This window comes from Aeromonas sp. QDB34, from assembly GCF_027705405.1.
Lineage (GTDB): Bacteria > Pseudomonadota > Gammaproteobacteria > Enterobacterales > Aeromonadaceae > Aeromonas > Aeromonas hydrophila.
Genome location: NZ_JAPDBT010000001.1, coordinates 735,498 through 850,840, shown reverse-complemented (window position 1 = coordinate 850,840; position 115,343 = coordinate 735,498). Strand labels below are relative to the sequence as shown.

88 protein-coding genes and 1 other RNA gene (2 of these 89 cut by a window edge) are annotated in these 115,343 nt (G+C 62.9%); 49 read left to right on the top strand and 40 right to left on the bottom strand.

Features of this window, described 5'->3' with window-relative positions; translation table 11 throughout:
* The 7 genes in view from amoC to amoH are tightly spaced (at most 23 nt apart) and all read left to right on the top strand, a layout consistent with a single transcriptional unit that may run on beyond the window.
* Positions 1-589, top strand: the 3' end of a protein-coding gene (amoC, locus tag OKC29_RS03730) for an amonabactin biosynthesis isochorismate synthase AmoC (RefSeq protein ID WP_073350570.1). The gene continues 605 nt to the left of window position 1, outside the view; only the last 589 of its 1,194 coding nucleotides appear in the window; its start codon lies off the left edge, out of view; it ends in the stop codon at positions 587-589.
* Positions 586-2,247 (top strand): amonabactin biosynthesis (2,3-dihydroxybenzoyl)adenylate synthase AmoE, encoded by a 1,662-nt coding sequence (gene amoE / locus OKC29_RS03725; protein WP_073350569.1) that lies wholly within the window; start codon positions 586-588, stop codon positions 2,245-2,247. The genes amoC and amoE overlap by 4 nt, the downstream gene beginning before the upstream one ends.
* Before the next feature lie 23 nt (positions 2,248-2,270).
* The gene (gene amoB, locus OKC29_RS03720; protein ID WP_073350568.1) at positions 2,271-3,182 is read left to right on the top strand and encodes an amonabactin biosynthesis bifunctional protein AmoB; all 912 of its coding nucleotides are present in this window, start codon (positions 2,271-2,273) and stop codon (positions 3,180-3,182) included.
* Complete coding sequence (gene amoF, locus OKC29_RS03715; protein WP_073350567.1) at positions 3,179-6,280, top strand: amonabactin biosynthesis non-ribosomal peptide synthetase AmoF; 3,102 nt, start codon at positions 3,179-3,181, stop codon at positions 6,278-6,280. The genes amoB and amoF overlap by 4 nt, the downstream gene beginning before the upstream one ends.
* A gap of 20 nt (positions 6,281-6,300) precedes the next feature.
* Positions 6,301-7,050 carry an amonabactin biosynthesis protein AmoA gene (gene amoA / locus OKC29_RS03710; RefSeq protein ID WP_073350566.1) on the top strand — a complete coding sequence of 250 codons (750 nt, stop codon included), beginning with the start codon at positions 6,301-6,303 and terminating at the stop codon, positions 7,048-7,050.
* Positions 7,051-7,064: 14 nt separating this feature from the next.
* Complete coding sequence (gene amoG, locus OKC29_RS03705) at positions 7,065-13,331, top strand: amonabactin biosynthesis non-ribosomal peptide synthetase AmoG (RefSeq protein ID WP_162275706.1); 6,267 nt, start codon at positions 7,065-7,067, stop codon at positions 13,329-13,331.
* The gene (amoH, locus tag OKC29_RS03700; RefSeq protein ID WP_073350565.1) at positions 13,328-14,872 is read left to right on the top strand and encodes an amonabactin biosynthesis glycine adenylation protein AmoH; all 1,545 of its coding nucleotides are present in this window, start codon (positions 13,328-13,330) and stop codon (positions 14,870-14,872) included. Before amoG ends, amoH begins: the two co-directional genes overlap by 4 nt.
* A 75-nt stretch (positions 14,873-14,947) precedes the next feature.
* On the opposite strand, the gene OKC29_RS03695 is transcribed toward amoH, so the two are convergent.
* Complete coding sequence (locus tag OKC29_RS03695; protein WP_073350564.1) at positions 14,948-15,892, bottom strand: amonabactin ABC transporter substrate-binding protein; 945 nt, start codon at positions 15,890-15,892, stop codon at positions 14,948-14,950.
* Between the two features lie 156 nt (positions 15,893-16,048).
* Between OKC29_RS03695 and amoD the strand changes: the two genes are divergently transcribed.
* Positions 16,049-16,789, top strand: a complete 741-nt coding sequence (gene amoD / locus OKC29_RS03690) for an amonabactin biosynthesis phosphopantetheinyl transferase AmoD (protein ID WP_073352473.1) — start codon at positions 16,049-16,051, stop codon at positions 16,787-16,789.
* A 61-nt stretch (positions 16,790-16,850) separates the two neighbouring features.
* Here the strand turns inward: amoD and OKC29_RS03685 are convergent, their stop codons facing one another.
* The 5 genes from OKC29_RS03685 to OKC29_RS03665 form a co-directional block, all read right to left on the bottom strand.
* Positions 16,851-17,654, bottom strand: a complete 804-nt coding sequence (locus OKC29_RS03685) for an amonabactin ABC transporter ATP-binding protein (protein WP_016350955.1) — start codon at positions 17,652-17,654, stop codon at positions 16,851-16,853.
* A gap of 43 nt (positions 17,655-17,697) precedes the next feature.
* Positions 17,698-18,765, bottom strand: a complete 1,068-nt coding sequence (locus tag OKC29_RS03680) for an amonabactin ABC transporter permease subunit 1 (protein ID WP_162275705.1) — start codon at positions 18,763-18,765, stop codon at positions 17,698-17,700.
* 13 nt (positions 18,766-18,778) lie between these two features.
* Positions 18,779-19,795, bottom strand: a complete 1,017-nt coding sequence (locus OKC29_RS03675; protein WP_011705838.1) for an amonabactin ABC transporter permease subunit 2 — start codon at positions 19,793-19,795, stop codon at positions 18,779-18,781.
* Positions 19,796-19,862: 67 nt separating this feature from the next.
* Positions 19,863-21,836, bottom strand: a complete 1,974-nt coding sequence (locus OKC29_RS03670; protein WP_073350562.1) for a siderophore amonabactin TonB-dependent receptor — start codon at positions 21,834-21,836, stop codon at positions 19,863-19,865.
* 57 nt (positions 21,837-21,893) lie between these two features.
* Positions 21,894-23,123 (bottom strand): siderophore amonabactin export MFS transporter, encoded by a 1,230-nt coding sequence (locus OKC29_RS03665; protein ID WP_162275704.1) that lies wholly within the window; start codon positions 23,121-23,123, stop codon positions 21,894-21,896.
* Positions 23,124-23,373: 250 nt separating this feature from the next.
* On the opposite strand from OKC29_RS03665, the gene OKC29_RS03660 reads away from it, so the two are divergent.
* Complete coding sequence (locus OKC29_RS03660; protein WP_073350559.1) at positions 23,374-24,126, top strand: hypothetical protein; 753 nt, start codon at positions 23,374-23,376, stop codon at positions 24,124-24,126.
* A gap of 13 nt (positions 24,127-24,139) precedes the next feature.
* On the opposite strand, the gene OKC29_RS03655 is transcribed toward OKC29_RS03660, so the two are convergent.
* From OKC29_RS03655 to OKC29_RS03645, 3 genes are all read right to left on the bottom strand, one after another.
* Positions 24,140-24,610, bottom strand: a complete 471-nt coding sequence (locus OKC29_RS03655; protein ID WP_041218541.1) for a DUF2919 domain-containing protein — start codon at positions 24,608-24,610, stop codon at positions 24,140-24,142.
* 142 nt (positions 24,611-24,752) lie between these two features.
* The gene (corA, locus tag OKC29_RS03650) at positions 24,753-25,700 is read right to left on the bottom strand and encodes a magnesium/cobalt transporter CorA (protein WP_011705843.1); all 948 of its coding nucleotides are present in this window, start codon (positions 25,698-25,700) and stop codon (positions 24,753-24,755) included.
* Between the two features lie 413 nt (positions 25,701-26,113).
* Complete coding sequence (locus OKC29_RS03645) at positions 26,114-27,757, bottom strand: electron transfer flavoprotein-ubiquinone oxidoreductase (RefSeq protein ID WP_073350556.1); 1,644 nt, start codon at positions 27,755-27,757, stop codon at positions 26,114-26,116.
* A 124-nt stretch (positions 27,758-27,881) separates the two neighbouring features.
* On the opposite strand from OKC29_RS03645, the gene OKC29_RS03640 reads away from it, so the two are divergent.
* From OKC29_RS03640 to aroG, 5 genes are all read left to right on the top strand, one after another.
* A complete protein-coding gene (locus OKC29_RS03640) occupies positions 27,882-28,631 on the top strand; it encodes an electron transfer flavoprotein subunit beta/FixA family protein (protein ID WP_024943987.1) in 750 nt (249 codons plus the stop codon).
* Between the two features lie 100 nt (positions 28,632-28,731).
* Positions 28,732-29,658, top strand: a complete 927-nt coding sequence (locus OKC29_RS03635) for an electron transfer flavoprotein subunit alpha/FixB family protein (protein ID WP_073350553.1) — start codon at positions 28,732-28,734, stop codon at positions 29,656-29,658.
* A gap of 223 nt (positions 29,659-29,881) precedes the next feature.
* Positions 29,882-30,970 (top strand): 3-phosphoserine/phosphohydroxythreonine transaminase, encoded by a 1,089-nt coding sequence (serC, locus tag OKC29_RS03630; protein ID WP_016350946.1) that lies wholly within the window; start codon positions 29,882-29,884, stop codon positions 30,968-30,970.
* 171 nt (positions 30,971-31,141) lie between these two features.
* Positions 31,142-32,425: a 3-phosphoshikimate 1-carboxyvinyltransferase gene (aroA, locus tag OKC29_RS03625; protein ID WP_162275703.1), complete on the top strand. Its 1,284-nt coding sequence runs from the start codon at positions 31,142-31,144 to the stop codon at positions 32,423-32,425.
* A gap of 213 nt (positions 32,426-32,638) precedes the next feature.
* Positions 32,639-33,694, top strand: coding sequence for a 3-deoxy-7-phosphoheptulonate synthase AroG (aroG, locus tag OKC29_RS03620; protein ID WP_011705850.1), 1,056 nt, complete (start codon positions 32,639-32,641; stop codon positions 33,692-33,694).
* 106 nt (positions 33,695-33,800) lie between these two features.
* On the opposite strand, the gene OKC29_RS03615 is transcribed toward aroG, so the two are convergent.
* A complete protein-coding gene (locus tag OKC29_RS03615; RefSeq protein WP_026080109.1) occupies positions 33,801-35,396 on the bottom strand; it encodes a methyl-accepting chemotaxis protein in 1,596 nt (531 codons plus the stop codon).
* Between the two features lie 261 nt (positions 35,397-35,657).
* Here OKC29_RS03615 and hutW point away from each other — a divergent pair, with 261 nt between their 5' ends.
* A complete protein-coding gene (gene hutW, locus OKC29_RS03610; protein ID WP_162275702.1) occupies positions 35,658-37,028 on the top strand; it encodes a heme anaerobic degradation radical SAM methyltransferase ChuW/HutW in 1,371 nt (456 codons plus the stop codon).
* Between the two features lie 72 nt (positions 37,029-37,100).
* Here the strand turns inward: hutW and xseA are convergent, their stop codons facing one another.
* From xseA to OKC29_RS03580, 6 genes are all read right to left on the bottom strand, one after another.
* On the bottom strand, positions 37,101-38,465 hold the full coding sequence (gene xseA / locus OKC29_RS03605; protein WP_073350548.1) for an exodeoxyribonuclease VII large subunit: 1,365 nt from the start codon (positions 38,463-38,465) through the stop codon (positions 37,101-37,103).
* Positions 38,466-38,572: 107 nt separating this feature from the next.
* Positions 38,573-39,502, bottom strand: a complete 930-nt coding sequence (locus OKC29_RS03600; protein ID WP_073350547.1) for a DMT family transporter — start codon at positions 39,500-39,502, stop codon at positions 38,573-38,575.
* Positions 39,503-39,640: 138 nt separating this feature from the next.
* Positions 39,641-40,060 (bottom strand): ExbD/TolR family protein, encoded by a 420-nt coding sequence (locus OKC29_RS03595; RefSeq protein ID WP_073350546.1) that lies wholly within the window; start codon positions 40,058-40,060, stop codon positions 39,641-39,643.
* On the bottom strand, positions 40,060-40,815 hold the full coding sequence (locus OKC29_RS03590; protein ID WP_010633777.1) for a MotA/TolQ/ExbB proton channel family protein: 756 nt from the start codon (positions 40,813-40,815) through the stop codon (positions 40,060-40,062). The genes OKC29_RS03595 and OKC29_RS03590 overlap by 1 nt, the downstream gene beginning before the upstream one ends.
* Before the next feature lie 2 nt (positions 40,816-40,817).
* Positions 40,818-41,609, bottom strand: coding sequence for an energy transducer TonB (locus OKC29_RS03585; protein ID WP_270668875.1), 792 nt, complete (start codon positions 41,607-41,609; stop codon positions 40,818-40,820).
* 250 nt (positions 41,610-41,859) lie between these two features.
* Positions 41,860-43,728 carry a potassium transporter Kup gene (locus OKC29_RS03580; RefSeq protein ID WP_073350544.1) on the bottom strand — a complete coding sequence of 623 codons (1,869 nt, stop codon included), beginning with the start codon at positions 43,726-43,728 and terminating at the stop codon, positions 41,860-41,862.
* Positions 43,729-44,193: 465 nt separating this feature from the next.
* Between OKC29_RS03580 and guaB the strand changes: the two genes are divergently transcribed.
* The 5 genes from guaB (at position 44,194) to OKC29_RS03555 (ending at position 49,556) form a co-directional block, all read left to right on the top strand.
* On the top strand, positions 44,194-45,657 hold the full coding sequence (guaB, locus tag OKC29_RS03575) for an IMP dehydrogenase (RefSeq protein ID WP_011705859.1): 1,464 nt from the start codon (positions 44,194-44,196) through the stop codon (positions 45,655-45,657).
* An 83-nt stretch (positions 45,658-45,740) separates the two neighbouring features.
* Positions 45,741-47,333, top strand: coding sequence for a glutamine-hydrolyzing GMP synthase (gene guaA / locus OKC29_RS03570; RefSeq protein WP_073350543.1), 1,593 nt, complete (start codon positions 45,741-45,743; stop codon positions 47,331-47,333).
* Positions 47,334-47,712: 379 nt separating this feature from the next.
* Positions 47,713-47,985, top strand: a complete 273-nt coding sequence (locus OKC29_RS03565) for a hypothetical protein (protein WP_073350542.1) — start codon at positions 47,713-47,715, stop codon at positions 47,983-47,985.
* Positions 47,986-48,413: 428 nt separating this feature from the next.
* Entirely contained in the window at positions 48,414-48,872 is a 459-nt protein-coding gene (locus OKC29_RS03560; RefSeq protein ID WP_123785022.1) for a hypothetical protein, read from the top strand.
* A 183-nt stretch (positions 48,873-49,055) separates the two neighbouring features.
* On the top strand, positions 49,056-49,556 hold the full coding sequence (locus tag OKC29_RS03555; protein ID WP_073350541.1) for a hypothetical protein: 501 nt from the start codon (positions 49,056-49,058) through the stop codon (positions 49,554-49,556).
* Positions 49,557-49,853: 297 nt separating this feature from the next.
* On the opposite strand, the gene OKC29_RS03550 is transcribed toward OKC29_RS03555, so the two are convergent.
* A complete protein-coding gene (locus tag OKC29_RS03550; RefSeq protein ID WP_073350540.1) occupies positions 49,854-50,681 on the bottom strand; it encodes a bifunctional transcriptional activator/DNA repair enzyme AdaA in 828 nt (275 codons plus the stop codon).
* A 51-nt stretch (positions 50,682-50,732) separates the two neighbouring features.
* On the bottom strand, positions 50,733-51,497 hold the full coding sequence (locus OKC29_RS03545) for an SDR family oxidoreductase (RefSeq protein WP_073350539.1): 765 nt from the start codon (positions 51,495-51,497) through the stop codon (positions 50,733-50,735).
* A gap of 298 nt (positions 51,498-51,795) precedes the next feature.
* On the opposite strand from OKC29_RS03545, the gene OKC29_RS03540 reads away from it, so the two are divergent.
* Both OKC29_RS03540 and OKC29_RS03535 read left to right on the top strand, forming a co-directional pair.
* A complete protein-coding gene (locus tag OKC29_RS03540) occupies positions 51,796-53,145 on the top strand; it encodes a leucine-rich repeat-containing protein kinase family protein (protein ID WP_162275701.1) in 1,350 nt (449 codons plus the stop codon).
* A gap of 214 nt (positions 53,146-53,359) precedes the next feature.
* Positions 53,360-54,013, top strand: a complete 654-nt coding sequence (locus tag OKC29_RS03535; RefSeq protein WP_073350535.1) for a thiopurine S-methyltransferase — start codon at positions 53,360-53,362, stop codon at positions 54,011-54,013.
* A gap of 308 nt (positions 54,014-54,321) precedes the next feature.
* On the opposite strand, the gene OKC29_RS03530 is transcribed toward OKC29_RS03535, so the two are convergent.
* Entirely contained in the window at positions 54,322-57,096 is a 2,775-nt protein-coding gene (locus OKC29_RS03530) for an insulinase family protein (RefSeq protein WP_073350533.1), read from the bottom strand.
* 162 nt (positions 57,097-57,258) lie between these two features.
* On the opposite strand from OKC29_RS03530, the gene sixA reads away from it, so the two are divergent.
* The 3 genes from sixA (at position 57,259) to OKC29_RS03515 (ending at position 59,184) form a co-directional block, all read left to right on the top strand.
* Complete coding sequence (gene sixA / locus OKC29_RS03525) at positions 57,259-57,726, top strand: phosphohistidine phosphatase SixA (protein ID WP_011705868.1); 468 nt, start codon at positions 57,259-57,261, stop codon at positions 57,724-57,726.
* A 133-nt stretch (positions 57,727-57,859) separates the two neighbouring features.
* The gene (locus OKC29_RS03520) at positions 57,860-58,066 is read left to right on the top strand and encodes a DUF1107 domain-containing protein (RefSeq protein WP_016350921.1); all 207 of its coding nucleotides are present in this window, start codon (positions 57,860-57,862) and stop codon (positions 58,064-58,066) included.
* A 200-nt stretch (positions 58,067-58,266) separates the two neighbouring features.
* Positions 58,267-59,184 carry a DMT family transporter gene (locus OKC29_RS03515; protein WP_011705870.1) on the top strand — a complete coding sequence of 306 codons (918 nt, stop codon included), beginning with the start codon at positions 58,267-58,269 and terminating at the stop codon, positions 59,182-59,184.
* Between the two features lie 49 nt (positions 59,185-59,233).
* Here the strand turns inward: OKC29_RS03515 and OKC29_RS03510 are convergent, their stop codons facing one another.
* On the bottom strand, positions 59,234-60,850 hold the full coding sequence (locus OKC29_RS03510) for a peptide ABC transporter substrate-binding protein (RefSeq protein ID WP_073350532.1): 1,617 nt from the start codon (positions 60,848-60,850) through the stop codon (positions 59,234-59,236).
* A gap of 384 nt (positions 60,851-61,234) precedes the next feature.
* On the opposite strand from OKC29_RS03510, the gene fbp reads away from it, so the two are divergent.
* Entirely contained in the window at positions 61,235-62,269 is a 1,035-nt protein-coding gene (gene fbp, locus OKC29_RS03505) for a class 1 fructose-bisphosphatase (RefSeq protein ID WP_073350530.1), read from the top strand.
* An 84-nt stretch (positions 62,270-62,353) separates the two neighbouring features.
* Here the strand turns inward: fbp and mfd are convergent, their stop codons facing one another.
* Positions 62,354-65,818 carry a transcription-repair coupling factor gene (mfd, locus tag OKC29_RS03500; RefSeq protein ID WP_073350529.1) on the bottom strand — a complete coding sequence of 1,155 codons (3,465 nt, stop codon included), beginning with the start codon at positions 65,816-65,818 and terminating at the stop codon, positions 62,354-62,356.
* Positions 65,819-65,827: 9 nt separating this feature from the next.
* Positions 65,828-66,403, bottom strand: coding sequence for a hypothetical protein (locus OKC29_RS03495; protein WP_011705874.1), 576 nt, complete (start codon positions 66,401-66,403; stop codon positions 65,828-65,830).
* Positions 66,404-66,479: 76 nt separating this feature from the next.
* Between OKC29_RS03495 and OKC29_RS03490 the strand changes: the two genes are divergently transcribed.
* The 3 genes from OKC29_RS03490 (at position 66,480) to lolE (ending at position 69,731) form a co-directional block, all read left to right on the top strand.
* The gene (locus tag OKC29_RS03490; protein WP_073350527.1) at positions 66,480-67,715 is read left to right on the top strand and encodes a lipoprotein-releasing ABC transporter permease subunit; all 1,236 of its coding nucleotides are present in this window, start codon (positions 66,480-66,482) and stop codon (positions 67,713-67,715) included.
* A gap of 76 nt (positions 67,716-67,791) precedes the next feature.
* Positions 67,792-68,490: a lipoprotein-releasing ABC transporter ATP-binding protein LolD gene (lolD, locus tag OKC29_RS03485; RefSeq protein WP_020480138.1), complete on the top strand. Its 699-nt coding sequence runs from the start codon at positions 67,792-67,794 to the stop codon at positions 68,488-68,490.
* Complete coding sequence (gene lolE, locus OKC29_RS03480; protein ID WP_065477260.1) at positions 68,490-69,731, top strand: lipoprotein-releasing ABC transporter permease subunit LolE; 1,242 nt, start codon at positions 68,490-68,492, stop codon at positions 69,729-69,731. Before lolD ends, lolE begins: the two co-directional genes overlap by 1 nt.
* 83 nt (positions 69,732-69,814) lie before the next feature.
* Here lolE and yfbR read toward each other — a convergent pair whose 3' ends face one another.
* Together yfbR and OKC29_RS03470 are read right to left on the bottom strand one after the other, a co-directional pair.
* Entirely contained in the window at positions 69,815-70,405 is a 591-nt protein-coding gene (yfbR, locus tag OKC29_RS03475) for a 5'-deoxynucleotidase (protein ID WP_011705878.1), read from the bottom strand.
* A gap of 73 nt (positions 70,406-70,478) precedes the next feature.
* On the bottom strand, positions 70,479-70,913 hold the full coding sequence (locus OKC29_RS03470) for a YccF domain-containing protein (protein WP_011705879.1): 435 nt from the start codon (positions 70,911-70,913) through the stop codon (positions 70,479-70,481).
* A 428-nt stretch (positions 70,914-71,341) separates the two neighbouring features.
* Here OKC29_RS03470 and tig point away from each other — a divergent pair, with 428 nt between their 5' ends.
* The 6 genes from tig (at position 71,342) to ppiD (ending at position 79,857) form a co-directional block, all read left to right on the top strand.
* The gene (gene tig, locus OKC29_RS03465; protein ID WP_016350912.1) at positions 71,342-72,652 is read left to right on the top strand and encodes a trigger factor; all 1,311 of its coding nucleotides are present in this window, start codon (positions 71,342-71,344) and stop codon (positions 72,650-72,652) included.
* A gap of 86 nt (positions 72,653-72,738) precedes the next feature.
* A complete protein-coding gene (gene clpP, locus OKC29_RS03460; protein ID WP_005301526.1) occupies positions 72,739-73,362 on the top strand; it encodes an ATP-dependent Clp endopeptidase proteolytic subunit ClpP in 624 nt (207 codons plus the stop codon).
* A 146-nt stretch (positions 73,363-73,508) separates the two neighbouring features.
* Positions 73,509-74,783, top strand: a complete 1,275-nt coding sequence (clpX, locus tag OKC29_RS03455; RefSeq protein WP_005301524.1) for an ATP-dependent protease ATP-binding subunit ClpX — start codon at positions 73,509-73,511, stop codon at positions 74,781-74,783.
* A gap of 141 nt (positions 74,784-74,924) precedes the next feature.
* Positions 74,925-77,279, top strand: a complete 2,355-nt coding sequence (lon, locus tag OKC29_RS03450; RefSeq protein WP_011705882.1) for an endopeptidase La — start codon at positions 74,925-74,927, stop codon at positions 77,277-77,279.
* Positions 77,280-77,519: 240 nt separating this feature from the next.
* The gene (hupB, locus tag OKC29_RS03445; protein WP_005315375.1) at positions 77,520-77,792 is read left to right on the top strand and encodes a nucleoid-associated protein HU-beta; all 273 of its coding nucleotides are present in this window, start codon (positions 77,520-77,522) and stop codon (positions 77,790-77,792) included.
* A gap of 151 nt (positions 77,793-77,943) precedes the next feature.
* The gene (gene ppiD / locus OKC29_RS03440; RefSeq protein ID WP_162275700.1) at positions 77,944-79,857 is read left to right on the top strand and encodes a peptidylprolyl isomerase; all 1,914 of its coding nucleotides are present in this window, start codon (positions 77,944-77,946) and stop codon (positions 79,855-79,857) included.
* Between the two features lie 231 nt (positions 79,858-80,088).
* On the opposite strand, the gene OKC29_RS03435 is transcribed toward ppiD, so the two are convergent.
* The 5 genes from OKC29_RS03435 to OKC29_RS03415 form a co-directional block, all read right to left on the bottom strand.
* Positions 80,089-81,681 (bottom strand): ABC-F family ATPase, encoded by a 1,593-nt coding sequence (locus OKC29_RS03435; protein ID WP_011705884.1) that lies wholly within the window; start codon positions 81,679-81,681, stop codon positions 80,089-80,091.
* Between the two features lie 234 nt (positions 81,682-81,915).
* Positions 81,916-83,571, bottom strand: coding sequence for a cation acetate symporter (locus OKC29_RS03430; RefSeq protein ID WP_073350522.1), 1,656 nt, complete (start codon positions 83,569-83,571; stop codon positions 81,916-81,918).
* Positions 83,568-83,879, bottom strand: a complete 312-nt coding sequence (locus tag OKC29_RS03425; protein ID WP_073350521.1) for a DUF485 domain-containing protein — start codon at positions 83,877-83,879, stop codon at positions 83,568-83,570. The genes OKC29_RS03430 and OKC29_RS03425 overlap by 4 nt, the downstream gene beginning before the upstream one ends.
* A gap of 109 nt (positions 83,880-83,988) precedes the next feature.
* The gene (locus OKC29_RS03420; RefSeq protein WP_073350519.1) at positions 83,989-84,615 is read right to left on the bottom strand and encodes a 3'-5' exonuclease; all 627 of its coding nucleotides are present in this window, start codon (positions 84,613-84,615) and stop codon (positions 83,989-83,991) included.
* Between the two features lie 2 nt (positions 84,616-84,617).
* Positions 84,618-86,405 carry a putative nucleotidyltransferase substrate binding domain-containing protein gene (locus OKC29_RS03415; RefSeq protein ID WP_073350517.1) on the bottom strand — a complete coding sequence of 596 codons (1,788 nt, stop codon included), beginning with the start codon at positions 86,403-86,405 and terminating at the stop codon, positions 84,618-84,620.
* Positions 86,406-86,581: 176 nt separating this feature from the next.
* Between OKC29_RS03415 and OKC29_RS03410 the strand changes: the two genes are divergently transcribed.
* Entirely contained in the window at positions 86,582-87,388 is an 807-nt protein-coding gene (locus tag OKC29_RS03410; protein WP_073350516.1) for a crotonase/enoyl-CoA hydratase family protein, read from the top strand.
* 63 nt (positions 87,389-87,451) lie between these two features.
* Here OKC29_RS03410 and OKC29_RS03405 read toward each other — a convergent pair whose 3' ends face one another.
* Positions 87,452-88,951: an alanine/glycine:cation symporter family protein gene (locus tag OKC29_RS03405; protein ID WP_073350514.1), complete on the bottom strand. Its 1,500-nt coding sequence runs from the start codon at positions 88,949-88,951 to the stop codon at positions 87,452-87,454.
* Positions 88,952-89,265: 314 nt separating this feature from the next.
* Between OKC29_RS03405 and OKC29_RS03400 the strand changes: the two genes are divergently transcribed.
* The gene (locus tag OKC29_RS03400) at positions 89,266-89,703 is read left to right on the top strand and encodes a GNAT family N-acetyltransferase (RefSeq protein WP_073350513.1); all 438 of its coding nucleotides are present in this window, start codon (positions 89,266-89,268) and stop codon (positions 89,701-89,703) included.
* A gap of 18 nt (positions 89,704-89,721) precedes the next feature.
* A complete protein-coding gene (locus OKC29_RS03395) occupies positions 89,722-90,531 on the top strand; it encodes a zinc-dependent peptidase (protein ID WP_073350511.1) in 810 nt (269 codons plus the stop codon).
* 82 nt (positions 90,532-90,613) lie between these two features.
* On the opposite strand, the gene OKC29_RS03390 is transcribed toward OKC29_RS03395, so the two are convergent.
* From OKC29_RS03390 to OKC29_RS03350, 9 genes are all read right to left on the bottom strand, one after another.
* Positions 90,614-91,210, bottom strand: a complete 597-nt coding sequence (locus OKC29_RS03390) for an acetate uptake transporter (RefSeq protein WP_011705937.1) — start codon at positions 91,208-91,210, stop codon at positions 90,614-90,616.
* Positions 91,211-91,888: 678 nt separating this feature from the next.
* Positions 91,889-94,789: a DUF748 domain-containing protein gene (locus tag OKC29_RS03385; protein ID WP_073352469.1), complete on the bottom strand. Its 2,901-nt coding sequence runs from the start codon at positions 94,787-94,789 to the stop codon at positions 91,889-91,891.
* A 48-nt stretch (positions 94,790-94,837) separates the two neighbouring features.
* The gene (locus OKC29_RS03380) at positions 94,838-95,599 is read right to left on the bottom strand and encodes a substrate-binding periplasmic protein (protein WP_073350510.1); all 762 of its coding nucleotides are present in this window, start codon (positions 95,597-95,599) and stop codon (positions 94,838-94,840) included.
* Positions 95,600-95,636: 37 nt separating this feature from the next.
* Positions 95,637-96,059 carry a MerR family transcriptional regulator gene (locus OKC29_RS03375; RefSeq protein WP_041217579.1) on the bottom strand — a complete coding sequence of 141 codons (423 nt, stop codon included), beginning with the start codon at positions 96,057-96,059 and terminating at the stop codon, positions 95,637-95,639.
* A gap of 11 nt (positions 96,060-96,070) precedes the next feature.
* On the bottom strand, positions 96,071-97,027 hold the full coding sequence (locus OKC29_RS03370; protein WP_073350508.1) for a hydroxymethylglutaryl-CoA lyase: 957 nt from the start codon (positions 97,025-97,027) through the stop codon (positions 96,071-96,073).
* Complete coding sequence (locus OKC29_RS03365) at positions 97,024-98,988, bottom strand: acetyl/propionyl/methylcrotonyl-CoA carboxylase subunit alpha (protein WP_073350506.1); 1,965 nt, start codon at positions 98,986-98,988, stop codon at positions 97,024-97,026. The genes OKC29_RS03370 and OKC29_RS03365 overlap by 4 nt, the downstream gene beginning before the upstream one ends.
* Before the next feature lie 109 nt (positions 98,989-99,097).
* Positions 99,098-99,937, bottom strand: a complete 840-nt coding sequence (locus OKC29_RS03360) for an enoyl-CoA hydratase-related protein (RefSeq protein ID WP_073350505.1) — start codon at positions 99,935-99,937, stop codon at positions 99,098-99,100.
* Positions 99,938-99,946: 9 nt separating this feature from the next.
* Positions 99,947-101,548, bottom strand: coding sequence for a carboxyl transferase domain-containing protein (locus OKC29_RS03355; RefSeq protein ID WP_073350503.1), 1,602 nt, complete (start codon positions 101,546-101,548; stop codon positions 99,947-99,949).
* A complete protein-coding gene (locus tag OKC29_RS03350) occupies positions 101,545-102,693 on the bottom strand; it encodes an isovaleryl-CoA dehydrogenase (RefSeq protein ID WP_073350502.1) in 1,149 nt (382 codons plus the stop codon). Before OKC29_RS03350 ends, OKC29_RS03355 begins: the two co-directional genes overlap by 4 nt.
* Before the next feature lie 245 nt (positions 102,694-102,938).
* On the opposite strand from OKC29_RS03350, the gene OKC29_RS03345 reads away from it, so the two are divergent.
* From OKC29_RS03345 to ffs, 9 genes are all read left to right on the top strand, one after another.
* A complete protein-coding gene (locus OKC29_RS03345) occupies positions 102,939-104,450 on the top strand; it encodes a CoA-acylating methylmalonate-semialdehyde dehydrogenase (RefSeq protein ID WP_073350500.1) in 1,512 nt (503 codons plus the stop codon).
* Between the two features lie 65 nt (positions 104,451-104,515).
* Complete coding sequence (locus tag OKC29_RS03340) at positions 104,516-105,673, top strand: acyl-CoA dehydrogenase family protein (protein WP_039214368.1); 1,158 nt, start codon at positions 104,516-104,518, stop codon at positions 105,671-105,673.
* Positions 105,674-105,813: 140 nt separating this feature from the next.
* Positions 105,814-106,626, top strand: coding sequence for an enoyl-CoA hydratase (locus OKC29_RS03335; RefSeq protein ID WP_041218640.1), 813 nt, complete (start codon positions 105,814-105,816; stop codon positions 106,624-106,626).
* A 59-nt stretch (positions 106,627-106,685) separates the two neighbouring features.
* The gene (locus OKC29_RS03330; protein ID WP_073352467.1) at positions 106,686-107,789 is read left to right on the top strand and encodes an enoyl-CoA hydratase/isomerase family protein; all 1,104 of its coding nucleotides are present in this window, start codon (positions 106,686-106,688) and stop codon (positions 107,787-107,789) included.
* A 27-nt stretch (positions 107,790-107,816) separates the two neighbouring features.
* Positions 107,817-108,737 (top strand): 3-hydroxyisobutyrate dehydrogenase, encoded by a 921-nt coding sequence (gene mmsB / locus OKC29_RS03325; RefSeq protein WP_073350497.1) that lies wholly within the window; start codon positions 107,817-107,819, stop codon positions 108,735-108,737.
* A 71-nt stretch (positions 108,738-108,808) separates the two neighbouring features.
* Positions 108,809-109,570: an SDR family oxidoreductase gene (locus OKC29_RS03320; RefSeq protein WP_039214371.1), complete on the top strand. Its 762-nt coding sequence runs from the start codon at positions 108,809-108,811 to the stop codon at positions 109,568-109,570.
* Positions 109,571-109,959: 389 nt separating this feature from the next.
* Positions 109,960-111,396 carry an arginine-ornithine antiporter gene (gene arcD, locus OKC29_RS03315; RefSeq protein WP_039214372.1) on the top strand — a complete coding sequence of 479 codons (1,437 nt, stop codon included), beginning with the start codon at positions 109,960-109,962 and terminating at the stop codon, positions 111,394-111,396.
* 90 nt (positions 111,397-111,486) lie between these two features.
* Positions 111,487-112,275 (top strand): sulfite exporter TauE/SafE family protein, encoded by a 789-nt coding sequence (locus OKC29_RS03310; RefSeq protein WP_073350496.1) that lies wholly within the window; start codon positions 111,487-111,489, stop codon positions 112,273-112,275.
* A gap of 102 nt (positions 112,276-112,377) precedes the next feature.
* An RNA gene (gene ffs / locus OKC29_RS03305) (signal recognition particle sRNA small type) lies at positions 112,378-112,474 on the top strand.
* Positions 112,475-113,103: 629 nt separating this feature from the next.
* Here ffs and OKC29_RS03300 read toward each other — a convergent pair.
* Entirely contained in the window at positions 113,104-114,030 is a 927-nt protein-coding gene (locus tag OKC29_RS03300) for a LysR family transcriptional regulator (protein ID WP_073350478.1), read from the bottom strand.
* 233 nt (positions 114,031-114,263) lie between these two features.
* On the opposite strand from OKC29_RS03300, the gene OKC29_RS03295 reads away from it, so the two are divergent.
* Positions 114,264-115,103, top strand: coding sequence for an EAL domain-containing protein (locus OKC29_RS03295; RefSeq protein ID WP_073350476.1), 840 nt, complete (start codon positions 114,264-114,266; stop codon positions 115,101-115,103).
* Between the two features lie 92 nt (positions 115,104-115,195).
* On the top strand, positions 115,196-115,343 hold the beginning of the coding sequence (locus OKC29_RS03290; RefSeq protein WP_162275699.1) for an EAL domain-containing protein. It continues 1,364 nt past the right edge of the window; the window shows 148 of its 1,512 coding nt (coding positions 1-148); the start codon lies at positions 115,196-115,198; its stop codon lies beyond the right edge, outside the window.

The following is a 115,343-nucleotide window of genomic DNA, read 5'->3' as shown; positions in this document are numbered from 1 at the left end:
CAGCGGGGGAGAGGTGTTCACCCATCCGTTGGCGGGCTCCGCCAGACGGGCGAGCGAACCGGCGCAAGACGAAATGGTGGCCCGGGATCTGCTGGCTTCTCGCAAGGATCAGCATGAACACAAGTTGGTGATCGACGAGATCCGCCGGGTGCTGACCCCCCACTGCCGCGAGCTGGCGATCCCCGCTCATCCCTCGTTGATGAGCACGGATACCCTCTGGCATCTGGGCACCCCCATCGCCGGGCGGCTCAATGGCGGCGAGGCATCGGTACTGTCACTTGCCTGCCAGCTGCATCCCACCCCGGCCCTGTGCGGCTATCCCACTGATCTGGCCCGCCAGTTCATCCGCGAGCAGGAGCCCTTCCGGCGCGCCCTGTTCAGCGGCATCGTTGGCTGGTGCGACAGCCAGGGCAACGGCGAGTGGGCCGTGGTGATCCGCTGCGGGGTGCTCGATGGCCATCAGGTCGAGCTGTTTGCCGGCGCCGGTATCGTCGCGGGCTCGGATCCCGCCATGGAGTGGGCCGAGACCGGCACCAAGCTTGGCACCATGCTCAAGGCACTGGGCCTGGATTTGGAGGTAGCGCAATGACCCAGTCCAACCGCTTCCTGTCCTATACCCGCTGGCCCGACGAATTGGCCCGGCAGTACCGCGCCAAGGGCTATTGGCGTGGCGAGCCGCTGACCGCCATGCTGGCGCGTCAATGCGAACTGGCCCCCGACGCCGAGGCGATCCTCTGCGGCGAGCGCCGCTTCAGCTATCGCGAGCTGGACACCGCCTCGAGCCAGCTGGCCGCAAATCTGGCCCGCCACGGCCTGGGGGTGGGGGATACCGCGCTGGTGCAGCTCCCCAACGTGGCCGAGTTCTATCTGGTCTTCTTCGCTCTGCTGAAAGCCGGCACCGCGCCGGTCAATGCGCTCTTTAGCCACAACCGGCTGGAGCTCCTCTCTTATGCCGAGCAGATCACTCCGCGCCTCTTTATCGGCTCGCTGACCCATCCGCTGTTTGCGAGCAAGGGTCGCGAGAGCGAGTTGCTGACAACCATCGGCGCCGAGCTGGTGCTGCTGGATGGTGACGCAGGAGAGCTGGGGCTGACCCGCTGGTTGGCGCAGGGGGCTGAGAGTGAGCCGGTGAAATCTGGCCCGACCCCGGCGGACGAGGTGGCCTTCTTCCAGCTCTCCGGTGGCAGCACCGGCACTCCCAAGCTCATCCCCCGCACCCATGACGATTACCTGTACAGCGTGCGCCGCAGCAATGAAATCTGTGAATTGGGGCCCCACACCCGCTATCTGTGTGCCTTGCCGGCGCCCCACAATTTCCCCCTGAGCTCCCCTGGTGCTCTGGGGGTGTTCGAGGCGGGCGGCACAGTGGTGCTCGCACCCGATCCCAGCCCCATCAGCTGTTTCCCGCTGATCGCCCGCCACAGGATCAATCTCACCTCGCTGGTGCCGCCGGCGGTGTCGCTCTGGTTGCAGGCCGCGGAAGCGGATCCCACTGCGCGCACTCAGCTCGAGAGTCTCGACTTGCTGCAAGTGGGCGGCGCCAAGCTGGGGGAGGCGGTAGCCAGCAAGATAGGGCCGCTGCTCGGCTGCCGGCTGCAGCAGGTGTTCGGGATGGCGGAAGGGCTGGTCAACTACACCCGGCTGGACGACCCCGACGAGAAGGTCATTCACACCCAGGGCCGCCCCATGAGCCCGGACGACGAGGTGCGCATCCTCGATGAGGCGGGCAATCCGGTTGCCCCCGGCGAGCCTGGCGCCCTGCACACCCGTGGCCCCTATACCTTCCGCGGCTACTACCAGAGCCCGGCCCACAACGCCCGGGTGTTCGATAGCGAGGGTTTCTACTGCTCCGGCGATCTGGTGGTACAGGATGCCGATGGTTACCTCACCGTGGTGGGGCGGCAGAAGGATCAGATCAACCGGGGCGGCGAGAAGATCGCGGCGGAAGAGGTGGAAAACCAGCTGCTGCACCACCCGGCCATCACCCATGCGGCCCTGGTCTCCATGCCCGACAGCGCCATGGGGGAGAAGAGCTGCGCCTTCATCGTCAGCACGGATCCCGCCTTGAAGCCGCTGGCCTTGCGCAAGTTTCTGCGCGAGCGCGGAGTGGCGGACTTCAAGCTGCCCGACCGTTTCGAAACCCTGGACGCCCTGCCCATGACGGCGGTGGGCAAGATTGACAAGCAGGGGCTGCGGGCGCGTATTGCGCACGCCATCGCCGCCAGCAAACCCCTGACAACAGCATAAAACTAAAAAGGAATCATGACGTTATGGCTATCCCAACCCTGAACAATTACGCCATGCCCAGCCAGTGGAAGGCCAACAAGGTCGACTGGTCTCTGGATCCCAAACGCGCCGCCCTGCTGATCCACGACATGCAGGAGTACTTCACCGCCTTCTATGGCGAAAACAGCCCGTTGATTGCGGCGCTGACCGAGCGCCTGGCCGCCGTGCGCAAGCAGTGCAAGGCCCTCGGCATCCCGGTCTTCTACACCGCCCAGCCCAAGGATCAGGCCCCTGAAGATCGCGCCCTGCTCAACGACATGTGGGGCCCGGGTCTCAACAAGCGGCCCGAGCAGCAGCAGGTGGTGGCAGCACTCTGCCCAGAACGGGACGACACCGTGCTGGTCAAGTGGCGCTACAGCGCCTTCCAGCGCTCCGAGCTTGAGCAGATGCTCAAAGCGCTGGGGCGGGATCAGCTGATCATCGGCGGCATCTACGGCCATATCGGCTGCATGATGACCGCCTGCGACGCCTTCATGCGCGACATCCAGCCCTTCTTCCTGGCGGACGGGGTGGCAGACTTCTCCCTGGCCGACCACCAGATGGCGCTCGACTACGTGGCGACCCGCTGCGGCAAGGTGATCCCCTGCGAGGAGGTGCTGGCCCTTGCGCCGGTTGCCGCTGCTGCCGCCCAGCCCACCAATCCCTTGCTGACGTATGGGGGGCTCAAGGCGCGGCTGCTGAGTCATATCGACGAGGATGAAGGGGAGTTTGACCCTGACGAGAACCTCATCGACTACGGTCTGGATTCGGTGCGGATCATGGCCCTGCTCACCGAGTGGCGCGCCGCCGGGGTGGAGCTCGGCTTCGTGGATCTCGCCAAGCTGCCGACCCTCAACGGCTGGTGGCGCCTCATCGAGGCCAAGCTGGCAGCCCAGGCGCTGGAGGTGACCCCATGAACCGCTTCCCCTTGACTATCCCCCAGCAGGGGCTCTGGTCCGGTCATCTGCTCAACGACGACAAGGCGATGTTCAACACCGCCGAGTGCATCGCCTTCGACGGCAAGGTCGAGGCGGCCGTGCTGGCCGCGGCCCTTGCCAAGGCGGTGGGGGAGTGCGAGGCGCTCAAGGGCCACTTCGAAGACGATAAGGAGGTGGTCTGCTTCGTCTCGCATGAGCTGCCCCTGGCCTATGAAGAGGTCTCCCTCGAGCGCGACGACGAGACGCTGGCCCGCGCCTGGGCCTGGGCCGATCTGCGCCGCCCGTTCGAGCTGACCCAAGAAGCGCCCTGCCGTTTCGCCCTGCTGCGCGGCCCCGGCCGCGATTATCTCTACAGCTGCGTGCACCACATTGCCCTCGACGGCTTTGGCACCACCTTGCTGTTCCAGCGCATCGCCGAGCTGTATGCAGAGGGGCTGGCCGGTGAGATGAACTCCCCATCCCCCTTCGGCTCGTTGGCTGAGGTGCTGGCAGAAGAGGCGAGCCGCGAGCAGAGCGGCAAGAACGACGCCGCCCGCGCCTTCTGGCAGGAGCAGCTGCAAGGCTGGCCCGAGGTGAAGTCCTTTGGCGAGACCCGCGCACCGATTGCCGCCGAATTTATCCGCGAGAGCCGTCCGCTGCCGGCGGCGCTCTGGCAATCCCTGACCGGCTTTGCCGACGAGCACAAGCTGGGCTGGCCCGATCTGCTGCTGGCCGGTCTCTCTGCCCAGCTGTCGCTGTCGAGCGGCCAGGATAAGACCCTGCTCGGCCTGATGATGATGAACCGCATCGGCTCGGCGTCGCTGACCGTGCCCTGCATGCAGATGAACATTACCCCCCTTGCTCTGGAACTCGAAGAGGGGTTGGATCTGGCGGGAGCCGCCGGCGCCGTGGCCAAGGCCAAGCGCGGGGTGCGCAAACACCAGCACTACCGCTACGAGCTGCTGCGCCGTGACCTTGGCCTGGTGGGGGGCGACAAGCGGCTGTTCGGCCCTCTGGTCAACATCATGCCGTTTGATCACGCTCGCCGCTTCGGGCCGCTATCTGCCCATATTCTCAACATCAGCGCCGGCCCGGTGGAGGATCTCACCATCGAGGTGCAGGTTGGCGTCGATGGCCAGCCCAGGCTGGATCTGGACGCCAACCCCGGCTGCTACTGTCAGGCGGATCTGGCTGCCATCGCCGATATCCTGTTTGCCCTGCTGGGCCGCTGGCTGGCCGAGCCTGCCCAGACCCTGGGAACGCTCAAGGCCGACTGGCTGGCCGAGCAGCGGACCAGCGCCCTGATCGCTGGCCCCGCCCATGAAGTGATCAAGGCACGGCCGGTGCTGGAGGCGCTCTGCCACTTCGCCGCCCAGACCCCGGACAAGATCGCCTTGATTCAGAGCACGGAGCAGGGAGAGGCCCGCTTCAGCTACGAGGCGCTGCTGGCCAGATCTGAACAGATGGCGGCCGCCCTGCAGGCCGCAGGCGTCGCCCCCGGCGACAAGGTGGGGGTCATGCTGGCTCGCACCCCTCAGGCCATCTTCGCCCAGCTGGCGGTGCTGCTGGCAGGTGCCGTCTACGTGCCGCTCGACCCCGAGCAGCCGTTGGAACGTCAGGGCCATATTCTGCGGCTGGGGGAGGTCAAGACCCTGATCACCCAGGCCGAGTACCGCCACAAGCTGGCCAGCCTGTTTGAGGGGCGCACCCTGTTGGCGGGGGATCTGGTGAGCGATAACCGCTTGAACCAACCGGCCGCCGGCCGCACCGTCGCCTACCTGATGTTCACCTCGGGCTCGACCGGCCTGCCCAAAGGGGTGGCGGTCAGCCACGGCGCGCTGGATCACTTCGCCGCCGCCGCCCGCTGCCGCTACCACCTGGATGAAGAGGCGCGGATGCTGCAATTCGCCCCCTTCAACTTCGACGCCAGCATCGAGGAGGTGTTCGCCACCCTGAGCGCCGGCGCCACCCTGGTGCTGCGCACCGACGCCCTGCTCGAATCCATGCCCGCCTTTGCGGCCGGGGTGGAGCAGATGGGGATCACCCACCTCGACCTGCCCACCGCCTTCTGGAACGAGTGGGTGGTGGCGCTGACGGCGGGTCAGGCCCACATTCCTGCCGAGCTTACCACTGTCATCATCGGCGGCGAGGCGGTCTACCCCGAGCAGCTGGCCCAGTGGCAGCGTCAGGGCCGCTCCGATGTGCGCCTGTTCAACACCTACGGCCCCACCGAGACCACAGTGGTGGTGACCACTCAGGAGCTGCAACAGGAAGACCCGAGCCAGACCCAGCTGCCCATCGGTCTGCCGCTGCCCGGCATGCAGGCGCTCATTCTGGGGGCGGGGGAGCAACCCGCCAGCGAGGGGGAGCTGGTGCTGCTCGGTCCGCAGCTGGCCAACGGCTATGTGGGTGGCGTGCAAGGGAGCTTTGGCACCCTGCGGGTCGGCGAAGAGGATCTGCCCGTCTATCGCACCGGCGATCGGGTGCGCTTGGTGGCCGGCCGGCTGGTCTACCTCGGTCGGCGCGACAACGAATTCAAGATAAGCGGCTATCGCATCCAGCCCGGCGAGGTGGAGGCCCAGCTGCTGGCCCTGCCGGGGGTGGACGAGGCCTGCGTGCAGGGGGTGAGCATCGGCAGCGTGCGCCGGCTGGTGGCCTTTGTGGCGGGGCCGGAGCGCGACAGCCGGGTCATCAAGGCGCAGCTGGCCAAGGTGCTGCCTGCCGCCATGATCCCCACCGACTATCGCCACTATGACCAGCTGCCCCGCACCGGCTCCAACAAGCTGGATCGCAAAGCCCTGCTGGCCGCCTACCAGGCGGGCGGCGAAGCCCTGACCCTGGGCAGCGAGACCGAGAACCGGGTCGGCACCATCTGGCAGCAGATCCTGGGGCTGGCCACCATGGCGCCCGCCGACAACTTCTTCGAACTGGGGGGCCAGTCCCTGCAGACCATCCAGATCGTCAACCGGCTCGGCGCCGAGTTCGGGGTGCAGGTCAAGGTCTCCGACGTGTTCGATCACCCGCGCCTCGACGACTTCTGCCGTTTCCTCGACGGCCTGCTTTCCGAGGATGAAGAGAGCGTGGAGATGGTGTGGTGATGAGCAAGGAGCAACAAGCAATGGCCTTTGATTTCACTGGCAAGCGGGTCTGGGTGACCGGAGCCGGGCGCGGCATCGGCCGCGAGGTGGCAACGCAGTTCGTGGCGGCCGGTGCGTCCGTGGTGGGGCTGGATCTGGCGTTTCCCGAAGCCGACTGCCCCTATGCCACCCGGCTGCTCGATATTGGCGATTCGAAGGCGGTCAACGCCTGCTGCGCAGCGCTGCTGGCAGACGGCGGGCTCGATGTGCTGGTCAACGGTGCTGGGGTCTTGCGCCTCGGCCCCACCGACGCCCTGAGCGATGACGACTGGCACGACTGCATGACGGTCAACGCCAGTGGCGTCTTCTATCTGCTGCGGGCCCTGGTGCCCCACTTCAAGGAGCAGCGGCGCGGTGCCATCGTCACCATCGGCTCCAACGCCGCCCATGTGCCGCGCATGCAGATGGCGGCCTATTGCGCCTCCAAGGCGGCGGTCACCAGCCTGACCCAGACGGTGGGTCTGGAGCTGGCCCCCTTCGGCGTGCGCGCCAACCTGGTGTCACCGGGTTCGACGGATACCCCCATGCTGCGCGGCATGCTGCCAAGCGAGGAGGCCATGGCCCGCACCATTGCCGGGCTGCCGGAGCAGTTCAAGCTCGGCATTCCCCTGCGCAAGGTAGCCACACCGGCGGAGATCGCCCATACCGTCCTCTTCCTGGCCTCGGATCTGGCCAGCCACATCACGCTGCAGGATCTGGTCGTCGACGGCGGCGCCACCCTGAGTGCCTGAGGCTTGAGAAACAGATGAACAATATGATTTTGCTGTTGAAACAGCTGGAACGGCAGGGGGTCAAGCTGGCGCTGAACGACAAGGGCCAGCTTATCTCCCAGTCGAGCAAGGAGGCGGTGACGCCGGCCATCGGCGCCACCATCAAGGCCCACAAGGATGAGCTGGTGCGCTGCCTGGCGGCCCGTGCCGCCTTCGAGGCGCCCATCGTCGCCGAGGGCGCCCGGCAGGGCCCGCTTTCGTCGTCCCAGAGCGGGCTCTGGTTTATCGAGCAGTACGAGGAGGCCTCCCACCTCTACAACATGCCGGTCTATTTTCGCGTCAAGGGGGAGCTGGACACCGCGGCTCTGGAGTTTGCCTTCGACCACCTGTTTGTCCGCCACCCCAGCATGTGTACCCGCTTCATCAAGGACGAGGCGGGCAGGGGGGCGCAGGAGATCCTGCCCCACGCCCCCTTCAAGCTGCAGATTGAGGACGTGAGCGCAGAGCCCGCAGCCGAGCGCGAAGCCTATGTGGCCCGCCGGGTGCGGGAAGAGATAGGCCGTCCCTTCTCACTGACCCAGGGGGATCTGAGCCGGGTACACCTAATACGGCTGGGCAGCCGCGAGCACGTGCTGCTGATCACCCAGCACCACATCATCTCCGACGGCTGGTCGGTCAAGAACATGTTCGCGGATCTCAAGCGCGCCTTTCTTGCCCATCAGAACCGCGAGCCCCTGCAGGTGAGCGAGCTGCCGCTCACCTACATCGACTATGCCCGCTGGTTCAACTCGGACCGTTTTCTCGATTATCATGCCGAGTTCAAGCCGTTCTGGGTCGACCGGCTCGGTGGCAGCCCCGAGGTGCACGGCCTGCCGCTCGACAAGCCGCGCCCGGCCCATCAGGACAGCGGCGGCGAGCTGGTCTTCTCCACCATCGACAACGATCTGTGGGAGAGTTTCAAGCGCCTCTGCCAGCGCCACAGCACCTCCAACTTCATCGGTCTGCACGCCCTGTTTGCCCTGCTGATGGTGCGCCAGAGCGGCGAGAAGGAGGTGGTGATCGGCACCCCGCTTGCCTATCGCGAGCGTCATGAAATCGAGTCGCTGGTGGGCTTTTTCGTCAACACCCTGGTGCTGCGCACTCAACTCAGCGGCAAGCCCAGCTTTGTCGATTATCTGCAGCAGTGCCGGGAGGAAGATCTGGCGGCCTTCGATCACCAGCTCTACCGTTTCGAGGCGCTGGCCGAGGCCATCGGTGCCGATCGCACCACCGCCATCAACCCCATCTTCCAGATCATGCTGGTCTATCAGGCCAAGGTGGACTTCAACGATCTCATTCCCGGCTGCCAGCTGGTGGAGGAGACCTCGCCGGTGCTGCCGGCCAAGACCGACATCTCGGTCAAGGTGACCGAGCTGATGGACTCCGTCCGGGTAGACTGGCTGTTCGCCACCGCCCTGTTCGAGCGGGAGACCATCCAGGCTTTTGCCGATCGCCTGCTGCACCTGATGCGCGCCGTGGTGGCGGCCCCCGAGACCGACATCTGGCAACTGCCGCTGGAAGCGGGCACCGACCAGGCGGCGCTGGCCGCGGCGCTTGCCGATCTGCCGCCGGATTACCCGAGCCGCGACACCCTGCTCTGCCATATCGAGCGGCGGGCCACGCAGTTGCCGGACGCACTGGCGGTCAGCGACGGCGCGCAATCGTTGACCTATGGCGAGCTGGAGGTGCGTGCCAACCGGCTGGCCCACTGGCTGCAGGCTCAGGGCGTCACCCCGGGCGCAGCCATCGGCATCCAGGCCAGACGCGATGTCGCCTTCGTCATCGCCCTGCTTGCCTGCTGGAAGGCGGGGGCGGCTTATGTGCCGCTCGACCCTGCCTATCCCGCCGAGCGGCTGGCCCATATCCTGAGCGACGCCAGTATTGCGCTGGTGCTCGGGGGAGAGCCGGATGCCCGGCTTGCCGAGGCCATCAAGGGCACTGATGCCGGTTACCACAACCTGTACCAGCTGGCGCTGGACAAGATGCCAACCAGAACGCCGGTACTGCCTCGGGACGCCGCCATGCTGGCCCAGATCATCTACACCTCCGGCAGCACCGGCCTGCCCAAGGGAGTCATGGTGGAGCAGGGCAGCCTGGTCAATCTGATGATGGATCACGGCGAGCGCATCGCCCTTGATCAGGATGGCGCCATGTTCAACTGCATGTCCCTCTCGTTTGATGCGGGCAACATGACCAGCTTGCTGCCCCTGTATTGCGGCGCGGCCCTGCACTTCGGCGAACCGGGCGAGGGGGTGATCGGTGCCGCGATCGCTTGCGGTGCCAGCCACATGATTTTGCCGACCGCCCTGCTCGCGAACCTATTGCCAGCGGCGGAGCTCGGCTCCCTCAAAGCCATCGGCTTTGGCGGCGAGGCGTGCCCGAGCAGCCTGGTGGAGCGTTGGGGGGAGCGGGTGGCGCTTTACAACATGTACGGCCCGACCGAGTGCACCGTCACCGCGCTCTGCGCGCGGCTCACCCCGGGGGCACCCATCACCATAGGCCGACCCGTCAACCACCTGAAGGCGCTGATCCTGGACGAGGCGGGCAACCTCTGCCCGGTGGGGGTGCCCGGCGAGCTCTGCCTGGCAGGGCTGGGGCTGGCCCGCGGCTACCTCAATCTGCCGGAGCGCACCCAGGAGGCCTTTATCGAGCTGGCGCTGGCGGAACGTACCCATCGCCTCTATCGCACCGGCGATCGGGCCCTGCTGCGCCGCGATGGCAACATCCAGTATCTGGGCCGGATAGACGAGCAGATCAAGCTGCGCGGCTATCGTATCGAGCCGGGGGAGATAGAGACCCGGCTTGCCGAATTGTGCCCGGTCATCCGCCAGATCAAGGTGGTGGTGCAGGAGGGTCGTCTGCTCGCTTACGCCTGTTTGCAGGCCGGGGCAAGGGAGCCCGACGGCGATGCCCTGCTGCAGCGGGCCGGCGAGTGCCTGCCCGAATACATGGTGCCGGCGCGCCTCTGCTGGCTGCCCGAGATGCCGCTCACCCCCAACGGCAAGCTGGACTTGCGCCGCCTGCCCGCCATCGTCTGGCAGCAGAGCAAGGGCGAGCCGCAAAACGAACTGGAGCAGACCGTGCTCGCCATCTGGCAAGGGGTGCTTAAACAACCGCTCGGGGTGGAGGATGACTTCTTCCGCTTGGGCGGTGACTCCATCCTCAGCATCCAGCTCACCACCCGGCTGCGGGATGCGGGGCTGCACTGCAGCGTGAAGGACGTGTTCGAAGCCAAGACGGTGCGCCGCCTCTGCCGCCAGCTCGGCCAGCAGCAGGCGGTGAGCCACAGGAGCGAGCAGGGCAGCCTGACCGGCGAGTTCCCGCTCCACCCCATTCAGCACTGGTTCTTCGAGCAGGGCTTTGCCAAGCCCGGTCACTGGAACCAGGGGGTGATCCTGCGCCTGCCGGCCGGGGTGGACGATGAGGCCCTGCGCGGCTGGCTGGATACCCTGCGCCAGCACCACGATGCCCTGCGTCTGGCGGTGACCCCGACCGGCCAGCGCTACCTGGCCGAACTGCCATTGCCGCCGCTGCCGACCCTGGATGCCGCCAATTTCGATGAGGCCGAGCTGCAGGCCCGCCTGACCGAGCTGCAGGGAGATTTCGACCCCGCCAGCGGCCACACCCTGGCCTGGGCTCGCCTGCGCAATCTCTCCCTCGAGGGGGAGCGCGAGGGCGAGTGCGAGACGGTGGAGGGGCTCTTCCTCGCCTTCCATCACCTGGTGATCGATGCGGTCTCCTGGCGCATCCTGGCCGAAGATCTGGCCCGGGTGAGCAGGGGCGAGCCGCTGCCCGCCAAGGGCAGCAGCTATCGCCAGTGGGGCGAGGGGCTTGCGGCCTACGCCAAACGGGAAGAGGAGCAGCTTGGCTTCTGGCTGGCTCAGGGGGAAGGCAGCCAGGGTCACCTGCTGGAAGCGGCGCGCGCCGCCGATGGCCGCGCCGCCGCCAGCCTGCTGCAACTGAGTCAGGAGACCACGGCCCGTCTCATCGACGCCGCCAACCAGGCCTACTTCACCCGGGTGCCCGACCTGCTGCTGGCGGCACTGACCCGCACCCTGAGCGAGCAGGGTTACGGAAGCCGTCACTGCGTGATGCTGGAAGGACACGGCCGCGAGGCCATCGATGCGGAACTCGACGTGAGCCGTACCCTCGGTTGGTTCACCAGCACCTATCCGCTGGCGCTGGCGGATGCCAAGGAGTGGGATGCGCTGGTGTGCGCCACCAAGGAGCAGCTGCGCGCCGTGCCGGACAAGGGGGTGGGCTTCAACGCCCTGCGGCTGCACCACCCACGTGGCTGGGCACTGTCCGAAGCCCTGGTGGTCTTCAACTATCTGGGGGTCAGCCATCAGGGCGAGGCCGCTCAACCCTGGCAACCCCTGCCGCTGGCGCCGGGGGCCCCCACGTCCCCTGACAACCTGCCGCGCGAGCTGGTGAGTCTGCACGGGGGCGTGTTTGATGGCCGCCTCACCTTGCGCCAGGTGGGCGCCCTCAACCAGCAGGCGAGCGACGCCCTGATGGCGCGGCTGGCGGACAACCTGACGGCGCTGGTGGAGCACTGCTGCGCGGTGAAGGCCCCACGCCATACCCCGAGCGACTTCCCGGGGCTTGGCCTCTCGCAAGCCGGGCTCGATCGGGTGCTGAGCGGGCGCGAGGTGGAGACCCTGCTGCCCATGACCTCGCTTCAGCAGAGCATGTTCCATCACAGGGCGCTGCTGCCCCGGGATCACGCCTATCACCTGCAGACCGAGATTGACTATCACCAGCCGCTGGACGTGGCGGTCTACCGTCAGGCCTGGCAGGGGCAGATCGCCCGCTGGCCGGCCCTTCGCAGCGAACTGGTGCTGGCAGACGGGGTGGCGCTGCAGCGCATCTTGAAGCGCGCCGAGTTGCCATTCCACTATGAGGACTTGTCTGAAGTGGGACATGCAGAGGCACGGGTCCAGGCCTATCGCGAGCAGGATCTGGCCCGCCCGATCCCGCTGGAACAGGCCCCCCTGCTGCGCCTTGCCTGCTTCAAATTGGCCCCCGATCACCACAAGGTGATCTTCAGCGCCCATCACGGCGTGCTGGATGGCTGGAGCGGCCCCGTGTTGCTGGGTTCCTTGCATCGCGGCTATCAGGCGCTGATGAACGGCCTGCTGCCGCAGCGCGATCCGGATACCGCCTGGCTCGAGTTTGGCCGCCATATCGCGAGCCAAGCCCGCAGCGCCGACGCCTACTGGCAGGGGCGGGGCGAGCTCTTGGCCAAGCCCAACGATCTCGCCTGCCTGTTCGGGGTGACGCTGGACGCTAGCTCAAGCGGGCGCCATACCCAGCAGCGACCGGCGGTGTGCGCCACGGCGTTGCCGGCCGAGCTGGCGACCTTGATCGCGCGCCGTGCCCGCGATCTTGGCGTGACCGCGGGCCTGTTGGCCCAATATGCCTGGCACCGTCTGCTGGCTCGCCGCTCTGGCGATGCCGTTACCCTGGTGGGCAACGTGACCCCGGGTAGGGATTACCCCATCGAGGGGATCACCGCGAGCGTCGGGCTCTACATCAACAGCCTGCCACTGGCCCTGGCGTGGTGCACCGAGCTGACCCTGGCCGAGCATATCGCCCGGTTGCAGACCGATTTGATGGCGCTCAATGAGCACGGCACCCAGTCGCTGGCGGCACTGACCAAAGGCCGAGCACGCCTGTTCCAGAGTCTGTTCGTGTTCGAGAACTACCCTATGCCGGCGGTCCCTGCCGCCCCCGAACCCCACCAGCTGGTGCCGCGCTTTGGCGCCGTGGTGGAGAAGGTGGAGCTGCCTCTGTCGCTCGTGGTCAGCAGCCGGGGCGAGACGCTCCAGCTGCGCCTCGAGTTTGACGGCGAGCAGATCCCCGAGGCCCGGGCCGAGGCGGTGCTGGCTGACTGGCTGGCCGAGCTCGACTGGCTGGCGCAGGCGGATCTGGGCCAGCCGGCCAGCGTGGCGGCGGCACAGCCCCCGGTGATGCCACAGGTGGCCGCCACCAGGGCGGAGCCCGGTCTGGCTCAGCCGCCGGCCGAGGCCCGCGTGCTGGTGGCCCTGTGGGAGCGCCAGTGCGGCGTACCCGGCATCTGGCAGCAGACCCTGTGTGAACTCGGGGTGGATTCGGTGCAGCAGCTCGCCCTGCTGGCGGCTCTCAACGAGGCGTTTGGCCAGGATCGGGCGCCGCTTACCCTGCAGACCCTCAAGGCCCATCCATCCCCCAGCCGGTTCTATCGGCACTGGCTGGTACGCCAAACGGAGGCTGCGCTATGACAGTGACCATCAAGCATGAGGCTCCGCTCGTGCAAACCCGGCCTGCCCCTCGTGAGGGGGCGGCCAACCTGGGCGCGCGGCTGGCGGCATGTCTGGCCGCCACCCCGCTGGCCCCCGCCATCCGTATGGGCGGGGAGGGCATCAGTGAGGGCGGATCAGATGAGCAGTGGCTTAGCTACGGCGCGCTCAATGATCGGGTGGCCCAGATTGCCGCCCGATTGCAGGGGCTGGCGGTGGGGGAGCGGGTCGGCCTCTATCTCTCCCGCAGCCCCGATCTGGTGGCCAGCCTGCTGGCCTGCCTGCGGCTCGGCCTCACCTTCGTGCCCCTTGAGCCGGACTTTCCGGTGGAGCGGCTGCAGGGGATCGCCCGTCAGGCGCGCCTGTCGGCGGTGATCTGCGATGGCGACAGACCGGCTCCCGCCTTCGGCTGTCCGCTGCGCACCCTCGATGGGCCGGCAGCGGCAGGGCCCGTCTCCTGGCCCCAGGTGGATGACGTCCTGGCCGCCTACATGATGTTCACCTCGGGCTCCACCGGCGAGCCCAAGGGGGTGGTCATCAGCCGGCGGGCCCTGCTCTGCTTCCTCGACGGGATCTGCGAGCGGCTCGGGCTCTCACCGAGCTGCCACTGGCTCTTTATCACCACCCCGGCCTTCGACATTTCCCTGCTGGAGATGCTGGGGCCGCTCTGGGGCGGTGGCCGGCTGACGGTGGCCGGCGGCGAGCACAACAAGGATCCGCTGGGGATGCTGGCGCTGCTCGAGGCCGACCCCTCCATCAACTGGCTGCAGGCGACCCCGGCCTGCTGGCGCATGCTGCTCAAGGCCGGCTGGCAGGGGCGCAATACCCTCACCGCCCTGTGCGGTGGCGAGGCACTGGACACGGGATTGGCCGAGCAGCTCTGTGCCCGCACCCGGCGACTGTGGAACTGCTACGGGCCCACCGAGGCCACCGTCTGGTCGCTGGTGAGCGAGGTGCGCTGGCCGCCGACTGATGGCCAGATCACCATCAGCCACAGCCTGCCCGGCTATCGGCACTGGGTGCTGGACGAGGCGGGGCAGCCGGTGGCAGAGGGGGAGTGCGGCGAGCTCTGCATCGAGAGCCCGGCCCTGTGCGAGGGGTACTGGCGCAAGCCGGCCCTGACCAGCGCCGCCTTCCTGCGCCTTGCCACCCATCGCCTCTATCGCACCGGCGATCGGGTACGGCGGCTGGGGGCAGACCGTTTCCTCTATCTGGGGCGGCGCGACGATCAGGTCAAGCTGCGCGGTTTTCGCATCGAGCTCGGCGAGGTGGAGGCGGGGCTGCGCCGCCAGGCCGGGGTGCAGGAGGCGGCGGTGCGTCTGGTGGGCGAGGGGGACGAGGCCATGTTGGTGGGCTATGTGGAGGCGAAGAGCGGGGTGACCCTCAACCGGTTGGCCCTGCGCAAGGGGCTGCAGGCCACGCTGCCGCACTACATGGTGCCGGCGCGGCTCATGCTGCTGGATGCCCTGCCCAAGACCGGCAGCGGCAAGCTGGACAGAAAGGCGCTGCCCTTGCCGGAATAAGTTGGACGTCAAAAGCCATGGATAAAAAAGAAGCCCGCATATGCGGGCTTCTTTGTGGGCGCTGATCACGCGGGTTTATTGGGTGATGGGGGCCGCATCGGGTTTGGCCAGCAGTTGCTCGACGTCGTCGATCACCTTGAGGGCTGCCTGGGGGCCACCGGTGGAGGTCCACAGGGATCCGTCCACGGCACCGAAGCGCTTGCTCTTGATGGCGCCGAGCTGCTGGAAGGCCGGGGTCTGCTCGGCCTGCTTCATGGCATCCACCGCGTCGCCGCTGGCGCTGAGGGTGCCGATCACCAGCCAGTCGCCGTCCAGCAGGTTGAGGGATTCGAGGCTCAGGGCCGGGGAGTGGGGAGTCTTGTCACCGATCTGGTGGGTCGGTCGGGTCAGCCCCATCTCTTCCACCACGCTGCTGGCGAAGGTGCCGCCGTGCATGTAGCTCGGGCCCTTGGGGTTCCAGCGCACTATGCTCAGGCGTTCGCCCTGATGCTTGGCAAGCTTGCTGCGGGCTTGCTGCAGGCGGGCATCATACTGGGCGAGGAAGGTCTTGGCTTCGGCGTCCCGGTTCAGCACGTGGGCGCTGCGATTGAAGATCTCCTTCCAGGAGTCACCCCAGTTGCCGGTAACGACGGTGGGGGCGATCTCCTTGAGCAGGGCCAGCAGCTCGGGCTTGGTCTGGCCGGTGAGGATAAGGTCGGGTTCCAGATCGATCAGCTTCTCCAGGTTGGGGTTGTCCAGATCGCCGACCACGGCGATCTCCTTGCCCGCCTGTTGCAGCAGGTAGCGGGGCAGGGTGGACTGGCCACGGCCATTGACGGTGCCAACCGGTTGCAGCCCCAGGGTCAGGGCGCTGTCCAGATCGATTTCGCTCAGTACCACCACCCGCTTGGGCTGGGCCGGTACGACCTGGGTCTTGCCGTCGGCATCGGTCACCTGACGGGTCTCGCTGCCGGCCTGTACCTGGAAGCCGACCAGACTGGCCAGCATCAGCACGGCAGCCAGGGGAGAGGAGATCTTCATCGTTACATCCTTCTTGGTGAAATCAGTGGAACACTGGGTCCCAAACGGGCGAACTCATGCTACCACAAATTCAAATGATAAGAATTGTCATTTGTGTTTGTGGCGTAAGGAGGGGACGGTTTGCTACCATGCGGGCTCGCCAACCAAGGGCTCTTCGTGATGTTCATTGCCACTGCGCCAGCCTGTTCACTGGACCGTTTTATCGTGCAGGCCGACAGCCTGCCGCTGCCCGGCGCGGCGCACATGGCGCTGCAACGGGTCTGCTTTGACCCCGCCGCCTTCACCCCGGCCTGTTACGATGCGGCCGGCATGGTGCTGCCCGCCAGCTTGCAGCGCGCGGCCCCCAAGCGGCTGGGGGAGTTTCTGGCCGGCCGGCTGGCGGCGCGCCGGGCCTTGCACCCCTTTGGTCTGGGCCAGCAGCAGGTGAGCATAGGGGCGGCCCGCGAACCCTGCTGGCCTGCGGGATTTGAGGGCAGCATCAGCCACAGCCTGTTGCAGAGGCGCGGCATGGCGCTGTGCGCGGTGCGCCCCGGTCAGGCGGGGATGGGGCTGGATCTGGAGGGCTGGCTGGCAGAGGGGCAGGCGAGCGAGCTCTGGCCCGGCATTGCCAGCGGGGAGGAGTGGGGGCGGCTGGCGACCGCTGTCCGCACCATTGGCCTGAGCAGGGCTGAGGCGCTCACCTTGATTTTTTCGGCCAAGGAGAGCCTGTTCAAGGCACTTTACCCCAGGGTGGGGCGCTATTTTGACTTTCTCGATGCCCGCTGGCTGACCATGACGGAGCAGACCCTCACCCTCGAACTGGTGGGCGGACTGACCCCAGAGCTCCCTGCCGGTTGGCGCTGCACGCTCTACTGGAAGACACTGCCGGGCGGGGTACTTACCTGCCTGCTGCTGTGAGTGGTGCTGCGCCGAGACACAAGCATCAAAAAACCGCCTCTCGGCGGTTTTTTGATGGGGCTCAGGCCGGTTGGCGCATGGCAAAGGCGTGCGGTCTGCGGCGGGGCACTATGATGGGGGCGCCGTCGCCGGGGGCGTGCAGTATGTCCACGTCGGTCTGATAGAGGCGGTCGATGAGGGACTTGGTCACCACCTCGCGGGCCGGCCCCATGGCCTGGATACCGCCATCTCCCAGCGCGATCAGCTCGTCGCAGTAGCGGGCGGCGGTGGCAAGATCGTGGATGACGATGAGCACCGTCTTGCCCTCGGCGGTGATCTGGTGGATGGCCTCCATCACCTCGGTCTGGTGGCCGATGTCGAGGGCGCTGGTGGGCTCATCCAGCAGGATGATGTCCGCATCCTGGGCCAGCACCATGGCGAGCCACACCCGCTGGGCCTGGCCGCCGGAGAGGGAGCTGGCGCTCTGCTGCAGAATGTCGCCCAGCTGCATCCGCTCGCAGGCCCAGCGCACCATGCGCGCATCCTCCTCGCTCCACTGATTGAACCAGCCCTGATGGGGATGGCGGCCGTACTGCACCAGCTGCTCGACCTGGATGCCGGCGGGCACCAGCGGACGTTGGGGCAGGTAGGCGAGCTCGCGGGCCAGCGCCTTCTTGCCGTAGCTGGCCAGCGGCTTGCCCTTGAGCAGGATCTCGCCGGCCTGCTGCTGCTCCTGGCCTGCCAGGAGTTTGAGCAGGGTGGACTTGCCGCCGCCGTTGGGGCCGACGATCCCCACCAGCTTGCCCTGGGGAATGGTGAAGGAGATGTCGTTGAAGACGGGCTTGTGCTGATAGCCAAATTGCAGGTGATTGATGGTGAGCGTCATCAGGCGGCCCTCGGTCTGTCTTGAAAATGGATGAATGGCATCGTCAGTCGGCCTTCTGGCGGTCTTTGAGCAGGATGAACAGCAGCAGCAGGCCGCCGAGAATACGGGTCATGATGCCGGTGGCCACCTCGTGGGGGCTGGCCAGCACCCGCACCAGGGTGTCGCTGGCCAGCAGCAGCAGGGCGCCGCACAGGGCGGCAATCCACAGCGGCACGATGCGATCCCGGCTGAGCCAAGAGGCGAGCACCGGGGCCGCCATGGCGATGAACACCACTGGGCCGCCGATGGCGGTGCCAAGGGCTGCCACGACTATGGCCTGGGCCAGCACGCCGAGCTGTACCCGGTTGACGTTCACTCCCAGACTCTGGGCCGTGATGGGGCCGAGGCGCAGTACGCCCAGGGCCCGGGAGAGATAAATGATCCAGGGGCAGACCAGCAGGATCAGGATCCCCACCGGCAGCACAGTGCTGTAGCCCTGGCCGACGAAGTTGCCCATGTTCCACAGGTAGAGGCTGGTGAGGTGCACCAGCGACTGGGTGGACATCACGAACTGGCCGATGGCGTTCATCAGCTCGGAGACGCCGATGCCGATCACCACGAACAGGTAGCCCTGCTCCCCCGGCTTGTTGCACAGGGCATAGAGCACGGCGGCGGCAAACAGGGCGCCGAGCGGCGCGGCCCACCAGGGCCAGCTGCCGAGGGTCAGGTAGAGGGAGAAGGCGATGATGGCCAAGGAGGCCCCCTCGTTGACCCCGATCATGTCCGGGGTGGCGAGGCGGTTGCGAATGAGGGTCTGCACCAGGCAGCCGGAGAGGCCCATGGCCGCCCCCGCCACCAGCACGGCGACGATGCGTGGCAGCCGGATCTTGAAGACGGTCACCTCGCTCAGCCGGTTGCCCTCGCCAAGCAGGGTCTGGATCACCCCCAGCATGGTGAGTTTGCCCGAGCCCAGGGTCAGCGCCAGCAGGGAGAGCAGCACCAGGGCCACCAGGAGCCCCAGCGTGATGAGCCAGGCGCGGCGGTGCAGCAACAGGGTGCGGTTGCCAACGCGCAGGCAGACGGTGCCGGTGGGAAGCGCCGTGTTGAGGGAGGGATGGATGGAATTGTTCATGAGGCAGGCAACCTTATTTGACGGCCAGCAGGGAGCGGAAGCCGCCGCTGCGCACCACCAGGATGAGCACGGGGGCACCGATCAGCGCCAGGATCACCCCGTTGGGCAGCTCGAACGGCTGGATCAGCCAGCGCGCCAGGATGTCGGCACCGAGCAGAAACAGCACCCCGAACAGGGCGGAGAAGCGCACCTGGATGGCGAGGCGTACCGGCTCCACCAGGCGGGCGCAGTAGGCGGCGAGAAAACCGACGAAGCCGATGGGGCCGGCGATGGCGATGGCGCAGGCGGTAAACAGGGTGGCGGCCAAGAGCACGCCGATGCGCACCCGGGTCGGCCGGATGCCGAGCGCCAGCGCCTGGTTGTCACCCATCTGCATCAGGGTGAGCTGACGACAGAGCGCCAGGGTCAGCAGCAGGCCGAGCAGGGCAAAGGGCATCACGGTGAGCACCGCATCGAGATCCGAGGCGGCCAGCGACCCCAGATTCCAGAAGCGGAACTGCTCAAGCACCACCTGGTTGGAGAGCAGCAGGAAGTTGGAGAGGCCGCCGAAGGTGGCGGAGAGGGCGACCCCCACCAGGATGAGCTTGAGGGGGTTGGAGCGCCCCACCATCAGGCCGAGGCCGAGCACGATGAGGTTGCCGAGCAGGGCCCCCATGCCGGACCAGAGCAGGTAACCGTAGGCGGATTCGACGCCAAAATAGGTGAGGCCGATCACCAGGGCGAACACGGCGCCGGCGTTGACCCCAAGCAGGCCGGGTTCGGCCAGCGGATTGCGGGTGGCGCTTTGCAGCATGGAGGCCGCCAGCGCAAGACAGACGCCCACCACCAGGGCACACAGGGTGCGGGGCAGACGCAGGGTATGAACGATCATGGCGAGCTTTTCATCGGCCATGAGGGCGGGATCGCCCAGCAGAAATCCGGCGACCTCGCGGCCACCATAGACACCGGCGCCGGTGGCCAGTGAGAGACAGATGAGCAGGAACAGGAGAACCACTCCCAGCCAGAACAGGTGTGTTTGGTGTCTGTGCACCCGGTTACTCCTTCACGTCGAGGCAATAACAGCAGAAAAGGGAGCCCTGACGGGCTCCCTGCGGGGTTTACAGCTTGTAATCCACGCCGGCGTAGACGGTACGACCTTCCAGAATGAAGTCGGCGTCGGTGGCGACCTGGTCACGCTTGGTGTTGGTGAGGTTGGTGATGCCGAGTTTGAAGTCGAGCGCCGGGGTCACCTTCCACTTGGTGTTGACGTCCAGGGTCTGGTAGCTGTCGGACTTGAGCGCCTGGGAGTTGTGCATCGGCACCTTGATGAACTGGCTGCCCACGTACTGCCAGGCCAGGTTGGTGCTGACGATCTCGGTGGCTTGCCAATCCAGGCTCAGGTTGCCGGTGTGATCCGGGGTCTTGGCCAGATCGTCGCCGGTGCTCTTGTCTTCGGAGTCCAGCATGGTCCAGTTGCCGGTCAGCTTGAGGTCGTCCATTACATCGACCCAGCCGGTCAGCTCCAGCCCCTTGACCCGGGCCTTCTTGACGTTGAGGTAGGTCATGACGGTTGGACGGTAGCCCGGGCCCCACTGATCGCTCTGGATCAGATCCTCGATGTCGTTGTGGAAGCCGGTGAGGCCGGCGCCGAAGCGATCGGCTTCATAGGCGGTGCCCAGCTCATAGCTGACGGCGGTTTCCGGTTTCAGATCCGGGTTGCCGATCACTTTGCAGGCGCCGCGGCAGGCGGTGGTAGCGAAGCCTTCGCTGGACTGGGCCAGGGTCGGGGCCTTGAACGCCTTGCCGGCGCCACCCTTGATCACCCACTCGTCGCTCAGCTTGTAGAGCGCATAGGCGCGCGGGCTGAACTCGTTGCCATAGGTCTCGTGGTGATCCAGACGACCGGAGAGGGTCAGCGCCAGATCCCCCAGGCTGAATTCATCCTGCAGGTAGAGGGCGCTCTGGCTGGCATCCACGCTGCCGCTGGTGATGCTGCGGCTGTGCTCCAGCTCGGTCTTGCGGAATTCCGCGCCTGAGGTCAGCAGGTGATCCCCGAGGTAGCCGCTCAGCTGGCCGTCGACCGTGTGGTTGGTCTGGGTGACATCGGCCGCGCCGCCATTGAGCTGGGAGTCATCCATCAGATCGGTCTGCTCGAAGTAGTAACGGGCGCGGCTGTCGAAGTGCTCCCAACGACCGTTGTGGGTCAGCCCCAGGCTCAGGCGATCGAGTTTTTGCACGTTGTGCGGGGTGGCCGGGGCGGTGGGGGCGCGCGGCACGTTGTTGAAGTAGCTGTCCATGTCGTTCTGGTTGTAGCCCAGATCGAACTCCACATCCTGGTTGTCGGCCACCAGCCACTTCAGGCTGGAGAGCATGTTGACCACTTCCCGTTTCTCCAGCGCATCGGCGTCCGGGTTGTTGGACTGATCGCTGTGCCAGCGGTCGCGCTGATAGCCTTCTACTACCAGGCTGCCGAGCAGCTTGTTGTCGATCAGGGCGCCGGAGACGAAGGCGTTGCCACGGTTGGCATCACCGCCATCACCCTTGGTGGGCATGCTGTGGGTGTAGCCGAAGGCCGCCTCGGTCTGCTCCTTGGCCTGGCGCAGGATCACGTTGACCACGCCGCCGAGGGCGTCGGCGCCATAGAGGGAGGAGACGGGGCCGCGGATCACCTCGATGCGCTCGATGGCGGCCATGGGGATGGAGCTCAAGTCGAAGTCATTGCCAAACGAGCTGCCCAGGGTTTCGCGGGCGTTGACCCGCTTGCCGTTGATCAGCAGCAGGGTGTAGTCGCCGCCCATGCCGCGGATCTTGATCTCGCTGCGGCCGGTGGGGTTGGTGCCGATGATGTTGACGCCGGGCACGTGCTTGAGCGCTTCGCCGACGTTGTTGGCGTTCATCTTGTCCAGATCGGCGCGGGTCACCACAGAGACGCTGGCCGGGGCGGAGAGTTCGGTGTGCTGGGTCTGGGTGGCGGTAACCACCATGGTCTCGTTGGCCTTGACCGCTTCGGCCTGGGCCAGGCCCGGCAAGGCAAACAGGCCGAGGGAGAGCAAAATCGGGTTCAAGCGAAATACGCCAGGCTGCAACTGCATAGTCAAAACTCCATGAATAAAACAGAGGTTATGGGGTCCGGCTCTGGGGCCGGTGGCTCACTGACTTCCTTGTCTGGCGGTGCCAGACTCGGGGTTATTATTATTCCTTGTCTGTGCCAACCCCTTGAGCAGGAGCCAGACACCGCCGCAGGCCAGCAGGCCGCAGCCGATATTGATCCAGGCCAGATGGGCAAATCCGTGCAGGACGCCGCTCTGATCCGACACCAGCAACCTGGCGGAGAGCAGGCTGCCGAGCCCGGCCGCCACATTGGTGACCGTGCCCTGAAAAGACATGAAGGCGGCGCGCTGATGGGGGGCCGGGATGGAGGCCGTGATGGCGAGGGTGGTGCTGGAGCGGGCCGAGCTCAGCGCCATGAACAGGGTGAACAGCAGGTAGACGGGCACGCCGACCGGCATGGCGAAACCGAGCAGGGTGATCAGCGCCAGCAGCAGGCTGATGATCAGGATGGCGGCCTGGGCCCGGCCCTGATCAATCCAGCTGCCGCACAGCCGCATGGTGGCCATGCTGGCGAGGCCGCCGCACAGATAGAGGGCGGCGATCTGCTCGCGCGGGAACGCCAGGTTGAACTGAAAGTAGTTGGCAAAGTGCGGGATCAGCAGGAAGTGACCGAACATCTGCAAACAGAGGATGAACAGGGCGCCCTGGCAGAGCGGGGAGGCCAGCAACTGGCGCAGGCTGCTGCCGTGAGGGGGGCGGCTGACCGGCAGCGAAGGCAGCAGGGTGGCGCAGAGCAGGGCCAGCAGCAGGCCGCAGACGCCAAACAGCAGGAAGGGGCTCTGCCAGCCAAACCACTGGGCCAGCACCAGGGCGATGGGCACCACCAGGATGGCGGCCAGCGAGAACGCCATGCCCACGTAGGCGAGGCGACGGCCCCGCTCGGCAGGCGGTACCAGATCCAGCACGGCCGCCATCAGGATGGCGGCGAGCGGCCCGGCCACACAGCCCGACAGGACGAACAGCACCAGCAGCTGCTGGCTGTTTTGCACCAGGGCGCAGGCCATCAGCAGCAGAAAACGCAAGGTGAGCAGCACCAGCAGGGCGGGCTTGCGGTTGACCCGATCGAGCCAGGGAGCGGCGATGAGCCCCATCAGGGCAGCCCCCAGGGTGGCACCGCCGCTGAAGTAGCCGGTCTGCTCCGGCAGCATGCCGAGGCTGATGACCAGATCCGGCCCGAGCGGCATCACCATCATCATGCTGCCCATGGAGAGCATGTTGACAAGCAGGGCCAGGTGGATGGCGGCGGGGGTGGTGGTCACTGGCTTCATCGACGGCAAGCTCAAAAAAATGAGACCGAATTGTATCCGAGCGATTTTTTCGTGACAACAAATGGTAATCATTTTTATTTGTGTTATTTGATCTGTCTCCGTTCTTTTCATAGAAAAATGAAGGGCCTGACCTTCACGGCGCGGATTGCTCACGGGCAAAATCATTGAAAAGCGGGGCGGATGGCCCATGATGACGAGGTGATGAGCAGGCCATGATCTGGTTGGCTGCCGAGTGGGACGGGAGGAGAAGATGAGAAGATGGCGCGGGTTTGGATTCTGGCTGCTGTGGGGGCTCTGGTGCCTGCCGCTGCGGGCCGAGGTGAAGGTGATCCCGGTATTCGAGACCCAGGCGGCGGTGCAGACCCTCAAGGAGCTCTATCCGGAGCTGGGGGTGAGCGCCATGGGCAATCAGCTGGTGCTGAGCGGCAGCGCCGCCCAGTTGCAGGAGGCCGAAGCGGAGCTGGCCAAATTCAACCAGCCGCCCCAGAGCCTGCTCATCGAGTGGCGGGTGGATGGCGCTTCCAGCAGTCAGCAGGCCGGTGTGGGGCTGGGCCGGGATGCGGCCAAACGGCAGTGGTTGCTGGAGGGCAATGCCCAGCAGTATCAGCGCAGCCAGAACGACAGCTGGCAGGTTCGCGGCCTGTCGGGTCGGCCGGTGCTATTGCAGATGGGCACCTATCAGCCGGTCACCTTCTATCAGTGGAATGGAGGGGCAGTGGTGGGAATGATGCCGCTGGTGAACGGCCTCTATGCCACCGCCACCCTGATCGGCGACAGGGTACAGATAGCGCTCAGCAGCGAGCAGGCCAGGCTGGAGCAGGGCACCATCAACCGGGGACAGAGCGCCACCGAGGTGAGCGGTGCCCCCGGTCAGTGGCTGACGGTGGGGGAGCTCTCCACCAGCGCGGCGCAGCAGGGCAGCAGTCTGGGCACCCAGTTGCAGGGGGGACGTGGCAGTCAGAGCGATCGCCAGACCCTGCAGATCCGGGTCACGCGCCAGTGAGGCGCCTGGCTGATCAGTTGCCGGCGTGGGGCTGATCGGCTGCGTATTCACGCAACTGGCGGCTGCGCAGCAGATACCAGAGTGACCAGAGGGTGGCGACCAGCACCAGCGCGGTGGGCCAGCTGAACGACCACTTCTGCAGATTGAGGCTGTGCAGTTGCATCAGCAGGCCGCTGACGGCAGAGCAGAGCAGCAGCAATGGACTGTGACGCCTGAGCCAGGCCCGGATGCTGCGGGTTTGTTGATAGGTGCCGCCACAGGCGAGCAGCGCCAGTATGGCGGGCACGTCGGTGAGCAGGCTGATGTAGAGGGCGAGCCGGTCCGGATAGAAGAGGGTCAGGATGGCGCTGCCGCTCTCGCGGGTGACGCCGGCCATCAGAAACAGCCAGACCGAGCGGGTCAGCAAGAGGGCGATGGGCCAGAACCAGAGCGGGGGGCGCAGCTGGCCGTGATCGTCATATCTGTGTTCGGGGTAGAGGGTCATGGTCGCCCGGGGTCGTCTGTGCAAAGGATGAAGGGGATATGGGGCGAAGGGGGGCCCTTTGCAAGGCGGGCGAGGGGCGGGAATTAATCGGGGGGCCATGCCCCCCAATCCGCTTATCTCTTTTCGTGCCGGGCCGCCGGCGTCACAGCCAGCCTTTTCGCTTGAAGAACAGACCGGTGCCGAGCGACGACATCACCATCAGCACCAGGGAGAGCGGATAGCCGTACTCCCAGGCGAGCTCCGGCATGCGGCCGAAGTTCATGCCGTAGATGCTGGCGATCAGCGTCGGCGGCAGGAAGATGACCGCGGCCACCGAGAAGATCTTGATCACCTTGTTCTGCTCCAGGTTGGTGACCCCCATGGAGGCCTCCAGCTGGAAGTTGATCTTGTCGAACAGGAACTGGGTGTGGGGCAGCAGGGACTCCACGTCGTGCAGCATCTCGTCGATCCACTTGTTCTGCTCGTTGCTCATGCGCTGGCGCAGGCTGCGCTTCAAGAAGCGCAGGGCGCGACGGGTATCGTGCAGGGAGAGACGGATCTGGCCGTTGGCCTCTTCCTGAGCCATCAACTCCTTGAGCATGGGATTGATCTGATCCGGCTCGAAGATCTGATCGGCGGTGTTTTCCAGGGTCTTGTAGCCATCTTCGATGAGATCGGAGAGGTATTCCACCTTGAGGTTCTGCACCTCCAGCAGGATGTCGAGGGCGTCCTCCACCTCCAGCCGATCCTGACGCATGTAGTGGCGCAGCAGGCGCACCAGGCCGATGTCATCCTCGCGGATGCTGATCAGCAGGTTGTTGCGCAGGGTAAAGGAGACGTGGACACCCTTGGTGTCACGGCCGATCCGCTGGGGAAACAGGGAGTGAATGTGCAGACCGTCGGTATCCCAGTAGAAACGGGCGGATGCTTCGATGTCATCCAGCTCCTCCTTGTCGGGCACCTCTTCCAGAAACAGGCCCGTCAACCATTCTCGTTCCGCCGTGTCCGGCTTGTAGGCATCCAGCCAGACGGTGTTGTCAGGCACTATGTCGTCAGGCCCGAGCGTGACTATGTCCAGTACCTTGTTATTGAGAATGTAGGCGGTGATCATCTGTCCCCCCTTAAGAAGTCATGGGTAATCAGGGATGGTTGCACAGGTCATGCGGCCTTAGAGCGCGTAGAAAGCGATCCCGTGGACAAGCTGAACGGGCCGATGGAAAACCTGAATGCGGCGAACTATACAGGGGCGGGCCGCGCTTGTCAGGGCCTATTCATCGGAGGTTCAGCCTGTTCGCTCAAAAAAACAGCGAGGTCGGAGCAGCCACGCCGACCTCGAAACGGGTGATCCCGGCGTCGCCTCCTTTATTCATCCTGATAGGCAGGAGGACAAGTGCTCACCGGCCGGGATGGCGGGCTGCCGGTGGCCCTGCGACAGCCCCAGGCCGCGCGCCGGAGACCGCCTCTATTTGATGTGTTGGGGCTGAGCATTTTTGTTGTCTGCGCAGGTCTGCATGGGCAAGCCTGTTACATGTTGGGATAGTTGGGGCCGGAACCACCCTGCGGCGGTGTCCAAACGATATTCTGGCTCGGATCCTTGATGTCGCAGGTCTTGCAGTGGATGCAGTTGGCCGCGTTGATCTGCAGGCGGGGCAGGCTCTCCGAGCCCAGGATCTCGAACACCCCGGCCGGGCAGTAGCGCTGGGCGGGTTCGGCCCAGGTGGGCAAGTTGACCGCCACCGGGATAGTCTCATCCTGCAGCTTGAGGTGGCAGGGCTGATCCTCGTCATGGCTGGTGTTGGCGAGGTAGACAGAGGATAGCTTGTCGAAGCTGAGCCTGCCGTCCGGCTTGGGATAGTCGATGGGCTGGCAGCGGCTGGCCATGCGCAGCTGGCGGTAGTCCGGCTCCTTGTCCAGCAGGGTGAACGGCGAGGTGCGAGCAAACAGCCGCTGCTCCAGCCAGTTAAAGGCGCCACCGAGCCAGGGGCCCCAGCGGTGCAGGGCGGCGCCGAAGTTGCGCGCTGTTTTGAGCTCATGGGCCAGCCAGCTCTGTTGCAGTGCGTCGCCGTATTCGACCAGATCCCGACCCCCTTCATCGCCGCCGCGCAGACTCATGGCGACGGTCTTGGCCGCCAGCATGCCGGACTTCATGGCGGTGTGGATCCCCTTGATGCGGGAGAAGTCGAGGGTGCCGGCATCGCAACCGATGAGCAGGCCGCCGGGAAAGTGCATGCGGGGCAGGGAGTGCCAGCCTCCCTTGGCGATGGCGCGGGCGCCATAGCTGATGCGCTCGCCCCCCTGCAATGCCGCGGCGATGAGCGGGTGGTGCTTGAGGCGTTGAAACTCGTCAAACGGGCTGAGCCAGGGGTTGCGATAGTTGAGATCGACGATGAGACCGACCGCCACCTGATCCTGCTCCAGATGATAGAGATAGAAGCCGCCCTGGCTCTTGTCTTCTTTCCCCTCAGAGAGCGGCCAGCCGCTGCCGTGCAGCACCCGGCCCGGTTTGCCCTGGCCGGGGGGGAGCTGCCACAGCTCCTTGAAGCCGATGGCGTAATGCTGCGGCTGGGCGGCGTTTTCCAGCTGAAAGTCGGCGATCAGCTGCTTGCCGAGATGGCCGCGCGCCCCTTCGGCAAACAGGGTGTAGCGACCGAGCAGCGCCATGCCGGGCACATGATCCGCTTTCGGATTGCCCGCCCGATCCAGCCCGAGATCGCCGGTGATCACACCCTTGACCCGTCCCGCTTCCATGATGAGTTCGCTTGCGGTAAAACCCGGGTATATTTCGACTCCCAGCTGTTCGGCCTGCTGACCGAGCCAGCGACAGAGGTTGCCGAGGCTGATGATGCGGCTGCCCTCGTTGTGCATGCGCGGCGGCACCGCCCAGTTGGGCAGTTGCAGGGCGCGGCTGTCGCTTTGCAGCAGGTGCACCTGATCGTCGTTGACCTCGACCCCGAGCGGGGCCTGTTGCCAGCTCTCTGGCAGCAGCTCCTTGAGGGCGACGGGATCCAGCAGGGCGCCGGAGAGCAGATGGGCGCCGATCTCCGCCCCCTTCTCCAGCAGGCAGACCGACAGCTCGGCATTGTGTTGTTTGAGGGCGATGGCGGCACTGAGTCCCGCCGGGCCGCCACCGACGATGACGACATCAAATTCCATTGCTTCGCGTTCCATCTTGCCTCTGTGCTCGACTTGGCCTAGGGTAGTGCTGGTAGTTTACGTAAACGTAAAGTAAATGTAAGCAAAAAAATGTGAGGGTTTTCATGGATTCACTCAACAGAAGCGAGGGATGCGCGTCATGAAGCTGCTGGTCGCGGTCAAGCGGGTGCTGGATTACAACGTCAAGGTCCGGGTCAAGAGCGATGGCTCAGACGTGGAGCTGGCCAACGTCAAAATGGGGATCAACCCGTTTTGTGAAATTGCGGTGGAAGAGGGGGTCAGGCTGCGCGAAGCCGGCGTGGCGAGCGAGCTGGTGGTGGTGACCTTCGGCCCCGAGGCGGCGGCTGAACAACTGCGTCACGCCCTGGCGCTGGGGGCGGATCGGGCGCGTCATTACGTGACTGGCGAGACCCTGACCCCGCTCACCGTGGCTCGCGCCCTGCAACAGGTGTGCGAGCTGGAGCAGCCCGATCTGGTGCTGCTCGGCAAGCAGTCCATCGATTCTGACAACAACCAGGTGGGCCAGATGCTGGCCGCCCTCAATGACTGGCCGCTCGCCACCTTCGCCTCCGCCATCAAGCTGGTGGAGGGGGAATTGCAGGTGACCCGCGAGATCGACGGTGGCCTCGAGACCCTCGGCATGCCGCTGCCGGCGGTGGTGACCGTGGATCTGCGCCTCAACGAGCCGCGCTTTGCCTCGCTCCCCAACATCATGAAGGCCAAGCGCAAGCCGCTCGAGAGCGCGCCCTTTGCCGCCCTCGGCGTCGAACCGGCCGCTCAGACCCGGCTGCTCGGGGTGATGGCCCCCGCGGCCCGCAGCGCCGGCATCATGGTGGGCTCGGTGGACGAGCTGCTGGACAAACTCAAGCACGAAGCGAAGGTACTCTGATGCTGCCAGCAATCAACAGAACCCCGCCCGCCGGCGACAAGCTCGGGGGCGTGATGGGCGCACAGGCAGGGACATCAACGGACGATAGCAAGGGGCAGTCATGAGCGTATTGATCATTGCCGAACATCATCAGGGCCAGTTGGCCGACAACGTGGCCCGTCTGGTCACCGCCGGGAGCCAGCTGGGCGGCGAGGTGCATCTGCTGTTGCTGGGGCAGGGGCTGACCGAGGCGGGTGAGCAGGCCGCCGTCCTGCAGGGAGTGAGCCGGGTGCTGCTGGCCGAGCATCCCATGCTGGCGGAGGGGCTGAGCGACGGGGTCGATCCGCTGCTGGCTCACATCGCGCGGGATTATCAGCACTGCCTGATGGCCGCCAGCCCCCAGGGCAAGGATCTGCTGCCACGGGTGGCGGCCAGGCTCGGGGTGGAGATGCTCTCCGAAGTGACCGGCATCGAGAGCGATGATACCTTCCTGCGCCCCATCTACGCGGGCAACGCCGTGGCCCGGGTGGCGAGCAGCGCCCCCATCAAGGTGTTGACCATTCGGCCCACTGCCTTCGCCAAGGCGGCGAGCGGCGGCCAGGCTCAGGTAGAGCGGTTGCCGGTGAGCGAGGTGGCTTGCCGTACCCGCCTCATCGAACGGCGCGCCGTGCGCTCCGCCAGACCCGAGCTCGCGGCGGCGCGGGTGGTGGTCTCCGGCGGGCGGGCACTGGGCTCCAAGGCGCAGTTCGCGCTCATCGAGGCGCTGGCTGACAAGCTGGGCGGGGCGGTAGGGGCATCGCGGGCGGCAGTGGATGCGGGCTTTGTCGCCAACGATCTGCAGGTGGGCCAGACCGGCAAGGTGGTGGCTCCAGAGCTCTACATCGCGGTCGGTATTTCCGGCGCCATCCAGCATCTGGCGGGGATGAAGGAGTCCAAGGTGATCGTCGCCATCAACAAGGACAGCGAGGCCCCCATCTTCCAGGTGGCCGACTACGGGTTGGTGGGGGATCTCTTCACCTTGCTGCCGGAGCTCACCGCCAAGCTGTAACCTGGTGAAAAAGGGGGCCGGGGGCATTGAGCACCGGCAGACGCCCGTTTCCACGCATGTTCTCTGCAAGCCCTGACCCGTTCAGGGCTTTTTTCTGTCAACTGTGCTGGCGGCGGGTCGACAAAAGGTTGAGCCAGCTCCCAAAAAGCCTTTGATCCGGGGGCTGCACTTGTGTAAAACCAGACAAATCACCGATCACACTCATCCACTCACGGAAAGCGTCATGAGCAAACAGATTTACAACTTCTGCGCCGGCCCCGCCATGCTGCCGGTCGAAGTCATGGAGCGCGCCCAGCGCGAATTTTGTAATTTCCAGGGGCTGGGAGCCTCGGTCATGGAGCTTTCCCACCGCGGCAAGCCCTACATGGCGGTCGCCGCCAAGGCCGAAGCCGATCTGCGCGAGTTGCTGGCGGTGCCGGACAACTACAAGGTGCTGTTCATGCACGGCGGCGGCCGTGGCCAGTTCTCCGCCGTGCCCATGAACCTGCTGGGGGGCGCCAACAAGAAGGCTGACTATCTGCTGACCGGTGTCTGGGCAGCGAGTGCCGTGGACGAGGCGCGCAAGTACGGCGACATCCAGACCTTTGACGGGGTGGCCAAGAGTGCCGAGGGCATCTCCCACCTGCTGCCGACCCCGGCGTTTCGCGCCGATGCGGCCTATGTGCACTACTGCCCGAACGAAACCATCGATGGCATCGAGATGTTCGACATCCCGGCCACCGGTGACGTGCCGCTGGTGGCGGACCTCTCCTCCACCATCCTCTCCCGTCCCATCGACGTGAGCCGCTTCGGCATCATCTATGCCGGCGCCCAGAAGAACATCGGCCCGTCGGGGCTGGCCATCGCGATCGTGCGCGACGATCTGCTGAACCAGGCCCGCGCCGATGTGCCGTCGATCTTCGACTACCAGCTCACCGCCAAGAACGACTCCATGTTCAACACCCCGCCCACCTACGCCTGGTATCTGGCCGGGCTGGTGTTCGAGTGGCTGAAAGAACAGGGTGGCCTCGAGGCGATGGAAGCACGCAACAAGGAGAAGGCCGATTTCCTCTACGGCTATCTCGATCAGTCGAGCTTCTATGGCAACCAGGTGGATGCCAGCTGTCGTTCGCGGATGAACATCCCGTTCCAGCTGAAAAATGCCGAGCTGGACAAGCTGTTCCTGGCCGAGTCGGAAGCCGCCGGCCTGCTGGCGCTCAAGGGCCACCGCATCGTCGGCGGCATGCGCGCCAGCCTCTACAACGCCATGCCGCTGGAAGGGGTGAAGGCGCTGGTCAGCTTTATGGACGGCTTTGCCAAGCGCCACGGCTGAGGCGTTTTTCCCCGATTGCCGACGCCGGGGACTCCCCGGCGTCTGTTTTTTCCGTGATGCCGGACCGGTCGCCCCCGCGGCCTGCTTTTGTGCCACCTGCAGTCTTGCCGAGCAGGGCGCGGGCTGCTAACGTCCGGTCAGGTCATTTTTTTGAGATCGTACAGGAAGTCTATGAATTCGTTGCGTTTGGAACCTATTTCTCGTGTGGCCGGTGAGGTCAATCTGCCCGGCTCCAAGAGCGTGTCCAACCGGGCGCTGCTGCTGGCAGCCCTGGCCCGTGGCACCACCCGGCTCACCAACCTGCTCGACAGCGATGACATTCGTCACATGCTGGCGGCGCTGACCCAGCTCGGGGTCAAGTACAAGCTCTCCGCCGACAAGACCGAGTGCACCGTGCACGGTTTGGGTCGCAGCTTCGCGGTGAAGGAGCCGGTCAATCTGTTCCTCGGCAACGCCGGCACCGCCATGCGACCGCTGTGCGCTGCACTGTGTCTGGGCTCCGGTGAATACACCCTGGGCGGGGAACCGCGCATGGAAGAGCGCCCCATCGGCCATCTGGTGGATGCTCTGCGTGAAGCGGGCGCCCATATCCAGTACCTGAAGAAAGATGGCTATCCGCCGCTGGTGGTGGATGCCAAGGGGCTGTGGGGCGGTGACGTGCATGTCGACGGTTCCGTTTCCAGCCAGTTCCTGACGGCGTTTTTGATGGCGGCGCCGATGGCGGCGGGCGACACCCGCATCCACATCAAGGGGGAGCTGGTCTCCAAGCCCTACATCGACATCACCCTGCACATCATGAAGCAGTTCGGGGTGGTCATCGAGCACGACAACTACAAGCTGTTCTACATCAAGGGCAACCAGAGCTATGTCAGCCCGGGTGACTTCCTGGTGGAAGGGGATGCCTCCAGCGCTTCCTACTTCCTGGCGGCAGGCGCCATCAAGGGCAAGGTGCGTGTCACCGGCATCGGCAAGCACAGCATTCAGGGCGACATCCACTTCGCCGACGTGCTGGAGAAGATGGGCGCGCGCATCACCTGGGGCGATGACTTCATCGAGGCCGAGCAGGCGCCGTTGCACGGCATCGACATGGACATGAACCACATCCCCGATGCGGCCATGACCATTGCCGTGGCCGCACTGTTCGCCGAGGGGCCCACCTCGATTCGCAACATCTACAACTGGCGGGTGAAGGAGACCGACCGCCTGCACGCCATGGCGAGCGAGCTGCGCAAGCTGGGCGTCGAGGTGGAGGAGGGGCGTGACTGCATCACCGTCACCCCGCCAGCGCAGCTCAAGCATGCGGCCATCGATACCTACAACGACCACCGTATCGCCATGTGCTTCTCGCTGGTGGCGCTGTCCGATACCGCCGTCACCATCAATGATCCGGGTTGTACCTCCAAGACCTTCCCGGACTACTTCGACAAGCTGGCCAGCATCAGTCAGCGCGCGTGATGAACCCAGGCCCGCCTCGCTGCGGGCCTGTTTCTTTGGGCTGTCCCGCTCTGCTACTCCCCTCTTTTCATCCTCGCTTAGCAGCATTATTAAAACTTGCAAGGCAGGATAAGAAAATTCCTTCCTAGATAATGTAATTTTCTATTTACACCGCTGCCCGTGCGGGCTAGATTGAAGTTTCTTTATCGCAGTCATCTAGCAGGAAGCCTTGTCATGCAGCATCAAACCGACGACGTTCGTATCAGTGAAATCAAAGAGTTATTGCCCCCGGTTGCGGTGCTTGAGAAGTTTCCGGCCACCGAGACCGCATCAAGTACCGTCTTTGAATCCCGTCAGGCCATCCATCAGATCCTGGCCGGTGAAGATCAGCGCCTGCTGGTGGTGATCGGCCCCTGTTCCATTCACGACCCCGCCGCCGCGCTGGAGTACGGCAAGCGCCTCAAGGTGCTGCGTGACGAACTCAAGGGCCAGCTGGAGATCGTGATGCGGGTCTACTTCGAGAAGCCGCGTACCACGGTGGGCTGGAAGGGGCTGATCAACGACCCTTACCTCGACAACAGCTGCCAGATCAACGACGGCCTGCGCATCGGTCGCAAGCTGCTGCTGGATCTCAACGACATGGGGCTGCCGACCGCCTCCGAATTCCTCGACATGATCACCCCGCAATACGTGGCGGATCTGATGAGCTGGGGCGCCATCGGGGCCCGTACCACCGAATCCCAGGTGCACCGCGAGCTGGCTTCCGGTCTCTCCTGTCCGGTGGGCTTCAAGAACGGCACCGACGGCACCATCAAGGTGGCCATCGACGCCATCGGGGCTGCCAGTGCGCCGCACCACTTCCTGTCGGTGACCAAGTACGGTCACTCCGCCATCGTCGCGACCCGGGGCAACCCGGACTGCCACATCATCCTGCGCGGCGGCCGTGAGCCGAACTACAGCGCCGCCCACGTGGACGAGGTGGTGAAGGGGCTGGACAAGGCCGGTCTGCCGCAGAAGGTGATGATCGACTTCAGCCACGCCAACAGCAGCAAGCAGTTCAAGAACCAGATGCTGGTGGCCGAGGACGTGGCCGGTCAGCTGCGTGCCGGCAGCCGGGCTGTGTTCGGCGTCATGGTGGAGAGCCATCTGGTGGAAGGGCGTCAGGATCTGGTGGAAGGGTGCGAGCTCACCGTCGGTCAGAGCATCACAGATGCCTGCATCGGCTGGGCCGACACCGAAATCCTGCTGCGCAATCTGGCCGATGCGGTGGCCACCCGCAACGCAGGCTGATTTCGGCCTGGCGGCGCCGCGTGGCGCGCCTGATCTACGGCATACAAAACAAAAGCGCGACCCTGGGTCGCGCTTTTTTATTGGCCAGAGCGGGCGGCAGGCATGATCACCAGCGGTAAGTCTTGAGCAGCTGCTCGAGCTTGCGGCACTGCTCCACCAGCTGGACGCTGGCGAGGTTGGCGGCGTGAGCCTGGCCCAGGGTGTCGTTGGAGGTGTTGCGAATGTCGCTCACGGAGCCGTCCACTTCGCTGCAGACCCTGTCCTGCTCCTCGGCGGATTGCGCCATCTGGGCATTGAGATCGTTGATGCTGCTGATGCGGCCGATGATGTTCTGCATGGCGGCCAGGGTCGCCTCTGTCTTGTGGATGCTCTCGTCCGCCTTGGCCTTGGCATCCCCGATCACCGACACCGCGCTCTGGGCCTCGTTTTGCAGGGCGGCGATCATCTGGGAGATCTCCTCGCTGGCGGCGCGGCTGCGGTTGGAGAGGGCGCGCACCTCGTCGGCCACCACCGCAAAGCCGCGGCCCTGTTCGCCGGCCCGGGCTGCCTCGATGGCGGCGTTGAGGGCCAGCAGGTTGGTCTGATCCGCGATCCCCTTGATCACCTCCAGCACCCCGTCGACCGCCAGACAGCGGTTGTCGAGCTGCTGGATCACCCTGTCGACCCGCTCGATCTCCGCCGACATCTCGCCCATGTCGTTGATGGAGTGCTGGGCGAGGCGACTGGTGTTGGCCGCATCCTGGTTGGTGAGGGCGGAAAGCTCGGCGCTCTTGCGGGCGTGCTCGCGCACCTCGTGAGAGCTGGCGGCCAGCTCGCTCACGGCGGCGGCCACCTGAACCGTCATGCTCTCCTGCTGGCGGGCCGAGCCTTCGGTCTGGGTCGCCACCTGGCGGATCTGGTTGGACTCCTGATAGAGCTGGTGGGTGGCGCTCTCCACCTCCTGCAGGCTGTGGCGAAACCCCTGCACCATGTCGCTGACGGCGCGGGTCATCTCGCCCAGCTCATCCCGGTTGGGATTGATCAGGGGGAGGGAGAGATCCCGCTCCTTGGCCATGCGGGTCATGGCCAGCTGCAGATGGCGTACCGGCCGCTTAATGTAGCGCTGCAGCACCCAGCCCAGCAGGCCGAAGCCCAGCCCGAACACCGCCACCAGGCTACCGCTCAGGATCAGGTTGTTGCGATGGATCTCGCCAAAGGTGTGGCTGAGATCGTAACTGATGCGCACCGCCCCCATGACGGTGCCTTCCGCCACCTGGTGGCAGGTGGTGCACTGGGTACCGCGGTACTCCTTGTAGGCCTTGAAGGGCTTGATCAGGGTGAGCTGGTTGCCCTGCTGCTCGAGAATGGTCTCCCCCTGGTTGATGGCGCGTTCGTCCAGCTTGTCTTCAATCTGCTGATCCGGGTGACCGGGGCCGAACAGGCTGGTCACCGCAGGGGCGCGGATCAGGCGGGCCTCGACGATGCCGGCCTCGCTCTTGAGCTTGGTCTGCACGATCTGGCGGTTGGCGATGGCCCCCGTCATCATCAGCACGTTGAGCTGATCCATGTAGGTGTTGGCGGCGCTCTCCACCTTCTCACCCGCCAGCCGGATGGCGAGATCCCGTTGCAGCCAGGCGGAGAGCTCGAAGCTGAGGGCGAAGGTGCAGCCGATGACCAGGGCGAGGGGGAGAAAGATTTTCCAGTTCAGAGACAGATTTTGCATCGTTGGCAGGTCCATGCGCAGGTGAGCGATCGTCAATGGTTGATGACTCTCCCCGCGCTCGCTCATCAGAACGGGGGAGATGGTTCTCTATCGGCACACCCTACCTCATCTTGAGTAAATTATCTGTTAACTGGATCCGTGTTGGAGGTTAATGGTGCGTAGCAAACGAGAGCTGTTCGTCGTTGAGTTGATCCAGCACAAACTTGGCATTTATTGATAGTGGTTATCATTTGCATTATTCACTTGATAACCTTGCCTGCGATGACACCACTGCTGACCCCGACCATGACCGGTCTTGCCACCCCGGATCCCCTCAAGTTCGCCTTTGGCGCCAAGACCTCGGCCCACGCCAGTCGCGGCGGCATGCGCCCGCTCACCCTCGACCATGCCGACTGGCAAGCCTGGTGGTACCGTGAGAGCGAGGCGGACGAGCGGGCGCTCTATATCCACATCCCGTTTTGCCGCAAGCGCTGCAGCTTCTGCAATTTCTTTGAAAATGGCGCCAACCCGGCCCGCATCACCCGCTATGTCAATGCGCTCTGTAGCGCGCTTGCCCGGGCCGTCGAGACACCCTTCACCCAGAGCCGCCCCTTCTCGGCCGTCTATGTGGGGGGCGGCACGCCGACGGACATGAGCGCCGACGAGCTGGCGATGCTGGCCGCCGCCATCCGTCGTTTTCCCCTGACTTCGGATGCGGAGGTGACCCTGGAGGGGCGCCTCAACGGTTTTGACGATGCCAAGTGGCACAGTGCGCTGGCGGGCGGCTTCAACCGCTTCTCGTTCGGTGTGCAGAGCTTTGATACCGAGGTGCGCCAGGAGGCGGCTCGCTTCGACGACCGGGCGACCCTGCTGACCCGGTTGGGGGAGCTGACCCGTCACGACGACGCGGTGATCGTGGCCGATCTCATCTTCGGCCTGCCGGGCCAGGATGATGCCGTGTGGCGTCAGGACATCGCGGATGTGATGGCGAGCGGGGTGCATGGGGTGGATCTCTATCAACTCATCGCCATGGCCGGCACCAATCTGGCCCGTGCCGAGGCGAAGGGCAAGCTCGGTTGGGCCGCCGACGGCCAGCAGCGGGCCGCCATGTATGCCTATGGCGCCCAGACGCTGGAGCAGGGGGGCTGGCAGCGGCTCTCCTGCAGCCACTGGCGGCGCGGCGAGGCCGAACAGAGCCGCTACAACCAGATGGCCAAGCGCGGCGCCGAGATCCTCCCCTTCGGGGCCGGGGCCGGCGGCAACGTGCATGGGCACGGCCTCATGTATGGCCGGGATCTGGCGCTCTGGCACGAGGCGCTGGCGGCGGATCAGCGGGCCCCCGGCATGGTGATGGGGCGCAATCCCAATGGCCGCCTCGATGGTCTGCTGCGCGGCGCGCTCGACAGCGGCTGGCTGGCGCTGGCCCGCTTGCCGACGCCGCTGCGGGTACATCTGCAACCCTTGTTCGAGGCCTGGCAGCAGCACGGACTGGCAACGCTGAGCGAGGCGCGGTTTGAGCTCACCCTGGCGGGGCGCTTCTGGAACGTCAATCTGCAGGCTGGGCTGTTTGAATACTTGCAGCTCAACCCGCTGGCGGGGTCGGGTACGTCACCTGCCGATCCGGCGCAGGCGGTGCGCCATTCGCTGGTGTGAGTGCACTGGTCGAGAGGGCCTGACAAAGAGAGGATGATAAACAAGGGGGCACCTGATGTGCCCCCTTGTTCGTTATGGCTGGTGGACCTCTTCCACCCGCACCCGCAGCTGCCCCTCTGCAAGCTGGGTGACCAGCGTCTGGCCGGCATCCACCTGGGCGGCGCGGCTGATCACCTCACCGCTCTGGGTGCGGGTGATGGAGTAGCCGCGCCCCAGGGTGGCGAGCGGGCTCACCCCGTCGAGGCGGGCGCTGAGCATGGCGAGGCGGTGGTCGGCCAGATCCCGGCGTTTGGCGATGAGGGCATGGAGGCGCTCCTCGGCCAGCTGGTGGCGACGCTTGCCGGCGGCCAGCAAGCGCTCCGGACTCTTGCCCTGCAGGCGCAGCTCCAGATTGGCGAGGCGCCGCTCCCCCTGATGCAGTCTGTGATTCATCAGTTGCTGCAAACGGGCGGAGAGCTCGTCGAGGCGCTGGGATTGCTGCTCCAGCCGCCGCTTCGGATCCTGATGGTCGAGTCGCTTTTGCAGCAGGATGAAATCGTGGCGGGCGGCGGTCTGCTGGCGGCTCATCGCCTGCAGCAGTTGCTGCTTGAGATGGACGAGGCGCTGGGCACGGGCGCTCTGATCCGGCGCCACCAGCTCGGCGGCCGCCGACGGGGTCGGGGCGCGCAAGTCGGCGGCAAAGTCGCTGATGGTGACATCCACCTCGTGGCCCACCGCGCTCACCACCGGTATGGCGGAGTGGGCGATGGCGCGCGCCACCGCCTCTTCGTTGAAGCACCAGAGATCTTCGAGCGAGCCGCCGCCGCGCCCGACGATCAGCACATCCACCTCGGCGCGGCGGTTGGCCAGGGCAATGGCAGAGACGATCTGGCCGATGGCGGCGCTCCCCTGCACCTGGGTGGGGTAGATAAACACCGGTAGATCCGGTGCGCGGCGTTTGAGCACGGTCAGCATGTCATGCAGGGCAGCGCCGGTGGCTGAGGTGACCAACCCCACCGCGCGCGGTTCGCGGGGCAGGGGGCGCTTGCGCCCATCATCGAACAGCCCCTCGGCGCCGAGGCGGCGCTTGAGCTCCTCAAAGCGCAGCGCCAGCACGCCGTCGCCCGCCGGCTGCATCGATTCGATGATCAGCTGGTAGTCGCCGCGCGGCTCATAGAGGGAGACCCGCGCCTGCACCAGCACCTGCATGCCATCCTGCGGGCGAAACGCCACCCGTCGGTTGTTGCCCTTGAACATGGCGCAGCGCACCTGGGCCGACATGTCCTTGAGCGAGAAGTACCAGTGGCCGGAGCTTGGCATCGCCAGGTTGGAGAGCTCGCCGGTCAGCCACACCAGCCCCAGATCCTGCTCCAGGATCATGCGCACGGCGCTGTTGAGGCGGGTGACGGTAAAGACCTGCTGTTGTCTGCTTTGACTCGGTTCGTTGCGGTAGTTCAAGGCTGGTCCTGCACTGTGTGCCCCGCCTTGGGGGCGGGGGCATAAAACAATGGCGCCATCTTAACGCAGTTCGGGGCGAACGCCGAGCGGCGCTGGCCCTGTCGGGTTCAGCGTGCGTCCGGATCCTGAGGCTGCGCCCGGACCTGAACGGCCGGGGGGCTGGCCTGGCTGGTCACCAGCCAGACCGAGAGGCAGACGACCAGGCCCCCCAGCACGAAGCCCTGGCTCAAGGTCTCGCCCAGCACCAGCGCGCCCCACAAGATGCCAAAAGGGGGAATGAGGAAGGTGACGGTGAGACTGCGCAGCGGGCCGATATCGGCGATCAGTCGAAAATAGAGCAGATAGGCGAGGGCGGTACAGACCACGCCGACCGCCAGCACGCTGGCCCAGGCGGTGGGCACGGCCCAGTCGACCGCAGGGCTGGCCGCCAGCTGGTAAGCGAAAAAGGGCAGCAGGAACAGGCTGGCACCCAGCTGGCTGCCAAAGGCCACCAGCTTGGCATCGAGCCCGCCGCGATGGGTGATCCAGCTGCGGGTGAGAAAACCGGCAAGGCCGTAGCAGGCGGTGGCAAACAGGCAGGCCAGCACCCCGGGCAGCAGATGCCCACCGGCACTCACCTCGCCGGTGGTGGTGATGAGGCTGATCCCGATCACCCCCAATACCACCCCCAGCCATTTGCGCCGGTCAAGGCGCTCGTTGAAGCAGGAAAAGCCGATGAGGGCCCCCATCAGCGGCGTGGTGGCGTTGAGGATGGCCGAGTAGCCGGCCGGCAGCCAGAGGGCGGCGATGGCGTACATCAGAAACGGGATGGCGGAGTTGATGACGCCCAGCAGCATGGCGGACTTGAGCTGGCCCTGAAACCCCATGGGGGCGCGCAGCAGCAGGAGCATGACGGCAAGCCCGATGAGGGCGAACAGGACCCGCAGGAAGGTGGTGTTGACGGCGCCAAACGCCGGGGCGGCGATGCGCATGAACAGGAAGCTGGCGCCCCAGATGGCGGCCAGCAGGAGCAGGCGCCCATAATCGGCAGGTTTCATGGTGTCGTCCTTGAGGTGATGGTGGCCAATATTGGCGCTGCATCGGCATGATGCCGACAAGGTACCTGTGCTGGCAACTGCAAGGATGGCAGCAGGGCATCCATGCCCTGGCGTACCGGTGTGTGGGTGACGGGAGCGTTACGGCTCCGGCTGGCTCACGAAGGCAATCTTGTGCAGGCCGTGTTGGGAGGCCTGGGCCATCACCCTGGCGATGATGCCGTACTCCACCTTGCGATCGATGCGCAGCTGGATCTCGGGCTGCTCCCCCTCGGCCTGGCCGGCGCTCTCCATCTTGGCGAGCAGGGCGGCTTCGTCGACCTCCTGATCGTTCCAGTAGATCTTGCCGGCCCCATCGATGGCGAGGTTGATGTCCTGCTTGTCTGGCTGGTTGAGCTGGCTGCTGGCCTCTGGCAGCTCAAGCTTGACCGCGTTGGTGAGCAAGGGGGCGGTGATCATGAACACGATGAGCAGCACCAGCATGACGTCGATCATCGGGATCATGTTGATCTCGGAGAGAGGTTGATCGTCCCCCTCGTCCGACAGTTTGCCAAATGCCATCAGCCGCGCCCCTGTCTGGTTTCCCGCTCGACCAGCGGGGTGACGTTGTTGGTGGCAACCTGCTCGAAGCCGGTCACCAGCAGGGTGAACAGGTCGTGGCCAAACTCCTCCAGCGCTGCGAGCCTGAGCCGATTGCGCCGCACGAAGAAGTTGTAGATGAGCACGGCCGGCAGGGCGACCGCGAGGCCGAAGCCGGTCATGATCAGCGCCTCGCCCACGGGGCCGGCGACCTTGTCCAGACTGCTCTGACCGGCGGCGCCGATGGCCAGCAGGGCGTGGTAGATGCCCCAGACGGTGCCGAACAGCCCGATGAAGGGGGCTGCCGAGCCCACCGAGGCGAGGAAGGCCAGCCCCTGCTCCAGCCGCACCCGCTCCTGGGTGATGGCGCGGCGCATGGCGCGCAGCAGATATTCATCCGGCGAACCCAGCTTGCAGCTGACCGCACGCTCCTCGGCTCGGTTCAGCTGGGCCACGGCCGCCAGCGCGGCGCCGGTCAGCCGGCCATAGGCCTCCTGTGGCGGCAGGTGGGCCAGCTGGCGCTCCATCTCCTGCACGCTGTCGTGTTGCCAGAAATCGGCGACGAAGCGCGCGTTGAGGCGTTGTTCCCGCTGTGCGAGATAGCCCTTGAGCAGGGCGTAATAGCAGGTGCCAAGAGACATCAATACCAGCAGGATGAAGGGGATCAGCCCCACACCGCTGTTCTGGCTGAGCAGGTGGGCGATGCCCATGCCGTTGCTTGCGATTTCAGGATCCATGTTCAAGCCCTTAATTTGAAAATGATGGTGACTTTTGCCGAGGCCTCGACGGCCACGTTGTTCTGTTTGGCAGGAATGAATTTCCAGCGGCTGACGGTCTTGCGGGCCGTCATGTCCAGCCGCCGATAGCCGCTGCTCTTGTCCACCTCCACCGAGGCGGCGGTGCCCTCGGCCGTCACCCGTACATTGAGGATGACCCGCCCCTCTTCTCCCCGTCGTCTCGACTCATAGGGATATTGGGGCTCGGGGTTGTTGAGCCGGGCATCGCGGGCGATGGGAGCGCTGTTGCCCGCGCCGCCGCCAGCCTTGTGGGCAGGACTCTGACTGGCACTTCCGCCGCTCGCCTGTGTGGCCGTTGCCGTCGTCGCAGGGGCGGGCGCAGTGACCGGCGGTTGCGGACTGCTCACCGGCATGACCTTGGCGGGCTGCACCGGCGGGGGACTGTGTTTAAGCGGTTTGACCACCGGCTTGACGCTTTTCTTGACTGGCTTGGCCGGCGGTTTTTTGGGTGTCGGCAATGGCTTGGCTTTTTGCGACACTTTTTGTACTTGCTGCACTGTAGGAGCAGGAGCAGGAGCAGGGGCCGCCTTGGCTGGCGCGTCATTGGTCGCGGCCTCGCCAACCCAGCGGGCCGACAGGGTCAGCGGCAAGGGCGGGGTGATGGGCGCAGGCTGGTGCGCATAGAGCCACCAGAAGGCGGCAAGATGCAGGGCGATCGCGATGGCAAGGCAAACGAGACGGGCGGCGTCGGGATCGTTGGCGGGCAGTGCTGGTCTCGGGCTGCAGGAGTCCATCACTTGTCTCCCTTCCTGGTCTTCATATTCATACTCAAACGGCTAGTGTGAAGGCGCCAGAACAGGCGTCAGGCCGCTAGCATGCCTGACAATGAGAATCACAAACAAGAACCATTATCAATCGTATTTTAATCGTGGTGAGGCTGGCTTGCAGGCAATAAGAAGCCGGACCGGGCAACGGCGTTCCCGGCTGGCAACGGATTGAGCGGTGTGCGTTCGCACCGGTCTTACCCCCTGTTGGCTGGCGGCGTCACAACTCCAGCAATACCCCGAGCTCCACCACCCGGTTGGCGGGAATATGAAAGAAGTCGGTCGCCTTGAGGGAATTGCGGTTCATCCAGACGAACAGGCCCTCTCGCCAGCGCGCCATGCCGGGCAGATCGGTGCTGACCAGGTTCTCGTGGGAGAGGAAGAAAGAGGTCTTGGCCATGGTGACCTTCAGATCCTCCTGGGCGCAGGCCTGGAAGATCTCCTCCATGGAGGGCACCTCCTTGTAGCCAAAGTGGGCGACCACCTGCCAGAACCCCTCGCCAAGGTGGGTGAGTTCGATGCGCTCCTTGAAGGAGAGCCAGGGTTCGTCCTTGATCTGAACGGTCAGGAAAATGACCCTTTCGTGCAGGATCTTGTTGTGTTTGAGGTTGTGCAGCATTGCGTGGGGCACCACCTGCACCGACTTGGAGAGAAACACGGCGGTGCCGGGGACCTGCAGCGGCGGGTGTGCCTGCATGTTGTCGACAAATCCCTTCAGCGCCAGTGACTTGTGCTCCAGCTTGTCGAGCACCAGCTCCCGTCCGCGCTTCCAGGTAGTCATCACTATGATGGCCAGCAGCGCAAACAGGATGGGGAGCCAGCCACCGGCCAGAAACTTGGTGGTATTGGCGGCAAAGAAGGTGACATCGACCAGCAGCAGCGGTGCGCATATCAGTGCAATCAGCCAGCGCGACCACTTCCAGCGGCGGGCGGCCACCACCATCAGCAGCAAAGTAGTGAGCGCCATGGTGCCGGTCACCGCGATGCCGTAGGCGGCGGCCAGGTTGCTTGAACTCTGGAACCAGAGGATGACGATGACGATGCCCCCCAGCAGCAACCAGTTTACCAGCGGCAGGTAGATCTGGCCTATCTCGTGCTCCGAGGTGTGGCGGATCTCCTGGCGCGGCAGGTAGCCGAGCAAAATGGCCTGGCGCACCACCGAGTAGGTGCCCGAGATCACCGCCTGGGAGGCGATGACGGTGGCCAGGGTGGCGAGGATCAGCAGGGGAAAGGCCAGCCAGGAGGGGGCAAGCAGGTAGAAGGGGTTTTCGATGGCGGCGGGATTGCGCAGCAGCAGGGCTCCCTGGCCGAAGTAGTTGAGCAGCAGGGCGGGCATCACCAGAGAACCCCAGGCCAGCTGGATGGCGCCACGGCCAAAGTGGCCCATGTCGGCGTAGAGCGCCTCCGTACCGGTGACGCAGAGCACGACGGCCCCCAGGGTGATGAAGGCGACACCCGGTCGGCTGACCATGAAATCGAGGGCGTAGAGCGGGTTGACGGCCTGCAGGATGGCGGGGTTTTGCCCGATCTCATAGGCCCCGAGCGCCGCCAGCACCCCGAACCAGATCAGCATGATGGGGCCGAACAGGCGACCGATGCCGGCGGTGCCGTAATGTTGGGCCCCGAACAGGATCACCAGCACGGTGAGGGTGATGGGCAGCACAAACGGCGTCAGCTCCGGAGTGATCACCTGTAACCCTTCGACCGCCGAGAGCACCGAGATGGCGGGGGTGATCACCGCATCCCCGATGAACAGCCCCACGCCGACCAGACCGAGCAGCATGAGCAGGGCGCGCGGCTTGGCCGGGAGGCGGCGGGAGGCTAGCGAGGCGAGGGTGAGGATCCCCCCTTCTCCCTTGTCGTCGGCCCGGAGCACCAGCAGCACATATTTGAATGAGACCACGATCATGATGGTCCAGAAGAAGAGGGAGACGATGGAGAGGATCCCCTCCGGGGTGGGCTGCAGACCCAGGTGTCCGGCGAAGCTCTCCTTGAGGGCATAAAGCGGGCTGGTGCCGAGATCGCCATAGACGACCCCCAGTGCCGCCAGGGTAATGGCCATGCGCCCTTGCTGGTGTCCGTGGCTCATCATGAAATTCCATTTCAATTCAGACTGTTAATCATGATACGCAGGCTCAGGCACAAAGGAAACCCGCACTGCGAAAAGGCCCTTTCGTTTGGCGTGCCGGTTTGGGTGAAACACCCTGGATGTTGCTCTGCCCGATTCAGTGTTTGAGGGGGACGGCCAGGCGCGCATGGGCTTGCTGTCGAGTGCGATCGACCAGAGCCAAACGGCCTGCAACGGGGGAGGGGAAGCGGGGCTGCCTGAAAAAATGAAACGGGAACTTTTTTGCATAAAACCGCAATGAGACAACTCTTTTGTCCCCAAAAGGCTGTTTTGCGACTGAAAATGTTGGTTTTTTAGCGGCTTGGCGGCTGAAAAGGCCAAAACGCCATAAAAAATTCAAAAAACTTCTTTACCAGTGACCAATGCGTGAGTAAACTTCGTCGGCAATATTTTACACCCCCATTTCCTCAACGGTGAGATATTGCCATGCTCAGGATTGCCAAAGAAGCGTTAACCTTCGACGATGTACTGTTGGTTCCCGCCCACTCCGAAGTTCTTCCCAATACTGCCGATCTGCGTACCAAGCTGACCTCTGCCATCAGCCTGAACATCCCCATGATCTCCGCTGCCATGGACACAGTGACCGAAGCCCGTCTGGCTATCGCACTGGCCCAGGAAGGCGGTATCGGCTTTATCCACAAGAACATGTCCATCGAGCAGCAGGCTGCCGAAGTGCGCAAGGTCAAGAAGTACGAGAGCGGCGTGGTCACTGACCCCGTCACCGTACGCCCCGACATGACCATCGCCCAGATCAAGGAGCTGAGCCACAAGAACGGTTTCGCCGGTTATCCGGTGGTGACCGAGGGCAATCAGCTGGTGGGCATCATCACCGGTCGTGATGTGCGCTTCGTGATCGATCTCTCCCAGACTGTCGAACAGATCATGACCCAGAAGGATCGTCTGGTCACTGTGCGTGAAGGCGCTCCCCGCGAAGAGGTGGTTGGCCTGATGCAGAAGCACCGTATCGAGAAGGTGCTGGTGGTCAACGCCGACTTCAAGCTCAAGGGCATGATCACCGTCAAAGACTTCCAGAAAGCCGAGCGCAAGCCGAACGCCTGTAAAGATGACAAGGGTCGTCTGCGGGTCGGTGCTGCCGTCGGTGCCGGTGCAGGCAACGAAGAGCGCGTCGCCGCCCTGGTGGAAGCCGGTGTGGACGTGCTGCTGATCGACTCCTCCCACGGCCACTCCCAGGGTGTGCTGGATCGCATCAAGGCGACCCGCGAAGCCTACCCTGATCTGCAGATCATCGGTGGCAACGTGGCCACCGCCGCTGGTGCCAAGGCGCTGGCCGCTGCCGGCGTCAACGCCGTCAAGGTGGGTATCGGCCCGGGCTCCATCTGTACGACCCGTATCGTGACCGGCGTGGGCGTGCCCCAGATCACCGCCATCTCCGACGCCGTCGACGCGCTGGAAGGCACCGGCATCCCGGTGATTGCCGATGGCGGCATCCGCTTCTCCGGTGACGTGGCCAAGGCCATCGCCGCTGGCGCAAGCTGCGTCATGGTGGGCTCCATGTTCGCCGGTACCGAAGAGGCGCCGGGCGAGATCGAGCTCTATCAGGGTCGCTCCTTCAAATCCTACCGTGGCATGGGTTCTCTGGGCGCCATGTCCAAGGGCTCCAGCGACCGCTACTTCCAGACTGACAACGCCGCCGACAAGCTGGTGCCGGAAGGGATCGAAGGCCGCGTGCCGTACAAGGGCCGCCTCAAAGAGATCATCCACCAGCAGATGGGCGGCCTGCGCTCCTCCATGGGGTTGACCGGCAGCGCCACCATCGACGACATGCGCACCAAGGCCGAATTCGTGCGCATCTCGGGCGCCGGGATGAAAGAGTCCCACGTTCACGACGTGACCATTACCAAAGAAGCCCCCAACTATCGGATGGGCTGATAAAACGGGGCTGCGGCCCCGTTTCTCCACCGCTTTTTTATCCCGTGCTTTTTGTGACAACAGCAGCCTGATGCAGGAATAAAATGACTAAAGACATTCACCAGCACCGTATCCTTATCCTCGACTTCGGTTCCCAGTACACCCAGCTGATCGCCCGCCGCGTGCGCGAAATCGGCGTCTACTGCGAACTGTGGGCCTGGGATGTGACCGAAGAGCAGATCCGCGAATTCAATCCGAGCGGCATCATCCTCTCCGGCGGCCCCGAGTCCGTCACCGAAGCGGGCAGCCCGCGCGCCCCCGAGTACGTGTTCAACGCCGGCGTGCCGGTGTTCGGCATCTGCTACGGCATGCAAACCATGGCCGAGCAGCTGGGTGGCAAGGTGCAATCCTCCACCGAGCGTGAATTCGGCTACGCCAAGGTGGAAGTGCTGGGCAACTCCGGCAAGACCAGCAGCGCCCTCTTGCGCAACATCGAAGATGCCATCGCCGACAACGGCAATGCGCTGCTGGATGTGTGGATGAGCCATGGTGACAAGGTCACCACTATTCCGGCCGACTTCACCACCATCGCCCAGACCGCCACCTGCCCGCACGCCGCCATGGCCAACGAAGCCAAGCGTTTCTACGGCGTGCAGTTCCACCCGGAAGTGACCCACACCCGTCAGGGTGCCCGCATGCTGGAGCACTTTGTCAAAGACATCTGTGGCTGCGAATGCCTGTGGACCCCGGCCACCATCATCGACGACGCCGTTACCCGCATCCGTGAGCAGGTGGGTGACGACGAGGTGATCCTGGGCCTCTCCGGCGGGGTCGACTCCTCCGTGGTTGCCATGCTGGTGCACCGCGCCATCGGCGATCGCCTGACCTGCGTCTTCGTCGACAACGGTCTGCTGCGCCTGAACGAAGGCCAGCAGGTGATGGAGATGTTTGGCGATCACTTTGGTCTGAACATCGTCAAGGTCGATGCCGAAGAGCGCTTCCTCTCTGCCCTGGCGGGTATCGACGAGCCGGAAGCCAAGCGCAAGATCATCGGCCGCGTCTTCGTCGAAGTGTTCGACGATGAAGCGAAAAAGCTGAAAAACGCCCGCTGGCTGGCGCAAGGCACCATCTACCCGGACGTCATCGAATCGGCCGCCAGCAAGACCGGCAAAGCCCACGTCATCAAGTCTCACCACAACGTCGGCGGCCTGCCGGAAGAGATGAAGATGGGTCTGGTCGAACCGCTGCGCGAGTTGTTCAAGGACGAAGTGCGCCGCGTTGGCCTCGAGCTGGGTCTGCCCTACGACATGCTCTACCGTCACCCGTTCCCGGGTCCGGGTCTGGGCGTGCGGGTGCTTGGCGAAGTGAAGAAAGAGTACTGCGATCTGCTGCGCAAGGCCGATGCGGTCTTTATCGAAGAGCTGCGCAAAGCCGATCTCTACAACCAGGTCAGCCAGGCGTTCGCCGTCTTCCTGCCGGTGCGCTCCGTTGGCGTCATGGGCGATGGTCGCAAATATGACTGGGTCATTGCGCTGCGCGCCGTCGAGACCATCGACTTCATGACCGCCCACTGGGCCCACCTGCCGTACGACTTCCTCGGTCACGTGTCGAACCGCATCATCAACGAGATCAACGGCATCTCCCGCGTGGTGTACGACGTCTCCGGCAAGCCGCCCGCAACCATCGAATGGGAATAAGCGGCTAACGCCCTTTCGTCCTTCAAGCATAAAAATGTAAAAAAGACGCCCTTGCGGCGTCTTTTCTTTTTCCAATCGTTTGCGTCTCACTTTTCCCCTCGCTAGCCGCTCTCTCACCTCTCTGCCTCTGTCATTTCTGACAGGGGGTGTTTTATGGATCTCGCACTAGGCTCAGCCATGCCAATTGAGACCGATGTTGTGAGGCGATGGTCGTGGCAGCAGGGGAGGGTGACGACAGCAACGCCTTCATGTGCGCTGTCGACACCGGACATACCGATATCTGGTATGGCCCCCGGTGGAGTCCGGACACCACTTGAATAAACGGGGCGGAACCCGAACAGCCAAACGAGTAGGGACAAGAGATCACGGAGGGTTTGTTATGTCAGAACAAGCAGTGTTGTTGGGCGGATGGACTGCCTACCACAAGCTGAGCGCCAAAGATCAGGCCGTATTCAACCAGGCGCTGGAAGGATTTGTCGGGGTGCAGTACACACCCTTTGAAGTCTCCACCCAGGTTGTCGCCGGCACCAACTACCGCTTCAAATGCAAAACCACGGTGCCGTTGCCCAACCCGATCCACGGGGAAGCCGTGGTGCAGATCTTCCAGTCGCTGGATGGATCGGCCCATATCACCTCCATCACCTCGATCTGATTAGGTTGCGGGGCAAGGCGGGGAGGGGGAGATCTCCTAACCGGTTTGCTCCAGACCCCAGATAAAAGAAAGACGCCTTAGGGCGTCTTTCTTTTCCACAACCAGTTACCTCTGATATGTGGTCGATATTTGTACTTGTTGGTTTGTTTGTTGATCTCGCTCAGGAAATTGCAATCATTCTCTGTTACCCATTTGTCTCTATCGCTAAGATATACAGTTATATAAGAGCTTCTTTGGAGTCACCGATATACCAAGCCATAACCACACCACAGGTAAAAAACAGCAGACATGAGACTGTAATCTGGTTGAACCGGCTAATCTGTCACAGATAGGTCGTGAATATTATATGAAAAATTTTGTGACGATAAAATTTTGCTGAGTAATATAGAATGCTCTGAGATTTTATTAGTATGCTTTTGGGAGGCACTTTGATTTATCATAGAGCAAGGCTTCAATATCAGTTTAATAAATTACCCTCTATTCGAGATGGGGTGTATCCACAATACGGTGGAAACATAGAATTTGAGTTGTTTTCGTTCTTTGAAATCTGTTACCACTTAAAAGATTGGGTGAAAAACTCTCCAGAATATTCCTCTTTCACTAATGTAGAGGAGTTTGTCAGCACAACCCCAGCATTGAGAATATGTGCGGACATATGTAATCGCCTGAAGCACAAAAAGCTCAAAAGCAGAAGAAGTAATACAGAAATTGGTTTGTTTAAAATAACTAACACTATTTCTGTCAGTATGCTTGATGGTGATGGTCAATCTATGACTCGCATAGATAAAGCAACAATTGAAACTGAGCGTGGAGAGGAGTGCTGTTTTATTTTAGCAGAAGAATGTATGCGTGAGTGGGAGCAATACTTTCAACGCAACGGAGCGTAAACTGTGGACTGGTGTTTCATGAAACTACATCCATAACTTCGTGCTATTTTAATTATCTGAAGTAGTTATACAAATGGTGAAATATGCCTAAATCATTTATACGATGCTCTTTATGAGTCCGATGTGACAATTTCATAGGTATTATTTTACTCGTGTTTTAGCCGGGCGATAAGTGTAAAAGCAATGGACAAACATTACCTAAAATCTTCGTTTCGTGAGAAGCTCATTGAGCATTTGTTTATTGGCGAAATGCTCAAGTTCTCTTGGAGTAGTGATCGCTGTAGCTTGGAAGTGGCAAAGCCAGAAGTTGATAACCAAGGCTATGATCTTATAGCCGAAGAAAATGGTGTGATACGGCACATCCAGTTAAAGGCAGCGCATTTGCATGCCAAAGCGGCAAAACAAAAAGTTCATATCGCATTAGCAAGCAAGCCATCTGGTTGTGTGTTGTGGGTTTACTTTAACGAGGAGACTCTGGAGTTAGGTCCTTTTTTGTTTTTTGGTAGTTCAGCGGGACAACCTTTGCCTAGTTTGGAAGACATGCGTACAGCCAAACACACCAAGGCAAATGCAGAGGGAGTGAAGGCAGAGAGGCCAGAAATTCGTGAAGTCCCCAAAGGAAAATTCGATAAATTCGAAACGGTTGAGCAAGTGTATGCAAAATTATTCGTAGCAATGCCGTAGGATGCAATGAAATTGCACCGCCACTCTTGTTTCTTATAACTTGCTCAATAGCCGCTCTGCAAATGGTGCAATGCGCTGCGCTTATTGCACCCTACGTGTTTCGTCAATCCGCTGGGGTGGTGTGGCTAAGCGCCATGCCTCGTTATCAAGGTAACAAAAGGGGCGATCTGCGCCCCGATTCTTTTAATGCACCCGCTTTATATCACTGCCTGCTCGTTCGGCGCGGCCTGATTGTCTGCTGACTCACAACGAACACTCCAGTTTCTCCCCCATTAGGGCGAGCAGAAAAGGCCAGGTTTACTCATACCTCGCCGCTTCCCAGGCGTGTATCGCCTGTTTGCGGATCTCGCCCCAGTGATAACCGCCGAGTTTGCCGTTTTGCTGGATGACCCGGTGGCAGGGGATCATCAAGGCGACGGGGTTGGCCCCCACTGCCAGCCCCACGGCGCGGGCGGCCTTGGGGTTGCCGACGGCGCTCGCCACCTGGGCGTAGCTCACTACCTTGGCGGGCGGGATCTGCAGTAGCGCCCGCCAGACGCTGATCTGAAAGTTGGTGCCGCTCACGTGCAAGGAGATAGGGCGATCCTGTGCCTTGCTGGTATCGAACATGGTGTGGATGACCCCCCGGGTGCGTGATGGCGATTCTCGCAGCTCCGCCTCGGGCCAGCTCTGGGCGAGGGCGGCCAGCGGCGCCTTTGGGGCCTGGTCATCGAGAAACGAGAAGTTGCACACTCCCCGCGGGGTCAGGGCGACGAACGCCTGGCCGAAGGGGGTGTCGTGCATCCCGTGATCGATGATCAGCCCGGCCCCGCGCTGTTTGTACTCGCCCGGTGTCACCGCTTCTAGCTGCACGAAGTGATCATAGAGCCGCGAGCCGCTGCTCAGGCCCAGGGTATCGGCCACCTCCAGCAGCGGGCGTGACTCCTGCAGCAGAGCCTTGGCCCGCTCCAGAGTCAGCACCTGCAGATAGCGTTTGGGCGTCACCCCGGCCCAGCGGCTGAACAGCCGCTGGAAGTGAAAGGGGCTTAAGTGCACGTGCGCCGCTATCTCGTCCAGAGTAGGCTGGCGTGCCACCTGGCTTGCGATAAAACGGATGGCATCGGCGATGCGGGCGTAATCAGACATAAGGCGCTCTCACGATAGGTTTGTAGCCGCAGGATCTTGGATGCGACAAGGTCATGTGCGACAAATAGATACCCCACCATCGGCCAGCAGGGCAATGCCGGTGGTAAAGCTGGATGCATCGGATGCGAGATAGAGGGCCGAGCGGGCGATCTCCTCCGGTTGGGCCAGCCGTTTGAGGGCATGCATATTCTGCACAAAGGCGAGGCTCTCCGGGGTATTGGTAAAGGCCTGCCCCATGGGGGTGTCGGTGCCCCCCGGCAGCAGGGCGTTGATCCGCACCCCTTGTGCCCCATATTCGGCAGCCAGCACCTGGGTCAGGCCGATGAGGCCCGCCTTGCTCGCGGCATAGGCCGCCATGCCGGGCAGCCCCAGGGTATGGCCGACGAAGGTGGAGGTAAAGATCAGCGAGCCGCCCCCGCGTGCCTGCATGGCGGGGATCTGGTACTTGGCCCCCACAAAGGCGCTGGTGAGGTTGGTATCCAGGGTCTCCTGCCACTGCGCCAGTTCAAGCGCCGGCACGCTGCCCGGTGTCCCCGTGATGCCTGCGTTGTTGAAGGCGATATCGAGCCCGCCGAAACGGGTCAGCGCGAGATCTACCAGGGCGCGGGCATAGGTTTCGCTTTTCACGTCTCCCGCCAGGCTCACTGCCTGGCCCCCCTCATGGCGGATCTCCTCCACCAGCAGATCCAGCTCGGGCTGGCGGCGGGCGCCGACGACGACGCTGGCCCCTTCCCGGGCAAACAGGATGGCGCTGGCGCGGCCGATGCCGGAGCTGGCGCCGGTGATGATGGCGACCTTGTTGGACAGTAATGACATGGCAGTTCCCTCGCAGGTGTGTTGTGCAGGCGCACAGGGTTGGTAATGGATTCGACCCTCAATAGGTTCGACACCACTATGGCAACCGGCCCTTGTAGACACGACCCGGATCTTGCTCTCTTTGCCCCCATATCACGACACCGTGCGCCGATGCAGGCCCTCGCGGCAACAAAACAGGGGATCTTCGGCCGTCATTCTCTATAATGCCCCCTCTTTTTTTGACTGCCGGTTTGACTGCCGGGCCAACTACCGGCAGCGCCGTTGGCCGCGAGCCGGCCACCCCGATAGAGACGATGTCATGCATACCCTGGAACAGCTGCGCGCAGGTGAACTCTGCGGCGCCCGCCACCTGAAACTCGCCGAAAACCTGACGGAGTTCCCGCCCGAAATCTTGAGTCTCAAAGAGACGCTGGAGGTGCTGGATCTCACCGGCAACCAGTTGAGTCGGCTGCCTGACGAGCTGGCCGGGTTCAACAAGTTGCGCATCATTTTCTGCTCCGAGAACCGCTTTACCGAACTGCCTGAGGTGCTGGGACGCTGCCCGGCGCTCACCATGGTGGGCTTCAAGGCCAACCGGATCGCCACTGTGCCTGCCACGTCGCTGCCGGCGGGGCTGCGCTGGTTGATCCTGACCGACAACGCGGTGGAGCAGTTGCCCGATGAGCTGGGTCAGTGCGGCGCCCTGCAAAAGTTGATGCTCTCGGGCAATCACCTGCGCGAGCTGCCGGCAAGCCTTGCCAACTGCCAGCGTCTGGAGCTGGTGCGTATCGCCGCCAACCGGCTCGAGGCGCTCCCGGATTGGCTGGTGAGGCTGCCACGCCTCGCCTGGCTGGCGTATGCGGGCAACCCCTTCAGCGACAGGCAGGAGCAGCGGCTGGGCCAGTGCGCCTCGGTGGCCGATATCCCGTGGGCTGCTCTGACGGTGGGCGAGCTGCTGGGGCAGGGGGCATCCGGTGTCATCCATCGCGCCGAGCTGGCCACACCGGCGGGGCCGCGGGCGGTGGCGGTCAAGTGCTTCAAGGGGGCCGTGACCAGCGATGGGCTGCCCCGCTGCGAGTTGGCGGTGTCGTTGGCGGCTGGTCGTCATCCCCATCTGGTCGGGGTCGAGGGGCGGGTGGGCGATCACCCCTCCGGCATCCCGGCGCTGGTGATGGCGCTGATAGACCCTGATTTTATCAACCTGGCAGGGCCGCCGAGCCTGGACTCCTGCACTCGCGACATCTATCAAGCCGATGCCCGCTTTACCCCGGCTGCGCTGCTGGCCATGGTGCAGGGAGTGGCGAGCGCCGCGCTGCATCTGCACGGGCGCGGTATCCTGCACGGCGATCTCTACGCCCACAACATGCTGCACTCCTTGCAAGAGGAGGGGCGGCTGCTGCTTGGGGATTTCGGTGCTGCTTCCTGTTATGAGCGAACCGATGGTGAGCTGGCCGGCTTGCTGGAGCGACTGGAAGTGAGAGCCTTCGGTTGCCTGCTGGAAGAGCTGCTGGCCCGCTGTGCTCCCCGTGATGACCGGCTGGATGCCCTGCATGCGCTGGTGGATGACTGTCTTGCCGAGGCGGTAGCGGCGCGCCCATATTTTACCGAGATTGCTGCCAGGCTTGCTGCGGTGGCGCCGGTCATCTGCGCCGAGCCAGTTTTGCTCTGATCCGGTTCGTCCTGCCGTCGCTGTAGTAGCAGGTGGAAAGCAGGCGAAAAAGAGCAGGAGTGGATGACAAAAAGATGTCAAAAGGGGGCCTTGGGGCCCTTTTTGTTTTGTTCCGCTTTTTTGGGCAAAAGTTGCGGCAGCAGCCTTGTTGGTGCTTGCGTGCAGCGGGCTAAGTTGTGATATTGAGGCATCTTTACATGACAGGGGTTACTGGATGGAAGCGGCATTTTGGCATCAGCGTTGGGAAGAGAACCGGATCGGCTTTCATCAGGCGGATTTCAATCGCTGGCTGCAATCCTGGTGGTCGGCCCAGCAGCAGGGCGAGCCCGTGCTGGTGCCCCTGTGCGGCAAGTCCCGCGACATGCTCTGGCTGAGCGGGCAGGGCCATCCGGTCGACGGGTTCGAGCTCTCATCCGTCGCCATCAACAGCTTTTTCAGCGAGAACAGGCTGAGCGACACTGTGAGTGCCGAGGGGCCCTATCAGTGCCATCAGCACGACAGTCTGCGCATCTATGAGGGGGATTTTTTCGCCGCCCCCGAACTTGGCCGCCGCTATCGGCTGGCCTACGACAGGGCGGCCCTCATCGCGCTGCCGACCGCCATGCGCCGTCAATATGCCGAGCTGATGAGCCGGCTTATCGAGGCGGGTGGTCAGATCCTGCTGGTGACCCTGGAATATCAGCCGGAGCAGCAGCGCCAGCCGCCGTTCTCGGTGGGGGAGATGGAGGTGCGCACCCTGTTCGAGCGCCACTTCCAGGTAGAGGTGCTGGGGCGAGCGGCCGAGCTCGATCACCCCAGGGTGCTGTCGGGCCAGCTCTCCTACTTCGACGAGGTGGCCTATCGGCTGGTGCGCCGTCCAGAGGCCTGACCAAAAGCGTGAGCTGAGGCCATAAAACTGGCCATAAAGCTGCAGCTGGTTGACTCTTTATTACCTCCTTTGACATAGATCAACGTGACAAGGGAGGGGAGTGCCTAAGATGAGCCTGTTTCTCAATCACTGTTGTCATCGGCAGGCGCGCTCTGGTTTGGGACTGCCCGCCGACCATCAACTCAGTGTCTGATTTTCACGCTCATGTTCACTTTTGGCGGCTCTGGTCGCAATTGATTATGGTTTTTCCAGCCGACCCCACGGGGTCGGCTTTTTATTGGCTGAAAGAAGGGGAACAGGCGGCCTGATCAGGCCTCGAAGGTGGCTGCATTGAGCCGGAATGCACGGGGGTCGTCGATGAACTGGCCGGTGATGCGCTCGTCGTGTTCGTGGCCCTGACCATAGCTGCAGAGGATCAGCCGATCCGACGTTCTCGATCTCAGCTGGGTGATAAAGCGCACCAGATCGGCGCGACTCAGGTTGCCGACCTCCTCGCACACCCTTTCGCGCTGATCAAAGCCCAGATCCTTGTTGCCGATGCTGACCCACAGTCGCTGGCCGCGGCTGCGCAGGTTGGCATCCCGCTCGCTCAGCTGGGCCTGCAGGCCTGCCTTGCTGTCCTGCCACTGGCGGGCGGTGAGCTCGAGCATGGCCAGCGGAAACAGGTCGATGAACTCCTCCACCGCATCCAGCAGGATCTGCGGCCCGGCCACCGGCGACTGGATATAGAAGATGAGGCCAGGATGGCGATTGAGGGGCAGGTTGCCGGCCCCCACAACGTAGCCGAGCTGCTGGCGGGTGCGCAGCTCGTGAAAGAAGGTGGAGGACATGATGTGGTTGGCCAGGGTGAAGCAGGCCAGATCCCGCGCCCGTGTGGTGCGGGACTGGTAGTAGACCAGCAGGGCCGAGTCTTCATGCTCGCAGCCCTGTTCGCGAATGAGGGTGCCCCTGTCCTGAATGGAGATGAGCGGGCGGCGGGTCTCGGCACTGGGCTGGCTGTTGACGCCAAGGTGGCGCTCCAGCAAGGCGGCGAGCTCGAGGGCCTCGGCGGCGGTCCAGTCGCCGTGCACCAGGGTCTCGACATGCACCTCGGCAAAGAGGCTCGCCACGAAGGCGGGCATCTCGCCCAGCTCGACGCTGCGCAGGTGGCGCAGCAACTGCTCGAACGGCGGGTTGTTGGGTTGCAGCAGGCTGGTGAGCTGGTTGAACAGCTGGGAGATGGGGCGCGCCTTGGACTGGTTGTCCCAGTTGCGGATGAGCTGCTCCTTGATCTCGCTAAAGCGGGCCGGATCCGGGTAACCCAGGGTGCGGTTGCCGAGGATCATGTCGAGCAGCCGCGGCTGCTTGTCGGCAAAGCCGCTCAGGTTGATGGTAAAGCCGCCCTGGTGGGCATAAATCTGGTAACCGAGCCCCGCCAGCTCCGCCGGGTAGGTGAGGGCGTTGAGGTGGTCGGTGAGCAGCTCCACCGCGAGGCGTGCCATGGCGATGTGGCGCGGGCTCTTGACCGCATGCTCGCTGTCGATGGAGATGTAGAGGTTGCCCTTGGGCACGCTGAACTGATGCTCGTGCAGGTGCCAGAGCCGAAAGCCGGGCCGATCAATCAGGCAGGCGGGCATGTCGGCGGTGAGCTCGGGCGTGCGCACGTCGAGCCGGTTGCTGATGAAGGGGTTGGGCAGCGGCAGGGCCAGCGCCGGATCCGGTTCGCTCTGCTGCCAGCGGATCTTCTCCGCCTCGGTGATGGTGGTCACGCTGTAGGGGGTCTGATACCAGCGGGCCAGCCGGTCCGTGCCGAGCTCCGGCGCCGTGACGGTCAGGCGCAGGTTGTGGGGGGTGAGCTTGGCGAGCAGGCGGCGAATGAGCGGCTCGTCGTATGCGCGCATCATGTAGTCGCCGTAGAGCAGGTCGTCGGGAGCATAGCTGAACAGGTTCAACACCAGCCCGGAGACGGTGTCGAGCGCCCGGCCCCGCTCCTGAAAGCGGAAGGCGGACTCAAGCACGGTGCGCTTCTCGTCATAGCGCCAGGCTTCCACCCCGCCGCGTTCGATGAGCTTCAAGTAGCCGAACAGGGCCGCCACTATCTCGTTGACGTGTTCAAGCCCAAGCGGGGTCAGGCCGAAGTTGACGCCAAAATCCTTGAAGTTGGCGCCGCTGATGCCACCGCCGGCGGAGAGCTGGTTGACCCAGCCCTTCGCTTTCAGCAGAGAGAGCAGGCTGCCATCCCCTTCGTAGCCGATGAGGTGGCTCAGGAAGGTGAGGGGCTTCTTGTCGTAATACCCATCCACGTTGGGCAACGGGAAGGTGAGCGCGAGCTTGCGGGTCTCCTTGACCGGGTTGATCTGGATGCGAATGCCCAGGTCATCGAGCCGGTAGAGGGGCATCTCGAGGGTCGGCGTTCCCAAATTGCGATTCAAAATGGGAGCGAAAAAGCGATCGCACCAGCCGAGCTGGGTCTCGATGGTGGCTGGCGAGATCATCACCAGCGCCATGCGATCCGCGCTGTAGTGGGTTTCGTAAAACCGGATGAGGTCGGAGCGCAGATCTCGGCCGGGCAGATCGGCCAGGGTATCCAGGTTGCCCACCGAGAATTTGGCGAAGGGGTGGGCGGGATTGACCGTCTCTTTATGCACCTGGTAGCTGCGGCGCACGTCGTCCTGCAGCTTGAGGCGGTATTCGGAGTCGACCGCGTTGCGCTCCTTGTCCACCCACTCGGGATCGAAGGTGGGGCAGATGAAGAACTGGGAGAAGCGATCCAGCCCGGCCTCGAAGAAGCCGTTGTCGATCTCGAAGAAGAAGTTGGTGAACTCGGTGCCGGTCCAGGCGTTGTTGCTGCCGCCATGACGGCTCATAAATTGCTGGTATTCACCAGGTTTGGGATAGGTGCAGGTGCCAAGGAACAGCATATGCTCAAGGAAATGAGCCATCCCCTGCCGGTCCGCCGGATCGTCGAAGTGGCCGGTGTTGACGGCCAGGGAGGCGGCAGACTTGTCGGTGTCGGGATCGCAGATCAACAAGACCCTGAGCCGGTTTGCCAGCTCCAGATAGTGGTACTGCCGATGGTCGTTGGGACTGGCATATGGGCTCATTGGCGCGTGACTCTTGTTGGATTTATTTGAATTTAAACATGATTATCGACCCCGCTACCCGGTGAGGCAAACCCTTTTCTGAGAGGTAGCGCAATTGTTTCCCCCGGCATGGCGGGGTAAGATCCCCCCGCTATCAAAACAGGCCCGTTGGGCGAGGTTGTAATGAAAATCTACATCATGCGTCATGGCCAGGCTGGCATGAATGCGAAAACAGATGAACAGCGTCCACTGACCGAGCAGGGAATCGAAGAGTCCATCCACATGGCCCGCTGGCTGGCCCCCCAGCTTGGCGACAAGCTGGATCGGGTGATCCACAGCAACTACCTGCGCGCCAAACAAACCTGGCAGAGCATATGCAGTGAATTACCCAAGGCAGGGGCCGTCGAAGAGAGTGGTGACATCACCCCCTATGGCGATCCGGCCTTCGTGGCGAGCTACCTCACTGCGCTGGCGGCCAAGCATGACAGCATCCTGATGGTGAGCCATCTGCCGCTGGTGGGATATCTGGTGCAGAGCCTCTGTCCGGCGGCCGGTGCCCCCATGTTTGCCACCTCAGGTCTGGCCTGTATCGAGTGGCAAGATGGCAAGGGGGTCTTGCTCTGGTTGGAAGGACCACATACAATACGCTAAAAGTTAATAAAAAGTTATAGATTGGTTTTTTGGGGAAGAGAGTCGCGATTTTTCCGGATTTTTATACAGAATTTACGGAATTATTTCGCAGAAGCTGCTGTCATACGGATACAACTGCAAGAGGTTGCAAACGATGAGAGTGTTCAAGAAGTACCTGCCGCTGATGGTGGCAAAACATGTCAAAACCTTCTTCAAGGGGCGGATTTACATCCACGGCAGAGGACGCTTTGACTTCCAGTCCGGCCTGCTGATGATGCCCACGTCGGCGGACATTCCCCACCGTCAGACCGTGGTCGAGGTCAACGAGTTGATCTCGAGACTGCACATGGATGCGGCGTGATTGCTTCGTCACCTCGCTGATCCGCGTCATGCCCGCCACCGTGCGGGCATGACTGTTTTTGGGCCCACGCGGCCCCTTCAGCGCTGTTCGGCCCCCCTTTATGTCAGCCAATTCTGCCCAGGCGGCGCGGCGCTTGCTAATCCTGTTGACCCCCCTATACTGCCGCCAGAAATACCCTCTGCTTTTTTCTGGATATAGCGATGCCACTTGCCTTCTTGTTTCCCTTCTCCTGCATGGCCATCTGGGCCGGCAACGCCATCGTCAGCAAACTGGCGGTGGGGGTGCTCTCGCCGGCGGCGCTGGCCTGGTCGCGCTGGATGGTGGCCGCCATCATCTTGACGCCGTTCCTTGCGCACCGGGCCTGGCGGGATCGCGCCAAGCTGCGCGCCGGCTTCTATCAGCTGGCGGCGCTGGCCCTGCTCGGCATGGTGCTCAACCAGACCTTCGGCTATTACGCGGCGCAGACCCTGGGGGCCACCGAGATCGGCCTGATGATGGGGCTCACCCCCTTGATGACGGTGCTGCTCAGCATCTGGTTGCTGCGCGAGCGCCCCACCTGGGGGGCGCTGCTTGGCGGCGTCATCTCCATCCTGGGGCTGGCGATCTTGCTGGGGCAGGGGGATCCCGCCCGCCTCTTTACCCAGGGCATCCACATCGGTTCCGTCTACATGCTGCTGTCGGCGGGTACCTATGCGCTCTACAGCGTGTTGCTCAAGAAGTGGGATCTGGGGCTCGACAACTGGTCTATGCTCTACGGCCAGGTGCTCTGCAGTCTGCTGTTTCTCACTCCGTTTTATCTGCTGGTGGATGGGCAATGGCCGGACGGCCGGGCACTCTGGCTGATCCTCTATGCGGGGATCCCGACCTCGGCCCTGTCGCCCTGGCTGTGGATGCAGGGCATCGCCCTGCTCGGGGCTAGCCGCACCGCCATCTTCATGAACCTGTTGCCGGTGATGACCGCCGGTCTGGCCATCAGCTGGCTCGGCGAGAGATTGACCAGTTATCATCTGATCGGCGGCGGCATGACCCTGTTTGGGGTGCTGCTGGCCCAGTTGCTGGTGCAGCCTGTGGTGCTGCGCCGGCGCAGGGTGGCACTGGCCGCCTGCCGGGACGAGTGAGAAAAAAGACCGCCGAAAGGCGGTCTTTTTGTCTGCGGGATAGCGAACCTTATTGCGCGGTCAGATAGAGATCTTTCGAGTAGACCAGATCCTGCGGGTTCTGATAGGGGTAGCCCTTGATGTTGGGTTTGAGCAGGCGGGATTTGACGTAGAAATAGACCGGGGCGATGGGCGCTTCTGCATCGATCAGGGCCTCGGCCTGCTGATAGAGCTGGTTGCGTTCGGCCGGATCCCTGGCGTCATGGGCCTTGGCCAGCAGGGCATCATACTGCTTGTTGAACCACTTGCCGCTGTTGGCGCTGCTGCTGGAGGTCATGATGTCGAGGAAGGTGGAGGCATCGTTGTAATCCCCGTTCCAGGCGTAGCGGCTGACCCCGAAGTCCCCTTCGTTGAGGGCCGACACCATGGTCTTCCACTCCATGTTGTTGAGCTTGGCCTGTACCCCCAGGTTGTGTTTCCACATGGAGGAGATGGCCAGCGCTATCTTCTTGTGCCCCTCGTTGGTGTTGTAGAGGATGTCCACATCCAGCGGCTTGCCCGGGCCGTAGCCCGCTTCGGCGAGCAGCGCCTTGGCCTGCTTGATCCGCTCCTCCTTGCTCATCTGCTCGCTGGCCGGTCGCTTGAGTTCGAAGCCGTCCACTATGGGCGGCGTCAGGCTGAAGGCGGAGATCTGGCCCTGCCCCAGGATCTTCTCGGTGATGGTGTCCCGGTCGATGGCCAGGGAGAGCGCCTTGCGCACCTTGGGGTTGTCGAACGGTTTGCGCTGGGTGTTGAACACGTAGTAGTAGGTGGCCAGGGTCGGCACGCTCACCAGCTCCTGCGGGCTCTGCTGCTTGAGCTGCTTGTACTGCTCGAGCGGATAGCTGGTGTAGTGCAGCTCGCCGGCGCGATAGCGGTTGTAGGCGGCGGTATCGGAGACGATCTCCAGATAGAACACCTTGTTCAGCACCGTATGCTGGTTGTCCCAGTAATAGGGGTTGCGCTCGGAGATGAGACGCTCGTTGGGGGTCCACTCCTTGAGCACGAAGGCCCCGTTGGAGACGATGTTGCCCGGCTTGACCCACTCATGACCGAACTTCTCGATGGTCGCCCTCGGTGCCGGGAAGGTGGTGTAGTGGGAGAGGGTCTTCAGGAAGAAGGGCACCGGGTTTTTCAAGGTGATCTGCAGGGTATGGGCATCGAGCGCCTTGATGCCCAGCGTATCCGGGCTCTGCTTGCCCTGAATGACCTCGGCGGCATTGGTGACGCCGGTCAGCTCGATGAACCAGGCGTAGTTGGAGGCATTCTTGGGATCCGCCGCCCGCTGCCAGCCATAGACATAATCGGCCGCCGTCACCGGCTCGCCGTTGGACCATTTGGCATCGGGTCTGAGCTTGAAGGTGTAGACGGTGCCCGTGGGATCGAGCTCGTAGCCAAGGGCGCCGGCAAGCTGCAGTTTGCCGTCCCCGTCCAGGGTGTAGAGTCCCTCGAACAGGTCGTTGACGATTTCGCTGCCCGCTGTCTCTTCCACCATCTGGGGATCGATGGAGGCGGGTTCGGTACCTATGTTGCGGATGAAGGTTTGCTGTTCTGCCGGCAGCAACTTGGTACCGGCCGGTACCTGGGCTGCCAGGGCGGGGAGTGCGAACAGGGCGGCAACCGTGCCGGCAATGAGTGTCCTTTTCATTAAATATCCTTATGTTTTTTTGCTTCCAAAGCCGGGCCAGTGTGCGGGATTGATGGCGAGATCTCAAGAGGCAGACAGGTCCCCCATGGCATGCGTCCCAGATAGGGGGCATGGCGGGGATCTTGCCATCCTCATGGCGACATCTTCGTGAGTTTTTGCCACGAATTAACATCTAAAAAGTTACCGATTGAAACCAGTTTTAGGGCGGTTTCGGGCGAAAAAGGTGGGGGAGATGTGCGTTTATTCAGCGGCTTAATTCGCTGCAAAAACAAAAAACAGGCGTTACATTAGGTTACAAAACAAGGCTGCCGAGGATCGGCACTTTTTTTGTCTATGCGTGCAAACGTTTTCAAAGCCAACGGAAACGATCTTAAAGGAACAATAATGCGAAACATGATCACCATGGGCGAGTTCATCGTCAAAAAGCAGGCGGATTACCCCACCGCGACCGGCGAGCTGACCTCGCTGCTCAGCTCCATCCGCCTGGCCGCCAAGGTGGTGAACCGGGAGATCAACAAGGCGGGGCTGGCGGACATCATCGGCTCCATGGGCGCTGAAAACGTGCAGGGCGAGGTGCAGCAGAAGCTGGACGTCTACGCCAACGAGCGCTTCAAGGCGGCACTGGAAGCCCGTGGCGAAGTGTGCGGCATGGCCTCCGAAGAGGAGGAGGATTTCGTCTCCTTCGATTCCGAGCTCTCCCGTCACTCCAAGTACGTGGTATTGATCGACCCCCTTGATGGCTCCTCCAACATCGACGTCAACGTCTCCGTCGGCACCATATTCTCCATCTACCGCCGGGTCAGCAAGCCGGGTGCCGGCGTCACTCTGGAAGACTTCCTGCAGCCGGGCAACCGCCAGGTCGCCGCCGGTTACGTGGTCTACGGCTCCTCGACCATGCTGGTCTATACCACCGGCTTTGGCGTCAACGGTTTTACCTACGACCCCTCCATCGGCTGCTTCTGCCTCTCCCACGAGAACATCCGCATTCCGGAGGAGGGCAAGATCTACTCCATCAACGAGGGCAACTACATCAAGTTCCCGGACGGGGTGAAGAAGTACCTCAAATATTGTCAGGAGCGGGACGAGGCGACCCACAGACCCTATACCTCCCGCTACATCGGCTCGCTGGTCTCCGATTTTCACCGCAACCTGCTCAAGGGCGGCATCTACATCTATCCGTCCGGCACCAACTCGCCGAACGGCAAGCTGCGCCTGCTCTATGAGTGCAACCCCATGGCGTTCCTGGTGGAGCAGGCCGGTGGCAAGGCATCAGACGGCTTTGGCCGGATCATGGACATCCAGCCCACCGCGTTGCACCAGCGTACCCCCTATTTCGTGGGTTCCACCAAGATGGTGGATCGGGCCGAGGCCTTTATGCGCGAGTTCTCTTCCCATGAGGATCCGGCTAATCAGGCGTGACGGCCAGCGTCACGGGATAAAAAACGGGAGCCATCAAGGCTCCCGTTTTATTTGGGCGAGCGGCTCGTCGTCCCATCATTCCCCTCAGGGGCTGGCGTGACTGGCGAGATCCGCCAGCAGGCCGTCCACCAGCTTGAGGCGCATGGCCCTGTCCTGGGTCGGTACCTGGAAGCGCAGCCGGGTCGGCCCGTCCATCTTGTAGATGCGCGGCTGCTCGGAGAGCAGCTTGACCAGATAGGCAGGGTTGACCCTGGTTTCCTGGGTAAAGTCCAGATAGCCGCCGCGTTCGCTCATCTCCACCCGGCGAATGCCAAGGGCGGTGGCGCGCTGGCGGAAGGCCGCCAGCTCCAGCAGGGTTTTGGTTGGTTCCGGCAACAGGCCGAAGCGGTCGATCAGCTCGACTTTCAGTTCGCGCAGCTCCTGCTCGTCCGCCGCACTCGCAATCCGCTTGTACATGGAGAGCCGCATGTTGACGTCCGGGATGTAGTCGTCCGGCAACAGCGCCGGCAGGCGCAGCTCCACTTCGGTGTGCTGGCTCATCAGCTGTTCGAGTGACGGCTCCTTGCCCGATTTCAGCGCCTCGACCGCCTGCTCCAGCATCTCCATGTAGAGGGTGAAGCCGACCGATTCAATCTGGCCGCTCTGATCGTCGCCGAGCAGTTCGCCGGCGCCGCGGATCTCCAGATCGTGGGTGGCCAGCGCAAAGCCGGCGCCGAGATCTTCAAGGGACGCAATGGCCTCCAGCCGCTTGACCGCATCCTTGGTCATCAGCTTGGGATGGGGGGTGAGCAGGTAGGCATAGGCCTGGTGGTGGGAGCGACCAACCCGACCTCGCAGCTGGTGCAGCTGGGCCAATCCGAGATGATCTGCCCGATCCATGATGATGGTGTTGGCGCTCGGCACGTCGATGCCGGTCTCGATGATGGTGGTGCAGACCAGCAGGTTGAAGCGCTGGTGGTAGAAGTCCGACATCACCCGCTCGAGCTCACGCTCGCGCATCTGGCCGTGGGCGATGCCGATGCGCGCCTCCGGCACCAGCTCGGCAAGATCCGCCGCGCACTTCTCGATGCTCTCCACGTCGTTGTGCAGGTAGTAGACCTGGCCGCCGCGTTTCAATTCCCGCAGCACCGCCTCGCGGGTGACCGCCGGCTCCTGCTGGCGCACGAAGGTCTTGATGGCGAGCCGCTTGGCGGGCGGGGTGGCGATGATGGAGAGATCCCGCATGCCCGACATCGCCATGTTGAGGGTGCGTGGAATGGGGGTGGCGGTGAGGGTGAGGATGTCCACATCGGCCCGCAGCGCCTTGATCTTCTCCTTCTGACGCACCCCGAAGCGATGCTCCTCGTCGACGATGAGCAGCCCCAGATCCTTGAAGGTGAGCTCGGCGCCGAGCAGCTTGTGGGTGCCGATGATGATGTCGACCTTGCCCTCGGCCAGCTCTTTCATCACGGCGGTTTGCTCCTTGGCGGAGCGGAAGCGGCTCAACACCTCGACCCGCACCGGCCAGTTGGCGAAGCGGTCGCGGAAGTTGTCGTAGTGCTGCTGGGCGAGCAGGGTGGTGGGCACCAGCACGGCCACCTGCTTGCCGCCGTGCACTGCCACAAACGCCGCCCGCATCGCCACCTCGGTCTTGCCGAAGCCCACGTCGCCGCACACCAGCCGATCCATGCTCTTGGCCTGGCACATGTCGCCGAGTACCGCATTGATGGCGTTGAGCTGGTCATCGGTCTCCTCGAACGGGAAGCCGGCGGCAAACTGGCGATAGGCCTCGCGGTCGTGTTTGAAGGCAAAACCGTGACGGGCCGCCCGCATGGCATAGACATCCAGCAGCTCGGCCGCCACATCGCGCACCTTTTCGGCCGCCTTGCGCCGGGCCTTGACCCAGGCCTCGCCGCCAAGCTTGTGGCTGGGCGGGTTGTCCGAGCCGGTATAACGGCTGATCAGGTGCAAACTGGTGACCGGCACGAACAGCTTGTCGCCGCCGGCGTATTCCAGGGTCAGAAACTCGGTTGGCAGGCCGCCGGCATCGATGGTTTCCAGCCCCAGATAGCGGCCGACCCCGTGATCCAGGTGCACCACCGGCTGACCCTGGGTCAGCTCGCCGAGGTTGCGGATCACCGCATCCGAACTCAGGTTCTTGCTCTTCTCCCGTTGCCGTTTGCTGCGGATCTTGCCGCCCAGCAGTTCGGTCTCGGTGATGAGCGCCAGCTCCTCTTGCCCCGGCTCTCGCAGCAAGAAGCCGCGCTCGAGCGGTGCCACCAGCAGGCCGTGACGGGCCTTGCTGGTGATGAAGGCATCGAGTGACGCGAACTCCTTGGGCTGCAGCGCGATGCGGGCCAGCAGATCGCCCAGTACCTCGCGCCGCCCCTCGGACTCCACCGCAAACAGGGTGCGGCCGGCAAAACCTTGCAGGAACTGGTTGAGGGCCAGCAGCGGCTGCTCCTTGCTGTGATCGAGCTGCAGCTCGGGCAGCGCCGAGATGGGCAGGTCGTGCTGGCCTGCATCACCGGCGGTGGGGGCCTCCTGCAGCCGCACGGCCGCGTACTGGCCGAGCGCCGCAAACAGCTGCTCCACCGGCAGATAGATCTGCTGGGGTGGCAGCAGGGGACGGGTATTGTCCCAGCGCCTGTCCTCGTAGCGTTGAGCGATGTCGTTCCAGAAGCGCTGGGCGGCGGGGTAGATCTCCCCCACGATCAGCAGCAGGGTGTTGTCCGGCAGGTGGTCAAACAGGCTGGCGGTCTGCTGGAAGAAGAGCGGCAGATAGTACTCGATGCCGGCCGGCCAGCGCCCCTTGCTCACCTCCTGATAGACGGAGCCCTCGGCGCGCGAGATCTCGAACTGCTCGCGATACTGGCCGCGAAACAGCTCGATGGCCCCCTCGTCGGTGGGAAACTCCCGGGCCGGCAACAGGCTGACGCTCTTGACCGGCTCGCTGGAGCGCTGGGTCTCGGGGTCGAACGGGCGGATGGAGTCCACCTCGTCGTCGAAGAAGTCGATGCGATAGGGGCTGCTGCTGCCCATGGGGAAGAGATCGAGCAGGGAGCCGCGGGCGGCAAATTCGCCGTGCTCCAGCACCTGCTCCACCGCCACATAGCCCGCCTCGGCGAGGCGCGCGCGCAGCTGCTGCAGATTGAGGCGCTGGCCGCTTTTCACCATCAGGCTGTATTTGTCGAGATAGACCCGGGGCGCCGTGCGCAGCATCAGGGTGGAGATGGGCACGATCAGCACGCCGCTGCTCATCTGCGGCAGCTTGTAGAGGGTCTCGAGCCGCTGGGAGATGATGTCCTGATGGGGGGAGAAGGTGTCGTAGGGCAGGGTCTCCCAGTCCGGGAACAGCAGCACCGGACAGCCCTTGTCGGCCAGCAGGTATTGCAGTTCCTGTTCGAGGCGCAGAGCGCTCGGGGTATCGGCGGTCACCAGCAGGACGGGGCGATCTGCCTCCTGGGTGAGGCGGGCGGCCATCAGCGAGAGGCTGCTGCCTGTCAGCTGGCCGAGCGTTAACTTTTGGCCCGCCTTGGCGGGCAAGGCGGGAAGCTTCATTGGCATCATTCGATTCTTTTAACGTTGACGGTCTTGCGCACGAAGTTTGAGTTGTTTGGACTGGATATGCAGGCTGGCACGTACCAGCAGTTCGCGGTCATCCTCGCGGATCCGTACATAGTCGAGCATCACGTGGGTGCCGTGCTCGCTCGGTTCCAGCTGCTTGACCTGGCCGTAGCAGTAGATGGCAGAAGCCTCTTCGCGCAGGAAGATCTTGAGCCGCACTATCTGGTGCAGGTGCGGCACCTCGCCGTGGCCCTGGCGCGGATGCAGGTAGGTCAGCTGGCCGGCGCCAAAGCGCAGGGTGTGAAAGCGATGTTCCGGATGATCCTGCACCGACAGCACATAGCCCATGATCATGTCGATCTTGCGCGACTGCTGGTTGATGATCTCCACCAGATCGTGCATCGAATCGTTCTGATTGCGGATCAGGCGGCTGGTCACCATGTCGATGGAGGTAATGGCGGAGGCGATGCGAAACGGTTCGGGCAGCTCGGCCTCCAGTGCTTCCAGCGAGGGCAGATGAAAGTCACCGGGCATGGGGATCACATTGACCGGTGTGGCATGGGTGACACTGAAGAACTGTTCCTGCATGGAGGCTATCCCTTGTTGTCATAGACGGTTTCCCTTTATTATCCGGTATCTTATTTTGTTGGCAATGTAGATATCCTTGAAGACTGGACTTTTTCAGCCACTGTCGCTGGCCATCGGCCTGCGTTATGCAGGCTCGCGACGCAGCAATCGCTTCGTTTCATTTATCTCCCTGTTTTCCACTTTTGGCATCGCCATCGGGGTCGCCGCCCTGATGGTGGTCATCTCGGTGATGAACGGTTTTGAAGGGCAGCTCAAGGGCCGCATCCTGGGGGTGATCCCCCATGTGGTGGTGACCAGCCCGGCGGGGCGCATCGATGCCGCGCCGCAGGGCCTGCCCGACCTGGCCAGGCTGCCGCACGTGATTGCCCATGCCCCCATGCTCGACAGCGAAGGCATGTTGCAAAGCCCCGGTCAGCTCACCGGCGTCAGTGTGCAGGGCATCGATCCCGCCCAGTGGCCCAAGGACGACATCCTGCATGCCCAGATGCAGATGGGGCGTCTGGACAGCCTGCAGGCCGGTGAATACCACATAGTGCTGGGGCAGGGGGTGGCCAATCGCCTCAAGGTCTCCATGGGCGACCAGGTCCGTCTGATCCTGACGGAAGGCACCCGCTTCACCCCGTTTGGCCGGGTGCCAGCCCAACGCCTCTTCACCGTCTCCGGCATCTTTGGGGTCGGTGCCGATGTGGACAGCCAGGTCGCCCTGATTGCGCTGGGGGATGCCCAGCGGATGCTGCGGTTGCCGGCGGATCAGGTGGGCGGCATCCGCCTCTGGCTGGATGACCCCTTCGCCGCCGACGAGGTGATCAAGACGGCGCTGCCGGACGGGCTGGAGTGGCAGGACTGGCGCCGCGAGCGCGGCGAGCTGTTCCAGGCGGTGGCCATGGAAAAACGGATGATGGGGCTGATGCTGGTGCTGATCATCGCAGTCGCCACCTTCAACATCCTCTCCGCCCTGGTGATGGTGGTGACCGACAAGGAAGGGGAGGTGGCCATCCTGCGCACCATGGGCATGAGCGAGGCGGGCATCGTCAAGATCTTCATGGTGCTGGGGGCCTCCAGCGGCGTCATCGGCGCCCTGTTCGGCGGTCTGGCGGGACTGGCGCTCTCCATGGGGCTCAACCCCTTGCTCGATGCGGTGGGGCTCAACCTCTACATGACGGCCGGCGGCTCGGGCCTGCCGGTCATCGTCGAACCCGCCCAGGTCGTGACCATTTTGCTGGGCGCCGTGCTGCTCAGCTTCAGCGCCACCCTCTACCCGGCTGCCCGTGCGGCCCGGGTCAAACCGGCCGAGGCGCTGCGTTATGAATAATTCATCTTCTGTTGTTACTGGTGCCGGTGTTGCTGTCGGCGCCGGCGTTGTTACAGGTGCAAGTGGAGCCTCCTTTATGAATCAATCCGTCTCCTGCGAGCCGCTGCTGCGCTGTCAGGCCCTCAACCATGTCTACAAAGAGGGCGATCTGGAGACCCAGGTACTCAAGGGCATCGACCTTAGCGTGGCGCCCGGCGAGATGCTGGCAGTGGTGGGCAGCTCAGGCTCCGGCAAGACCACCCTGCTGCACCTGATGGGGGCGCTCGACAATCCCTCCAGCGGCGCCGTGCTGTTCAAGGGGCAGGACATCCATCGCTGGGACAGCCGTACCCAGGCGAAGTTTCGCAATCAGGAGCTGGGTTTCGTTTACCAGTTCCACCACCTGCTCTCCGAGTTCACCGCGCTGGAAAATGCTGCCATGCCGCTGCTGATCGCCGGTGAATCGGTGAAGAGCGCGACCGACAAGGCGAGCCGGATGCTGGGGCGGGTAGGGCTCTCCCACCGTCTCAACCACAGACCGTCCGAACTCTCCGGTGGCGAGCGCCAGCGGGTGGCCATCGCCCGTGCCCTGGTCAACGAGCCCAGCCTGGTGCTGGCGGACGAGCCCACCGGCAACCTGGATCACGCCAGCGCCACCGCCGTCTATGAGCTGCTCTGCGAACTCAACCGCGAGCTCGGCACCGCGTTCGTGGTGGTGACCCACGATCTCAGCCTGGCAGCCAAGCTCCATCGCCGGGTGACCCTGGTGAGCGGCGTGATGGCGGAGGTCGCCTGATGTTCAAACCGCTGCCCCTGTTTCTGGGCCTGCGTTACAGCCGCTCTCGCCGTCGCAACGGCTTCATCGCCTTTATCTCCGCCTCTTCCCTCATTGGTATCGCCCTCGGGGTGATGGCGCTTATTCTGGGGCTCTCCGCCATGAACGGCTTTGAGCGGGAGCTTAAAAACCGGGTGCTCTCCGTGGTGCCCCACGGCGAGCTGATGGGGATGGAGGCACCGCTCCCCAACTGGCCCAAGCTGCGGGACTACCTGCTGGCCCAGCCTGGGGTAGAGGCTGCCGCCCCGGTGATCCGGCTCGACGGCCTGCTGGAGCACGGCAGTGCCCTCAAGGGACTGCAGGTGCGCGCCGTGCTGCCGGAGCTTGAGGCCAATCTGTCCGATGCGGGCAACTACATGACGGGCCGTGGTCTGCGCGAGCTGGAAGCCGGCGAGCACGGCCTCATCCTCGGCAAAACCATCGCCGACAAGCTGGGGGTCAAGATAGGGGACACTGTTACCCTGCTGCTGCCTCAGGGCGGCGACGCCGCCGGCATCAAGAACCCGAAGCGCGAGTCTCTCACCGTGGTGGGGCTGCTCGAGATCGGTGGCCAGCTCGATGGGGTGCTCGGCTTCATGCATCTGGCGGATGCCCAGGCCATCACCGGCATGGGCAGCGCGGTGGAGGGCTTCAGTCTCAAGGTGAACGACGTGCTCAAGGCGCAGTCCATCACGGTGGCAGCCGCCCAGAAGTTCCCGCACTACGTCTACATCAGCAGCTGGATGAGCCGGCAGGGTTATCTCTATCAGGACATCCAGATGGTGCGCACCGTGATGTACGTGGTGATGCTGATGGTGGTGGCGGTGGCCTGTTTCAACATCGTCTCCACCCTGGTGATGGCGGTGAACGAGAAGCGTAGCGAGATCGCCATCTTGAAGACCATGGGGGCGAGCCCGGGCCAGATCCGGCTCACCTTCGTCATTCAGGGGATGGTGAACGGGGTGGCGGGTGCCTTGCTCGGCGCCCTGCTGGGCGGCCTGCTCTCCAGCAAGCTGACCCAGATCCTGGGGGTCATCGAGAGGCTCATTGGCCATCGCTTCCTCAACCCGGACATCTACTTCATCGACTTCCTGCCGACCGAGCTGCACATGCAGGACTTGCTCATCGTGACTGGCGCCGCCATCCTGATGAGCCTGCTGGCCACCCTCTACCCCGCCTGGCGGGCAAGCGGGCTGGTGCCGTCGCGCGAGTTGGGGCACTGATAAGCAGCATCTTGTCTGCTGATAAAATGAAGGGCCCGCCGGTGCAAACCGGCGGGCCCTTCCATTTGGGGTATCTGGCTGGTTTAGTGGGCGTTGAGTTCATCCAGCGGCAGCGAGAAGCTCGCCACGAAGATGTCGATGAAGTAGCGCATCTCGTCGCTCATCCGGGCCGCCAGCATCTGCTCGAGGCGCTTGCGCGCCGGCTCGAACTCCCGGTTGCCGGCATTGATCTCTTCCAGGCACTTGGTATAGGCGCAGAGGGTGTCGGCATCCTTCACCAGTCTGGCCAGCTCGCCATCCTGGGCTGCTGAATCGAGCAGCGGGCGAAAATCCTCGACCAGCTCCGGCGGCAACATGCCGAGCAGGCGCTGCTCGGCGGCCAGCTCAATCTTCTTGTATTCGCGGGCAATCTCGGGATTGAAGTACTTGACCGGCGTGGGCAGATCGCCAGTCAGCACCTCGCTGCTGTCGTGGTAGAGGGCCATGACGGCGGCGCGATCGGCATCCACGCTGCCACCAAAGAGCCGGTTTTTGATGAGGCCGAGGGCGTGGGCCACCATGGCTACCTGCAGGCTGTGCTCGGCGATGTTTTCGGGCTGGATGTTGCGCATCAGCGGCCAGCGATAGATGAGCTTCATGCGGGCGAGATTGGCGAAGAAGTGGCTGGGCAGCATGGATGGCCTCGAAGATAACAATGAAAAAGGGCAGACCCTAGTCTGCCCTTTTTTACGGCTGGCGGCATCGCCTTCAGCGAATATAACGACCGGATTCGGCCTCCTGATTGGTGACGATCATCTGGCCGATGGGGGCCAGGCTGATGAGCGCCAGCTTGAGGTGCTGGATGCCGAACGGGATGCCGACGATGGTGACGAAGCAGGCCAGCGCCGAGGCGATGTGGCCGATGGCCAGCCAGATCCCGATCAGCACGAACCAGATGATGTTGCCAATCAGCCCCATGGTGCCGGTACCCATGTCGCTCAGACCGGTCATGGTCTTGCGGTTGACCGCCTGCTTGCCGAACGGGAAGAAGGTAAAGGTGCCGATGACGAAGCAGGCGCGTCCCCAGGGGATCCCGATGAGGGAGATAAAACAGATCAGCCCGGCCAGCCACCAGGCCAGCCCCATGAAGACGCCTCCCAGTACGAACCAGAGCAGATTGAACAAGAAGCGGAAAAAGGCCATGTCGGTGACTCCAGACTTATCAAGATGGCTGCCACCATAACGAGCGATGGTCATGGACGCAATGGTTGAAGGGGCGGGGTGGACAATTTGGGTCGCAGGGGGCGAAAAGAGACCGCGATGGAGAGATATGAGGTGAAAAAGTAGGCTCTTGCACGAAAAAAGGTGAGCAAGTGCAAATTCTTGCGGCTTGTGTGCTTGAAGTCGGCCCCGCTATTCCCCATATAAGGGACAGTTTGGCGGGAATTGTGCCATCCCCTGCCCGGTTGGGGGACGTGTGGCTCGACTCGATCAAAGTGCGCCGCTATAATGTCGCGTCATATTTTCTCATCACAAAGACAGTCGTTGTCTTTATAAACAGGAAGACTCCGGGCTTTGCCCAGGGGCAATAAAGGGTCAGCACGCAGTGCTGAGTTGAACGAGGTAGAAGAATGCAAGTTTCTGTAGAGACAACCCAGGGTCTGGAACGCCGTCTTACCATCACCGTACCGGCCGCTACCGTTGACGCCGCCGTGCGCAAAGAATTGAACGGCCTGGCCAAAACCCGTCGCATCGACGGTTTCCGTCCTGGCAAGGCTCCGGTTGCCATCATCAAGAAGATGTTCGGCGCCATGGCTCATGCTCGCGTTGCTGACGAAATGATGCAGAGCAACTTCATCAAGGCCATCATCGAAAACAAACTGAGCCCGGCCGGTGCCCCGACCATGGATCCGAAAGAGATCCAGGAAGGTCAGGACTTCGAATTCACCGCGACCTTCGAAGTGTACCCCGAGTTTGAAGTGGCTGGCCTCGAGACCATCAAGGTCGAGAAGCCGGTTGCTACCGTGAAGGATGAAGATCTGGCCAACATGATCGACACCCTGCGCAAGCAGCACGCTACCTGGAGTGAAGTGGACGCCGCCGCTGCCGATGGCATGCGTGTGACCATGGACTTCGTCGGTTCCATCGACGGTGAAGAGTTCGACGGCGGCAAGGCCGAAGGCTTCAACCTGGTACTGGGTGCCGGTCGCATGATCCCGGGCTTCGAAGACGCCATCATGGGCAAGAAAGCAGGCGACGAGTTCACCATCGACGTGACCTTCCCGGCTGACTACCACGCTGAAAACCTGAAAGGCAAAGCTGCCAAGTTCGCTTCCAAGCTGAACAAGGTTGAAGAGCAGATCCTGCCTGAGCTGACCGAAGAGTTCGTCAAGCGTTTCGGCATCGAGAGCGGCAACGTTGAAGAGCTGAAAGCCGAAGTGCGCAAGAACATGGAGCGCGAACTGGCTCAAGCCCTGAAAAACAGCGTGAAAGAGCAGGTGCTGAACGGTCTGGTTGAAGCCAACCAGATCGATCTGCCGAAGGCTGCCGTTGCTCAGGAAATCGATGCCCTGCGTCAGCAGGCGCTGCAGCGTTTCGGCGGCTTCCAGGGCGGCAACGCTCCTGAACTGCCGGCCGAGCTGTTCCAGGGCCAGGCCGAGCGTCGTGTACGCGTAGGTCTGCTGCTGGGCGACGTGATCCGTACCAACGAGATCAAGGCTGATGAAGCGCGCGTCAACAGCATCATCGAATCCATGGCCACTGCCTACGAAGATCCGAAGGAAGTGATCGAGTACTACCAGAAGAACGAACAGATGCTGAACGGCGTTCGCAACCTGGCAGTTGAAGATCAAGCCATCGACCTGATCCTGTCCAAGGCCCAGGTGACCGAGAAGGAAGTTGCATTTGACGAAGTGATCAACAAGTCCGGTGCCGCTGCCTAAGAACATTTGACTTAAGGTCAAGACTGTTAAGTATAATGGCTCGTGTGATCTCCACTCGGGCCATTTTATTTTAGGGACAATGCCTTATGTACAAGAACTATAACGATGTGACTGAATCCCCACGCAATGCGCTCATCCCGATGGTGGTAGAGCAAACCGCGAAAGGGGAGCGTTCCTACGACATCTATTCTCGTCTGCTGAAGGAGCGGGTGATCTTCCTGACCGGTCAGGTTGAAGATCACATGGCGAATCTGGTGGTGGCTCAGCTGCTGTTCCTGGAGTCTGAAAATCCGGATCAGGACATCAGCATCTACATCAACTCTCCGGGTGGGGCCGTCACGGCCGGTATGTCCATTTATGATACCATGCAGTTCATCAAGCCGGACGTCAGCACGGTCTGCATGGGGCAGGCCTGCTCCATGGGTGCCTTCCTGCTGGCCGGTGGTGCCAAGGGCAAGCGTTTCTGCCTGCCCAATGCCCGCGTGATGATCCACCAGCCGCTGGGCGGTTTCCAGGGCCAGGCATCTGATATCCAGATCCATGCCCAGGAGATCCTGAAGATCAAGAATACCCTGAACGAGCGTCTGGCCTTCCATACCGGTCAGGACATGGCCACCATCGAGCGTGACACCGACCGTGACAACTTCATGTCGGCCGAGCAGGCCGTGGCCTATGGTCTGGTTGACGGTGTCCTGAGCCGCCGCGGCTGAGCCACGAGCTAGCCCGTAGCATTGTCGAGGGCATCATCTGGTTTGATGATGCCCTCAATCGGCAGATCAGGCATGGGCAGGGTGTTCCGGACTGTTGTAAACTCAACAGGACAATCCATCCTCTATTGATAAAACGAGGTTGCTGAATGACAGAAAAACGCAAGGGTGAGGGTGATAAGCTGCTCTACTGCTCTTTTTGCGGCAAAAGCCAGCATGAAGTGCGCAAGCTGATCGCTGGCCCTTCCGTCTACATATGTGATGAGTGTGTCGAGCTGTGTAACGACATCATCCGCGAAGAGATCCGCGAGATCTCGCCCAAGCGCGATGGTAGCGAGCTGCCGACCCCTCATGAAATCCGCGCTCATCTGGATGACTATGTGATCGGGCAGGAGTACGCCAAGAAGGTGCTGGCGGTAGCCGTCTACAACCACTACAAGCGGCTGCGCAGCGGCAGCGAATCCGGTGGCGTGGAGCTGGGCAAATCCAACATCCTGCTGATCGGTCCGACCGGCAGCGGCAAGACTCTGCTGGCTGAAACCCTGGCGCGCCTGCTGGACGTTCCCTTCACCATGGCCGATGCCACCACCCTGACCGAAGCCGGTTATGTGGGCGAGGACGTGGAGAACATCATCCAGAAGCTGCTGCAGAAGTGCGACTACGACGTAGAGAAGGCCCAGCGCGGCATCGTCTACATCGACGAGATCGACAAGATCTCCCGCAAGTCGGACAACCCCTCCATTACCCGCGACGTGTCCGGGGAAGGGGTGCAGCAGGCCCTGCTCAAGCTGATCGAAGGGACCATCGCTTCCGTGCCGCCGCAAGGTGGTCGCAAGCACCCGCAGCAGGAGTTCTTGCAGGTCGATACCTCCAAGATCCTGTTCATCTGCGGTGGCGCCTTTGCCGGTCTGGACAAGGTGATCGAGCAGCGCTCCGTCAAGGGCACCGGCATCGGCTTTGGTGCCGAGGTCAAGTCCAAGAGTGCCAAGGCGACCTTGAGCGAAAGCTTTGCCAAGGTGGAGCCGGAAGATCTGATCAAATACGGTCTGATCCCCGAGTTCATCGGTCGTCTGCCGGTGGTAGCGACCCTGACCGAGCTGGACGAGGCTGCCCTCATCCAGATCCTGAAAGAGCCGAAGAACGCGCTGACCAAGCAGTATGCCGCGCTGTTCGATCTGGAAGGGGTGGAGCTGGAGTTCCGTGACGACGCGTTGAACGCCATTGCCCGCAAGGCGATGGAGCGTAAAACCGGCGCCCGTGGTCTGCGCTCCATCGTGGAAGCCGTGCTGCTCGATACCATGTATGACCTGCCGTCGCTGGACGGTGTCAGCAAGGTGGTGATCGACGAAACCGTGATCAAGGGGGACTCCGCGCCCTTGATGATCTACGAAAATCCCGAGACCCAGGCCGCCGCATCAGAGTAAATGTCTGATTTTTAATCAAATGAAAGGGGCTTTTTGCCCCTTTCATGCTTTTTGCGGTTTCGGCGATTGAATCTCATCTAAGCGCCCCCATATACTCAGCCAAGCGCTTTGCCAACGGTATAACAAGCCGAGAGGACATATATGAACCTAGAGCGTTCAGAACGCATCGAGATTCCCGTCCTGCCTCTTCGTGACGTGGTGGTTTACCCCCACATGGTCATTCCACTCTTTGTGGGGCGGGAAAAATCCATTCGCTGTCTGGAAGCGGCCATGGAGCAGGACAAGAAAGTTCTGCTGGTGGCCCAGAAGGATGCGTCAACCGATGAGCCGACGGTGGAGGAGATCTTCTCCGTCGGGACAGTGGCCAATATTCTACAGATGCTCAAGCTGCCCGATGGCACCGTCAAGGTGCTGGTGGAAGGGGGCCAGCGTGCCCGTCTTGAGCGGATGATCGACGACCGGGACTTCTTCGTTGGCGAGGCGCAGTACATCGCCTCCAAGGCGATTGAGGAGAAGGACCAGGATGTGCTGGTGCGCTCCGCCATCGGTCAGTTCGAAGGCTATATCAAGCTCAACAAGAAGATCCCGCCCGAGGTGCTCACCTCGATTTCGGCGATCGACGATGCGGCGCGCCTGGCCGATACCATGGCCGCCCACATGCCGCTCAAGCTCGAAGACAAGCAGAAGGTGCTGGAAATCGCCTCCGTGTCCGAGCGTATCGAGTTTCTGATGGCCATGATGGAGTCGGAGATTGACCTGCTGCAGGTCGAGAAACGCATCCGCTCCCGGGTCAAGAAGCAGATGGAGAAGAGCCAGCGCGAGTACTATCTCAACGAGCAGATGAAGGCCATCCAGAAAGAGCTGGGTGAGCTGGAAGACAGTCCGGATGAGTTCGAAGCCCTCAATCGCAAGATTGAAGAGGCCGGCATGCCGGAAGATGCCCGTGAGAAGGCGCAGGCCGAGCTCGCCAAGCTGAAGATGATGTCGCCCATGTCGGCCGAGGCCACCGTGGTGCGCAGCTACGTCGACTGGATGGTACAGGTGCCGTGGAAGGCGCGCTCCAAGGTCAAGAAAGACCTGGGCAAGGCGCAAGAGGTGCTGGATGCCGATCACTATGGTCTGGAGAAGGTCAAGGATCGCATTCTCGAGTATCTGGCGGTGCAGGCGCGCGTCAACAAGCTCAAGGGGCCGATCCTCTGTCTGGTAGGGCCTCCCGGCGTGGGCAAGACCTCGCTCGGTCAGTCCATCGCCAAGGCGACCGGCCGCAAATATGTGCGCATGGCGCTGGGCGGGGTGCGTGACGAGGCGGAGATCCGTGGTCACCGCCGTACCTATATCGGCTCCATGCCCGGCAAGCTCATCCAGAAGATGGCGAAAGTCGGCGTGAAGAATCCGCTGTTCCTGCTCGATGAAATCGACAAGATGAGCTCGGACATGCGTGGCGATCCCGCCTCAGCCCTGCTGGAAGTGCTGGATCCCGAACAGAACAACAGCTTCAACGATCACTATCTGGAAGTGGATTATGACCTGTCGGACGTGATGTTCGTGGCCACCTCCAACTCCATGAACATCCCGGGTCCGCTGCTGGACCGGATGGAAGTGATCCGTCTCTCCGGTTACACCGAAGATGAGAAGCTCAACATCGCCAAGCAGCATCTGGTCTCCAAGCAGATCCAGCGCAACGGCCTGAAAGAGTCCGAGATCACCATCGAGGATTCCGCTCTGGTCGGGGTGATCCGCTACTACACCCGCGAGGCGGGGGTGCGTAGCCTGGAGCGCGAGATCTCCAAGATTTGTCGCAAAGCGGTCAAGCGCATCCTGCTGGACAAGAGCATCAAGCATGTTCAGGTCAATCAGGCCAACCTCAAGGAGTTCCTCGGGGTGCAGCGCTTTGACTACGGCAAGGCCACCGATCAGAACCAGGTGGGTCAGGTGTGTGGTCTGGCGTGGACCGAAGTGGGGGGCGATCTGCTCACCATCGAGACCACCAACATGCCGGGCAAGGGCAAGCTCACCTACACAGGTTCCCTGGGTGACGTGATGCAGGAGTCCATCCAGGCCGCCATGACGGTGGTTCGGGCCCGTGCCGAGAAGCTGCGTATCAATGCCGACTTCTACGAGAAGCGCGATATTCACGTGCACGTGCCGGAAGGGGCCACCCCGAAAGACGGTCCGAGCGCCGGTATCGCCATGTGTACCGCCCTGGTCTCCAGCTTGACCGGTAATCCGGTTCGTGCTGATGTGGCCATGACGGGGGAGATCACCCTGCGCGGCGAAGTGCTGCCGATTGGCGGTCTCAAAGAGAAGCTGCTGGCGGCTCATCGCGGTGGCATCAAGCGGGTGCTGATCCCGAAAGAGAACGAGCGTGACCTCGAGGAGATCCCGGACAACGTCAAACAAGACCTTGAAATCTATCCGGTTCGCTGGATTGACGAGGTGCTGGAACTGGCGTTGCAGGACAATCCGCAAGGGTTTGAGCGCGTTTCTGTCGTGTAAATGTTGATGCGCCGCAAATTTGGCGCATTCGGGGGGTGGTTAAGGCTTGCATGCGCCGGATAACGGAAGTAGCCTTGACCACCGATCGGGTACTCATGATGAGTCGCAATGCGTGATGTGGCGCGGGTTTGCGCTAGATTGTCACTTGCAACTGATCAGGAGGCTTGCTATAAAACCTCCACTTGTTGTGGCCAGGGAAATCGGCGCCGCAGCGATGTTCGATAAAAGGGGAATATAAGAGTGAATAAATCTCAACTGATTGACAAGATTGCAGACGGTGCTGATATCTCCAAAGCCGCTGCTGGCCGTGCGCTGGATGCTTTCATTGACGCCGTGGGTGAAGCCCTGAAAGAGGGTGACCAGGTTGCTCTGGTAGGTTTCGGTACTTTCGCCGTGCGCGAGCGTGCTGCCCGTTCTGGCCGTAACCCGCAAACTGGCGCGACCATCGAAATCGCCGCTGGTAAAGTTCCTGCCTTCAAAGCCGGTAAGGCCCTGAAAGACGCTGTCAACTAAGCCGGGCGCTGATATCACATCGGCCACCGTCCTTGGTCACAGACCAGACAAGTGAGAGGGCTCTCCCTCATACTGATTGACCAAGGCGCATCGCAATCGGTGCGCCTTTTCATTATTTACGCCCATCGAGTTCGGGAGCATAAGTACAAACATGATGTTGGATAAACTACGCGAAGGGGCGCAGGGCAAGGTAGCCAAGGTTATCTTGGGCCTGATCATCCTCTCCTTTGCCTTGGCCGGTGTAGGTAGCTACCTCAACGGCCCGGCTCGTACCGCCCCCGCCACCGTCAACGGCAATGACATCAGCTCCGCTGCGCTGGAAAATGCCTATCGCAACGAGCGGGCCCGCATGGAATCCCAAATGGGGGAGTCTTTCAGCCAGTTGGCCGCCAATCCTGACTACATGAAGCAGTTCCGCCGTGGCGTGCTGGACCGTCTGATCGATCAGGCCCTGTTCGACAGCAAGGCCCGTGAACTGGGTCTGCGCGTCAGCGATGAGCAGATCAAGCAGGCCATCGTCGCCATGCCCGAGTTTGCCGAAGATGGCAAGTTCAACAACGATCGCTATCTGCAGCTGATCCGCCGCGCCGGCATGACCCCGGAGATGTTCCGTGACTCCCTGCGCCAGGACATGGTTCGCCAGCAACTGATGGGCGCCCTGCTGGGCACCGAATTTGCACTCAAGGGTGAAGCCGAGCAACTGGACAAGCTCTACAACCAGACTCGTGATCTGCGTCTGGTGCGCCTGGCCGCATCTGCCTACCTGGGGGACGTGAAAGTTTCCGATGAAGAGGTGGAGCAGTACTACAAGGCCAACAGCGGCCACTTCATGAATGACGAGCAGGTCAAGGTAGATTACCTGCTGCTGGACGCCGCCACCCTTGGTAAAGACGTCAAGGTTAGCGAGCAGGATGCCCAGGATTACTACGATCAGCACCAGGATCTGTTCCAGCGTGCCGAGCGTCGTCATGTGGCTCATATCCTGATCCCGTTCGGCAAGGACGAGAAAGCCGCCGAGCAGAAGGCCGAAGCCGTGCTGGCCAAAGCCAAGGCCGGTGACGATTTCGCCGCGCTGGCCAAGGCTGACTCCTCCGATACCTTCTCCGCCAAAAAAGGCGGTGAGCTGGATTGGTTCGAGAAAGGGGTGATGGATCCGGCGTTTGAGAAGGCCGCGTTTGCACTGGCCAAGGCCGGCGATCTCTCCACCGTGGTGAAGAGCCCGTTCGGTTTCCACGTCATCAAGCTGCTGGGGGTTGAACCGGCCCAGACCAAGCCGTTTGCCGATGTGAAAGCAGAGACCATCAGCCGTCTGCAGGCGGACAAGGCCAAGGAGCTGTTCTTTGCCGAGCAGCAGAAGATGGCCGACAGCAGCTTCGAGAACCCGGATTCGCTGGACTTGACCGCCGACACCATGGGTCTCAAGGTGCAGTCCACCGGTTACTTCAGCCAGGCTGATGCACCGGCACCGCTGAACGATCCCAAGGTGCTCTCCGCCGCCTTCTCCGAGCAGCTGCGCGATGACAACACCAACTCCGATGTGATCGAACTGGCGGATGGCAAGGCGCTGGTCATGCACATCACCGGTCACCAGCCGAAAGCGGCCAAACCGCTGGCGGAGGTGAAAGACCAGGTGATTGCAGCCATCAAGCACGACAAGGCCAGTGAAGTGGCCCGTGGCAAGGCGCAGGGTCTGCTGGACAAGCTCAAGGCTGGCGAGAATATCCAGGCCGAGCTGACCGCGCTGGATCTGAAGGTGGAGAATCATGACGGGGTAGCCCGCTTCGCTCAGGATCTGGATCAGAACCTGGTGGCGCAGGCCTTCCGCATGCCTCATCCGATCGACGGCAAGCCGAGCGTCGAGCTGGTGACCGAAGCCAACGGCGACCGCGTGGTGGTGGCCCTGGACAAGGTGACTGTCGCCAAGGAGCCGTCTGGCATGGCCAAGCTGCTGCAAGGCCAGCTGGGTCAGGGCAAGGCTCAGGTGAGCTACAAGTCCCTCATCGACGAGCTGCGCAAGTCTGCCAAGATCGAGTACTTCACCGATGTGGAAGCCTCGGTCGAATAAGTCGAACCGATCCCAATCGATGTGAAAACGGCCCCTTGATGGGGCCGTTTCTTTATCTGCGAGGCGCCGTGCGGTCTCCTTTCTTTCTGGCGGGATGACAACCCGGTCCTGGCAGGGGGAAGGGGATATGACGCTCGGGATGATCCGCGTCGTTTGGCAGATATCGCAGGCATAAAAAAACCGGCACTCAGGTGCCGGTTTTCATTGACGGGATATGCGGGCAGGAGGGGGTTACACCACGCCCTGGGTACGCAGGTAATCCTCGTAGGTGCCACCGAAGTCGCGGATGCCATCTTCAGTCAGCTCCAGGATGCGGGTCGCCAGGGAGGAGACGAACTCACGGTCGTGGGAGACGAAGATCAGGGTGCCCTTGTACATCTCCAGCGCCAGGTTCAAAGATTCGATAGATTCCATGTCCAGGTGGTTGGTCGGCTCATCCATGATCAGGATGTTGGGGCGCTGCATCATCAGCTTGCCGAACAGCATGCGGCCCTGCTCGCCACCGGACAGCACCTTGACCGGCTTCTTGATGTCGTCCTGGGAGAACAGCAGACGGCCCAGTACGGAGCGTACCGCCTGCTCGTCTTCGTTCTCCTGTTTCCACTGGGCCATCCAGTCGAACACGTTGAGATCGGTGTCGAAGTCCTCGGCGTGATCCTGGGCGTAGTAACCGATCTGGGCGTTTTCGGACCACTTGATGGTGCCGGTGTCCGGTGCCAGCGCGCCCACCAGGGTTTTGATCAGGGTGGATTTACCGATCCCGTTGGTACCCAGAATGGCGACCTTCTCGCCCACTTCCAGCATCATGTTGAGGCCCTTGAACAGCGGAGCCTCGCCATAGCCTTTGGATACGCCTTCGATCTCCAGGATGTTGCGGTAGAGCTTCTTCTCCTGCTCGAAGCGGATGAAGGGGTTCTGCCGGCTGGAGACCTTCACTTCCTCAATCTTGATCTTGTCGATCTGCTTGAGGCGGGAGGTGGCCTGGCTGGACTTGGAGGCGTTGGCGCTGAAACGCGACACGAAGGATTGCAGATCGGCGATCTGGGCCTTCTTCTTGGCGTTGTCGGCCAGCAGGCGCTCACGGGCCTGGGTGGCGGCCGTCATGTACTCGTCGTAGTTGCCCGGGTAGACGCGCAGCTCGCCGTAGTCCAGATCCGCCATGTGGGTGCAGACGGAGTTCAGGAAGTGACGGTCGTGAGAGATGATGATCATGGTGCTCTCGCGATCGTTGAGCACTTGTTCCAGCCAGCGAATGGTGTTGATGTCCAGGTTGTTGGTCGGTTCGTCCAGCAACAGGATATCGGGGTTGGAGAACAGCGCCTGTGCCAGCAGCACCCGCAGTTTCCAGCCCGGTGCCACTTCGCTCATCGGGCCGTTGTGCTGCTCGATGGGGATGCCGGCACCCAGCAGCAGCTCGCCTGCGCGGGATTCGGCGGTATAGCCGTCATACTCGGCGACCAGGCCTTCCAGCTCGGCGGCCTTCATGTAGTCGTCGTCGGTCGCTTCCAGATTGGCGTAGATGGCATCGCGCTCGGCGATGGCGGCCCACAGCTCGGTGTGACCCATCATGACCACGTCCAGTACGCGCATCTCTTCGTAGGCGAACTGATCCTGACGCAGCTTACCGATGCGTTCGTTGACGTCCAGGCTCACATTACCGCCAGTGGGCTCCAGATCGCCGCCGAGGATCTTCATAAAGGTGGACTTGCCACAGCCGTTGGCACCGATAAGGCCGTAGCGGTTGCCGCCGCCAAACTTGACGCTGATGTTCTCAAACAGCGGCTTGGCGCCGAACTGCATGGTGATGTTGTTACTCGAAAGCACTGGAATGTCCCGGTTGGTCTGTCAAATGGCGCGCATTATGGCACAGATCCCCCGAAAGTTTTAGCAAGAACTGTGATCCGGGCCTATTGCAGAGGGGATAGAGAGGGTGGTGCTGTGCGCTCGCGCCCCCGGCGGCCATGGCCGCGTCGATCGGATTGCAACGGGCGCTGACCGCTGCCTGTCGGCATGAAAAAAGCCGGCCCTGGGGCCGGCTTGCAACCGTCAATCGAAGGTTCAGTGGGAGCTGGCGCTGGCTGCCCCCAGTCCGGTCTGGGAGCGGACGAACTGCGGGAAGAACTTGGCGTGCTCGTCGAGCGCATTTTGCGACTTGTCGGTGACCGAGAACAGCCAGATCCCGACGAAGGCCACCGCCATGGAGAAGAGGGCGGGGTACTCGTAGGGGAAGATGGCCTGAGCATGGCCCAACACCTTCACCCACACGGTCGGGCCCAGGATCATCAGGCTGACCGCGCTCACCAGCCCCAGCCAGCCGCCGTAGACGGCGCCGCGAGTGGTCAGGCGAGACCAGAACATGGAGAGGAACAGCACCGGGAAGTTGCAGCTGGCGGCGATGGAGAAGGCGAGCCCCACCATGAAGGCGATGTTCTGTTTCTCGAACAGGATGCCAAGGCCGATGGCCACCACCCCCAGCACCACAGTGGTGTACTTGGAGACGCGCAGCTCGTCGGCTTCGTTGGCCTTGCCCTTCTTGATGACGCTGGCATAGAGATCGTGGGAGACCGCCGAGGCACCGGCCAGGGTCAGCCCGGCCACCACCGCCAAGATGGTGGCAAACGCCACGGCGGAGATGAAGCCGAGGAACAGGCTGCCGCCCACCGCATCGGCCAGGTGGATGGCGGCCATGTTGGTGCCGCCCAGCAGGGCGCCGGTGGCGTCCTTGAAGTCCGGGTTGGTGCTGACCAGCAGGATGGCGCCAAAGCCGATGATGAAGGTCAGGATGTAGAAGTAGCCGATAAAGCCGGTGGCATAGAACACGCTCTTGCGCGCTTCCTTGGCGTCACTCACGGTGAAGAAGCGCATCAGGATGTGGGGCAGGCCGGCAGTACCGAACATCAGGGCCAGACCCAGCGAGATGGCGGAGATGGGATCGGCGACCAGACCGCCCGGGCTCATGATGGCGATGCCCTTCTCGTGCACTTTGACCGCTTCACTGAACAGGGTGCCGATGTCGAAGTTGACCGACTTCATCACCATGATGGCCATGAAGCTGGCACCGGAGAGCAGCATCACCGCCTTGATGATCTGCACCCAGGTGGTGGCCAGCATGCCGCCGAACAGCACGTAGAGCACCATCAGAATGCCGACCAGCACCACGGCCACATGGTATTGCAGGCCGAACAGCAGCTCGATCAGCTTGCCGGCGCCCACCATCTGGGCGATGAGGTAGAGGGCGACCACCACCAGCGAGCCGCTGGCGGAGAGGGTGCGCACCTCGGTCTGCTTGAGGCGGTAGGAGGCCACGTCGGCAAAGGTGTACTTGCCGAGGTTGCGCAGCCGCTCTGCGATCAGGAACAGGATGATGGGCCAGCCCACCAGAAAGCCGATGGAGTAAATCAGGCCATCGTAGCCGGAGGTGTAGACCAGGGCGGAGATGCCGAGGAAAGAGGCGGCGGACATGTAGTCACCGGCGATGGCCAGGCCATTCTGGAAGCCGGTGATGCGCCCGCCGGCGGCGTAGTAGTCGGAGGCCGAACGGTTGCGCTTGGAGGCCCAGTAGGTGATGAACAGGGTGGCCGCCACGAAGATCACGAACATCACGATGGCCGAGATATTGAGCGGTTGGCGATGCACCTCGCCGGTCAGCGCATCGGCTGCCAACAGGGGGAAGGAGGCCAGCGTGGCCAGCAACAGCAGAGACTTGCCTTTCATGATTGGGCTCCCTTGAGGATCTTCTGGTTCAGTTCGTCAAACTCGCCGTTGGCCCGAAACACATAGATGCCGGTCAACACGAAGGAGGAAACGATGAGGCCGACTCCGACCGGGATGCCGCGGGTAATGGTGGACCCTTCGCTCAAGGGGGTGCCCAGCCAGCCGGGGGCAAAGGCGATGAGCATGATGAAGGCCAGATAGAGCCCCAGCATCAGGATGGAGAGGGACCAGGCAAAGCGCTGGCGCTTGGCGACCAGCTCCTGGAAGTTGGGATCTTGCTGGATCCGAAGATACGGTTGCTGTTCCATTGCAGTGCTCCATGACATTGAGTGTCGGCGGTGAATGAAGGGAGGTCCCTACCGAGCAGCAGGGCTGCTCATGTAAGCAAAATGTGAATCAAATGTTATTTGTGGACAATTAGACTTTGGGATAAGCCAGTGGCCCGCCCCGGGTGAGGCGCAAGAAGATGAGGGCGGCAGTGATGGCGTCACTCAGGGCGTCGTGGGCGGGCAGGGCCGGCAGACCCAGGTGGCTGCTGATGGCGGCCAGATGCAGATCGATGGCGGCATCGGGATAGCGGCGATAGAGGTGATCGTGGTAGAGCCGGCTCACCTCTATCCCGCGCTGCGCCAGGGTCAGCCCCCAGCATCGCTGGCAGGCGAGATTGAGGATCCGCAGGTCGTAGGCGATGTGATACCCCACCAGTTCGCGCGGGCCGATAAAGGTGAGCAGCAGGCGCAGCGCGGCCTCCAGCGTCATGCCCTGTTGCAGATCCTGATGGCGTAGACCGTGGATCACCACCGAATGTTCGCTCAGGCTGGCCGGCGCTTGCACCCGGATGGACAGTGCCTCGCCGGTCAGCACCCGGTTGCCCTGGATGCGCACCGCGCCGATGGCGACGATCTCGGCCTGGGCGGGATCCAGGCTGGTGGTCTCGAAGTCGAGGGCCACCCACTCGTCGGCGAGCGGGTCGGCATAGAGCGGGGCAAACGCCGGGTCTTGAACGCGGCGGCCATGCCAATGACGACGCAGGCGACTCAACATGGTTACTGCCTCAGACGAAAGTGCAAGGTGAGCCACTGCTGGAACTTCTTCACCTGATGCAGCGCCTGGCGCAGCAGATCCCGCTCGCCGTGGCTGAGATCATTCACCTGCACCCGGCTCTCTCCCTCCTTGAGCTGGCTGCGCAGCCGCAAGCGGACGAACAACCGGAACGCCTCCGCCAGATTGTCGCCAAAACCGGTACTGAGCCGCCCGGCCGCCACCAGCGCCTCGATCCGTGCCAGGGTCGAGGTCTCCAGAATGGCGGCTTCCAACGCCAGCATGCGAATGCCGTGTACCAGCGGGAAGAGGCCGCCACGTTTCAGATCCAGTCCCTCTGGCGCCCGCTCCAGGCGGCCAAACAAGGTGAGCGGCGCATGGAAGGCCACCGCCGGTCGCACCATCTCCGCCAGCAGATCTCCCCGCTCGGCCAGCTGATCGCGCAACTTGCGGGCAAGAGGGGGAAGCAGGGCGCGATCGCCGGCGATGGGGTGGGCGTCGGCCAGGGTAGCGAGCCAGAGCAGGTCTGCTTCACTGGCCTCGACGCAGGCCCGCTCGATCTCCTGCAGCCAGAGCGCGAGGGGCTTCACCCAGACCGGATTGTTGACCATCACCCGGCCGGGGCAGGGTGGGTAGCCGAGCCGGGCTAGCAGATCGCTGAAGGCGGCCAAATCGGCCTGCCGGGTCGGCCAGTGCAGGTCGGCGGACAGGATCAGGGCATTGTCCTGATCGGTTTTGAGGATCTGCTCGCCGCGCCCCTCCGAGCCCAGCATCAGCAGGCAGACCCGCTCCTGCACCGCAGGCGGGATCACCAGGGCAAAGGCCTTGGCGATCAGCTGTTCGTTGATGGTGGCGATGAGCTTCATCAAAAAGGCGGTGTGGATCCCCTGGCCGAACAGGGAGCGGGTCAGCTGTTGCTGCTCCCGGGCGACCGCTTCCAGCGCCGGCAGGGTGTCGGCGCGGGCGATGCGCAGGGTCAGCACATGGGAGTGGGTGGAGAAGAGACCGAGCACCTGGGTCAGGTGCAGGATCCCCGCCACCTCCTGCCCCTGCCAGACCACCAGCCGCTTGATGCGATGACGGGTCATCAGCAGCAGGGCGTCGAACAGATAACTGTCCAGTGGCAGGCCGATGAGCGGGGTCGGATCCAGTACCGCCAGCGGCGTCGTCAGTGGCAGTCCCTTGAGCGTCAGGGCGTGCAGCAGGGTTTTGCGGGTCGCCAGACTCAGGCTGCCATCCGTGGCCGGGTAGAGCAGGCAGTCGGTGCCCTTGGCCACCATGGCCTCGGTGGCGGCCAAGAGCGACAGGCGGCTGTCGACGATGAGTGGCGGCTGCAGATGGCCGGGCTCGATGCGGGTCAGGATGAACTCCGCCAGATTCTTCTGCCCCAGCTGGGCGCGCTGCTCCTGCTGCTGTTGTCGCTGTGCCAGGCTGGCGGTGAAGTAGCGGGCGAAGGCGGGATTGCCTTCGCACAGCTCGATGAAGGTGGCTCTGGGGATCAGCTGGCAGAGCAGATCTTCCAACGCACTGAACTGGTGGCGGCAGTGGCCGTCGAACTGGGCGCGCACGTCGAACAAGTCCCCCTCGCCATAGTCGCCAAACTGGTGATGGGGGCTCGACTCTTCCACCGCCCCCTTGAGGACGAGATAGAGGCCGGGGGGCGCATCGCCCGCCTTGAGCACAGGCTGGCCGGCGCGAAAGTAGCAGATGGAGAGGTGCTGCTCGAGCCGTTGACGTTCCTCTTCGGTCAGGCAGTCAAACGGCGGGCGGGCAAAGTTGAACAGGCTGGTCATGGCAATCCTTGGCCGGTGGCGTCAAGCCAGTCTGACAAAGCGGCGCCTGACCAGCCAGCCGACTTTAGTCGCACGCGCCGCAGCAGTGGGAAACCGGGCTCCTCGCTGTACCTGGCGATAACACTCTGATAACGTGGTGGTATGACCAGTACGAACTCAGGAGAGGACAGGGGAAAATGGAAAAACCAAGGGTCAAATGCGAGATCCGGGACGGCATCGCCGAGGTGATGCTGGCGCGGGGCGACAAGCTCAATGCGCTGGACAGAGCCATGTTCAGCGCCATCGACGGGGTACTCGAGCAGTTGCGCCAGCACAAGGGGTTGCGGGCGGTGATCCTGCACGGGGAGGGGCGGGCCTTTTGTGCCGGGCTGGATGTGAAATCCATGCTCAAGCAGCCGGTGGCGGCGCTCGAGATCTTAAAACGCGAGGCGGATGAAGCTACCAACCTGGCCCAGCGGGTAGCCTATGGCTGGCATCAGTTGCCGGTGCCGGTGATCGCCGTGACTCAGGGGGTCTGCTTTGGCGGCGGGTTGCAGATTGCGCTCGGCGCCGACTTTCGGTTCAGCACCCCCGATTGCCGTTTCTCGGTGATGGAGATCAAGTGGGGCATCATCCCCGACATGAGCGGTAGCGTCACCATGCGCAACCTGATGGGGGTGGATACCGCCATGGAGCTGGCCATGAGCGGGCGCGAGCTGGCGGCGCCGGAGGCCAAGTCCCTCGGGTTGGTGAGCCGGGTCTGCGACGATCCACTGGCCGAGGCGCGGGAGTTCGCGAAGACCCTCATCACCAAGTCGCCGGACGCGCTGGCGGGGATCAAGCAGCTCTACAACCAGGCCTGGGCCCGCAGCGATGAGGCGATGCTAAAGGAAGAGACCCGGTTGCAAAAGCAGATCTTGGGGCGCCCCAACCAGTGGCGCGCCACCCTCAACAGCCTGTTTCGCTGGCGACTGCCGTTCGGGCCGCGCCGCAACGCGCTCTGACAGGCAGGGATAAACAAGAAATGGCAGCCTCGGCTGCCATTTTTGTTGGGGAGTGATGCGCGATCAGGAGATCTTGCGATCCTGGTCCGGTTCGAAGGGGTGACCGGATTTTTCCTGCTCCAGGTTGTCTTCGGAGCGATGACCGGCCCAGTAGTCGGCGTTCTTGATGCCGAGTTTCTCCGGGTGGAACACCGGATCCAGCCCCTTGGCTTGCTGCGCTTCATAGTCGCGCAGGCAGGCAAAGGCGGTCTTTTGCAGCAGCAGGATGGCGATGATGTTGAGCCAGGCCATCAGCCCGACGCCGATGTCACCCATGCCCCATGCGAGTTCGGCGGTCTTGACGGTGCCATAGACGGTGGAGGCCATCAGGGTCAATTTCAGCACGAAGGTCAGCCAGGGACGGTTCACCTTGCGGTTGATGTAGGCGATGTTGGTCTCGGCGATGTAGTAGTAGGCAACGATGGTGGTGAACGCGAAGAAGAACAGCGCGATGGCCACGAACATGCTGCCAAAACCAGGCATCATGCTCTCCATGGCGGTCTGCACGTAGCCCGGGCCTGCTGCCACTCCGGCGATGCCGGTGTAGAGAGAGGCGCCGTCCGGACCCTGCACGTTGTAGAGGCCGGTGATGAGCAGCATAAAGCCGGTGGCGGAGCAGACGAATAGGGTGTCGATATAGACCGAGAACGCCTGCACCAGGCCCTGTTTGGCCGGGTGGCTTACCGCGGCGGCGGAGGAGGCGTGCGGCCCGGTACCCTGACCGGCTTCGTTGGAGTAGACCCCGCGCTTGACGCCCCACATGATGGCCAGACCCAGAATGGCGCCAAAGCCGGCATCAAAGCCGAAGGCACTCTTCCAGATCAGCAGGATCACGCCGGGCAGGGCGTGGATGTTGAGGGCGATGATGACGCAGGCGACGATGATGTAGCCGAGCGCCATGAAGGGCACCACGGTACTGGCGAAGTTGGCGATGCGCTTGACGCCGCCGAAGATGATGAAGCCGAGCAGCAGCGCCAGACCGGCGGCGGTGACGTTCGGATCGATATCAAACGCGGTCTGCAGGCTGGCGCCGATGGAGTTGGCCTGCACCCCCGGCAGCAATACGCCGCAGGCAAAGATGGTGGCGATGGCGAACGTCCAGGCGTACCACTTCATGCCGAGCCCCTTCTCGATGTAGAAGGCTGGGCCGCCGCGGTATTCGCCGTTGATCTTCTCCTTGTAGACCTGGCCCAGGGTGGACTCCACGAAGGCGGAGCTGGAGCCGAGGAAGGCTACCATCCACATCCAGAACATGGCTCCTGGGCCGCCGAAGGTGATGGCGGTGGCAACCCCGGCGATGTTGCCGGTACCCACCCGGCCGGCCAGGGTCATGGCCAGCGCCTGGAAGGAGGAGACGCCCGCATCCGTGCTTTTGCCATCAAACATCAGCCGGATCATCTCCTTGATGTGACGCAGTTGCAGGAAGCGGCTGCGCAGGGAGAAGTAGAGGCCTACCCCCAGACACAGATAGATGAGCGCCGGGCTCCAAATCACACCATTGATGGCATTGACGATCTCATTCATGTACAACAACTCCTTTGTTGTGCTGTCTTGTTGGCGGGGTCTGTGCCTCGCTCCCTCAAATTGGTGGTGACCCTGGGGTCACTCGTTATGGTGTGGGACGGGTCGGTGGATGTTTCCACTGGCCAGTCCGCGGGTTTTAACATATCGATTTGTGCTGGGGCTTCCCAGCGAAATATGTTGTTATCTTGTTAATTTGTGAATTGACATTAACAAATGGCCGGTGCAACTGGACAGAATGCGGTGCCGGCCCGGTATCATCTCCTCTTTCATCGGCGCTCTGCGGTGGGAGGGAGAGAGCAAAATCAAGGCCAAGGATGAAGATGGAGCAAGAAATCGCGATGATCCGCCCGGCGTGTGCCGAGGATACAGCCGCCATGGCCGACCTGTTCGGCCAGCTGGGTTATCCGGTCAGCCCGCAGGTGCTGGGCGAGCGCTGGCTGGTGCAAGATCCGGCCCGCGAGGTGCTGGTGGCCTGCCTGGGGGAGGAGATCGCGGGCGTGCTGGTGTGGCACTGGCTGAGCCCGCTGCACGTTGCACCAGCGTGGGGCCTGATCTCGGCGCTGGTTGTCGATGAGGGTGCAAGGGGACGCGGCGTCGGCGGCGCCCTGCTGGTGGTGGCAGAGGAGCGGGCGCGGGCGCAGGGTTGCAGCCAGCTGGAGCTCTCCAGCAGCCTCAAGCGGGAGGGGGCCCATCGCTTCTATCTGGCGCAGGGGTATGTCGAGCGTCCGAAACGGTTTGTGAAAACAGTCTGATCAGCAAGAGGAGTCTGCGTGTTCTGGTCCCGCTTACGAAGTGTGTTTGGTGGTGCGTCCCAGCAAGATGACAATGGGCCTGGCGCGCTGGAGTGGCAGCAGGCCCTGGCCGCGGTGCCCATTTTGCAGGGTTTTTCCCGGGAGGAGGAGCAGACCCTGATCGGGTTGGCGCAGCAGCTGCTGGCCCGCAAGACCCTGACCCAGCTCGGGGTGTCGCTCACTTCCCGTCAGCAGGCGGTGCTGGCGTTGCAGGCGGCGCTGCCCATTCTGCACCTGGGGCTCGACTGGTATCGGGGTTTTCACGAGATCATCCTGATCCCCGAGCCGGTGGTGCGCCGTCAGCAGGTGCAGGACGAGTTCGGGCTGGTGAGCGAGGTCGAAGAGGAGAACGCCGGCGAATCCTGGCCGCAGGGGCCGCTGGTGCTGGCCTGGAGCGAGCTGCAGCAGGATGGGGACTGGGACGGCTTCAATCTGGTGATCCACGAGCTGACCCACAAGCTCGACATGCTGGGAGGGGAGGCCGACGGGGCGCCGCCGCTGCCGGCGGGCATGGATCCGCGCCAGTGGACCGATGCGCTGCAGGCGGCATTCGATGCCATGCAGGCGCAGCTGGATCGCCACGAGCCTACCGCCATCGACCCTTACGCTGCCTCGCACCCGGCCGAATTTTTTGCGGTGTGCAGCGAGTGCTTTTTCACCGATCCGCTGCGCCTGCGCGACACCTATCCGGCGGTGTACCAGCAGTTCACCCGCTTCTTCGGTCAGCAACCGGCCGCGCGTTTTCCTGCTACCCGGCTGCTGGCGGGGGAGCCCGAGCATCAAGGCTAGCCGGGTGATCCCGGCAAATCGCGCCCAACAAAAAGGCACCCCGCGGGGTGCCTTTTTCGTGACAGCTGTGTCGGCCGGGTGCTTAGGCAGCGGCTTTGAGCTGAACGGCGGCGGCTTTCTTGTGATCGCCGATGGGCATCACGGTGCGGCCGAACTGCTCGTTGATCACGGTGGCCATGGCCAGGTAGATGGCGCTGGCACCACAGATGATGCCCTCGAAACCGGCGATGGTGCCGATCAGGGTGCTGCCGGTGAAGTCACGGGCGGCCAGCAGGAAGAACAGCACGGTCAGGGAGGCGAACACGAACTGCTTCACGCGCGGGTAGTTGACGGTCCCGATCAGCATGAACAGGGTGAACATGCCCCACATCAGCAGGTACCAGCCCATGTAGGCGTGCGGGGTGGCTTCGGCCAGACCCATGGTCGGCATCACCAACAGGAACACCAGGCTCCACCAGAAGGTGCCGTAGGAGATGAAGGCAGTCACACCGAAGGTGTTGCCGCGCTTGTACTCCATGATACCGGCGATGATCTGGGCCAGACCGCCATAGCACAGGCCCATGGCCAGGATCATGGCGCTGATGGGGAAGAAACCTGCGTTATGGATGTTCAGCAGAATGGTGGTCATACCGAAACCCATCAGACCCAGAGGGGCAGGGTTGGCCAATTTTTCGCTCACGTGGCGTTCTCCAAAAATAGAGGTGGGGGTTGATAAAAGACGCGCGATTTTAGGCAGGCTCTTGGCGCTGGGCAAGGGGGGGAATGGCCGAAACGGTAAAAAAATAACGGGATTTTTTACCTGACTGACCATTCGTACGATCCAGGTAGATGGCAGGTGAATGAATGGTGCGGACAAGGTTGAAAAATTGTATTGAGCAGCACGATTCTGAAAGTTTCATACAATTCGGGCCGATGGGCTGAGCAGTGCCGTCAACGGGATGCCCATTGCCAACCCCGAGTATATTGGAGGCTAAAAAACACCCTCATATGCCATCAGACAAGAGACGTTCATTACTTGATTAAGGCAAACGGCCAAGCTGTCTGCTCGCAGCATCGACAAGGTCGAGCAGGAGTCTTTGCTCCGGACTGATTTGCTTAGGGTGTTGAGTTGTGAAACGACCGAAGGCTAGGGGGCTGAGTGAGAAAATCTTGGCCGATAAGTGGCTGCGGCTGTGTCATCGCGCACAGGTGTGCCCGTGCGGTGGCTGAATTGCCGAGAGAGCCAGTGGCTGGTGCTGCAAGGGGAAAGCAAGGCTGCGGCGAGGAATGCATGTGGCAGCGGCTACAAGGAGGAGACGAGCGTGCCACGTGCAGGATGAGGAGGGTGGTGCCCCCTCATCCTGCTGAGGTCAGCGGCTTAATCGTCCAGCGTCAGCACCACCTTGGCCTCCTTGTCGGCCTCCTTGACCTGGCTGTCCAGCACGAACAGCCGCTCCGGCGCGATCCCCTGACGGTCTACCAGAAACTCCTTGGTGTTCTGGGCGCGGCGCATGGCCAGATTGCGCAGGGACTTGGCGGTGATGAGCTGCTGATCCCGCAGCAGGAGAACCGCTTGGGCGCGCAGGGCCGGGCTCTCTTCATCGAGTTTCAGCCGATCGGCCAGATCCCCGAGATCTTCGTTGAAACGGGCCTCATAAGCTTGTGCCAGCGCCGATTGCATGGTGGGGTCCTGCTCCAGCAGCTCGAGGTCCACCGGGCCGCCGGTGATCTTGGCCAGCGCTCGCTCCAGCTTCTGGCGCTGTAGGATGGGGCGCTCCTCGTTGAAGTTGACCTTGCCGCGAATGTTCATGCTGAGCTTGGGTCTGTCCTTGAGGGCCTGCGCCAGTTTGGCCAGCTTCTCCTGCTGGGTGGGGGTGAGATCCGGCTCACCGGGCAGGAAGGGCAGCTCATCGAGATCCTCGCTGCCGCCCGCAAGGGAGGCGAGCAGCGAGAAGGGGGAGGTGACCGCCTTGCGCAGGGTGTTGCCGAGCACATCCCAGAAGATGTTGCCGAGGCTGAAGTCCGGCTGATCCAGGTTGCCCTTCACCTTGAGGTTCATCTGGATGACGCCGTTGGCATCGCTCAGCAGGGCGACCGCCAGTCCCAGCGGCAGATCCTTGGCCTGCTCGCTTTTGACCTTTTCCCCCAGCTGCAGCTTCTTGATGGTGATGTCGTTGTCCCCCTCCAGCCGGTTGCCCTGCAACTGGTAGTTGAGCTTCATGGAGAGCTGCCCCTTGTCGATGGCATAGCCAGCGTAGGTACTGGAGTAGGGGGTGAAGGTGGTGAGCTCCAGATTGTTGAAGGTGACGGCCACGTCCAGCACCGGCTGCTCGATCAGCAGGTTGGTGCCACCGCGGATGGTCACCGGGGCGTAGCGGTCCACCTTGCCGTTGAAGGCCAGTTCGGAGCGCTGGCCTGGGATGTTGCTGATATGGCGGCTCTGACCGCTGAGGGCCGCGATGTCTACCACGAATTCCGGGCTCAGGCTGCGATCGGCAAAGCGCAGGTTGCCCTGCTCGGTGCGCACCTGGGCAATGCTGACGCGGGGGGCCGGCCCGCTGCTGGCGGGCTTGGCCGTGGCGGGTTGCGGCAACAGCAGTTGCTGCACGTTGGTGACCCTGTCCTCGTTGATCTCGATGCGGGCGAAGGGTTTGCGCAGCAGGATGTCGTCTATCTTCACCTGCTGGCTGATGCCGTCATAGTGCAGGCCGCTCAGCTGCAACTGCTCAATTTGCAGCAGGCGCTGGTTGTCGGCCCGATCCAGCACGTTGAGCCGCTCGATATCGAGCCCGCCGCTCAGCTCCAGCTTGCTCAGTGCCCCCTTGGCATCGGTGGCCAGCGCCAGCTTGGTGCGACTGGCAAGCTGGCCGTCGCGCACGCTGATGCGCAGCAGATCCTGCAGATAGGGCTGGGCCCAGCTGAGCGGCAGGCCTTGTTGCCTGATCTCGCCGTTGAGGCTGAAGGGGGCGAGGGCGAGGTCGCCGTCAAAGTCCAGTTTCGCCTGGTTGTTGAGCGCCCCGCTCAAGGTCAGCGGGCTGCTCTGTCCGCTCTGACTGCCCAGCGGACCCAGTGCCAGCGTCAGGGCGGACAGCTCGCGCAGCAGCGGTTTGCCGCTGCTCGATTCGGTCAGCTTGAGCTGGCCCTGTTCGATGCGGGTCTGCTTGAGGCTCCAGCGCCAGGGTTGGTCCGGCGCCGCCGGTTTGGCAGCTTTACCGGTGTTGACCGGTGGCTGGGGGAGCAGCAGAGTCGCCAGATCCAGCTGCTGGTTGGCATCGAGCACCGCGCTGATGGCCGGGGCCTTGAGCGCCAGCCGGTCTATCTGCAGCGCCTGCTTGTTGCCGTCGAGTGCGATGCCGGTCAGCGCCAGCTGCTTGAAGCGGGCAAATTCGCCGCCCTTGCGACGCTGGAGCTGCCAGTCATTGAGGGTCAGCTTGCCCTTGGATAGTTGCCAGCTCAGCCCCTGCTTGCCCTCGGCTATCTGGTAGGCCAGCTCGACGTTGGCCTCGCCCTTGGCCAGCTTGATATCAAGATAAGGCGCCCAGAGCGGGGCAAAGGGGGCGAGCGCCAGCTTGCCGAGGCTGATCTTCCCCTTGCCGGCGCCGCTCATGATGTCTAGCTCGCCGCTCGCCTTGAGCGGGCTCTGCTGATTGATTGTGGTGGCGAGCACGAAGGGGTTGGCGCGACCAGGGGCGGTGGAGAAGGTCGGCAGTTGCAGGTCGAGCCCGCTCAGGGTCAGGGTGGGCACCCAGCCGGGGCTGCTCTGCTTGCGGCTGTCTTGATAGGAGATGTGACCCTGCTCTGCCGCCAGCTGGTTGATCTGCACCAGCAAAGGGGCACCGCTGTCGGTGTCCGTGGTTTCACTCGGGGTGAGCAGGCTGGCCAGCGCTTCGGTCAGGTTGAAGCGGACGGTTGTGCCTTGATCCGCCAGTCGCACCAGGTTGACGGTTGGCTTGACGAGGCGCGCCTCGTCGAGGATCAGGGCGCGCTGGCGCCAGCTTTCCCCTAGCAAGGGGGTGAGCTGCAGGCGCTCGAAGGCGACGAGGGGCTGCTGCTGGTCATCGAACAGGGTGGTGGGGCCAATGGCGAGGGAGGGGTGGCGCAGGCCGACGTCGATCTCCCCCAGGCTCAGGTGCAGGCCGTAGTGTTTGGCCAGCCAGCTCGGCAGGTGGCGCTGGGTCAGCGTGGGGGCTTGCCATAGCAGAATAAGCAGGGAGATCAGCAGGGCGGCGCAGAGGTAGAGGGCGTAGCGCAGCAGACGGGCACGCAGAAGCTTGGGCATGATGGTCTCCAATTGATACGCATAGGGTAACAAACTTTCAGGGCATGATCATGGTGCCACTTGATGCTGTACGCCGTACTTTGTCCAAAGGCTTGCCAATTTCCCGTTCTCTTTCAGCTGGGCCAGCCACTGTTCCAGCTGCTGTACCGAGATCCCGGCGTCCGGGCTGAGCAGGGCGCGCAACTCATACTGCTGATCCCACCGGTTGGAGCGCAGCAGCTGGCTTGCCTGCTCGGGGTAATCCTTGTCGAACTGGTTGAGATAGGAGAGGTTGAGGATGGCCACCTCGCCGCGCCCCTTGAACAGCCCCTGCAGAGCGCTGATGTTGTCCTTGACCAGGGTGATATTGAAGCGCTGTTTCAGGGTGCTCGCGGTGGCGTCGAAATCGGCGATGCCGTAGTGATAGCCGCTGACCCCGATCAGCTGGCGCTGCGCCAGGTTGTCAAAGAAGGATTGATCCCGCCCCGGCGCCTTGAGAGCGACGTAGCGCTCGCCACCCAGCAGCAGCGGACGGGTGATGCGCACCTGATCGGCATTCCAGTCCCAGCGGATATCTTCGAACAGCATCAGCGAGAAGCGGCCGAGGGCCAGCGCCTTGTAGCGGTGGGGGGCCGAAGTGGGCACGAACACGAAGTGCACATCCTGCTGGATGTCGTTGAGCAGGGCGATGAGATCCAGGGTCAGCCCACGATAGTGGCCGCTGTCGTCCTTGACGACGAAGGGGGCATAGGGGTAGCCACCGACCCGGATCAGCGGGTGGCCCCATGCCGTACAGCAGAGCAGCAGCAACAACCAGCACCAGCGTTTCATGGGGTCTCCCAGCAGGCAGAGATGATCCCAGATTCGGTTAATCTGCGCTGGTTTTCAAGCTGTTAAGGGAATTAACGCAGCGCTGCTCGGCCGCTTCCAGCTCGGCCATCACCATCTGGATATCCTCCAGCTGCTGGCTCAGGGAGTGACGCTTGGCTTCGATGAGCTGGATCATGGAGTTGAGCTGGGTCTTGCTGGAGCGGTCGGTGTCATACATGTCGAACAGCTCGCGGATCTCCGCCAGGCTGAAGCCGAGGCGCTTGCCGCGCAGGGTCAGCTTGAGCCGGATCTTGTCTTTGTGGCTGTAGATGCGGGTCTGCCCCTCCCGGGTCGGGGTGATGAGCCCCTCGTCCTCGTAGTAACGGATGGTGCGCGGTGTGATATCGAACTCGTGGGCCAGCTCGGAGATGCTGTAGGTCACCTGCTTGCCGGCGAGCCCGTGGGCGAGGGTATTGGACATGGCTGGGCTCCTTATTGCGGGGATGGCTGGCACAGCCGGGTGCGCAGCCGCTCGGCATTGGCGTGCAGGGCCCGGCCGACCCGCGAGCCGTTGGGGCGACCGAGCTGCTCGCTGACCCACTGGCCGGTGGCGGCCAGCTGGTCGAGATCGACGCCGGTGCTCATGCCAAGGCCGTGCAGCAGGTAGACCACCTCCTCTGAGGCGACGTTGCCGGAGGCGCCGGGGGCATAGGGACAGCCGCCAAGCCCGGCCACCGAGCTGTCAATGGTGCGGATGCCGCGCTCCAGCGCCGGCAGCAGGTTGGCCAGCCCCTGGCCATAGGTGTCGTGAAAATGGACCGCGAGCCGGCCGGCCGGGATCTCGTGCAGCACCGCATCCAGCATGGGGGCCACCGTGCCCGGGGTGCCGACGCCGATGGTGTCGCCGAGCGATATCTCGTGGCAGCCCAGATCCAGCAGTCGCTCGGCCATGGCGGCGACCCGCTTGGGCCGGGTCGGGCCATCGAACGGGCAGGCGATGACGGTGGAGAGGTAGCCGCGCACCTTGATGCCGAGGCTGCGCGCCTCCTGCACCAGGGGGGCGAAGCGCACCAGCGACTCCTCCACGCTGATGCCGATATTGGCCCGGGTAAAACCGTCGGAGCAGGCGGTGAAGAGGCCTATCTCGTCGGCGCGGGCGGCAATGGCGGCCTGCAGACCCTGCAGATTGGGCACCAGGGCGCCATAGCGGGTCGGCCCCCTGCGCGGCAGGGCGTTGAACAGTGCGGCGGAATCCGCCATCTGCGGCACCTTCTTAGGCGACACGAAGGCGCCCACCTCGATGCGCTGCAGCCCGCTCTCGGCCAGGCGGGCGATGAGCTCCAGCCGCTGCACCAGCGAGAGGGTCGCGGCCTCATTTTGCAGGCCGTCCCGCGGCCCCATCTCCACCAGGCTGACCTTGTCGTCCCGGTTCTCCTGTGCTCGGCTCATGAGCGCTCCTCCTGCGCGGTATGCTGCTCGGCAAAGCGCACCAGCAGGGCGCCCTGACTCACCTGTTCTCCCTGGCGGCACTGCAGCGCCTCGATCACCCCATCCCGGTCGGCCTTGAGGACGTGCTCCATCTTCATCGCCTCCAGCACCAGTAGGGGTTGCCCCTTGCTGACCGGCTGGCCGGCCTCGACCTGCAATGCCACGACGATGCCGTGCATGGGGGCCAGGATGCCGGGGGCATCGCCTGCCTGGTGATCATGGTGCAGCTGATGATGTTGATCATCGGCCGAGAAGCGGATGCGCCTGCCCGCCAGGTGCAGCAGATAGTCGCCCTCGCCGAGGGTATGCAGCGGGTAGCGCTGCCAGCTGCCGGCCTGCTGCAGGCGGATCTGATCCGCCCCGAGCTCGAACGGGATCTGCTCGCCCTGCCAGAGCAGGCTGCCTGCACGCTCGGCGAGGGTCAGCACGCGGGCCTCCTCGCCGATGCGCACCGCTGCGCTAAAGCTGCGGGTGGGGCCCAGCCGAAAGCCTGCGGCCTGCTGCCAGGGGGAGGCGCCGTGCTCGCGACTGGCGAGCCAGAGCGCGGCGAGCGGCCAGGCGAGCGCCGGAACGGGCAGGGTATCGGTGGGAATGGGCCACTGGGTGTGGTGGCCCATGGCCAATACTTCTGGCTCTTCGCACAGGCGCAGCAAGAGCGGGCCGTTGTGCACCAAGGGGCCGAGTTCCAGCGTCGCCAGCGCGTCGGCCAGGCTGGCAAAGGCCTCGCTGCGGCTCGGTGCGTGGGCGATCAGCTTGGCGATCATGGGGTCGTAATAGGGGCTCACCGCATCGCCGGCGCCGACGCCGGTGTCGATACGCACACCATCCGGCCAGTGGAGCCAATTGATGGGGCCGCTGGCGGGCAGAAAACCGGTGGCCACGTCCTCGGCGTAGAGGCGCGCCTCCACCGCGTGGCCGTGCAGCACCACTTCCTCCTGGGTGAGCGGCAGCGGCTTGCCTTCGGCCACCGCCAGCTGCCAGGCCACCAGATCCTGGCCGGTGACGGCCTCGGTGACCGGGTGCTCCACCTGCAGCCGGGTGTTCATCTCCATGAAGAAGAACTCCTCCCCGCACTGCAGAAACTCGATGGTGCCGGCTCCCCGATATGTGATGGCCCGGGCGGCGGCGACGGCGGCTTCGCCCATGGCGCGGCGCAGCGCCGGTGCGATGTCGGGGGCAGGGGCCTCCTCGATCACCTTCTGGTGGCGGCGCTGCAACGAGCAGTCCCGGTCCCCCAGATAGATGGCGTTGCCAAGGGTATCGGCAAACACCTGCACCTCCACGTGGCGGGCGCGGGCGAGATAGCGCTCCAGCAGCACGTGGTCGTCACCGAATGCAGCGCTTGCCTCCCGCTTGACCGCCGCCAGGGCGTCGTCAAAGTCAGCGAGCTGATCGACCCGGCGCATTCCCTTGCCACCGCCGCCGCTGGCCGCCTTGATAAGGAGCGGGAAGCCCACCTGGCTCGCCTGATCGCGCAAAAAGTCTGGGTGCTGATCCGAGCCGTGATAACCGGGCAGCACCGGCACGCCGGCTGCCTGCATCAGCGCCTTGGCGCCAGACTTGTCGCCCATGGCGAGGATGGCGGCGCCGCTTGGCCCGATGAAGCGCACGCCCCGCTGCTCGCAGGCGGTGGCAAAGTCGCTGTTCTCGGACAGAAAACCGTAGCCCGGGTGGATGGCGTCGGCGTTGGCCTGCTGGGCGATGCGCAGCACCTTGCCGGTGTCGAGGTAGCTCTCCCGGGCGGGGGCCGGCCCCAGATGCCAGGCTTCGTCGGCTTCGCGCACATGCATGGCGCGGGCATCGGCGTCCGAGTAGAGGGCGATGGTGTGAATGCCGAGGCGCCTCGCGGTCTTGATGATGCGCACGGCAATTTCGCCGCGGTTGGCGATCAGCAGGCGCTTGATTGGAGTGTGATGGGTCATGCTGGCTCCCTGTCGTTCAAGGCGCACAAGTGCGAAGCGTGTTGATCCACACGCCAGTTATATTGAGCACAGTTGGCGATCAGTAGGCGCTTGATGGAGTGGTATTGAGTCATGCTTCGTCCTTGAAACGGGGGCGCCAGGCGGGGGGGCGTTTGTCGAAGAAGGCTTGCATCCCCTCCTGGGCTTCGAGACCGACCCGTACCCGGGCGATGGTCTCGACAGTTTTCTCTTCGTGCAGACTGGCGCTGTGGCTCTCGAGGGCAGCCAGCAGCCGCTTGGTCTCTTTCATCGCTTCCGGCCCGTTGCGGCACAGGCGCAGGGCCTGCGCGCGTCCTTCGGCTAACAGCTGATCCGGCGGGCAGCGCCGGTGCGCCACGTTGAGCCGGCAGGCGGTCACCGCATCGAACGGTTCGGCGCAGAGCATCAGGGCGCGGGCCTGGCGCATCCCCATGGCGCGCACCACGTAGGGGCTGATCACCGCGGGCACCAGCCCGAGGCTCACCTCGGAGAGGCAGAAGCGGGCGTCATCGGCGGCCAGCACCAGATCGCAGGCACAGATGAGGCCGAGCGCTCCGCCGTAGGCGGCGCCCTGCACCAGCGCCACCGTGGGGAAGGGGAGCTCGTCCAGGGTTTGCATCAGCCGGGCCAGCACCCGGGCGTCTTCCCGGTTGTGCTCGAAATCGGCGTGGGCCAGGTTGCGCATCCAGTTGAGATCGGCGCCGGCGCAGAAGTGTTTGCCTTCGGCCCGCAGCAGCAAGGCGTGGGGGCGATCGGCGAGGGCCTGGCCGTGGGTGTGGGCCAGCTCGTCGAAGCAGTCGAGCAGCCCCAGCATGAGGTCGGCGTCAAAGGCGTTGTGGCGGGCCGGGCGGTCGAGCACCAGCTCGGCCAGCGGGCCGTGTCGCTCCAGCCGAAAACCGGGCTGGAGAGCGTGACTGAGTGGATCGGACATGTGAACTCCTTACATCCGGAAGATGCCGTACTGTTCCGGGCCGGTCTCGGCCCCCTGACAGGCCGCCAGTGCCAACGCCAGCACGGTGCGACTCTGGGCCGGGTCGATGACGCCGTCATCCCACAGGCGAGCGCTGGCGTAGTAGGGGTGACCCTGACGCTCATACTGCTCGATCACCGGGGCGCGGATGGTGGTTGCCTCCTGCTCGCTCAATGGCTTGCCCTCAGCCGCCAGCTTGTCCCGGCGCACCTGCACCAGCACCCCGGCCGCCTGCTCGCCGCCCATGACGGAGATGCGGCTGTTGGGCCAGCTGAACAGAAAATCGGGGTCGTAGGCGCGCCCGCACATGCCGTAGTTGCCGGCACCAAAGCTGCCGCCGACTATCAGGGTGATCTTGGGCACCCGGCTGCAGGCCACGGCGGTGACCAGCTTGGCGCCGTGCTTGGCGATCCCTTCGCGCTCAGCTTGGCTTCCCACCATAAAGCCGGTGATGTTCTGTAAAAAGATCAGCGGGATGGCGCGCCGGTTGCAAAGCTGGATGAAGTGGGCCCCCTTCTGGGCGCTGTCGCTGTGCAGCACGCCATTGTTGGCGAGGATCCCCACCGGCATGCCGCAGATCCGGGCAAAGCCGGTCACCAGTGTGGTGCCGAACAGCGCCTTGAATTCATCAAAGTCCGAGCCATCTACCAGCCGGGCGATCAGCTCCCGGGCGTCATAGGGGCGCTTGAGGCTGGTGCCCACCAGACCGTAGAGATCCTCGAGGGGGTAGCAGGGGGGCTCATAGCCGGGGCTAGTCTCTACCGGCTCGTTGCCCAGGTGGGTCACCAGGGTGCGGGCGATGGCCAGGGCGTGGCCATCGTCGCGGGCCATGTGATCTGCCACCCCTGAGTGGGTGCAGTGCACTTCGGCGCCGCCCAGGGCTTCTGCGCTGATCTCCTCGCCGGTGGCGGCCTTGACCAGCGGCGGGCCCGCCAGAAAGATGGTGGCCTGCTCTCTGACCATGATCGACTCGTCCGCCATGGCGGGCACGTAGGCGCCGCCGGCAGTGCAGAGCCCCATCACCACCGCCAGCTGGGGGATGTTCTGGGCCGACATGCGGGCCTGGTTGTAGAAGATGCGGCCAAAATGATCCCGGTCGGGGAACACCTCGTCCTGCATCGGCAGGAAGGCACCGCCGGAATCCACCAGATAGAGGCAGGGAAGGCGCAGCCGCTCGGCGATGGCCTGGGCGCGCAGGTGCTTTTTCACCGTGAGCGGGTAGTAGGTGCCGCCCTTCACGGTGGCGTCATTCACCACCAGCATGCACAGGCGTCCAGAGACCCGACCGATGCCGGTGATGATGCCGGCGGCGGGCACCGGCTCGTCATAGACCTGCCAGCCGGCCAGCGCCGAGAGCTCGAGAAAGGGGGAGCCCGGGTCCAGCAGCTGGTTGATGCGCTCGCGGGGCAGCAGCTTGCCGCGAGCCTGATGGCGGGCGTTGTTGGCAGCGCCGCCGCCCAAGGCTATCTCTTCCAGGCAGGCATTGAGATCGTCGACCAGGGCCTGCATGGCGGCCCGATTGGCCTCATAGTCGGGACTGGCGGTGTCGAGGTGGGAGTGGAGCCTGCTCATGCATTATCCCCCATCAGCTCGCGGCCGATGAGCCAGCGGCGGATCTCCGAGGTGCCGGCGCCGATCTCGTAGAGCTTGGCGTCCCGCAGCAGGCGGCCGGTGGGGTATTCGTTGATGTAGCCGTTGCCGCCGAGCAGCTGGATGGCATCGAGCGCCATCTGGGTGGCGTTCTCGGCGGCAAACAAAATGGCGGCGGCGCAATCCTTGCGGCTGGTGAGGCCCTGATCGCAGGCGCTCGCCACCGAGTAGACCAGCGCCCGGCTGCTGGCGAGGCGGGTATACATGTCGGCAAGCTTGCCCTGCACCAGCTGGAACTCGCCGATGGGCTGGCCAAACTGCTTGCGCTCGCGCACATAGGGCAGCACCACATCCATGCAGGCCTGCATGATGCCAAGGGGACCGGCCGCCAGCACCACCCGCTCGTAATCCAGCCCGCTCATCAGCACCTTGACCCCGCCATGCAAGGGGCCCAGCAGGTTCTCCTGCGGCACCCGGCAGTTGTCAAACACCAGCTCGCAGGTACTGGAGCCGCGCATGCCGAGCTTGTCGAGTTTCTGGGCGGTGGAGAAACCAGGAGTCCCCGCCTCGACGATAAAGGCGGAAATCCCTTTGGGGCCGGCAGCGGCATCGGTCTTGGCATAGATGACGAAGGTGTCGGCATCCGGGCCGTTGGTGATCCACATCTTGTTGCCGTTCAGCACAAAGTGCTCCCCTTCGCGCACCGCGCTGAGGCGCATGCTGACCACATCGGAGCCTGCAGCCGGCTCGCTCATGGCCAGCGCCCCCACATGCTCGCCGCTTACCAGCGGGGGCAGGTAGCGCGCTTTCTGCTCCGCCGTGCCATGGCGATGGATCTGGTTGATGCAGAGGTTGGAGTGGGCGCCGTAGGAGAGGCCGACCGAGGCGCTGGCGCGGCTCACCTGCTCCATCACCAGCACGTGGGCCAGATAGCCGAGGTTCACCCCGTCATACTCCTCCGCCACCGTGATGCCGTGCAGACCCAGCTCACCCATGCGGGGCCAGAGATCGCGGGGGAAGACGTTGCTCTGATCGATGTCACCGGCCCGCGGTGCAATCACTTTCTGGCAGAAGGCCTCGACCTGCTCGGTCAGGGCGCACAGGGTCTCGTCCATCACTGCATGCATCCTTGCTCTCCTCATATGAAGGGGTGACAGCTTGGCGGCCCAAGCTGAAACAGGGGGCCAAACTGGTCAGTCCATTTGTGATTTAAGTTTACGTTAGCGTAAACGTAAATTGATTGTTAGTCTAAGGTAAATTTGTTGCGCCATGACGGCAAGGGCGATTGCTCGGTCGTGATGGCCCTAGTCACAGGAGTGCCCATGGTCCGTTCGCAAGCGGCCCATGATGTGCCAGCAAGGAGAGAGTGCCCATGAACAACCATCAGACCCGGTTCGGCGACATGCCGCTGCACATCGGCGGGGAGGCGTATCCTTCCGCGAGCGAGCAGTGGATCGAGGTGACCGATCCGGCGGATCAGAGCCTGCTGGCGCGGGTGCCGAAGGCCACCTCGGCGGAAATTGAACTGGCGGTGCGCACCGCCCACGACGCCTATCTGCTGTGGCGGGAGGTGCCGGCCTCCGAGCGAGCCCGGGTGATGTTCAACTACCAGCATCTCTTGAAGACGCATCACGACGAGCTGGCGGCTCTGCTGGCCCAGGAGACCGGCAAGAATCTGGCGGATGCCAAGGGGGATGTGTGGCGCGGTATCGAGGTGGTGGAGCAGGCTTGCGCCATCGCCAGCCAGACCCTGGGGGAGACCATGGGCAACGTGGCACGGCGGGTCGACGGTCACTCCTGGGTGCAGCCGCTCGGGGTCTGCCTTGGCATCACTCCTTTCAACTTTCCGGCCATGATCCCGCTCTGGATGTTCCCGCTGGCGGTGGCCTGCGGCAACGGCTTCGTGCTCAAGCCCTCCGAACAGGATCCGCTCACCCCCATGCGGCTGGCCGAGCTGTTTGCCGAGGCGGGAGCCCCCAAGGGCATTCTGTCGGTGGTGCACGGCGGCGCCGAGCAGGTGGATGCGCTGCTGGCCCATCCCGACATCAAGGCGGTCAGTTTCGTCGGCTCGGCCCGGGTTGGCGGTCACGTCTATCGCAGCGCCACTTCGCAGCTCAAGCGGGCCCAGTGCTTTGTTGGTGCCAAGAACCACATGGTGATCATGCCGGATGCCAACAAGGCGCAGGTGCTGAGCAATCTGGTGGGGGCCGGGGTCGGCGCTGCCGGTCAGCGCTGCATGGCCATCAGCGTGGCGGTGTTCGTGGGCAGTGCCCGGGAGTGGATCCCCGAGCTCGCCGCCGAGTTCGCCAAGGTGAAACCCGGCGTCTGGCACGATCCTGAAGCGGCCTACGGCCCCCTCATCAGCCCGGAAGCGAAAGTCAGGGTGGAGGGGCTCATCGAGGCGGGGATCGCCGAGGGGGCCGAGTGCCTGCTGGACGGCCGTTTTTGCGACGTGCCCGGCTACCCGGTGGGCAACTGGGTGGGGCCGACCCTGTTTCGCGGCGTGACCCCCGAAATGCGCATCTACCAGGAGGAGATCTTCGGGCCCGTGCTGGCCTGTCTCGAGGTGGCGAGCCTCGATGAGGCGCTCGCCCTCATCAACGACAACCCCTACGGCAACGGCACCTCCATCTTCACCGGTTGCGGCGCGGCTGCCCGCAAGTTTCGTCACGAGGTGGCGGTGGGCCAGGTGGGGATCAACGTGCCCATCCCGGTGCCGCTGCCGTTCTTCTCCTTCACCGGCTGGCGCGGCTCCTTCTACGGAGATCTGCACGCCTACGGCAAGCAGGCGGTGCGTTTTTACACCGAGACCAAGACGGTCACCGAACGCTGGTTCGACGAAGACATTCCCAGCGGTCCCAACATGACCATTCAGCTGCGCTGATGGCAGGTTGCCCGGGCGCACCCACTGACAGCAACGGATCGAACAAGTACAAGGAAGCGAACAAGATGGATTTTACGTTGACCCCGGATCAGCAGGCCTATGTGGAGGCCGCCAGCGCTTTTGCCGAGGAGGCGCTCAAGCCCCACGCCGCGCGCTGGGACAAGGAGCATGAATTTCCCATCCCTACCATCAAGCAGGCGGCGGCGCTTGGCTTTTGTGGCCTCTACACCCCGGAGCAGTATGGCGGCCTCGGCCTGCCGAGGCTCGATGCCAGCCTCATCTTCGAGCGCCTCGCCATGGGCTGCACCTCCACCACCGCCTATCTGACCATCCACAACATGGTGAGCTGGATGCTGGGCAGCTGGCTGCCTCCCGAGGTGGCCGAGGAGTGGGTGCCAAGGCTGGCCGGCGGCGAGCTGCTGGGCTCCTACTGCCTCACCGAGCCTGGCGCCGGATCCGATGCCGCGGCCCTCAAGACCCGCGCCGTGCGTGACGGCGAGGATTACCTTCTCGATGGCAGCAAGGTGTTCATCTCGGGTGCCGGCAGCACCGACGTGCTGGTGGTGATGGCCCGCACCGGTGGCGAGGGGGCGAAGGGGATCTCCGCCTTCATGGTACCGGCCGAGACGCCCGGCGTGAGTTACGGCAAGGCGGAGGAGAAGATGGGCTGGAACAGCCAGCCGACCCGGGAGGTGAGCTTCAGCGCCGTGCGCATTCCCGCCCGTTACCGGCTGGGGCAGGAGGGGGAAGGGTTCAAGTTCGCCATGCAGGCGCTCGATGGCGGGCGCATCAACATCGCCACCTGCTCGGTCGGCACTGCCCAGCAGGCCCTCGACGATGCCCTGGCCCATGTGCAGCAGCGCCAGCAATTTGGCCACCCGATCAGCGAATTCCAGAGCGTGCAGTTTCGCCTGGCCGACATGGCCACCGAGCTGGCGGCTGCCCGGCTGCTGGTGCGTCAGGCGGCCGCGAGACTCGATGCAGGCGCGCCGGACAAGAGCGCCTGGTGCGCCATGGCCAAGCGTTTTGCCACCGACGTGGGTCACCGCGTCTGCGACGACGCCCTGCAACTCTTTGGCGGCTATGGTTATATCCGCGAGTACCCGCTCGAGCGCTACCTGCGCGATACCCGGGTTCACCGCATTCTGGAAGGGACGAATGAAGTGATGCGGCTCATCATCGCCCGCCGCCTGCTGGCCGAGCCCGGGCTGGCGCTGGAGTAGCGAGGTGGGGCCGCCGTACCCGGCAGCCCGCCCTGACGACGGGGCTGGCGTGACTCGTCGTCAGGCTTTGTGAGCCAGCCGCAGGTCGGCTCCATTCAACCCTGTCATCATGGGGCAGGTTTTTTGACAAGGACAACGCAATGACAAGGATCAGGCTCGAATATCACGGTCACGTGGCCTACATCACCCTCGACCATCCTCCCGCCAACACCTGGACCCTCGCCAGCCTGCAGGCCTTCTTGCAGATGATGGTGGAGCTCGACAGCCGTCCCGACGTGGTGGCGCTGGTGATCCGCGGGGCCGGGGACAAGTTCTTCTGTGCCGGTGCCGATCTCAACATGTTTGCCGACGGCAACCTGGAGCACGCCCGCGAAGTGGCCGAGGCCTTTGGCCGCGCCTTCGAGGCGCTGGCCCGCTTTCACGGGGTCAGCATCGCCGCCATCAATGGCTACGCCATGGGGGGGGGCCTGGAGGTGGCGCTGGCCTGTGACATCCGCATCGCCGAGCAGCAGGCCAAGCTGGGCTTGCCGGAGGCCTCGGTGGGGCTCTTGCCCTGCGCCGGCGGCACCCAGCGCCTGACCGAACTGGTGGGGCCGGGCTGGGCCAAGCGGATGATCCTCTGCGGCGAGAAGGTGAGCGCCACCCTGGCCTACGAGATGGGGCTGGTGGAGGAGGTGGTGAAGGAGGGCCATGCCTGGGAGGCGGCGCACCAGATGGCCCAGCTGGTGGAGCGCCAGAGCCCGAGCGCCCTGCGCGCCTGCAAGCAGCTCATCAACCAGGGGCGCAGCGGCCATCGGGACGCGGCACTGCCGCTCGAGCGCAGCCTGTTTCTCACCCTGTTTGACGATGCCAACCAGCGCGAAGGGGTGGCCGCCTTCCTCGAGAAGCGAGCCCCGCGCTGGCACTACGACCAATCCAAGTCGGTGAAGAGTGAGGGAGTGAAGGATGAATGAGGTAATGATGGCGGCCCGCCATGTCGCAGGGGCTGATACCCGGTCTGCGGGGGCTCGCCATGAGTGAGCCTGTGCGCATCGAGACCCACCCCACGGCGGATGGCCGCCACATCGGCATACTGACCCTAGACAGCCCCGCCTCCCTCAACGCCCTGAGCCTTGAGATGATCCAGTTGTTGCAGGCGGCGCTGACCCGCTGGGAGCAGGATCCGGCCATCGTCTGCGTGCTGCTGCAGGGGGCCGGCGAGAAGGCGTTTTGCGCCGGTGGCGACATCCGCTCCTTCTACTACCGCAAACAGGAGGTGAGCGAGTCGGCACTGTTTGGCTATGCCCGCGACTTCTTCCTGCAGGAGTACCGGCTCGATCACCATATCCATCGCTACAGCAAGCCCCTCATCTGCGTGGCGGACGGCATCTGCATGGGCGGCGGCATCGGCCTCTTTGCCGGTGCCGGGTTCAGGGTGGTGACTGAAAAGAGCCTGTTCGCCATGCCGGAGGTGACCATCGGCCTCTACCCCGATGTGGGGGCCAGCTGGTTTTTGAGCCGCATGCCGGGGCGGCTCGGGCTCTGGCTCGGCCTCACCGGAGCCCGCTTCAACGGGGCGGACGCCATCGGCCTGGGTCTGGCGGATCACGCCATGGCGAGCCGCGAGCGGGTGGAGCTGCCGGCGCGCCTCGCCGCCCTCGACTGGTCTGACTCTGCCGATACTGGCGAGCAGATTGAGGGGCTGCTGGCCGGTTTGCAGCGATCCCTTGGCCAGACGCTGCCGGCTCCCGTGCTCTTGCCCCACCAGGAGCGCATCGATGCGCTGTTGGCCGGCCGCTCCCTGCAAGGGGTGTTGGCACGCCTCGCGGGCACCGAGCTGGACGAACCGGCGCTGGCCCTGGCGCGGGAGACCTGCCAGAGCGGCAGCCCCATCAGCCGCGCCATCCTCTGGCGTCAGTTCTGGCAGGCTCGGCGCCAGTCGCTGGCCGAGGTGTTTGCCGACGAGCTGGCCCTCTCGGTCAACTGCGTGCTCAAAGGGGATTTCGTGGAAGGGGTGCGGGCCCTGCTCATCGACAAGGACAAATCACCCCGCTGGCAGGCCCCGCAGGCGGGCGAGGCCTGGCTGGATGACTTCTATCGTTGGCCCGAGGGGAACAACCCCCTGCGTCCCTGCTGACGGGCGATCACACACAAGGAACAGACCATGACAAGGATTGGATTTATCGGGCTTGGCAACATGGGGGGCCCCATGGCCGCCAACCTGGCCAGGGCGGGGCACACGGTACAGGTGTTTGATCTGGTGGCCGAGAGCCTGACCCGCGCCATCGAGGCCGGCTGCATCGCCGCCGGCGATGCCCGCGAGGCGGTGAGCGGCTGCGAGCTGGTGATCAGCATGCTGCCAGCGGGCGAGCATGTGCGTAGCCTCTGGCTGGGTGAGAGTGCCGGTGAGCGGGGCGGGCAGGATCTGCTGGCAGCCCTGCCGCTCGGCGCCCTGGTCATCGACTGCTCCACCATCGACGTGGCCTCGGCCCGTCAGGTGGGGGCGGCGGCGCAGGCGCGCGGCATCCGTTTTCTCGATGCCCCCGTCTCGGGGGGCGTGGCCGGCGCGGCAGCGGGCACGCTCACCTTCATCGTCGGCGGCGAACAAGTGGATTTTGAGGCGGCCAAACCCGTGCTGGCCTGCATGGGGCAGAACCTGTTTCACGCCGGGGCGCTCGGCGCCGGCCAGATCGCCAAGATGTGCAACAACATGCTGCTCGCCATCCACATGGCGGGCACTGCCGAGGCGCTGGCGCTCGGGGTCAAGGAGGGGCTGGATCCGGGGGTGCTCTCCACCATCATGGGCAAGAGTTCGGGCAACAACTGGAGTCTCGAGCGCTACAACCCCTGGCCCGGGGTGATGGAAAACGTACCGGCGTCGCGCAACTATCAGGGGGGCTTCATGACCCGGCTGATGGTCAAAGACCTAGGATTGGCCATGGCCCTGGCCGAGCATGCCCACAGCGCCGTGCCCATGGGGGCGCTGGCGCGCAACCTCTTCAACCTGCACGCCACCAAGGGGCAGGGGGCACGGGATTTTTCCAGCATCGTCGAACTCTATCTGGACAAAACAGCGCCGGGTTAAGGGCCGCTATCTACCTTTTTACCCGATAGTCTTTGACTCGACAGTCACCGGCCATCTCACCAGGAGCATTTATGGATATCACACAGAAAGTCATCGCCATCACGGGGGCGGGCAGGGGGCTGGGCCGCGCCATCGCCCTGAGTCTGGCGGAGCAGGGGGCGCAACTTGCGCTCATCGACGTCAACCGCACCGATCTGGAGGTGACCGAGGCGGAAGTGCGCAGCCGTGACGGCCAGTGCGCCCTGTTCGTCTGCAACGTGGCGAGCGAGCCGGAGGTCGAGGCGACCTTCGCCGCCATCAAGGGGCAGTTTGGTGCCCTGCACGGCCTCATCAACTGCGCCGGCATTCTGCGCGACGGCATGCTGATCAAGGTGAAGGAGGGGGCGCTGACGGAGAAGATGAGCCTGGCCCAGTGGCAGAGCGTCATCGACGTCAACCTCACCGGCTCCTTCCTGTGCGGGCGCGAGGGGGCGGCGCTGATGGCCACCGGCGGGGAGGGGGGCGTCATCATCAACATCTCCTCCATCGCCCGCGCCGGCAACATCGGCCAGAGCAACTATGCCGCCAGCAAGGCGGGGGTGGCCTCGCTGGTGGTCACCTGGGGGAAGGAGCTGGCTCGCCACGGCATCCGGGTGATGGGTATTGCTCCCGGGGTGTTTGCCACCGACATGACGGCGGCGATGAAGCCGGAGGCGATGGCCCGCATGCAGCAGGCCATCCCGGTGGGCACCCTCGGGCAGGCGGCGCAGCTGGCCCAGACGGTGCATTTTATTCTCGCCAATGACTATCTGTCGGGGCGGATGATCGAGCTGGACGGCGGCTTGCGCCTCTGAATATCGGCGCTCTTTTGCAGATGCCCCTGGCCCTCGGCGCAGGGGCATTTTTATTGAAACGTTTGTCAGCAACCGGGTTTGTCGACCTCGGCCGCAAGCTGCATTCTCATGCAGGTCTGATCCGTAAAAACGGGGCTCAGGTCATGGAAAAATGTGAAATATCAACGGGTCTTTCTTAATTTGAACCAGCTCACAGGCCCCCGGGGTCAGTGCTGTAAAATTGCGCGCGGTCAAGACGGTGCATGATTGACGGTACGAGGGATTGCGGTCGGAATAGTCATGCAATATAGTTGCCGCCTTTTTCACGGGGTACGGATTTCTAGCCCCTCCCATATTGCGCGCAGTATGAATACGGACGCTCTGCCGCCGCCTAATTAAACAGGATTGAGATGGACAAGAAACTGGGGCTTGGTGCCCTCATCTCGCTGGTGATCGGCTCCATGGTCGGTGCCGGAGTCTTCAGTCTGCCGCAAAACATTGCCGCTCATGCCAGTGCCGGGGCCGTCGCGCTGGGATGGGCCATCACCGGTATCGGCATGATCTGCCTCGCACTGGTGTATCAGAACCTCTCCATGCGTCGCCCGGATCTCGATGGCGGCATCTTCAGCTATGCCAAGGCCGGTTTCGGCGATTTCATCGGCTTCAACGCCGCCTGGGGCTACTGGCTCTGTCAGTTGCTGGCCAACGTCTCCTACGCCATCGTGGTGTTCAGTGCGCTGAGCTACTTCTTCGACACGCCTGATAAGGTCATCTTCGGTGACGGCAACACGCCGGTGGCAATCACCTTGGCGTCCATCCTGATCTGGTCGGTGCACGCCCTGGTGCTGCGCGGCATTCAGGTGGCGGCGCTGGTGAACATCGTCACCACCATCGCCAAGATGGTGCCGCTCATCGTGTTCTGCGTGGCCATCCTGCTCGCCTTCAACATGGAGACCTTCACCCTGGATATCTGGGGTCAGGGCACCCCTGAACTGGGTTCGGTGATGGATCAGGTCAAGTCCACCATGAAGGTGACGCTCTGGGTCTTCATCGGCATCGAGGGGGCCGTGGTAGTCTCCGCCCGTGCCCGTCATCGCAAGGATGTAGGCCGTGCCACCGTGCTGGCGCTGCTGGGTGCCCTGGCGCTCTACGTGATGGTGACCCTGTTCTCGCTGGGGGTCATGAACCAGCCGCAACTGGCGGCCCTCAAGAATCCCTCCACCGCCATGATCCTGGAGGCCGTGGTTGGCCCCTGGGGCGCCTGGCTCATCAACATCGGCCTGGTGATCTCGGTGATGGGTGCCCTGCTGAGCTGGACCGTGCTGGCGGCGGAAGTGCCCTACATCGCGGGCAAGACCGGCGTGTTCCCCGGCTGGTTTGCCAAGGAGAACAAGAACGGCTCGCCGCAGGTGTCGCTCTGGTGCTCCACCTGCCTGGTGCAGACCTTCCTCATCATCATCTACTTCCAGAGCAGCACCTATCTGGCGCTGGTCAACATCGCCACCTCGGCGGCGCTGGTGCCCTACGTCTTCTCCGGTGCCTACGGGCTGAAGCTGGCGCTGAAAGGGGAGACCTACGCAGGCCAGCCCCATCAGCGCAAGCGCGACCTGCTCCTGGCGCTGGTGGCCACCGGCTACGGCTGCTGGCTGGTCTATGCCGCCGGGGTCGAGTACCTGCTGCTGGTGGCGCTGCTCTACAGCCCCGGCATCTTCATCTACTGGAAGGCGCGCCAGCACCACGGGCTGCGCGGCCTCAACCGGCTGGAGCAGGGGATGACGGCGGCCCTGCTCGGTTGCGCGGTGCTGGCCTTCTACAAGGTGATGGACGGTACCATTCCCTTGAGTTAACCGGCACAATAAAGAGATGGCCCAAGGGCCATCTCTTTTTTTATGTGCAGCGCACTCTTTGCTCGCTGCACCGCCTCGGAAGGAATTTTTATGCTGTTTATGGGTTATCTGCTGCTGGGGGCGTTCGCCGGCATGCTGGCGGGATTGTTCGGCATCGGCGGCGGTCTCATCATAGTGCCCGTGCTGGTGCTGAGCTTTCACGCCCAGGGCGTTGCGCCCGACATCATTACCCATCTGGCACTAGGTACCTCGCTGCCCACCATGATCTTCACCGGCTTCAGCTCGCTGCGTGCCCACCAGGAGGCCGGTGCGGTCGACTGGGTGATGATCCGCCGGCTCGGCGCCGGCATGCTGGTCGGGGCCTGGCTCGGCGGCATGACCGCCAACCTGCTCAGCGCCAGCACCCTCAACATCATCATCGGCTGCTTCGCCTGGACCATGGCGTTGCAGATGGGGCTCAACCTCAAGCCCAAGGCGGAGCGTCATCTGCCGGGGGCGCTCGGCACCGGCATCGCTGGCACCGTGATTGGCTGGATGTCGGCCTTGTTCGGTATCGGTGGCGGCTCGTTGACCGTGCCTTATCTGAGCTGGAACAGCGTGCCGATGCGCAACGCCGTGGCGGCCTCCGCCGCCTGCAGCATGCCCATCGCCCTGGCGGGCAGCCTCAGCTACCTCTACGTCGGCTGGAACAATCCAGACCTGCCAGAGTGGAGCCTGGGGTTCATCTACCTACCGGCGCTGCTCGGCATCGTGCTCACCAGTACCCAGTTTGCCCGGGTCGGCGCCAAGCTGGCGCACCGGCTCTCTCCCCAGCGGCTCAAGCAGGCGTTCGCCCTGCTGATGCTGCTGGTGGGTGCCAAATTCATGCTGTTTAGCTGAACCCTTGGCCAGATTGTTGAAAAATAAGGCGAACAGCACGAGCGAGGGCAGAAAGCCGTTGCATTGAGAGGCCAGTTTGCCTATTCTCCTCGCCGGTGGTCCTATTGGTCCTCTCGCATTGATAACCCGTCGACCTGGTCAGGACCGGAAGGTAGCAGCCAAGGCGGGGGACTCGAGTGCCGGGATGTGGCTGGTAGGGCCACCACTTGTTTCTGCAATTCAATAAGTTAGCTTCCTAAAGCCCTTGGTCATCCACTTTGTGTGGACGACGAGGAGCTCATCAATGAATCTCTGGCTCAGTCCCCACGGCATCTGGTGTTACTGGAAAGTCACCACGCTTCTCTGTGGTCGTTGTAAAGAGATCGAAAAATCTTCATATCCGAGACAAGCCTTGTGTTTGCCACAAGGTGACCCAGTTGTCGGCCAAGTCCAGACCAACATCTGGTGCGTCGTCTGTCGCACAGCCAGAGACCGCCTGGCAGCAGTGATTGGCCAAGGTGATGGCTCCGGCGGTTATGTCGCTTGTACCACTCCTACTGGCCCCAAGTCGTAGATATTCCAATAGAAGAAGACCGCTCTTTGAGCCTGCAGCCATAGCCATCTTCATCCAGGCACCAATACCCGTGGCTCAGCGGGTGATAGGCAATGACATCTGTGGCATTGTGTAAAAATTCACGCTGCGGCGGTTTCATCAGTGGCGCGTGCCGGGCATCACCAGAATGGCAGGATGGGGGCGCTGTTCTACCTGCCTTTGTACTGGTATGGCAAGATATTCCGTGGCTATATATGTTTTCTTGGATTGTGGTCAGGCAATTTAGATCGAGATAATCAACATGTGAGCGGCAGTGCATGTTGCACATAATCGGTGATGTGATCGATCACCTGATTGACGATGAAGGGTTGATTGTCTCTGCGTCGATAAATGAGATATATCTTTTGATAATGATTCAACCGGTAATCGAAGAGTGGTATTAGCCTTTCTGAATCGAGATGCTCCTGTACCGTGTAGTAGGGTACATAAATAATGCCGAGACCATTTTTTGACATTTCGATAGCGGTTGACATGTTGTTGCAACTGATCTTGCCTGCGATATCAATTTTGACCTGTTGCTTGTCGATGGTAAATATCCACTGCCTCCCATCTTTTGCAGGGAGCATGTTATCTTCCCAAATGATACAGGCTGCCTTGCTAAGGAAGGAAGGATCATGAAAAGTGGTATTGAACAAGGTTGGTGAGGCAAAACAGTTATAGCCTATCTCGGCAATCTCTCTCACAATGATGTTATCATCCTTGGGTATTGTGGAAGAGACAATCAGATCCCATTCATCATTGTTATCTGGCGCATACTCTCCCAGGGTTGCAATGAGTCTGATGCTGACATCTCCCTGTATTGTCGTCAAACAAGGTGAAATCTTGCTGGCGATGAAATTCAAGGCAAGATCATCTCCGTATATATAAACTTCACCACAGGCCGAGTTTTTATAGCCCGCGATGAAATTATCCAGTTCACCATAAGCCATCAGAATGTTATCCACTTTTTCAATGAAGTTTTTCCCCATTGTGGTGGTGGTGACACCGGCATTGTCTCTATTGAATATTTTAAAACCGAGACTTTTCTCCAGATCACTGATGATCTTGCTGACGTATGGTTGGTGAGAATTGAATTTGACTGCGGCCGCGCTCATGCTTTGCAACTCATCAACTGTTTTTGCAATGATGAGTGATTTTAATTTTATGGATGTAAGTTTTTTCATCTCTGACCACAATAATAAAGTAACGTTAGAGAGATATTATTTCATGTTTCTTGAATGGCTTGATATACAAGAATTGTTATGGCGACATATATTTTTTTTGTGGTGACAGTTTTGCTATACCTGTGTAAAAAGGCAAAAAGGATAAATCATCAAGAAATACGTTATTGTAGTATGCGCCAGCTATTGGATTCAGATGGGCTTATTTATGATTGTATAAAGCACGGAGGGGAGTTATGTCTGGTTTGATTGCGGAGCTCAGAGATAAGGGTATTGATCTGCAACCCTATCGGCTGATGGGGATTGAACAAATCGAATCATTCAATGCAAAACGCCGATCCTTGTTCAACCCAGCCATCATACATTCGCTCAAACCGTTTGTGCAGGAGTTGTTCACTGCCGATTTCATAAGAAATCATATGGATGCATCTTTAAATGGTGCTGCTGTTGCAGATGAGCGATTATCTGAGTTGTTCTATCGACCTCATGACACCCAGTCTGCGGTTGCCTTTTACAATAGTTGTGATGCCATCTCGCTTGTCGAATTGACACTGTTGCAATTAAGCGATGCACTGTTGAATGCTTTGAGAGAAGAATCAACCGCTTTATTTTTTAAAGTAGAATCCAGAGTGTTATATGCGCTTGGGGATGCTCTGATTTACTTTTCGGAGGTATTTTTAGGTCATGGTGTCAGACTCCATATAGAAGTCAGTCAGTATCCTTTTATATCAAGTGCATTACCAGTAAGCACACTGGTGAAACTGCATGAACATGGTGTCATTTTGGTGATGGACAACTTCGATTGGCGAGGCGGTGACTGGCGTGAGCGTTACCTGTCGAGTGGGATATTCAGTTGTGTGAAGTTTGATACGCCCCCTTTGTTGCAAAGCGAGATAAATGTTTTCAAAGATGCATTGTTGTCATTGCAGGAGACTTTCAGGATGAAAACCATTGTCAGCAAAGTGGAAACCAAGAGGCAGAGCGAAGTAGTGCTCTCCACTGGCTGTTGGGCAGTGCAGGGTTTTTATTACGCCAGGCCAAGAAGTGTCAACTTGATGGACCTGAAATCATTGTGAAGTGGCCTCACTATCACCGCTTGTTCAGATTGAATGCGAGCATATGCAATGCGGTTTCCCTTGCGATGTGTATTATATTTTCTATCGTTGCCATGTACGCAGTATTCAATCATGAAAAACGAGATATTATTGCGCAGAGCAACAGAGATGCCCGTCTAGCCATATTGGGTATTAACAATATTTTTCAAGTGGTGGAAGGGGGGATGGATGACATAGTGTCGCGCAGTAAAAAAGTGGGCT

Bases quoted from the DNA above. Each gene is read 5' to 3' on its own strand.
- amoE (WP_073350569.1), top strand. From the start codon at position 586: ATGACCCAGTCCAACCGCTTCCTGTCCTATACCCGCTGGCCCGACGAA.
- amoB (WP_073350568.1), top strand. From the start codon at position 2,271: ATGGCTATCCCAACCCTGAACAATTACGCCATGCCCAGCCAGTGGAAG.
- amoF (WP_073350567.1), top strand. From the start codon at position 3,179: ATGAACCGCTTCCCCTTGACTATCCCCCAGCAGGGGCTCTGGTCCGGT.
- amoA (WP_073350566.1), top strand. From the start codon at position 6,301: ATGGCCTTTGATTTCACTGGCAAGCGGGTCTGGGTGACCGGAGCCGGG.
- amoG (WP_162275706.1), top strand. From the start codon at position 7,065: ATGAACAATATGATTTTGCTGTTGAAACAGCTGGAACGGCAGGGGGTC.
- amoH (WP_073350565.1), top strand. From the start codon at position 13,328: ATGACAGTGACCATCAAGCATGAGGCTCCGCTCGTGCAAACCCGGCCT.
- OKC29_RS03695 (WP_073350564.1), bottom strand. From the start codon at position 15,892: ATGAAGATCTCCTCTCCCCTGGCTGCCGTGCTGATGCTGGCCAGTCTG.
- OKC29_RS03685 (WP_016350955.1), bottom strand. From the start codon at position 17,654: ATGACGCTCACCATCAATCACCTGCAATTTGGCTATCAGCACAAGCCC.
- OKC29_RS03680 (WP_162275705.1), bottom strand. From the start codon at position 18,765: ATGAACAATTCCATCCATCCCTCCCTCAACACGGCGCTTCCCACCGGC.
- OKC29_RS03670 (WP_073350562.1), bottom strand. From the start codon at position 21,836: ATGCAGTTGCAGCCTGGCGTATTTCGCTTGAACCCGATTTTGCTCTCC.
- OKC29_RS03665 (WP_162275704.1), bottom strand. From the start codon at position 23,123: ATGAAGCCAGTGACCACCACCCCCGCCGCCATCCACCTGGCCCTGCTT.
- OKC29_RS03660 (WP_073350559.1), top strand. From the start codon at position 23,374: ATGAGAAGATGGCGCGGGTTTGGATTCTGGCTGCTGTGGGGGCTCTGG.
- OKC29_RS03655 (WP_041218541.1), bottom strand. From the start codon at position 24,610: ATGACCCTCTACCCCGAACACAGATATGACGATCACGGCCAGCTGCGC.
- corA (WP_011705843.1), bottom strand. From the start codon at position 25,700: ATGATCACCGCCTACATTCTCAATAACAAGGTACTGGACATAGTCACG.
- OKC29_RS03645 (WP_073350556.1), bottom strand. From the start codon at position 27,757: ATGGAACGCGAAGCAATGGAATTTGATGTCGTCATCGTCGGTGGCGGC.
- OKC29_RS03640 (WP_024943987.1), top strand. From the start codon at position 27,882: ATGAAGCTGCTGGTCGCGGTCAAGCGGGTGCTGGATTACAACGTCAAG.
- OKC29_RS03635 (WP_073350553.1), top strand. From the start codon at position 28,732: ATGAGCGTATTGATCATTGCCGAACATCATCAGGGCCAGTTGGCCGAC.
- serC (WP_016350946.1), top strand. From the start codon at position 29,882: ATGAGCAAACAGATTTACAACTTCTGCGCCGGCCCCGCCATGCTGCCG.
- aroA (WP_162275703.1), top strand. From the start codon at position 31,142: ATGAATTCGTTGCGTTTGGAACCTATTTCTCGTGTGGCCGGTGAGGTC.
- aroG (WP_011705850.1), top strand. From the start codon at position 32,639: ATGCAGCATCAAACCGACGACGTTCGTATCAGTGAAATCAAAGAGTTA.
- OKC29_RS03615 (WP_026080109.1), bottom strand. From the start codon at position 35,396: ATGCAAAATCTGTCTCTGAACTGGAAAATCTTTCTCCCCCTCGCCCTG.
- hutW (WP_162275702.1), top strand. From the start codon at position 35,658: ATGACACCACTGCTGACCCCGACCATGACCGGTCTTGCCACCCCGGAT.
- OKC29_RS03600 (WP_073350547.1), bottom strand. From the start codon at position 39,502: ATGAAACCTGCCGATTATGGGCGCCTGCTCCTGCTGGCCGCCATCTGG.
- OKC29_RS03595 (WP_073350546.1), bottom strand. From the start codon at position 40,060: ATGGCATTTGGCAAACTGTCGGACGAGGGGGACGATCAACCTCTCTCC.
- OKC29_RS03590 (WP_010633777.1), bottom strand. From the start codon at position 40,815: ATGGATCCTGAAATCGCAAGCAACGGCATGGGCATCGCCCACCTGCTC.
- OKC29_RS03585 (WP_270668875.1), bottom strand. From the start codon at position 41,609: ATGGACTCCTGCAGCCCGAGACCAGCACTGCCCGCCAACGATCCCGAC.
- OKC29_RS03580 (WP_073350544.1), bottom strand. From the start codon at position 43,728: ATGAGCCACGGACACCAGCAAGGGCGCATGGCCATTACCCTGGCGGCA.
- guaB (WP_011705859.1), top strand. From the start codon at position 44,194: ATGCTCAGGATTGCCAAAGAAGCGTTAACCTTCGACGATGTACTGTTG.
- guaA (WP_073350543.1), top strand. From the start codon at position 45,741: ATGACTAAAGACATTCACCAGCACCGTATCCTTATCCTCGACTTCGGT.
- OKC29_RS03565 (WP_073350542.1), top strand. From the start codon at position 47,713: ATGTCAGAACAAGCAGTGTTGTTGGGCGGATGGACTGCCTACCACAAG.
- OKC29_RS03555 (WP_073350541.1), top strand. From the start codon at position 49,056: ATGGACAAACATTACCTAAAATCTTCGTTTCGTGAGAAGCTCATTGAG.
- OKC29_RS03550 (WP_073350540.1), bottom strand. From the start codon at position 50,681: ATGTCTGATTACGCCCGCATCGCCGATGCCATCCGTTTTATCGCAAGC.
- OKC29_RS03545 (WP_073350539.1), bottom strand. From the start codon at position 51,497: ATGTCATTACTGTCCAACAAGGTCGCCATCATCACCGGCGCCAGCTCC.
- OKC29_RS03540 (WP_162275701.1), top strand. From the start codon at position 51,796: ATGCATACCCTGGAACAGCTGCGCGCAGGTGAACTCTGCGGCGCCCGC.
- OKC29_RS03535 (WP_073350535.1), top strand. From the start codon at position 53,360: ATGGAAGCGGCATTTTGGCATCAGCGTTGGGAAGAGAACCGGATCGGC.
- OKC29_RS03530 (WP_073350533.1), bottom strand. From the start codon at position 57,096: ATGAGCCCATATGCCAGTCCCAACGACCATCGGCAGTACCACTATCTG.
- sixA (WP_011705868.1), top strand. From the start codon at position 57,259: ATGAAAATCTACATCATGCGTCATGGCCAGGCTGGCATGAATGCGAAA.
- OKC29_RS03520 (WP_016350921.1), top strand. From the start codon at position 57,860: ATGAGAGTGTTCAAGAAGTACCTGCCGCTGATGGTGGCAAAACATGTC.
- OKC29_RS03515 (WP_011705870.1), top strand. From the start codon at position 58,267: ATGCCACTTGCCTTCTTGTTTCCCTTCTCCTGCATGGCCATCTGGGCC.
- OKC29_RS03510 (WP_073350532.1), bottom strand. From the start codon at position 60,850: ATGAAAAGGACACTCATTGCCGGCACGGTTGCCGCCCTGTTCGCACTC.
- fbp (WP_073350530.1), top strand. From the start codon at position 61,235: ATGCGAAACATGATCACCATGGGCGAGTTCATCGTCAAAAAGCAGGCG.
- mfd (WP_073350529.1), bottom strand. From the start codon at position 65,818: ATGATGCCAATGAAGCTTCCCGCCTTGCCCGCCAAGGCGGGCCAAAAG.
- OKC29_RS03495 (WP_011705874.1), bottom strand. From the start codon at position 66,403: ATGCAGGAACAGTTCTTCAGTGTCACCCATGCCACACCGGTCAATGTG.
- lolD (WP_020480138.1), top strand. From the start codon at position 67,792: ATGAATCAATCCGTCTCCTGCGAGCCGCTGCTGCGCTGTCAGGCCCTC.
- lolE (WP_065477260.1), top strand. From the start codon at position 68,490: ATGTTCAAACCGCTGCCCCTGTTTCTGGGCCTGCGTTACAGCCGCTCT.
- yfbR (WP_011705878.1), bottom strand. From the start codon at position 70,405: ATGCTGCCCAGCCACTTCTTCGCCAATCTCGCCCGCATGAAGCTCATC.
- OKC29_RS03470 (WP_011705879.1), bottom strand. From the start codon at position 70,913: ATGGCCTTTTTCCGCTTCTTGTTCAATCTGCTCTGGTTCGTACTGGGA.
- tig (WP_016350912.1), top strand. From the start codon at position 71,342: ATGCAAGTTTCTGTAGAGACAACCCAGGGTCTGGAACGCCGTCTTACC.
- clpP (WP_005301526.1), top strand. From the start codon at position 72,739: ATGTACAAGAACTATAACGATGTGACTGAATCCCCACGCAATGCGCTC.
- clpX (WP_005301524.1), top strand. From the start codon at position 73,509: ATGACAGAAAAACGCAAGGGTGAGGGTGATAAGCTGCTCTACTGCTCT.
- lon (WP_011705882.1), top strand. From the start codon at position 74,925: ATGAACCTAGAGCGTTCAGAACGCATCGAGATTCCCGTCCTGCCTCTT.
- ppiD (WP_162275700.1), top strand. From the start codon at position 77,944: ATGATGTTGGATAAACTACGCGAAGGGGCGCAGGGCAAGGTAGCCAAG.
- OKC29_RS03430 (WP_073350522.1), bottom strand. From the start codon at position 83,571: ATGAAAGGCAAGTCTCTGCTGTTGCTGGCCACGCTGGCCTCCTTCCCC.
- OKC29_RS03425 (WP_073350521.1), bottom strand. From the start codon at position 83,879: ATGGAACAGCAACCGTATCTTCGGATCCAGCAAGATCCCAACTTCCAG.
- OKC29_RS03420 (WP_073350519.1), bottom strand. From the start codon at position 84,615: ATGTTGAGTCGCCTGCGTCGTCATTGGCATGGCCGCCGCGTTCAAGAC.
- OKC29_RS03415 (WP_073350517.1), bottom strand. From the start codon at position 86,405: ATGACCAGCCTGTTCAACTTTGCCCGCCCGCCGTTTGACTGCCTGACC.
- OKC29_RS03410 (WP_073350516.1), top strand. From the start codon at position 86,582: ATGGAAAAACCAAGGGTCAAATGCGAGATCCGGGACGGCATCGCCGAG.
- OKC29_RS03405 (WP_073350514.1), bottom strand. From the start codon at position 88,951: ATGAATGAGATCGTCAATGCCATCAATGGTGTGATTTGGAGCCCGGCG.
- OKC29_RS03400 (WP_073350513.1), top strand. From the start codon at position 89,266: ATGAAGATGGAGCAAGAAATCGCGATGATCCGCCCGGCGTGTGCCGAG.
- OKC29_RS03385 (WP_073352469.1), bottom strand. From the start codon at position 94,789: ATGCCCAAGCTTCTGCGTGCCCGTCTGCTGCGCTACGCCCTCTACCTC.
- OKC29_RS03380 (WP_073350510.1), bottom strand. From the start codon at position 95,599: ATGAAACGCTGGTGCTGGTTGTTGCTGCTGCTCTGCTGTACGGCATGG.
- OKC29_RS03375 (WP_041217579.1), bottom strand. From the start codon at position 96,059: ATGTCCAATACCCTCGCCCACGGGCTCGCCGGCAAGCAGGTGACCTAC.
- OKC29_RS03370 (WP_073350508.1), bottom strand. From the start codon at position 97,027: ATGAGCCGAGCACAGGAGAACCGGGACGACAAGGTCAGCCTGGTGGAG.
- OKC29_RS03365 (WP_073350506.1), bottom strand. From the start codon at position 98,988: ATGACCCATCACACTCCAATCAAGCGCCTGCTGATCGCCAACCGCGGC.
- OKC29_RS03360 (WP_073350505.1), bottom strand. From the start codon at position 99,937: ATGTCCGATCCACTCAGTCACGCTCTCCAGCCCGGTTTTCGGCTGGAG.
- OKC29_RS03355 (WP_073350503.1), bottom strand. From the start codon at position 101,548: ATGAGCAGGCTCCACTCCCACCTCGACACCGCCAGTCCCGACTATGAG.
- OKC29_RS03350 (WP_073350502.1), bottom strand. From the start codon at position 102,693: ATGCATGCAGTGATGGACGAGACCCTGTGCGCCCTGACCGAGCAGGTC.
- OKC29_RS03345 (WP_073350500.1), top strand. From the start codon at position 102,939: ATGAACAACCATCAGACCCGGTTCGGCGACATGCCGCTGCACATCGGC.
- OKC29_RS03340 (WP_039214368.1), top strand. From the start codon at position 104,516: ATGGATTTTACGTTGACCCCGGATCAGCAGGCCTATGTGGAGGCCGCC.
- OKC29_RS03335 (WP_041218640.1), top strand. From the start codon at position 105,814: ATGACAAGGATCAGGCTCGAATATCACGGTCACGTGGCCTACATCACC.
- OKC29_RS03330 (WP_073352467.1), top strand. From the start codon at position 106,686: ATGAGTGAGCCTGTGCGCATCGAGACCCACCCCACGGCGGATGGCCGC.
- mmsB (WP_073350497.1), top strand. From the start codon at position 107,817: ATGACAAGGATTGGATTTATCGGGCTTGGCAACATGGGGGGCCCCATG.
- OKC29_RS03320 (WP_039214371.1), top strand. From the start codon at position 108,809: ATGGATATCACACAGAAAGTCATCGCCATCACGGGGGCGGGCAGGGGG.
- arcD (WP_039214372.1), top strand. From the start codon at position 109,960: ATGGACAAGAAACTGGGGCTTGGTGCCCTCATCTCGCTGGTGATCGGC.
- OKC29_RS03310 (WP_073350496.1), top strand. From the start codon at position 111,487: ATGCTGTTTATGGGTTATCTGCTGCTGGGGGCGTTCGCCGGCATGCTG.
- OKC29_RS03300 (WP_073350478.1), bottom strand. From the start codon at position 114,030: ATGAAAAAACTTACATCCATAAAATTAAAATCACTCATCATTGCAAAA.
- OKC29_RS03295 (WP_073350476.1), top strand. From the start codon at position 114,264: ATGTCTGGTTTGATTGCGGAGCTCAGAGATAAGGGTATTGATCTGCAA.